At 64.0% G+C, this 111,741-nt stretch carries 115 protein-coding genes, 1 tRNA gene, 6 pseudogenes and 1 riboswitch (1 of these 123 cut by a window edge); of the genes and pseudogenes, 44 read left to right on the top strand and 78 right to left on the bottom strand.

The genetic code is table 11. From position 1 onward, the window contains the following. Positions 1–221: 221 nt before the first annotated feature. Positions 222–881 (top strand): peroxiredoxin, encoded by a 660-nt coding sequence (locus V5279_RS26710; protein WP_338689569.1) that lies wholly within the window; start codon positions 222–224, stop codon positions 879–881. Positions 882–902: 21 nt separating this feature from the next. Then, entirely contained in the window at positions 903–2,366 is a 1,464-nt protein-coding gene (locus V5279_RS26715) for a deoxyribodipyrimidine photo-lyase (protein WP_338689571.1), read from the top strand. Here the strand turns inward: V5279_RS26715 and V5279_RS26720 are convergent. From V5279_RS26720 to V5279_RS26740, 5 genes are all read right to left on the bottom strand, one after another. Beyond that, positions 2,363–3,235: a DMT family transporter gene (locus V5279_RS26720; RefSeq protein ID WP_338689573.1), complete on the bottom strand. Its 873-nt coding sequence runs from the start codon at positions 3,233–3,235 to the stop codon at positions 2,363–2,365. The two genes, V5279_RS26715 and V5279_RS26720, sit on opposite strands and share 4 nt — an antisense overlap. A gap of 717 nt (positions 3,236–3,952) precedes the next feature. Further along, positions 3,953–4,348, bottom strand: coding sequence for a helix-turn-helix transcriptional regulator (locus V5279_RS26725; RefSeq protein ID WP_338689575.1), 396 nt, complete (start codon positions 4,346–4,348; stop codon positions 3,953–3,955). Positions 4,349–4,449: 101 nt separating this feature from the next. Continuing rightward, positions 4,450–4,620 carry a hypothetical protein gene (locus V5279_RS26730; protein WP_338689577.1) on the bottom strand — a complete coding sequence of 57 codons (171 nt, stop codon included), beginning with the start codon at positions 4,618–4,620 and terminating at the stop codon, positions 4,450–4,452. Between the two features lie 150 nt (positions 4,621–4,770). Next, positions 4,771–5,556, bottom strand: coding sequence for an isochorismatase family protein (locus tag V5279_RS26735; protein WP_338689579.1), 786 nt, complete (start codon positions 5,554–5,556; stop codon positions 4,771–4,773). Positions 5,557–6,126: 570 nt separating this feature from the next. After that, complete coding sequence (locus V5279_RS26740) at positions 6,127–6,909, bottom strand: hypothetical protein (RefSeq protein ID WP_338689581.1); 783 nt, start codon at positions 6,907–6,909, stop codon at positions 6,127–6,129. Positions 6,910–7,072: 163 nt separating this feature from the next. On the opposite strand from V5279_RS26740, the gene V5279_RS26745 reads away from it, so the two are divergent. The 5 genes and pseudogenes from V5279_RS26745 (at position 7,073) to tcmP (ending at position 10,257) form a co-directional block, all read left to right on the top strand. Further along, complete coding sequence (locus tag V5279_RS26745; protein ID WP_338689583.1) at positions 7,073–7,597, top strand: hypothetical protein; 525 nt, start codon at positions 7,073–7,075, stop codon at positions 7,595–7,597. A 91-nt stretch (positions 7,598–7,688) separates the two neighbouring features. Further along, complete coding sequence (locus V5279_RS26750) at positions 7,689–8,102, top strand: hypothetical protein (RefSeq protein ID WP_338689585.1); 414 nt, start codon at positions 7,689–7,691, stop codon at positions 8,100–8,102. 23 nt (positions 8,103–8,125) lie between these two features. Next, complete coding sequence (locus V5279_RS26755) at positions 8,126–8,425, top strand: DUF1330 domain-containing protein (protein ID WP_338689587.1); 300 nt, start codon at positions 8,126–8,128, stop codon at positions 8,423–8,425. Positions 8,426–8,435: 10 nt separating this feature from the next. Further along, positions 8,436–8,710 (top strand): annotated as a pseudogene (locus V5279_RS26760) (SOS response-associated peptidase); the annotation flags it as partial. Positions 8,711–9,168: 458 nt separating this feature from the next. After that, the gene (gene tcmP / locus V5279_RS26765; RefSeq protein WP_338689589.1) at positions 9,169–10,257 is read left to right on the top strand and encodes a three-Cys-motif partner protein TcmP; all 1,089 of its coding nucleotides are present in this window, start codon (positions 9,169–9,171) and stop codon (positions 10,255–10,257) included. Here the strand turns inward: tcmP and V5279_RS26770 are convergent. From V5279_RS26770 to V5279_RS26835, 14 genes are all read right to left on the bottom strand, one after another. Further along, a complete protein-coding gene (locus V5279_RS26770) occupies positions 10,215–10,961 on the bottom strand; it encodes a DUF5131 family protein (RefSeq protein ID WP_165127792.1) in 747 nt (248 codons plus the stop codon). The two genes, tcmP and V5279_RS26770, sit on opposite strands and share 43 nt — an antisense overlap. A 984-nt stretch (positions 10,962–11,945) precedes the next feature. Next, complete coding sequence (locus V5279_RS26775; RefSeq protein ID WP_338689595.1) at positions 11,946–13,106, bottom strand: hypothetical protein; 1,161 nt, start codon at positions 13,104–13,106, stop codon at positions 11,946–11,948. 446 nt (positions 13,107–13,552) lie between these two features. After that, the gene (locus tag V5279_RS26780) at positions 13,553–13,855 is read right to left on the bottom strand and encodes a hypothetical protein (RefSeq protein WP_338689597.1); all 303 of its coding nucleotides are present in this window, start codon (positions 13,853–13,855) and stop codon (positions 13,553–13,555) included. Positions 13,856–13,888: 33 nt separating this feature from the next. Further along, on the bottom strand, positions 13,889–14,773 hold the full coding sequence (locus V5279_RS26785) for a helix-turn-helix domain-containing protein (protein WP_338689599.1): 885 nt from the start codon (positions 14,771–14,773) through the stop codon (positions 13,889–13,891). A gap of 103 nt (positions 14,774–14,876) precedes the next feature. Continuing rightward, entirely contained in the window at positions 14,877–15,065 is a 189-nt protein-coding gene (locus V5279_RS26790) for a hypothetical protein (protein WP_338689601.1), read from the bottom strand. An 81-nt stretch (positions 15,066–15,146) separates the two neighbouring features. Continuing rightward, on the bottom strand, positions 15,147–15,917 hold the full coding sequence (locus V5279_RS26795; protein WP_338689603.1) for a hypothetical protein: 771 nt from the start codon (positions 15,915–15,917) through the stop codon (positions 15,147–15,149). Between the two features lie 118 nt (positions 15,918–16,035). Continuing rightward, positions 16,036–16,341 (bottom strand): helix-turn-helix transcriptional regulator, encoded by a 306-nt coding sequence (locus tag V5279_RS26800; RefSeq protein ID WP_338689605.1) that lies wholly within the window; start codon positions 16,339–16,341, stop codon positions 16,036–16,038. A 4-nt stretch (positions 16,342–16,345) separates the two neighbouring features. Continuing rightward, entirely contained in the window at positions 16,346–16,549 is a 204-nt protein-coding gene (locus V5279_RS26805; protein ID WP_338689607.1) for a hypothetical protein, read from the bottom strand. A 92-nt stretch (positions 16,550–16,641) separates the two neighbouring features. Further along, positions 16,642–16,938 carry a hypothetical protein gene (locus tag V5279_RS26810; RefSeq protein WP_338689609.1) on the bottom strand — a complete coding sequence of 99 codons (297 nt, stop codon included), beginning with the start codon at positions 16,936–16,938 and terminating at the stop codon, positions 16,642–16,644. Next, positions 16,910–17,146 (bottom strand): hypothetical protein, encoded by a 237-nt coding sequence (locus tag V5279_RS26815; RefSeq protein WP_338689611.1) that lies wholly within the window; start codon positions 17,144–17,146, stop codon positions 16,910–16,912. The genes V5279_RS26810 and V5279_RS26815 overlap by 29 nt, the downstream gene beginning before the upstream one ends. 240 nt (positions 17,147–17,386) lie before the next feature. After that, positions 17,387–18,745 (bottom strand): tyrosine-type recombinase/integrase, encoded by a 1,359-nt coding sequence (locus V5279_RS26820; RefSeq protein ID WP_338689613.1) that lies wholly within the window; start codon positions 18,743–18,745, stop codon positions 17,387–17,389. A 945-nt stretch (positions 18,746–19,690) separates the two neighbouring features. Next, positions 19,691–20,068 (bottom strand): hypothetical protein, encoded by a 378-nt coding sequence (locus V5279_RS26825; protein ID WP_338689615.1) that lies wholly within the window; start codon positions 20,066–20,068, stop codon positions 19,691–19,693. A 541-nt stretch (positions 20,069–20,609) separates the two neighbouring features. Beyond that, on the bottom strand, positions 20,610–20,732 hold the full coding sequence (locus V5279_RS26830) for a hypothetical protein (RefSeq protein ID WP_256375172.1): 123 nt from the start codon (positions 20,730–20,732) through the stop codon (positions 20,610–20,612). Positions 20,733–20,963: 231 nt separating this feature from the next. After that, positions 20,964–21,410: a hypothetical protein gene (locus V5279_RS26835; protein WP_166205837.1), complete on the bottom strand. Its 447-nt coding sequence runs from the start codon at positions 21,408–21,410 to the stop codon at positions 20,964–20,966. Between the two features lie 212 nt (positions 21,411–21,622). Here V5279_RS26835 and V5279_RS26840 point away from each other — a divergent pair, with 212 nt between their 5' ends. The 5 genes from V5279_RS26840 to V5279_RS26860 all read left to right on the top strand — a co-directional run bounded on the left by V5279_RS26840 (position 21,623) and on the right by V5279_RS26860 (position 23,854). Next, positions 21,623–21,898 carry a hypothetical protein gene (locus V5279_RS26840; RefSeq protein ID WP_338689622.1) on the top strand — a complete coding sequence of 92 codons (276 nt, stop codon included), beginning with the start codon at positions 21,623–21,625 and terminating at the stop codon, positions 21,896–21,898. Positions 21,899–21,998: 100 nt separating this feature from the next. Continuing rightward, a tRNA-Arg gene (locus V5279_RS26845) sits at positions 21,999–22,075 on the top strand. A gap of 276 nt (positions 22,076–22,351) precedes the next feature. Then, entirely contained in the window at positions 22,352–23,035 is a 684-nt protein-coding gene (locus tag V5279_RS26850; protein ID WP_338689624.1) for a hypothetical protein, read from the top strand. Positions 23,036–23,223: 188 nt separating this feature from the next. Further along, positions 23,224–23,505: a hypothetical protein gene (locus V5279_RS26855; protein WP_338689626.1), complete on the top strand. Its 282-nt coding sequence runs from the start codon at positions 23,224–23,226 to the stop codon at positions 23,503–23,505. A 169-nt stretch (positions 23,506–23,674) separates the two neighbouring features. Beyond that, positions 23,675–23,854 (top strand): hypothetical protein, encoded by a 180-nt coding sequence (locus V5279_RS26860; RefSeq protein ID WP_166297240.1) that lies wholly within the window; start codon positions 23,675–23,677, stop codon positions 23,852–23,854. Between the two features lie 184 nt (positions 23,855–24,038). On the opposite strand, the gene V5279_RS26865 is transcribed toward V5279_RS26860, so the two are convergent. Next, a complete protein-coding gene (locus V5279_RS26865; protein ID WP_338689630.1) occupies positions 24,039–24,323 on the bottom strand; it encodes a hypothetical protein in 285 nt (94 codons plus the stop codon). A gap of 337 nt (positions 24,324–24,660) precedes the next feature. Between V5279_RS26865 and V5279_RS26870 the strand changes: the two genes are divergently transcribed. Then, the gene (locus tag V5279_RS26870) at positions 24,661–24,855 is read left to right on the top strand and encodes a hypothetical protein (protein ID WP_166297244.1); all 195 of its coding nucleotides are present in this window, start codon (positions 24,661–24,663) and stop codon (positions 24,853–24,855) included. Positions 24,856–25,757: 902 nt separating this feature from the next. On the opposite strand, the gene V5279_RS26875 is transcribed toward V5279_RS26870, so the two are convergent. The 4 genes from V5279_RS26875 to V5279_RS26890 all read right to left on the bottom strand — a co-directional run bounded on the left by V5279_RS26875 (position 25,758) and on the right by V5279_RS26890 (position 28,867). Then, positions 25,758–26,177: a CBS domain-containing protein gene (locus V5279_RS26875; protein WP_338689633.1), complete on the bottom strand. Its 420-nt coding sequence runs from the start codon at positions 26,175–26,177 to the stop codon at positions 25,758–25,760. A 123-nt stretch (positions 26,178–26,300) separates the two neighbouring features. After that, positions 26,301–26,771, bottom strand: coding sequence for a YbaK/EbsC family protein (locus V5279_RS26880; RefSeq protein ID WP_338689635.1), 471 nt, complete (start codon positions 26,769–26,771; stop codon positions 26,301–26,303). A gap of 120 nt (positions 26,772–26,891) precedes the next feature. Continuing rightward, positions 26,892–27,710, bottom strand: a complete 819-nt coding sequence (locus tag V5279_RS26885; protein ID WP_338689637.1) for a pentapeptide repeat-containing protein — start codon at positions 27,708–27,710, stop codon at positions 26,892–26,894. 299 nt (positions 27,711–28,009) lie between these two features. Further along, positions 28,010–28,867 carry a LysR family transcriptional regulator gene (locus V5279_RS26890; protein ID WP_414645838.1) on the bottom strand — a complete coding sequence of 286 codons (858 nt, stop codon included), beginning with the start codon at positions 28,865–28,867 and terminating at the stop codon, positions 28,010–28,012. Between the two features lie 126 nt (positions 28,868–28,993). Here V5279_RS26890 and V5279_RS26895 point away from each other — a divergent pair, with 126 nt between their 5' ends. Further along, positions 28,994–30,055, top strand: a complete 1,062-nt coding sequence (locus V5279_RS26895; protein ID WP_338689639.1) for an alkene reductase — start codon at positions 28,994–28,996, stop codon at positions 30,053–30,055. 29 nt (positions 30,056–30,084) lie between these two features. Further along, positions 30,085–30,672, top strand: coding sequence for an isochorismatase family protein (locus tag V5279_RS26900; protein ID WP_338701395.1), 588 nt, complete (start codon positions 30,085–30,087; stop codon positions 30,670–30,672). Between the two features lie 85 nt (positions 30,673–30,757). On the opposite strand, the gene V5279_RS26905 is transcribed toward V5279_RS26900, so the two are convergent. Further along, positions 30,758–31,768, bottom strand: a complete 1,011-nt coding sequence (locus V5279_RS26905; protein WP_338689641.1) for a helix-turn-helix domain-containing protein — start codon at positions 31,766–31,768, stop codon at positions 30,758–30,760. Between the two features lie 151 nt (positions 31,769–31,919). Here V5279_RS26905 and V5279_RS26910 point away from each other — a divergent pair, with 151 nt between their 5' ends. Further along, positions 31,920–33,065, top strand: a complete 1,146-nt coding sequence (locus tag V5279_RS26910; protein ID WP_338689643.1) for an alkane 1-monooxygenase — start codon at positions 31,920–31,922, stop codon at positions 33,063–33,065. A 63-nt stretch (positions 33,066–33,128) separates the two neighbouring features. Here the strand turns inward: V5279_RS26910 and V5279_RS26915 are convergent, their stop codons facing one another. Together V5279_RS26915 and V5279_RS47105 are read right to left on the bottom strand one after the other, a co-directional pair. Then, positions 33,129–33,554, bottom strand: a complete 426-nt coding sequence (locus V5279_RS26915; protein WP_338689645.1) for an L-dopachrome tautomerase-related protein — start codon at positions 33,552–33,554, stop codon at positions 33,129–33,131. A 184-nt stretch (positions 33,555–33,738) separates the two neighbouring features. After that, positions 33,739–34,221 (bottom strand): annotated as a pseudogene (locus V5279_RS47105) (L-dopachrome tautomerase-related protein); the annotation flags it as partial. A gap of 180 nt (positions 34,222–34,401) precedes the next feature. On the opposite strand from V5279_RS47105, the gene V5279_RS26925 reads away from it, so the two are divergent. Together V5279_RS26925 and V5279_RS26930 are read left to right on the top strand one after the other, a co-directional pair. After that, on the top strand, positions 34,402–34,794 hold the full coding sequence (locus V5279_RS26925) for a helix-turn-helix domain-containing protein (protein ID WP_338689649.1): 393 nt from the start codon (positions 34,402–34,404) through the stop codon (positions 34,792–34,794). A gap of 13 nt (positions 34,795–34,807) precedes the next feature. Beyond that, the gene (locus V5279_RS26930) at positions 34,808–35,470 is read left to right on the top strand and encodes a hypothetical protein (RefSeq protein ID WP_166297256.1); all 663 of its coding nucleotides are present in this window, start codon (positions 34,808–34,810) and stop codon (positions 35,468–35,470) included. 12 nt (positions 35,471–35,482) lie between these two features. Here the strand turns inward: V5279_RS26930 and V5279_RS26935 are convergent, their stop codons facing one another. The 9 genes from V5279_RS26935 to V5279_RS26975 form a co-directional block, all read right to left on the bottom strand. Further along, the gene (locus V5279_RS26935) at positions 35,483–36,259 is read right to left on the bottom strand and encodes a hypothetical protein (protein ID WP_166297258.1); all 777 of its coding nucleotides are present in this window, start codon (positions 36,257–36,259) and stop codon (positions 35,483–35,485) included. A gap of 196 nt (positions 36,260–36,455) precedes the next feature. Then, positions 36,456–36,827 (bottom strand): hypothetical protein, encoded by a 372-nt coding sequence (locus V5279_RS26940; RefSeq protein ID WP_166297260.1) that lies wholly within the window; start codon positions 36,825–36,827, stop codon positions 36,456–36,458. 146 nt (positions 36,828–36,973) lie between these two features. Then, positions 36,974–37,267: a hypothetical protein gene (locus V5279_RS26945; protein WP_166306974.1), complete on the bottom strand. Its 294-nt coding sequence runs from the start codon at positions 37,265–37,267 to the stop codon at positions 36,974–36,976. A gap of 229 nt (positions 37,268–37,496) precedes the next feature. Next, the gene (locus V5279_RS26950) at positions 37,497–37,919 is read right to left on the bottom strand and encodes a zinc-ribbon domain containing protein (protein WP_166297262.1); all 423 of its coding nucleotides are present in this window, start codon (positions 37,917–37,919) and stop codon (positions 37,497–37,499) included. Positions 37,920–37,959: 40 nt separating this feature from the next. Continuing rightward, on the bottom strand, positions 37,960–39,090 hold the full coding sequence (locus V5279_RS26955; protein WP_338689656.1) for a serine hydrolase: 1,131 nt from the start codon (positions 39,088–39,090) through the stop codon (positions 37,960–37,962). Between the two features lie 25 nt (positions 39,091–39,115). After that, positions 39,116–39,688 (bottom strand): DUF1700 domain-containing protein, encoded by a 573-nt coding sequence (locus V5279_RS26960; protein WP_338689658.1) that lies wholly within the window; start codon positions 39,686–39,688, stop codon positions 39,116–39,118. After that, a complete protein-coding gene (locus V5279_RS26965) occupies positions 39,685–40,014 on the bottom strand; it encodes a PadR family transcriptional regulator (protein WP_029081693.1) in 330 nt (109 codons plus the stop codon). The genes V5279_RS26960 and V5279_RS26965 overlap by 4 nt, the downstream gene beginning before the upstream one ends. A 127-nt stretch (positions 40,015–40,141) precedes the next feature. Next, positions 40,142–40,594, bottom strand: a complete 453-nt coding sequence (locus tag V5279_RS26970; protein WP_338689662.1) for a MaoC/PaaZ C-terminal domain-containing protein — start codon at positions 40,592–40,594, stop codon at positions 40,142–40,144. Between the two features lie 150 nt (positions 40,595–40,744). Then, positions 40,745–41,608, bottom strand: coding sequence for a bifunctional 5,10-methylenetetrahydrofolate dehydrogenase/5,10-methenyltetrahydrofolate cyclohydrolase (locus tag V5279_RS26975; protein ID WP_338689664.1), 864 nt, complete (start codon positions 41,606–41,608; stop codon positions 40,745–40,747). Positions 41,609–41,623: 15 nt separating this feature from the next. Further along, a riboswitch (ZMP/ZTP riboswitch) is annotated at positions 41,624–41,703 on the bottom strand. A 189-nt stretch (positions 41,704–41,892) separates the two neighbouring features. On the opposite strand from V5279_RS26975, the gene V5279_RS26980 reads away from it, so the two are divergent. Together V5279_RS26980 and V5279_RS26985 are read left to right on the top strand one after the other, a co-directional pair. Beyond that, complete coding sequence (locus V5279_RS26980) at positions 41,893–43,041, top strand: hypothetical protein (protein ID WP_338689667.1); 1,149 nt, start codon at positions 41,893–41,895, stop codon at positions 43,039–43,041. Positions 43,042–43,189: 148 nt separating this feature from the next. Continuing rightward, the gene (locus tag V5279_RS26985; protein WP_166205860.1) at positions 43,190–43,594 is read left to right on the top strand and encodes a hypothetical protein; all 405 of its coding nucleotides are present in this window, start codon (positions 43,190–43,192) and stop codon (positions 43,592–43,594) included. 117 nt (positions 43,595–43,711) lie between these two features. Here the strand turns inward: V5279_RS26985 and V5279_RS26990 are convergent, their stop codons facing one another. After that, positions 43,712–44,239 (bottom strand): hypothetical protein, encoded by a 528-nt coding sequence (locus tag V5279_RS26990; protein ID WP_029081697.1) that lies wholly within the window; start codon positions 44,237–44,239, stop codon positions 43,712–43,714. Between the two features lie 213 nt (positions 44,240–44,452). Continuing rightward, positions 44,453–45,133, bottom strand: a complete 681-nt coding sequence (locus tag V5279_RS26995) for a hypothetical protein (RefSeq protein ID WP_338689672.1) — start codon at positions 45,131–45,133, stop codon at positions 44,453–44,455. 211 nt (positions 45,134–45,344) lie between these two features. On the opposite strand from V5279_RS26995, the gene V5279_RS27000 reads away from it, so the two are divergent. Further along, a complete protein-coding gene (locus V5279_RS27000) occupies positions 45,345–45,728 on the top strand; it encodes a VOC family protein (protein ID WP_166215683.1) in 384 nt (127 codons plus the stop codon). Positions 45,729–45,744: 16 nt separating this feature from the next. On the opposite strand, the gene V5279_RS27005 is transcribed toward V5279_RS27000, so the two are convergent. Continuing rightward, a complete protein-coding gene (locus tag V5279_RS27005) occupies positions 45,745–46,176 on the bottom strand; it encodes a hypothetical protein (protein ID WP_414645839.1) in 432 nt (143 codons plus the stop codon). A gap of 235 nt (positions 46,177–46,411) precedes the next feature. Here V5279_RS27005 and V5279_RS27010 point away from each other — a divergent pair, with 235 nt between their 5' ends. Beyond that, the gene (locus V5279_RS27010) at positions 46,412–46,762 is read left to right on the top strand and encodes a GrlR family regulatory protein (RefSeq protein WP_029081700.1); all 351 of its coding nucleotides are present in this window, start codon (positions 46,412–46,414) and stop codon (positions 46,760–46,762) included. Positions 46,763–46,922: 160 nt separating this feature from the next. Here the strand turns inward: V5279_RS27010 and V5279_RS27015 are convergent, their stop codons facing one another. From V5279_RS27015 to V5279_RS27065, 10 genes and pseudogenes are all read right to left on the bottom strand, one after another. Then, a complete protein-coding gene (locus V5279_RS27015; RefSeq protein ID WP_338689675.1) occupies positions 46,923–49,610 on the bottom strand; it encodes a PAS domain S-box protein in 2,688 nt (895 codons plus the stop codon). Between the two features lie 151 nt (positions 49,611–49,761). Beyond that, positions 49,762–50,732, bottom strand: a pseudogene (locus V5279_RS27025) (Bug family tripartite tricarboxylate transporter substrate binding protein). 139 nt (positions 50,733–50,871) lie between these two features. Then, on the bottom strand, positions 50,872–51,783 hold the full coding sequence (locus tag V5279_RS27030) for a DMT family transporter (protein WP_338689681.1): 912 nt from the start codon (positions 51,781–51,783) through the stop codon (positions 50,872–50,874). Positions 51,784–52,205: 422 nt separating this feature from the next. Further along, complete coding sequence (locus V5279_RS27035; RefSeq protein WP_338689682.1) at positions 52,206–53,006, bottom strand: NUDIX hydrolase; 801 nt, start codon at positions 53,004–53,006, stop codon at positions 52,206–52,208. A 2-nt stretch (positions 53,007–53,008) separates the two neighbouring features. Further along, entirely contained in the window at positions 53,009–53,965 is a 957-nt protein-coding gene (locus V5279_RS27040; protein WP_338689684.1) for a dihydrodipicolinate synthase family protein, read from the bottom strand. 108 nt (positions 53,966–54,073) lie between these two features. Then, positions 54,074–54,952, bottom strand: coding sequence for an SDR family oxidoreductase (locus V5279_RS27045; RefSeq protein ID WP_338689686.1), 879 nt, complete (start codon positions 54,950–54,952; stop codon positions 54,074–54,076). A 142-nt stretch (positions 54,953–55,094) separates the two neighbouring features. Beyond that, entirely contained in the window at positions 55,095–55,955 is an 861-nt protein-coding gene (locus V5279_RS27050; protein WP_338689688.1) for a MaoC family dehydratase, read from the bottom strand. Between the two features lie 207 nt (positions 55,956–56,162). Beyond that, entirely contained in the window at positions 56,163–56,552 is a 390-nt protein-coding gene (locus tag V5279_RS27055; protein WP_092114941.1) for a Zn-ribbon domain-containing OB-fold protein, read from the bottom strand. Further along, the gene (locus V5279_RS27060; RefSeq protein ID WP_338689697.1) at positions 56,552–57,709 is read right to left on the bottom strand and encodes a thiolase domain-containing protein; all 1,158 of its coding nucleotides are present in this window, start codon (positions 57,707–57,709) and stop codon (positions 56,552–56,554) included. The genes V5279_RS27055 and V5279_RS27060 overlap by 1 nt, the downstream gene beginning before the upstream one ends. A 278-nt stretch (positions 57,710–57,987) precedes the next feature. Next, a complete protein-coding gene (locus tag V5279_RS27065) occupies positions 57,988–61,485 on the bottom strand; it encodes an indolepyruvate ferredoxin oxidoreductase family protein (RefSeq protein ID WP_338689700.1) in 3,498 nt (1,165 codons plus the stop codon). Between the two features lie 234 nt (positions 61,486–61,719). Here V5279_RS27065 and V5279_RS27070 point away from each other — a divergent pair, with 234 nt between their 5' ends. Continuing rightward, positions 61,720–62,943, top strand: a complete 1,224-nt coding sequence (locus tag V5279_RS27070) for a cytochrome c (protein ID WP_338689702.1) — start codon at positions 61,720–61,722, stop codon at positions 62,941–62,943. Between the two features lie 140 nt (positions 62,944–63,083). On the opposite strand, the gene V5279_RS27075 is transcribed toward V5279_RS27070, so the two are convergent. Further along, positions 63,084–63,725, bottom strand: a complete 642-nt coding sequence (locus V5279_RS27075) for a trimeric intracellular cation channel family protein (RefSeq protein WP_338689704.1) — start codon at positions 63,723–63,725, stop codon at positions 63,084–63,086. A gap of 169 nt (positions 63,726–63,894) precedes the next feature. Between V5279_RS27075 and V5279_RS27080 the strand changes: the two genes are divergently transcribed. Next, positions 63,895–64,347, top strand: coding sequence for a hypothetical protein (locus V5279_RS27080; protein ID WP_338689706.1), 453 nt, complete (start codon positions 63,895–63,897; stop codon positions 64,345–64,347). A 64-nt stretch (positions 64,348–64,411) separates the two neighbouring features. Here the strand turns inward: V5279_RS27080 and V5279_RS27085 are convergent, their stop codons facing one another. Together V5279_RS27085 and V5279_RS27090 are read right to left on the bottom strand one after the other, a co-directional pair. Continuing rightward, on the bottom strand, positions 64,412–65,230 hold the full coding sequence (locus V5279_RS27085) for an isocitrate lyase/phosphoenolpyruvate mutase family protein (RefSeq protein ID WP_338689708.1): 819 nt from the start codon (positions 65,228–65,230) through the stop codon (positions 64,412–64,414). Positions 65,231–65,312: 82 nt separating this feature from the next. Then, a complete protein-coding gene (locus tag V5279_RS27090) occupies positions 65,313–65,621 on the bottom strand; it encodes an NIPSNAP family protein (RefSeq protein WP_166297294.1) in 309 nt (102 codons plus the stop codon). 105 nt (positions 65,622–65,726) lie between these two features. Between V5279_RS27090 and V5279_RS27095 the strand changes: the two genes are divergently transcribed. Next, complete coding sequence (locus V5279_RS27095; protein ID WP_050402286.1) at positions 65,727–66,422, top strand: ArsR/SmtB family transcription factor; 696 nt, start codon at positions 65,727–65,729, stop codon at positions 66,420–66,422. Between the two features lie 276 nt (positions 66,423–66,698). After that, positions 66,699–66,965: a GCG_CRPN prefix-to-repeats domain-containing protein gene (locus V5279_RS27100; protein ID WP_166297296.1), complete on the top strand. Its 267-nt coding sequence runs from the start codon at positions 66,699–66,701 to the stop codon at positions 66,963–66,965. A gap of 66 nt (positions 66,966–67,031) precedes the next feature. Here V5279_RS27100 and V5279_RS27105 read toward each other — a convergent pair whose 3' ends face one another. Continuing rightward, entirely contained in the window at positions 67,032–67,334 is a 303-nt protein-coding gene (locus V5279_RS27105) for a twin-arginine translocation signal domain-containing protein (RefSeq protein WP_338689718.1), read from the bottom strand. A gap of 147 nt (positions 67,335–67,481) precedes the next feature. Further along, the gene (locus V5279_RS27110; RefSeq protein WP_338689720.1) at positions 67,482–67,796 is read right to left on the bottom strand and encodes a hypothetical protein; all 315 of its coding nucleotides are present in this window, start codon (positions 67,794–67,796) and stop codon (positions 67,482–67,484) included. Positions 67,797–68,020: 224 nt separating this feature from the next. On the opposite strand from V5279_RS27110, the gene V5279_RS27115 reads away from it, so the two are divergent. After that, a complete protein-coding gene (locus V5279_RS27115) occupies positions 68,021–68,371 on the top strand; it encodes a cupin domain-containing protein (RefSeq protein ID WP_166297302.1) in 351 nt (116 codons plus the stop codon). A 101-nt stretch (positions 68,372–68,472) separates the two neighbouring features. Here the strand turns inward: V5279_RS27115 and V5279_RS27120 are convergent, their stop codons facing one another. The 3 genes from V5279_RS27120 to V5279_RS27130 form a co-directional block, all read right to left on the bottom strand. Then, positions 68,473–68,916, bottom strand: coding sequence for a hypothetical protein (locus tag V5279_RS27120; protein WP_166297304.1), 444 nt, complete (start codon positions 68,914–68,916; stop codon positions 68,473–68,475). Positions 68,917–69,041: 125 nt separating this feature from the next. Further along, positions 69,042–69,389: a hypothetical protein gene (locus V5279_RS27125; RefSeq protein WP_166297306.1), complete on the bottom strand. Its 348-nt coding sequence runs from the start codon at positions 69,387–69,389 to the stop codon at positions 69,042–69,044. A 104-nt stretch (positions 69,390–69,493) separates the two neighbouring features. Next, positions 69,494–71,026 carry an acyl-CoA carboxylase subunit beta gene (locus tag V5279_RS27130; protein ID WP_338689724.1) on the bottom strand — a complete coding sequence of 511 codons (1,533 nt, stop codon included), beginning with the start codon at positions 71,024–71,026 and terminating at the stop codon, positions 69,494–69,496. A 162-nt stretch (positions 71,027–71,188) separates the two neighbouring features. On the opposite strand from V5279_RS27130, the gene V5279_RS27135 reads away from it, so the two are divergent. Together V5279_RS27135 and V5279_RS27140 are read left to right on the top strand one after the other, a co-directional pair. After that, a complete protein-coding gene (locus tag V5279_RS27135; RefSeq protein ID WP_166297310.1) occupies positions 71,189–71,590 on the top strand; it encodes a DUF4260 domain-containing protein in 402 nt (133 codons plus the stop codon). 323 nt (positions 71,591–71,913) lie between these two features. Beyond that, complete coding sequence (locus tag V5279_RS27140) at positions 71,914–72,915, top strand: dienelactone hydrolase family protein (protein ID WP_338689728.1); 1,002 nt, start codon at positions 71,914–71,916, stop codon at positions 72,913–72,915. Between the two features lie 15 nt (positions 72,916–72,930). Here the strand turns inward: V5279_RS27140 and V5279_RS27145 are convergent, their stop codons facing one another. After that, complete coding sequence (locus tag V5279_RS27145; RefSeq protein ID WP_166297314.1) at positions 72,931–73,794, bottom strand: DMT family transporter; 864 nt, start codon at positions 73,792–73,794, stop codon at positions 72,931–72,933. Positions 73,795–73,954: 160 nt separating this feature from the next. Beyond that, positions 73,955–75,145 (bottom strand): integrase core domain-containing protein, encoded by a 1,191-nt coding sequence (locus V5279_RS27150; protein ID WP_166203831.1) that lies wholly within the window; start codon positions 75,143–75,145, stop codon positions 73,955–73,957. 318 nt (positions 75,146–75,463) lie between these two features. On the opposite strand from V5279_RS27150, the gene V5279_RS27155 reads away from it, so the two are divergent. Continuing rightward, positions 75,464–76,822, top strand: coding sequence for a PLP-dependent aminotransferase family protein (locus V5279_RS27155; RefSeq protein ID WP_338701400.1), 1,359 nt, complete (start codon positions 75,464–75,466; stop codon positions 76,820–76,822). A gap of 206 nt (positions 76,823–77,028) precedes the next feature. Here the strand turns inward: V5279_RS27155 and V5279_RS27160 are convergent, their stop codons facing one another. The 5 genes from V5279_RS27160 to V5279_RS27180 all read right to left on the bottom strand — a co-directional run bounded on the left by V5279_RS27160 (position 77,029) and on the right by V5279_RS27180 (position 81,413). Continuing rightward, positions 77,029–77,685, bottom strand: a complete 657-nt coding sequence (locus V5279_RS27160) for a carboxymuconolactone decarboxylase family protein (RefSeq protein WP_166205883.1) — start codon at positions 77,683–77,685, stop codon at positions 77,029–77,031. An 85-nt stretch (positions 77,686–77,770) separates the two neighbouring features. Beyond that, positions 77,771–78,583, bottom strand: a complete 813-nt coding sequence (blaOXA, locus tag V5279_RS27165; RefSeq protein ID WP_338689745.1) for a class D beta-lactamase — start codon at positions 78,581–78,583, stop codon at positions 77,771–77,773. A 127-nt stretch (positions 78,584–78,710) separates the two neighbouring features. Beyond that, positions 78,711–78,974 (bottom strand): EscU/YscU/HrcU family type III secretion system export apparatus switch protein, encoded by a 264-nt coding sequence (locus tag V5279_RS27170; RefSeq protein ID WP_338689747.1) that lies wholly within the window; start codon positions 78,972–78,974, stop codon positions 78,711–78,713. Next, positions 78,971–80,563 carry a flagellar hook-length control protein FliK gene (locus V5279_RS27175; protein ID WP_338689749.1) on the bottom strand — a complete coding sequence of 531 codons (1,593 nt, stop codon included), beginning with the start codon at positions 80,561–80,563 and terminating at the stop codon, positions 78,971–78,973. Before V5279_RS27175 ends, V5279_RS27170 begins: the two co-directional genes overlap by 4 nt. Before the next feature lie 64 nt (positions 80,564–80,627). Next, entirely contained in the window at positions 80,628–81,413 is a 786-nt protein-coding gene (locus tag V5279_RS27180; protein ID WP_166297324.1) for an ATP12 family chaperone protein, read from the bottom strand. A 70-nt stretch (positions 81,414–81,483) separates the two neighbouring features. Between V5279_RS27180 and V5279_RS27185 the strand changes: the two genes are divergently transcribed. The 4 genes from V5279_RS27185 to V5279_RS27200 all read left to right on the top strand — a co-directional run bounded on the left by V5279_RS27185 (position 81,484) and on the right by V5279_RS27200 (position 86,900). Beyond that, positions 81,484–81,939 (top strand): hypothetical protein, encoded by a 456-nt coding sequence (locus V5279_RS27185; protein ID WP_338689755.1) that lies wholly within the window; start codon positions 81,484–81,486, stop codon positions 81,937–81,939. A gap of 463 nt (positions 81,940–82,402) precedes the next feature. Then, the gene (locus V5279_RS27190) at positions 82,403–84,142 is read left to right on the top strand and encodes a multicopper oxidase family protein (protein ID WP_338689757.1); all 1,740 of its coding nucleotides are present in this window, start codon (positions 82,403–82,405) and stop codon (positions 84,140–84,142) included. After that, positions 84,142–86,316, top strand: a complete 2,175-nt coding sequence (locus V5279_RS27195; RefSeq protein WP_338689759.1) for an alkaline phosphatase family protein — start codon at positions 84,142–84,144, stop codon at positions 86,314–86,316. The genes V5279_RS27190 and V5279_RS27195 overlap by 1 nt, the downstream gene beginning before the upstream one ends. Before the next feature lie 131 nt (positions 86,317–86,447). Beyond that, positions 86,448–86,900 (top strand): GNAT family N-acetyltransferase, encoded by a 453-nt coding sequence (locus tag V5279_RS27200; RefSeq protein ID WP_338689761.1) that lies wholly within the window; start codon positions 86,448–86,450, stop codon positions 86,898–86,900. 34 nt (positions 86,901–86,934) lie between these two features. On the opposite strand, the gene V5279_RS27205 is transcribed toward V5279_RS27200, so the two are convergent. From V5279_RS27205 to glsA, 4 genes are all read right to left on the bottom strand, one after another. Beyond that, entirely contained in the window at positions 86,935–88,296 is a 1,362-nt protein-coding gene (locus V5279_RS27205) for a metal-dependent hydrolase family protein (protein ID WP_338701402.1), read from the bottom strand. A 92-nt stretch (positions 88,297–88,388) separates the two neighbouring features. Next, the gene (locus V5279_RS27210; RefSeq protein ID WP_338689763.1) at positions 88,389–88,952 is read right to left on the bottom strand and encodes an HdeD family acid-resistance protein; all 564 of its coding nucleotides are present in this window, start codon (positions 88,950–88,952) and stop codon (positions 88,389–88,391) included. A gap of 40 nt (positions 88,953–88,992) precedes the next feature. Further along, complete coding sequence (locus V5279_RS27215; protein ID WP_338689765.1) at positions 88,993–90,645, bottom strand: MFS transporter; 1,653 nt, start codon at positions 90,643–90,645, stop codon at positions 88,993–88,995. 71 nt (positions 90,646–90,716) lie between these two features. Beyond that, positions 90,717–91,715, bottom strand: coding sequence for a glutaminase A (gene glsA, locus V5279_RS27220; RefSeq protein WP_338689768.1), 999 nt, complete (start codon positions 91,713–91,715; stop codon positions 90,717–90,719). A gap of 422 nt (positions 91,716–92,137) precedes the next feature. Between glsA and V5279_RS27225 the strand changes: the two genes are divergently transcribed. Further along, the gene (locus V5279_RS27225; RefSeq protein WP_338689770.1) at positions 92,138–92,347 is read left to right on the top strand and encodes a hypothetical protein; all 210 of its coding nucleotides are present in this window, start codon (positions 92,138–92,140) and stop codon (positions 92,345–92,347) included. Between the two features lie 334 nt (positions 92,348–92,681). Here the strand turns inward: V5279_RS27225 and V5279_RS27230 are convergent, their stop codons facing one another. Continuing rightward, entirely contained in the window at positions 92,682–93,896 is a 1,215-nt protein-coding gene (locus V5279_RS27230; protein ID WP_338689772.1) for an amidohydrolase family protein, read from the bottom strand. 116 nt (positions 93,897–94,012) lie between these two features. Then, on the bottom strand, positions 94,013–95,221 hold the full coding sequence (locus V5279_RS27235) for an RluA family pseudouridine synthase (protein WP_166297339.1): 1,209 nt from the start codon (positions 95,219–95,221) through the stop codon (positions 94,013–94,015). Between the two features lie 126 nt (positions 95,222–95,347). On the opposite strand from V5279_RS27235, the gene V5279_RS27240 reads away from it, so the two are divergent. Then, the gene (locus V5279_RS27240) at positions 95,348–96,286 is read left to right on the top strand and encodes an alpha/beta hydrolase (RefSeq protein ID WP_338689777.1); all 939 of its coding nucleotides are present in this window, start codon (positions 95,348–95,350) and stop codon (positions 96,284–96,286) included. Positions 96,287–96,290: 4 nt separating this feature from the next. Here V5279_RS27240 and V5279_RS27245 read toward each other — a convergent pair whose 3' ends face one another. Both V5279_RS27245 and V5279_RS27250 read right to left on the bottom strand, forming a co-directional pair. Next, the gene (locus tag V5279_RS27245) at positions 96,291–97,625 is read right to left on the bottom strand and encodes a replication-associated recombination protein A (RefSeq protein ID WP_338689779.1); all 1,335 of its coding nucleotides are present in this window, start codon (positions 97,623–97,625) and stop codon (positions 96,291–96,293) included. A 7-nt stretch (positions 97,626–97,632) separates the two neighbouring features. Then, the gene (locus tag V5279_RS27250) at positions 97,633–99,045 is read right to left on the bottom strand and encodes a DegQ family serine endoprotease (protein ID WP_338689781.1); all 1,413 of its coding nucleotides are present in this window, start codon (positions 99,043–99,045) and stop codon (positions 97,633–97,635) included. A 291-nt stretch (positions 99,046–99,336) separates the two neighbouring features. On the opposite strand from V5279_RS27250, the gene V5279_RS27255 reads away from it, so the two are divergent. Continuing rightward, positions 99,337–100,935, top strand: a complete 1,599-nt coding sequence (locus V5279_RS27255) for an OprO/OprP family phosphate-selective porin (protein WP_338689783.1) — start codon at positions 99,337–99,339, stop codon at positions 100,933–100,935. Between the two features lie 120 nt (positions 100,936–101,055). Here V5279_RS27255 and V5279_RS27260 read toward each other — a convergent pair whose 3' ends face one another. Further along, positions 101,056–101,436: a helix-turn-helix domain-containing protein gene (locus tag V5279_RS27260; protein ID WP_338689785.1), complete on the bottom strand. Its 381-nt coding sequence runs from the start codon at positions 101,434–101,436 to the stop codon at positions 101,056–101,058. Positions 101,437–101,554: 118 nt separating this feature from the next. On the opposite strand from V5279_RS27260, the gene V5279_RS27265 reads away from it, so the two are divergent. From V5279_RS27265 to V5279_RS27285, 5 genes and pseudogenes are all read left to right on the top strand, one after another. Then, a complete protein-coding gene (locus V5279_RS27265) occupies positions 101,555–102,568 on the top strand; it encodes a zinc-binding alcohol dehydrogenase family protein (protein WP_338689787.1) in 1,014 nt (337 codons plus the stop codon). 242 nt (positions 102,569–102,810) lie between these two features. After that, a complete protein-coding gene (locus V5279_RS27270) occupies positions 102,811–103,890 on the top strand; it encodes a phosphotransferase (protein ID WP_166297345.1) in 1,080 nt (359 codons plus the stop codon). A 21-nt stretch (positions 103,891–103,911) separates the two neighbouring features. Continuing rightward, on the top strand, positions 103,912–104,598 hold the full coding sequence (locus V5279_RS27275) for a hypothetical protein (RefSeq protein WP_338689790.1): 687 nt from the start codon (positions 103,912–103,914) through the stop codon (positions 104,596–104,598). A 171-nt stretch (positions 104,599–104,769) separates the two neighbouring features. Then, positions 104,770–106,302: an IS21 family transposase gene (istA, locus tag V5279_RS27280; RefSeq protein ID WP_422389058.1), complete on the top strand. Its 1,533-nt coding sequence runs from the start codon at positions 104,770–104,772 to the stop codon at positions 106,300–106,302. Further along, positions 106,299–106,646, top strand: a pseudogene (locus V5279_RS27285) (ATP-binding protein); the annotation flags it as partial. The gene istA and the pseudogene V5279_RS27285, both read left to right, overlap by 4 nt. A gap of 34 nt (positions 106,647–106,680) precedes the next feature. Here the strand turns inward: V5279_RS27285 and V5279_RS27290 are convergent. Then, a complete protein-coding gene (locus V5279_RS27290) occupies positions 106,681–108,750 on the bottom strand; it encodes a recombinase family protein (protein WP_173640842.1) in 2,070 nt (689 codons plus the stop codon). Continuing rightward, complete coding sequence (locus V5279_RS27295; protein WP_207835012.1) at positions 108,731–108,919, bottom strand: hypothetical protein; 189 nt, start codon at positions 108,917–108,919, stop codon at positions 108,731–108,733. The genes V5279_RS27290 and V5279_RS27295 overlap by 20 nt, the downstream gene beginning before the upstream one ends. 306 nt (positions 108,920–109,225) lie before the next feature. Between V5279_RS27295 and V5279_RS27300 the strand changes: the two are divergent. Both V5279_RS27300 and V5279_RS27305 read left to right on the top strand, forming a co-directional pair. After that, positions 109,226–109,729: pseudogene (locus V5279_RS27300) on the top strand (ATP-binding protein); the annotation flags it as partial. Between the two features lie 214 nt (positions 109,730–109,943). Beyond that, the gene (locus V5279_RS27305; protein WP_338689799.1) at positions 109,944–110,318 is read left to right on the top strand and encodes a hypothetical protein; all 375 of its coding nucleotides are present in this window, start codon (positions 109,944–109,946) and stop codon (positions 110,316–110,318) included. Here V5279_RS27305 and V5279_RS27310 read toward each other — a convergent pair. The 3 genes and pseudogenes from V5279_RS27310 to rplQ all read right to left on the bottom strand — a co-directional run. Then, positions 110,315–110,612, bottom strand: a pseudogene (locus V5279_RS27310) (DUF1330 domain-containing protein). The gene V5279_RS27305 and the pseudogene V5279_RS27310 overlap by 4 nt on opposite strands. 9 nt (positions 110,613–110,621) lie before the next feature. Beyond that, on the bottom strand, positions 110,622–111,416 hold the full coding sequence (locus tag V5279_RS27315) for an SDR family oxidoreductase (protein WP_338689802.1): 795 nt from the start codon (positions 111,414–111,416) through the stop codon (positions 110,622–110,624). A gap of 285 nt (positions 111,417–111,701) precedes the next feature. Further along, positions 111,702–111,741, bottom strand: the 3' portion of a protein-coding gene (gene rplQ / locus V5279_RS27320; protein ID WP_028335465.1) for a 50S ribosomal protein L17. It continues 377 nt past the right edge of the window; only the last 40 of its 417 coding nucleotides appear in the window; its start codon lies beyond the right edge, outside the window; it ends in the stop codon at positions 111,702–111,704.

Raw genomic sequence — 111,741 nt, forward strand, 5'->3', positions numbered from 1 at the left:
GCGATAAGCGGCTTTATCTGGGCATTTCCAAGCTCTTGTGCCGCATCTGATATTTCGCCGCAGGGATATCGATCAAAACAAGTTGCTTGGAATTCCCCCGCTATGAGAACAATCTCACCTTTTTCATGAACCGGTTCACTTAAGCCTTGTTCCGTCCTATACTGGAACAGACGACCTCAGATACGAATTATCCTGCAACATCAATGAGATGAGGTAAGATCATGACACTTCCGATTGGCGCGACCGCTCCCGACTTCGAGGCCCAGACCACCGAGGGCAAGATCAAGTTCCATGACTGGATCGGCAACAGCTGGGCCCTGCTGTTCTCCCATCCGAAGGACTTCACCCCAGTCTGCACGACCGAACTCGGCGCGCTGGCCAAGCTGAAACCGGAATTCGACAAGCGCGGCATCAAGCTGATCGGCCTCTCGGTCGATCCCGCGGATCGACACGCCAAATGGGCCGAGGACATCCTGGAGACGCAGGGCGCCGCCCCGAACTATCCGCTGATCGCCGACACCGACTTCAACGTCTCCAAGCTTTACGAGATGCTGCCGGCTTCGACGTCCGGCGATCCCCTCACCCGGACGCCGGCGGACAATCAGACGGTGCGCAACGTCTTCATCATCGGCCCCGACAAGAAGATCAAGCTGGTGCTGGTCTATCCGATGACCACAGGCCGGAACTTCCAGGAGATCCTGCGCGTCATCGACTCGCTGCAACTCACCGCCAAGCACCGGGTCGCCACGCCTGCCGACTGGAAGCAGGGCGAGGACGTGATCATCGCGGGCTCGGTGACCAACGACGAGGCCAAGACGATCTATCCGCAGGGCTGGAAGGAGCCGAAGCCCTATATCCGCATCGTGCCGCAGCCGAAGTAACGGCAGATACGCATCCTCCGGGTGGCCCGCGCACAGCCTGTTATCGTCTGGTTCCGCGACGATCTGCGGCTGTCGGATCACCCGGCCCTGCACGAAGCCGCCAGCCGCGGCGCGCCCGTGGTTGGCCTCTATGTCCGCGACGAACAAAGCCCTGCCCTGAAACCTCCAGCCGCGCGCCCCCTCGGGGGCGCGACGCGCTGGTGGTTGGCGCAATCGCTGCGCGCGCTCGGCAAGGGTCTTGAAGCGATCGGCGGAACGCTGGTGCTGTGCACCGGGCCGGCCGCGTCCGTGATCGCCACGCTGGCGCGCGACACCAATGCGTGCGCCGTGTTCTGGAACGACATCGCGCAGGCGCCGCATCAAGCTGTCGCCGCCGAGGTCGAGGCCGCGCTGGCAAGCGACGGAAGAGAGTCGCAGATTTTCCCCGGCGACCTGCTCGTTGAACCCAAGGCCATCCGCAACAAGGACAACCGGGGGCTGCGCGTATTCACGCCATTCTGGCGGCGCGTGCAGGGGCTTCGCGATCCGCCAAAGCCGTTGCCGGCGCCGAAGAAGCTCACCTCCTTCAGCGGCATCGCCAGCGAAGCCGTCGATGACTGGGGCCTCGAGCCTGTCAGGCCGGATTGGGCCGGCGGCCTGCGCGAGACGTGGACGCCGGGCGAAGCCGCGGCGCAGGCGCGGCTGAAGGCGTTCCTCGACGATCGCGTCCGCGGCTATACCGACGACCGCGACCGGCCCGACCGCGACGGCACCTCGCGCCTGTCGCCGCATCTGCGCTTCGGCGAGATCAGCCCGCGCCAGCTCTGGCACGCTGCCCGTTTCGCCGCCGCCGAGCACCCGCGCCTGGCCGGCGACATCGACAAATTCCTCAGCGAACTCGGCTGGCGCGAGTTCTGCCGCCATCTGCTGTTCGACGTCCCCGACCTGGCCGAGCGGAATCTGCAGCAACAGTTCGACGCCTTTCCGTGGAAGCGCGACGCCCACGCGCTGAAGGCCTGGCAGCTCGGCCTGACCGGCTATCCGATCGTCGATGCCGGCATGCGCGAGCTCTGGCACAGCGGCGTGATGCACAACCGGGTGCGGATGGTGGCCGCTTCCTTCCTGGTGAAGCACCTTTTGATCGACTGGCGCGCCGGCGAACAATGGTTCTGGGACACGCTGGTCGATGCCGATGCCGGCTCCAATCCGGCGAACTGGCAATGGGTCGCCGGCTCCGGCGCCGATGCCGCGCCCTATTTCCGCGTCTTCAATCCGATCCTGCAGGGCGAGAAGTTCGATCCCGACGGCGTCTATGTGCGGCGCTGGGTGCCGGAGCTTGCGCGATTGCCCAACGAGCTGATCCATCAGCCCTGGACCGCGACGCCGATCGAGCTCGCCGGCGCCGGGGTCGACCTCGGCAAGAGCTATCCGCGGCCGATCGTCGATCACAAGCAGGGCCGCGAACGTGCGCTTGCGGCCTACGCGAAGATTCGCGTGAGGGATTAAGCGCGGCGGTTGACCAGCAGCACCGCCGCGGCGCAGGCCGCCATGCCCGCGATCGATACCGGATCGAGCCGCTCGCCGAACAGCACATAGGCCATCAGCGCGGTCACTGCCGGCACCAGATAGAACAGGCTCGCGACCGAGGTCGCGGCATGGTGGCGGATCAGCCAGTACAACAGCCCGATCGAGCCGATCGACAGCGCGAACACCAGCCAGGCCAGCGCAAGCACGAACTCGCTGGTCCAGTGCACGACATTGGTCTCGAACAGCCACGCGCCGATGCCGAAGAAGATCGTCACCGCGACGTATTGCACCAGATTGCCGGCGCGCCAGTCGATCTGGTTGCAGTAGCGGCGCTGATAGAGCGTGCCGAGCGTGATCGAGATCAACGAGACGCCGGAGGCGAGCCAACCCCACCCCGCCTCGCCTGTCATCGGCCGGTTGTGCAGGATCAGCACGACGCCGGCGAGGCCGAGCACCAGCCCGCCCCATTGCAGCGGCGTGACGCGCTCGCCAAGCCAGCGGTTGGCGATGGTCGAGGTCAGGATCGGCTGCAGCCCCGGGATTAAAGCCGAGAGCCCGGCGGGAATCGAATGCGCGATCGCAATCGCGGTGCCGCCGAGATAGAAGCCGTGCACCAGAATGCCGGCCACCGCGCTGTGGAAGACGCCCGTCCGGTCCGGCCATTTCGGCCGCGCGACCGCGGCGATGACAGCCATCACCACCACAACGAACGCCATCCGGATCGCCAGATAGGTCAGCGGCTCCGCATTGTTGATGACGTATTTGGTGCCGATGAATCCCGTGCTCCACAGCACGACAAAGATCGCCGGCGCCAGGCGAGCGGCAGTTTCCTCGAAGCTCTTGTTCATTGCCGACAGTCATTGCCTGAAGATAAGGCAGCCGGCAATCGCGAATTTTTGGAGGGGGCGATGCGCCGATGCCATTGGCGTTCGCGTTTAAGCAGACGGTGTCATCACCCGCGCATGCGGGTGATCCAGTATTTCAGAGACGCCGGAGCTTGAACCGGGAGGCCGCGGCGTACTGGATCGCCCGGTCGAGCCGGGCGATGACAGTGTGGGTGGGGACACAGCTTCGCATTCTCGCGACATGAATCGTCCGAGCTTTGCTCTTTCGTTCCGCCCTCTCTCTTGCAGAGGGCGCAGGGAAAGCCGGGTGCCGATCGCACCCATGGGCCCCGAGCAAAAGGTAGAAAGCTCGGGGGTAGGACCACAGGTGTAACCGGAGCAATCCGGCTTTCCCTGCGCGATGGGTTACGGCTTACTTCGTGCTCTCCCCGGCGAGACTGGGCTTGTTTGTCACCGCCTTCGCAAAACGCTTTCGCGCTTTGCTTGGGGACACCGGCCGCTAGGGCGTCAGGACCACACGACTTGATGTCTAGTGGCTTTTTCGACCTGTTGAAAACGTCGGAAGTGCCGGAAATTAAGGGCTTTTTTCGATTTCTGCTGGACGAACGAAAGGCCCGCCCGAACCCGCCGGGCCCCGATAGGCCCTAGTTTCACACCCTGCGCGCTGGCGCGGCCTGCCCGATGTCCTGTAGCCCGGCGCGCTGGAGGGTGCTGTCCTAATTAGGACACTCGCGAAGGGAGATCAGGACGCCTCATCTGACGGGGCCACGGCCCCAGATTAATGGCCGCTTCGATGATCTCCGCATGCGCGCAGATATTTAGCTTTCTGATCAAGCGAAGGCGTTGGGTCGCAACTTGCGCTTCGGTTCCGCCGATCTGGCGAGCGATGTCAGCATCGGACCGCCCCAGAGCCATGCGCCTGAGGATTTGTTTTTCACGCTCCGTGAGCGGCACTGCCGACGTCTTCATAACGCGAACAAAGCGATCGCAGCGATGACAATCGGCCTCAACCCCAGCGCTATAATCCAAAGGAAAAGTATGCCAGTGCTCATGACGCAATCCCGCGTAGGACTTAAAATCTACATCTGGAAAATTCGGCAGTGCATCTGATGCCAAGGGCGACCGTTCTCACACCCCTTATGGAGAATGGCCCCAGCAACTTGGGGGCCTTGGTGAATGGTGACGCGGTTCTCTTGGTCGCAAGATCAACGGCGGACTTACTGTTCGTCTTTGACGATTACCGCCAAGTTCTCAAATTGGTGCGCCAGCGCGGTCCAACTGCGTGAAATGCTCAAAAGCACCGTGGATCGGCGGGCTGAAATGTGCGGCTCGCTTCCTCGAATTTTGAATTCGGCTGCGCGTGCTCTGCATTCGTCGATAGAAGTCATCGCAACACTCCCGATTGGTCCAGGAGCATACCGACTAAGTCGGGTTCCTAACATTACAAATGAGCGCCTGATACCCGCCCGCCTGTCCCGTCGCAGTGACGCGCTCGACGCTGGCGGCGAGTTCTCCAGTGACGTTCACACGGGGCGCGGCTATCGGCTCCCGGTCGTCTGTCCGGTCGTCTGTTTCGCGACTTCCTGAGCCTTTTGATAGCTCTCGATGACTGCCGCGTAGTTGGGTGCAACTAATGCGTAAAGTTTTCCAAGCTCTGCGGCTTCAGGACGGTTCCATGTGCGATGCGTTTCAGATAGCACCGCGTTTGTTGAAGTTGGGATCACCCCGGCCTGAATAAAGCGGGCGACTGTTGTTCGCGATGCCATCTCACTCGGATCACCAGAGGCATCAGTCACCGCATAGACTTTGAACCCCGCTGCCTTTGCATCCAACGCCGGGAACATCACGCAGACGCTGGTCCAGACCCCAGCCATGATCAAAGTCTTCTTACCAGTGGCACGCACAGCCTTGACGAAGTCTTCGTTGTCCCACGCATTAACTTCGCCCTTTCGCGGGACGTACACTGCGTGTGGCGCGAATTGATGGATTTCCGGCATAAGCGGACCGTTCGGTCCATTTGGCTCGGAGGCTGTGGTTATGACTGGAATTTTAAGAAGCGTAGCAAGCTTGGCGAGCATGATAGTGTTCGTCCGCAAGTCAGCGACACTAATATCCTTTACGGTCTGGAAGAGACCGGTCTGATGATCCAACAACAAGATTACAGTGTCTGATGGATCAAGGAGGGCAGCGCCGCCACCTGTCGGCAGAACGCTCGATGGTGTCGCTGGTGATGGTGTTTGCGCGAAAGCGTTTGAAAGGGGTGAAAGCACCAAAAGCGCAAGAGCAGCGAACGCGGGTAGGTAACCTTTCGGCAATATCGACATGGCCTTGGCTCCTTTGGTTCGCGCGTGACATCGCGACATAATTTGCAATTTGAGCCATCGGAACTTAAGTGGCCTTGATCTAAATCAATGGCTTGTCGTCGCCGTTGGAAACTCTTTCCATAGGGAAGACCTTCGGGCCGCTTCGAAAGCCTACGTGATCGAAGGAGCAAGCATGAAGCATATTCTTCGCCTCGTTTGTATCGCTCTGCCGCTTGTGTGCGGCGCACACATCGCGATGGCGTTTACCTTTGGGGTGCCGCCCCACTCAGGGCCCGGTAGCGTCTTTTATGGTCAGCCAGAAAAGGGCGGCGACCCCTTACCGACACAGAAATCCCAACGAAAGCACAAGCAGTCGCAACAAGCGTTGGGCTCCCGCCTGCGCCATGCACTCCCGAAACAATCGCAATAACGGCAGTGTCTCGCTCTGCCGCTCGTCCGAATTCATCACTTGGGGGCGCGATCGCGGCTGGGGTCCTCTGAGGGGCATAGGCGGATGGGAGGACCGCGCGACCGCATCTATTCAGGATAACTGGTGCGAGAAAATCCGTGGTTGCAGTTACAGCCAGTCTGTTATTTGGCGGCGGAAAAGGCGCTAACATCTTCATCTGCAATCTCCGAAGTGCCACCGGGATCGCAGCCAATAGGCTGTTTCAGGATCGGGCCGCCACAGACGCCGGGTGTGCTATGCTGGTAAAGGTAATCGACGCGGTCCTTATAAGCTTTAGCAATGCACCCAAGAGTTCCGCCGCATGACCGTCGATGCTGAAGCCACGCTGCTTGATCGACCTCCAACTGGTGGCGAGCAGGACCAGAAGTCAATCTTCGGTATCCAGAATACAAATTGGCCAATTTGGTATCCATCTCGGAGAGCTTTGGCGTTTGACAGATCGCAACCTCATCTGGGGCCTTCGCTTGCTGACAATTGAAGCTCGGGTTTCTGGTTTGCCTCATTGGCTCCGGGCCTGCCTCCGTGGTGACGGTCAGGTTCCCTTTGTAGCGATTGAACTTGAAGGCTTGAAGTTTACCTTCCGTCACCGGGCCGTCGGCTTGGCAGCGAGCGGTGACCGCAGCAATGTACGCGGTTCCAGACGGTGCAGTATCCTTTGTAAGCCGCACGTTCACCGGCTCGCAGTGCCGTCCTTCACCGTAAAAACCCCACTGTTCGATGGAGAGGATTTTGGTGCAGCGGCCATCCTCCGTCCAGCTTGGTAATGTGTACGAAGTTATTTTGTTTTCTTGCGATGAGTAACACCATTCGCCGATGAAGTTGATCGGCATAGTTTTCTCTGCGGCGCGTGCGTAGCTGCATGCGATGACACTCGCAACAGCAACGCAAGCAATCCGTAACATCATGGTTGGTTCTCCAATGGCTGGCCCGTTAAGTGCAGCTTGCCCAACCAGCTCCCATCGAGGGTCGTCGAATGTTAGCTTTGGATCGGTTGCGGCGCTAGCGCGAGCGGCAAGTCCGGGCATGGCCCGCTTTGCCACAGAAAGCGGAAGTGAGCTATCCTACGGCATGACCGAGACCGTCGCGCCCGTCGCCAAACCCGTTCCTCGACCGCCGTCCAGAAAGGCCGAGACCATCAGCGCGTCGGCACTGGCGTTGCACCTCGATTGCAGCCGGACCTACATCGGCAAGCTCGAAGCCGAAGGCGTGATCCAGCGGCAAGGTGACGGCTTCCCGCTGGACGAGAGCCGCGTTGCCTATCTGCGATACTTGCGGCGCGAGAGGCAGCAATCGCCGCGCACGCAGGCCGACGCCGACTACGTCAAGGTCAAGACCGAGATGTTGCAGACGCGGCTGATGGAGAAGCGGCGCGAACTGGTACTCCAAAGCGATGTCGACGAGCTGACCGACCAGTTGTGCGGTGTGGTGCTGACGCATTTGTCCGGCATGGCGGCGCGCTGTGCTCCGCGTGGCGATCTGGCGACCCGGCGCAATATCGAGCGCGTCGTGTTCGAGGTGCGCACCGAGATGGCCAAGGTCTGCCAGACGATGGCCGACAAGGCCGGTGAGCCGCCGATGGATGAGCAGGACTGACCGGCGCTTCGCTTCCGTTGTGCCCGGCGCGTTGTCCACCGCAAGCTGTAGCGGCTTGCCTGTCTCGCGCGGCCCGGCGCATTCTTCGCCCATGGGCACAAAGTCACGCGAAGCGATCTACGGCGCGTCGATCCGGGCTGCTGCGGAGCGGGCCGCCGAAGCCCGTAAGGACGCCGACCGGCTCGCCGTCGAGGCGTGGAACGCGCGCATGCTCGGATTTCAGGGACCGGCGCAGCCATCGCCCGCGCTCGGTGACGCGCTCAATGCCGGGTATCGCTATCTCGAAGTGAAATGCCTTGGCTGCAACACGCATCAGACCGTTGCCCTCGACATCGTGCGGCGACCGAAGACAACGCCGGTCCATGAACTTGAGCGCTACATGCGCTGCCGCCAATGCTCCGAAGTCCGCCGCTATCCGTACAAGCGCAGCCATCTGGTCGCGCTGCGGCCAACCAAGATTTCAGCCAGCGATCCGCCATCAACGTGGTGGACGGGCGAACGGTGAGTTTGAGCAAGGAGATTGAAAAAATGGCAAAGGCATACTTGGTTGTTGAACACATCATTACAAACGCCGAGAAGTTTGAGGAGTATCGAATTAAGGTTGGTCCGATGATTGCGAAGCACGGAGGCCGATACCTGACCAAGGGTGGCAGCCACAAATTTCCCGAAGGCGGTCATTGGAAGCCAGAACGTGTGGTCGTAATCGAGTTTCCGGACACGGACGCTCTCAACGCTTGGTACACCTCGCCGGAATATCTGCCGCTGATCGCTCTCCGGAAACAATGCACAAGCGACTTGGACATGTTGATTACGCTTGAAGGGACATAGGTAGAGGGCCTTGTGTAACCTCTATTCGATCACCACCAACCAAGAAGCGATCCAGCGCCTATTCCGCGTCGTCAATCGCTATGTCGGTAACCTCGCGCCGATGCCGGGCGTGTTTCCGGATTATCCGGCTCCGTTGGTCCGCAACACCGACACCGGGCGCGAGCTATCCGTGATGCGGTGGGGCATGCCGCCGCCGCCGCGTACCGGCGGGCCGCCGGTGACCAACATCCGCAACACGTCATCACCCCACTGGCGCGCGGCTGGCTCAAGCCCGAGCGCCGCTGCTCGCCAACGTCCGCTTGGAGCGCTGGGCTGCCTCGCTAATGAATGCAGTCATTTCCGCAAACCGGAGACCACGGCGATCGCAGTAATCAGAGCGGCTATCAGCATCCAATACTGAACGTGGACGCCCAAGACGCTGAATTCTTCAACAAGCGTATGCAAGGCTCTCAGACCGGACTGCCATCGTTGACCCCAAAGAAAGGTCCCAGCGGCAAGGGGACCCGGCACGGTCCTATGTGGGTTCACAAGCGGCCCATACCCATTAAATTCTGTTTTAGAGCGCCTGCCTCCAGGCGGCACGCGCCCGCCTGCATCGTCAGTCTGTTTTAGCCACGTCGACGCTTCGGTTGCTTGAAGAAGACGTGCCGCATTTGATGATTTGTGCGCGCTCTTTCGTTCACGTCGAGACCGGCCCGCGCCGTTGAACGACGACCGACCGCTCGCGGAGCGGGGAAGTGTGGATGCGCGCCCCGTGGGATGAGGCCAAGACACTGCAGCGACCGCTGCCGGACGATGCACTACGGATCGTGATGCGCGGGGCCGACAAAGAAGACAAGTCGGTTCTCGCGCAATTCGGTCATATCTGCCCTTGCTCTCGCCTTCCAGTTGCGAAACTATCTGACTGGGAAAAGCTGGTGTGGGTGGCGATGGCTCAGAGCGACCATGAATTTGGCGGCATATCTACGGACCTTAAATTGTCTCTGGTCGGTGAGTATCTTCAGCAGTTTACCAAGGCGTTGCGCCCTCAATTCTCAAACCTTTGGTATGTCGACGCCTTCGCGGGCACCGGTGAGAGAACCGTTTTTATTCCCGGTCGCGCCGCCGATATGCTGGGGCCTGAAGTCGATGCGCGAGTGGAGCGCCGAGCTGGATCCGCGAAAATTGCGATCGATGTCTCGCCAGCCTTCGACAGATTAGTATTCATGGACAAAAGGCCGAGACACGTCGCAGCGTTGAACGACTTGCGATCCGCAAACCCATCCCGAAACATCTCTGTCGTTCCGGGTGACGCCAACGCCGAAATCATGAACCTCTTGGAGGAGCAAAAAAGCTGGGCCGGGACACGAGCTGTGATGTTCCTCGATCCATACGGGATGTCGGTTGAATGGCGAACGTTGGAGGCGATCAGGAGGACGGAAGCAATCGACGTTTGGTATTTGGTTTCACTTTCTGGGCTGTTCCGTCAAGCAACGCGCGATGCTGAAGATTTGGACGCATCAAAACGCACTGCGCTTACCAGAATGATCGGCACGCCAGATTGGGAGAAGGACTGGTACGAGATGAGCCGACGTACCAATCTTTTCGGCGATACGGACGAACGCCTCGCACGCACAGCGGAGGTCGATGATATGGAAAAGTATTTCGGCGCGCGGCTGGCGGGGCTGTTTTCGTCTGTCCTGCCACCGCTGCGTCTGAATGATGACAGAGGCATTCCGCAGTTTGCGCTGTTCTTCGCTATTTCAAATCCCAGGCCCGCCGCTATCGGTCTGGCCTCGCGGATCGCGCATCACATTCTCAAGTCTGGCATCTCATCGAAGGTGCGTCCATGAAGCGAGCGACCAGTCGCTTTTTTGTTCTTTCCGCCCCACTGCTTGAAGAAAAACGCCGTCCGTGCCTTGCGGCATGCGGTCTCAATCTCCGCGACCCACTGCTCGTCCATCAACCGCGAACGCGGACCGCTCTCGCCGCCGACGATCGCCCACTGAATGCCCCGCAGATCAGCCCGAGCCACGGACCCGAGTAACGGCTCGAACGAAACAAATCTGACGGCAGCATCGACCTTGCGCAGATCATCAATGCGCCCGAGATAGTCCGCGCTCTCGACGCTGGTCCCGAGCCACACGTTCGGCAGCACCGGCAGCGATGCGGTGATCTTCGCCATCTGATCCGGTCGCTTCGTCAGAATTTGATAGGTGTGCTGCGGCGTTGCCTGCATCGCATCCCAGACGGCGGCGACGAACTTTGCTGAAACTGCTTCGTGAAACAGGTCCGACATCGAGTTCACAAAAATCCGGCGTGGCTTCTTCCAGCCTGCCGGGATGCCGAGCGCGTCGTGATCAAGCCTGACCTTGCCGGTCCAGACCGCCCGCTTGCCGCTCTTGCGGGTCAGCCCGCGATATTTCTTCATGCCCATGGCATCGAGCCGGGCCGCCATCCGCATCGCGTAGCAGTTCGTGCAGCCGGGAGATATCACGGTGCAACCTGCGACCGGGTTCCATGTCGCGTCGGTCCATTCGATCGAGGTGTCAGCCATGTGAAGTTCCCGTCAGAAAACAATCCCAAAGCATTTACCACACCGCCGCAGGTTGAGGGTTAACGCGAGGGCGGCGTTGCTCCTCGCGGGGTCGCCAGCCTATCCTCCGATCATGATCCAGCGGCGGCGTCCCTCCGGCTTCATCGAACCGTGCCTGCCGTCGAGGGTGGCCCGGCCACCGTCCGGCCCTGACTGGGTTCATGAGATCAAGCACGATGGCTACCGGCTGATGGTGCGCCGGGATGGCCTGCGCATCCGCTGTTTCACGCGCGGCGGCCATGACTGGGCCGACCGTTTCCCGGCCATCGTTGAAGCCGCCAGCAAAATCCTGGCATCGTCCGTTCCTCATCGACGGCGAGGCTGTGATTACCCGCGACGATGGCACGCCGGACTTCCATGCGCTGCGGAGCAAGCGCCGGGGCCGGTCCCGGCCTTCATGGTTCTGACAAAATGGCGAACCCGACGTAGGCAAGTAAAGCCACGCTGAGAACGATAACAACAATCGCAGCCAGTTCGATGTTGGAAAGCCGTCTTGATGCCATGCGCCATGTTTGGCGGCGGTCGCGCGGCAGCGTTGATCTGGATCATGCCGTTCCGCATGGCCGCCGCCGCAGGAACCATCGCGCAACCTGGCAGCGGGCGTTGCCCGGTCCAAACTCGCGGCGTGTGTCGCGGCGGATCAGCAGGTGCCGCCAACTCGGCTTCGGGCCGACATCGCGTTGAAGTTCGCGTAGCACCGCCAGCGCGTGCATAGCGGGCCGCGCCGGGCCGAAGATGGCATGCGCTACCATCCCCGGCCCGTGATGCGACGGGATCGACACCGGCCAACCATTGGCCCCGTTGCACCGTCCGGAGCGCCGCCGGGCAGTGGCTCCGGCAACGCAGTTCGTGTAGTGGTGGCGGCGAGGACAGCCGCGACGACATCCCCGCCGCCCGTGCAGCGCCGGGAGGAGCAGGCAGCAAGCCCCGGCTGCACGATCGGTGTCATCGCTGTCGCCCTCCAGCGAGGTCCCAAGAGAGGCCGTAGCTGGTGCCTGGTGGCTCTGCACGCGGTACGGTGCGAAGAGCCACCCCGATCGCGCACATCGGCGTCGTGTCGGCCCTGAAATCAATAATTTCGCCGCGCTCGGCAGCGTGCCAGATCAGCGCGCACTCGGCTCTCTCCGTAGCCAGACTGTCCGCGTCGATGGTCGCGAGCATTGTCTCGCGCTGCTGCTGATCGAGGGCGTTTTTGTCGTCGCCAATCTCACGGAAACCGGCGTTGATCTGCGCCAGTAGCTGATCGCGTAACACCCATGTGAGTAGACCAAGCACGTCCGGCATTTCCGCGTAGCCGATGGCACCGGGCGCATCGACGTTAACAATTTTCGTCGTCAGCCTTGTTGTCGCAAAGCTGATCGGCAAATTGTGCTCAATGGCGTTTTCGAGGTTGGGCCTGCCAGCATCTGCAAGCCGCTCGATCAACTCTCTCGCAGCGGCCTCCGCCATCGAAACCGGCCATTGTTGCGAGTTCACGCGGTGGCGCTCAGCGGCACCCTCACGCTGCCGCAGTCGATAGCGCTCCACTCCGTCGCTTAGGCTTTCGTTTTTCTTCAGCAATTCGGCAACCGGCGCATCCGCGATCACGTCGAGCGTGCAGTCGCCGGGAATTCCGCGCAAAACCCAATCGTTGACGGATTGACGCAACTGTCCGGCAGCAGTCGATCTGACCGAGCGGGTTTCCTTCAACTCGGTCACCCGCGCGAGTTCTTTTTCGGCGCGCTTTATTTGCCGCTCAACGTCTTCAACCTGCCACGGGGTTGCGGGCACCGGGCTGCCTCCCTCGCTTAAGGGTCGCTTTAGATCAGCAAGGCGATTTTTGAGGACAGTGACTTCGAGCCGCAATTCCTGCACCTGATCGTGCGTCGGCACCGCCGCGAAAAGATCGGTAAAACGCTGTCCTATCGCTATCGCTTTCGTGGCGGCTGCATCGGGCAGCAGCGCCGCCGCATCGTCCGGCGTTCGGTTGCCGTGAAAAGCGACCGGCCCAAAGTCCGCCGCTGTTGCCGGTTGAAAGCCTGTTGCTGCGGGTTCTGTGGCCTCCATTCGCGGCAGCACCTGCTCGACCACGTGTCGCCGCCAACCTTCGTCTTCGCGTCTGGCCATCGGTCTCCTCCTCCATCTTGATGATGATCGATAGGATCGCACCGGCAGTTGGCAACGAATAGCGGGTTACCCGTCAGGCGCGCGCCCCAGCACCGCTCTGATCGAACGCACAGCCGGTATCGCGTCGCGCGATTTCAACAAGGACCAGAGCAGCGTTTCGATCTTCTCTGGCGGATGCGGTGATCGGAGGTCCAGGCATGAGCGCCGCCAGCGCGCGGAGCGATAGACGAGAAGTCGGGACCGCAGCCGGTGTGCGGCCTCCAGATGAGATAGGCCGGGATAGAACCGGTGCGCGATTTCGATTAGCAGCTTGTCGCGTTCATCAAGCCGCAGCAAAGTTTCATTGGAACGCCTGCCGCGACCATCGAGCGGCGTTGCGGCAGCAATTATCGATGGACGATGCCGCCTCATCGGCGCGACGCTGGTGCCGGTTGCTCATGGGGATGTCAGAACGGAATATCTTCAAGTCCCGCAGGAAACGCTAACCGCCGCTTATGCCGTTGCCGCAGCGCGTCTCGGGTTGCGTCGGGGAGGTCACCGAACTCGACCCATATGTCACTCCCAGGAGAACGGGCAAAATATTCCCGCCCAAATTGCTGGAATTCCTCCGGGAGGTCGTAAATCCCGTAAGGATCGAAGGTTTGCGCATAAGTCCACATGACCTCAGCGGTCTCCGGATCGATCTTTAGCCCGGCCTCCTTTCGGATCGCGAGAAACTCTTCAATTGTCGTCCTGATGTTGTTCGTCATGGTGTCCTCACTTCGGTTGGTGGTGGTACCCTTTCACGATATGCGCTCGATGGTTTTCATAAGATCGACGAGGAACGGAACGTCGTCGCCGTAGTCCTGCATCAAGCTGGCGATGTCTTCGAGAACCACGCTCAGACTGCCCCGCGCAGCCAGCGCGCGGTCGAAGGCGAAGTACGCCTTCGCTTCATCTCCGACGCGATCTGCCGGATAGACGCTCAAGACCTGCGCGAACGGGCTGGGTGCAGCGCGCCCGTTCGCGGCAGTACCCATTTCTGTCTCGTTGCGTTCAGGTGGTTTTTGCTTTTGCGCTGCGAAAGTCTCGATCAGCGCGCCTCCAGGCGCGCGCTGGATCGATGTCTCGTCATCGGCAGTGTTTGCGCTGTTAGAGGCAGCACTCTCTCTATCAACACGGGAGGTCCGCGCGCCGTAGGCGCGCCCCTCAGGTTCTTCAGGTTCTTCAGGTTCATTAGTGGTGACAGCGTGTGTCACCCGTTCCGTCTCGCCTTTGTCACCCGTCCCGCTGTTTTTTGTCACCCGTCCCGCCGCCTGGACGGGTGACATATCCTTGTCACCCGTAGGGGTGACATCTGGTGTCACCCGTACGCTCGGCATGAGCAGGATGAATTCCGTTTTGTGATCGTGGTGCCCGTCGCTTCGATCGACCGCGATCCAGCCACCGGCTTCGAGCGCAACAATGGCCCGGATCACGGAGCGCCGCGAAACCGCGACCTCTCTTGCGAGCCTCGCATAGCCCGGATTGCATTGGCCGGTGGTGCAATTGAAAAATATCCCAAGCTTGACGGCGAGCCTGACGGCAATTGGTGAGAGGCCGGAGGCGGCGATCACCGCGCCAAGCCATCGGTCGCGGCCCTTGTGCCCGGAAACTGGCTGCGCCTTGTTGATGCTGGTGATCGGCATTGATGCGGCGTTCGGTTTGCGCTACATCGTCGCTGCCCGCTTAGAGGCAGTTTCGATGCAGCTATGAATGAAGCGCCGCCCCACCGGGGCGGCGTTTTTGCTATCAGGTGGTGACCTCCACGACACTGGCGGCACGCTTGGCGCGGGCGGCTTTCCGCCGTCGCAGTTCGCCTTCGATGGGCGCGAGCAGGCGCGCATCGACGATGTCCGCAGTATGCAGGGCCTCCGCTTCAGCCCTGAGTTGGCCCGTCGATAGCTTGGTGAGGTCTCGCGGCTTCGTATTGCTCGTCATGGCACATTCTCCTGTGTCGCCCGGCGCGGGATTGCACCGGGTGGTTTTCCTGTTCGTCGTCATGCTCGTGCGCGTCACGGCTTAGCCTGCTGGTCTTCGCTGCTGCTTCTTCTGTTCCTTGAACCATGCCAAAATGCCCTGCGCGATCTGCTTCGCCTTGTGCTCGCTGACGGCGTTCACGATCCCTGTCGCGATGTCGTCAGCGCGGTCGAGGCGCAGATCGAACAGTGAGCCGCCCTTCGCCGCTCGTTCGAGTTGCCCGATCTTGCGGTCCTTCTCGGCGATTTCAGTTTTCAGCTTCTCCATCGGCGTGAGGCGTTCGGCCTCCTCCTCCGTGGGCTTGCTCTGCTGTGTCTTGGCGTTCAGGATTTGCTCGATGCGGCAGCGTGCACTGTGCGGCGAGTTGAGCCGCGATCGCTGGCCCGGTGTCATGGCGTTGCGGATTTTCTGCAGCCATTGCAGTCGCGCCGGTTCTTCGCCCAGCCAGAGCACCGCTGTGACGGCGCGCTTGTCCATGGTGTGAAGGCCATCGGCACGCATCAACGCGGCGAATTCGTCGGCATAGAGTTTCCCGATTGGCGTGTTGGTGTGGGCATGCCGCATCGCCAGAGAACGCCTGATCTGGAGACCGGGAATGTAGGCCAGCCAGTCGTCTAGATGGCTACCGTTCGACATGCGTCGCCATCGTTCGGCGTCCTGCCGCAGGACCTCACGTTGCTCTGCGTTCAGGTCGTCTGTGACTTCCGGCCCGGAGGTCACCCCGTTGTCGGGTGGCCGGTCTTCGTGGCTCGGGGCCTGCGCCATGCCACGGTCTACTATTTTGCTAATGGTTCCAGAATACTCACCGATCATGTTGACCTCCCTTGGTTTGGAAGGCCGGGGCTTGCGGGCGTTTGCGCGTCGGTTCATATGGAGGGTGTTCGATGCCCCACATATTTGGCCGGTGCGCTGCTCGCAGCGCCCGGCCTTTCTATTTGACCTCAGCGAGATGATTTGCGCGGCCACGGCTTCGGCCATTGATTTCGGCCTGCCACGCGGAAATCTCGTCTGCGAACCAGACCCGCCGGTTCGGGGAGATGTAGGTCGATTTCGGAAACCGGCCTGCCTTCTCCATCCGCCAGAGCGTTACCGGACTGACCGGCACGATCCGCAGAACTTGCTCTTGATTGAGCATGCGCCGGGGCCCGGACGTGTCCGCTGCGGCCTCTTGCGCTGCGGCTTGCTCTTTGATCGCCGTGTCCACCTTCACATTGTGCGGCGTCGCAATTCGGTTCATGGCGTCACCCTACGGCAGCGGTCGCAGCTTCGCGTTCGGCGCGCCAGCGCGCAGCGGCTTCGCGCGAGACAAGTACCCTGCTGCCCACGTTGAAGGTGGCTGGCATGTCATCTCGGAATTTGTAGAAGAGCTGCACGGAGATGCGGTGCCGCTTGCAGAATTCGTCAATGCTGTACGCGTCGGCGTCGCCGGCTTCGGGGCAGGCCATTGCGTGTCCTCCGAGTGCATTTGGATGCACAGAGGATCACCGAAATTTGCGCGGATGTATTTCCAAGTTAATCGCAGTTAACTTGGAAGCGCCTATTCCGAAGCAGGTTCGGTTGGCACGACTTCGAATATCCTTCGCCACGGATTGCCGTTGTAGTAGACGCTGCGCGCCGTTCCCATCGAGATTTTGAATTGTTTGCCGATGCGCTCGAACAGCGCCTCGTCAATGGGAAGGTTCTCCTGCCTGTGCAATCGGATCACTTCCCAAGCCACGCGCGGCTGCAGCGATAGATGCAACTTGCGAGTGGAAATTCGCTCGCGTTTCCGCTCAACACCGAACGCTTGATCGAGCGTCTTTACCTCATAGCGGAACCTGGTCGAAGCGGGCACAAACGGCTTCGCCGAGCCACAAGGGCATCGCGCTGCCGGACCTCGCACAGAAGTCGATGGCTTCAATCAATGCCTTTGCGCTACCCGCTTCAAAGCGCCGGCGGCAATCCTCAATCGCAAGGTCCGTGAGCTTCGGCTGATCGGGAGCCTCCATCTTCTGGGTGGCGGCGCGCGGTTCGGGTGTATGATCGCTCTTAGCCTTACCCATGTGTTCATCCCACTGGGTTGGTCAGTCCGGGCCGGGGCGTTGATCGCGCCTTCCGGCCCGGTCGCACTGTATCACTGCCAGCGCGGCCCGCCTGTGCGTTATTCCGGAGGAGCCGTCACAGGAACCTTGGCCGCCCCTAACGCGCACCAACGGCCAAATGGCGGGTTTCACCGGATTTCAAAAAAAGCCCGGCCAGTTTTCGCTGACCGGGCTGCTCACTGCCGCAGATCGCGGTGTGCATCAGGCAGCGAGCCGCAGTCCGGTTTCTGCGGACTTGCGGATGATCCGCCGCAGTTCGATGGCCCACGCATCAAGCACCTTGCGCTTCTTTTCCACCCTGACGCGCGTAGCAAGGTTATAGACCCGGTTCGTGATCGCAGGCAGTGGCTTGCCGTTCTCGTCCTGGTTCGCCTGATGATCGAGGCAAAGCGCGATGCCGCTTTCCGGCAGGCCGAGTTCGCCACACATCGTCGCCGCCGTGCGCCTCAAATCGTGCGGCGTGAACGGCGCAAGACCGAGCAATTCGCAAATGCCTTTGGTCTTCTTGTTGCCGCGCAGCGCATTATGCATCGCGCTGCGGCTCAGCGGCGCATCGCCGTACCGGCCCGTGAAGGCAAACTCGTAGTTCCCCATCGCTTCGTTGATAATCTCCACTGCCAGATCGCTGAGCGGCTGGGCGATGGTGCGCCGACGCTTGACCCGCCGCGCCGGAATATCGACGGTGCCGTTCCCGGCGTTGAGTTCGTCGCGGCGGATCGGCAGCATCTCGCCCGATCGCAACATCGTGACAAGCGCGAACTTGAGCGCCAACCTTGTCTTGCGATCCCATCGCAGCTCGTCGCGGTCGAGACCGTGCCACAGCGTCCTGATTTCGTGCTCGCTGAGAACCCGTGTGCGCGGGTGCTCTTCGTCCAGCGGCGGTAGGTTCACGCACGGACTGGCGCTCACATAGTCGCGGCCCGCTTCGGCGGCCCAGTTGAACAGGCCCGACGCCGCACGCCGCATGTGGCGGGCGTTGCTCACCGATGCCTTTCCGCCGAACCTGCCTGCGACAATGTCGTTCGACAGCGTCGCAATGTCGTGCTTGGTGACCTCGCTGGCGATCTTCTTGCCGAGCGATGGGCTGAGGAAGCGCCATAGGTGGCTGGCGACGTTCTCCCAGCTTTCGATCCGGGGTCGCATTTCGCCGTCCGGCTTCTTGACCGGCGTCTTCATCCACTCGATCCGCTCCTCGATGATTGCATCGACGGTCTTGCCCCGCTTCGCCTGCTGCACTTTGCGGTCGCGGAAGGTTTCGGCGAGCGCCACAGCGCCTGTGCCCCGTAGGGCGTAGACCTTGCTGCGGGCATCCTCGACCGCGAAGGTCTCGGGGTTGTAGACGCCAAGCCAGCCGGTGCGCTGCTTGCCGGTCTTCGGATCGGTGAACTTGACGGAGAAGGTTGCCACGCCAGCCGTGGTGATGCTGACGTGTAGGCCGGGGCATTTGCGGTCGTAGATTTTGACCCGCTTGGTGACGCGCTTCTCGCACATGCGGTCGGTGAGGATGACGCTGCTGTTGCGCGCGCGCTTGGCGGGTTCGGTGGTCGTGGTAGTATCCATGGTGGTTTCAGGCTCCTGAAGGGTTTGGGACCATGGTCGCGGCCCTTGGGCCTCTCAGTCCTTGGAGGGTCGAGAGAGGCTTAGGGCCGGGACCTAGATTTGGCGAAATGCGCTGAAAGCCCTCGAATGAGGGTAGAAGAAAAACCCTTTAAATAAAGGGTTTTGTTGCTTTCAGCGCCTTTCACCGACCTTCAAAATATAGCCCACACGACTTCACCGTCCGCGTCACACGCGTTCGTCGCTTGCATGATCAGCGTCCACCGCATCTCACCACAACACCCGTGACGATGCGCAGCGCCCCTCGATCGGGTGAGACGGGCAAACCATACACTGAGTTGCATTTCTGATAAAGCGAAATATTTTCGCGCGCGAGGCTTGACAGGTTTTGCTGAGTTGCCCGTCGGTCGCCTTGTCGCGCCGAACAACAGTTCGCCACCGGCCTGCATGAGCGCAACATCGGGTTCGGCAACCTGCATCCTTGATCTCACTCGCTCTCGCCGACCTTGCCTGCAGAACATGTTCAGAAACCCAGACGACATCCGCATCGCGCGCCGCAACTTTAACGCGCGCGGGTGATCAAAATTCGAGTTGTCACCTTTCCCGTTTTCTGTGTGAACTGCTTCACCTGCGTTCGCAGGCAGGCATTCCAAGATGCGGGCTCGACGCGAACAGAGGAGTCGCTGACATGAGCGACAAGCCATCAACCGGAATGCCCGACTGGCTCACGACGGACATGCTGGTGATCGCGATCTCCATCGCGATCATCGCGCTTGGCATTTGGATCGCTCCCTAAAGCGCGATGAGATTGGGTCGAATCGTCATCGCGCTATAGTTCTTTGTCTAAGCATGATCTCCGCGCAAACGCTCCGCGTTTGTCGCGAGGGAAAGCCGCTTCGCACTTTTCCGGATCATGCTCTAGCCTCGCGCAGCCTCAAAACGCCGTCATCACTCGAGGCGATATTTTCTTCCATTCTTATTCGGGTCGGTATTGTCGCTTGTCGAGAACACCAGGACCGGGCCGAACCAATTTGTTGTGTCCCGGTGCAGTTCGAACCGGCCGGCGCCTTTGGACTCGATTTCCCGTTGGTCGCTATTGGCCGGGCCGAGAGGTCGATCGTCTTCATACAGTCGCGCAGCGTTGAGCTCGCCGCTGAAATACTTGACGGGGATCAGGTAGGCGTGTCCCTGCAAAAAACGGAAGGTGCCGCGGAGCGTTCGATCGACCGGGCTCGGAGGCAACAGATAAAGCAATGCGCTCGACGCCAGGGCAAAAAGCGCCGATCCGATCACGATGCGGGTGGTGGCAGATATCCTGAACGACACGTTCTCTCGGGCTCTCGCTTGCCGGGCCCCTCCTCTAGCGCGCGCCTTGATCGCGGACAATGGTTGGGCCTCGACCGAGGCCGCAAAGGCCGCGCAGCCGAAGGGCGGCACCGGCGTCAGGCCGAAGGACTCGGCCGGCGAGACGTTCCCTGCCCCCGGGTACCGTCTCGAGACGGCCCAAATTCCCTGGAGATACGGCCAGGAACAGGCATCCCAGCTGCCCGGCCGGGCCGGCGGGCCTCGCAAATGCGTGATCCTGCGTGACCGTTCCCTGCCTTCATTTGGGCATCGATCGGGAACAGGCTATTCTGCGGAGATGCCAGGATGGCATGCCAAGGCGGCCACCGCAGGGGGTGCCTGCAATTGAGCGACCGATCCCGCGATTCAATGCAAGATGTCGACTTGCGGAATTTTGTGCGGGTCATCTCGGCCTGCACACTGGGGCTTTGGGCGTTTGCGGCCGGTCTGCTGATCGGGGTGTTTTGGCTCTCGTAATTCATCGTCACACGAGACCATGCGGCGCCAGCTGAGGCGCGTGCGCCTACCCGCCGCTGAGATGATGGGCGGCCACGAACAACACAAGCCCGCTCAGCACCAGCGCCGACGCGGCGCCGGCAACGCTGCGCGCGAGTTCAGCCTTCGAAAGATTGGATCTGGTTGCCATCACAACCTCCTGTGCGTGCGAGCCGAGGCCCAGCCGCTCCGGCGGTCGGGCTCGCGGGTGGAGCACAATCGCATCACGCGGATGAACGTATCATGAGCGAACGGCAGCATCGCTGCGGCCGTGCCCGGCAAGTCGAAGGCGTCAGTTTTGACGGGTGTCGGACGGCGACGTCAGGCCGAAGACCTCAAGCGCAAACCCGAAGAGGATGGTTCGGAGCCTGCGCGCCCGCGCCTACCACTCTTCGGGACAGGGATCGACGATGTTCCAGAGATCGACCCCGTTCTTGATCTTCTTCATCTCGGTGGTGAGCCCGCCATTGCGGCGGATCCAGTTCTTCACCGTGTCGGGGTAGTAGGACATCAGGTCGGAGGTGCCCTCGAGGCTGGTGACCTTGATGCCAAAGGTGAAGGCCTTGTCGTAATAGGCCTGGTGGAAGCCGATGCTGGCCTTCGGCGTGACGCAGATCTTGTTCAGCGGCACGATGCCGAACACCAGCGTGCAGGCCGAGTTGCAGATGCCGTCGATGACGACGCGCTCGCGGCGGTCGCGGATCTGCTTGTACTTGGCCTTGTACTCCTCGACATAGCCGCCATGGTCGCGCGTGATGTGCAGCACGGCCCGCGCTGGCGTCGCAGCCAGAACCGGGAGCAGCAAGGCGGCAAGGAGCGTGATGCGCATGGAACGTTCGAGACCGAGGGAATGCCAGATCCGGGCGGACCTGACCGCAAGACTCTGGCCGGACTGTGTTGGCAATCCGTTAAGCATCCGCAAAAAGGCAAAATTTGGCGCGCTGTGACTGATTTCCCGCAGCTTTTCGCCTGATTCCGGGTTAAATGGGCTTCGGATCGGCCCGAAATGCCGATTCCAGCGTGAATGCCCGGAGGCAGCCCATGACCAAGACCAAGCTTTTCGCCGCCCTCACCGTGACTGTTTCCCTGGCCGTCCTGGCCCTCACCCCGGCGGCCTCGGCCCACCCGCGCCACCACCGGCATCACCACCACCACGCCCATTGGGGGCTGCCCTACCACATCAGCTATCTGCACAATTACGGCCCGGGCCCGGCCGCCGGCACTTTCGCCTATTACGACGGCCCCTCGCGCAACAAGTGCTACCAGAGCTCGGCCGCCTATATCGGCCAGGATCGCCGCCGCCATCCCTGCTTCTGAGGGCTTCGCGGGACACGGCCGGCCGGACGCGCGGACACCGCCTGGCGGCCGCGCGGGGCTGCTGGCCCTCACCGCTCAAGTCTGATAATCGACCCGCAACGCGCTCGTAGCTCAGCTGGATAGAGCATCGGATTTCGATTCCGAGGGTCGGGAGTTCGAATCTCTCCGAGCGCGCCAATAAAGTCCATCAATTGGCTTGAGACAGAACCGGAACGGTATTTCCGGTTTGCAGACCGGTTTGCAATTTACGTTCCGCTAACCTGCTGCTCAAGCTCCACCATGGCCTGCTCTGCCAACTCGAATTTGCCGCCGAGATCGTGCGCCTGCAAGATGCGCTCGACGTCCTCTGGGCTGTGCCCGGTGAGCGCGGCAACAACGCCCAGGACGACGCTCCTACCCGCTTCGAGGCTATCCGGCGGCGGGTCGAGATCGGGCTAACGGCGAGGAGATAAAATGGATGGCCTAAGTCGCGGTCGCACATTAGCGATCTTCTTTGCACTGGTTATTGTGCTGCCTTCCGCTGCGCAGACGCGGCCGACGGCGCATTCACGGGACGAGTGGCGTGTGATCGACAAGGAATGTCGCGATGTCTTGCCTCCTCAGGCAAAGATACGCGCATGCCTCAGCTTGCTCGGGGATCGACGACTCCCGGCCGCCTATGTCGCTCCGATCAACGGCGAAATATCGAGCGCGTTCCAAAGCCTGCGGGACTACAGCAACGCCATCAAATACAAGAAGATTGAAATTGAACGCGCGCTTGCCCCGGTGAAGCAACTCCCTTCGTCGGACGAAGCACTCCCAGCGACCTTTGGCGCGATGTCTCTACGTTACACGGAGCTCGGGACACTCCAGGCGCTCAATCGCCTGACCAACTTCAACAGTCAGTCTGATGAAGCGCGCCGAGGTGCCGCCGAGGAGCAAAATAACTACAACCTGGCGCTTCAATACAACCCGATGAACTACAGGACATATCGATACCGGGCTGAGATTCGCAGCCTGTTCTGTGATAGCGCGTCTGCGGCTCAAGACCTGGAGGCCGCGGTCAGGTTTGCCGAGACAGCTGGAGATCAGAATGCAGCTCGAGACTACAAGCGCGCCACGCTAGGCGCTTGCATTCCAACATGGCGCCGAGAATAGATCTGCCGGGGCAGTGTTCTCCACCGTAAAAATCCGGAGCGAGCTCGCCGCCGGCGCCGAGCCCGCGTGCGACCGCTCCGACCGTGCTTTTACGGGCCCGACACTGGCAAGCAACTTGCGACGCATGCGTGAATAGTTCGGCGCCAACCATTCTCGGTGTGCCGAACTCAAACATTCGGAGCACCAAGATGAACATGCATCCTCGTTTTGAGACAGCCCGCGAAAGCACTCCACGAGAGTTGACGATCAGCAAAATACTGGCCGATCTGATCCTCGCCTGTCAGACGATCCAGGACGACATCACGGCCGAGGAAGTGCGCGCGGGGATTTCCGACCGATCGGACAGAAGGTATCCGATTTTGGCGAGGTCGCTGAACGAGCGGTACGATAATCTCAAGGGAACCATTGCCACCCTTGAAAGGCGTCTCTCAGAAAGAGAACTCGGCGCAGGCATGAAACCATTTCCATGAGCCGCCCCCCTGTGCCCCCTTTCGTCAGCGGTGCCCGGAAGAGCGACAGCGACTATGACCGAAATGGCGGCGCGGCAAGAATTTTAGTTCTACCCGATAATAATGCTTAATCAGACGCAATCAGAGGAGTAGCGTCGCACTCCCTCAGTATCAGTCAGGGACGCGCCCCATGTCTGCTCTCCATGCAAAGCTGGAACGATTTGAGGTTCTTGCGGCCGAATGCGAGATGATCGCTAGCCGTGTGCAGGATGGGAGCAGTCGCGAACTATATCTGCGCTTGGGTGCGCGCTATCGCGACCTGGCGACCGATATGCGGACCGTGATCGCGAGCGTCAACGAAGCTGCGTAGCCGCAGCAAAGAGCTCATTTCCGGCCTCCGGTGGACGCCAGCATATTCAAGTCCCACCCGGCGGTTGTGAACGGTTCAAGTCACGGCAACGATGCTCGTCACGAGCCTGCTCCCGCGCGCCGAACGCGAACGTGAGACGTCGTGAATGCCGTCATGTTGAAACGGCGCCAGGTCGGGATTTACATCAGGTTCGCACACCACCACGCTTGGGAGATTTAGCGTGTTCCGAGCAGCAATCTTCGTCGCCACCTGTCTCGCTGTAATGTCGCCATCGCGAGCTCAGCAGGTGCGGGTCATCACGGGAGATATCGAGCATATCTACGGGCCTGGCGGTGAGGTCCTCGACGACGCCGATCTGCGCGCACGAAATGAGCGCGCCTTTAAAAGAATGCAGCTTGATAAACAGCGCGCGATCGAGATGCGGCAAATCGAGGCAGAGAAAGAGCGACTGAGGTTCGAGCGCGACCAAGCCGCGCTCGCCTATGCAACCGGTCCGACACTGGACTCGACATACGGCAGCGGGTTTTTCACTTATCGCCATCGGGGCCACGGGAGGATAGGCGTCGCGCCCAGAATGGGCGGTTCGCGACGATGACAATATAAATACTCATCTTATCAAGATCTTGCCGGCTCTCCGAGCGCGCCGGTGAACCACGGGCGCGAGTGCCTTGGGCCCCCTTGCCCACCCGCCTAATAACCTCCGCGTGAACGAAACATCATTTCCTGCCCCTCGAAGCGAGCCCGAAACAAACGGCGCTCAGCATCCCCGGTGTTTTTCATCACCTGAACATTTCCGGGGTAAAGCCATGCAGCAAGACAACGGCATCAAATTCCAGGATCTCGACCAGGTTTTGCGTACCGCACAGATCAGGCGTTCGGCCGACCTCGGTCTCTGGATACGGCAGTACATCCAGAATCTCCGTCTCGCTCGCCAACAGAGAGCGACCGACAGAAAGCACGCGATTGCAACGCAGTCCGACACAAAGCTTCTGGCCCACTGACCCAAGGGAGCGACGACGATGTGGACCCACAAAGTACGCATGCTGGTGGTCGTAAGTCTGCTGGCCGGTGCGGCTGTCATCTTGATGGCGATGGCCGCTCCTCACCCGGTATCGAGCGCTGCGCTCGGCAGTGAGTGGCAATGCAGCAAGGCAGGGTTCATCCTCACGACCTGCCGTCAGGTCCCGCCAGTCTGAACCGCTCTGGCATGGGCGCTGCAATGGAGACCATGCTGGGGATTTCAGTGTCCCAGTTCAGGAAGGAAACGCCGCCGGGCGTGTATTTTTGAAACCGGCGGCGTCTTTTCTTGAAACACCCTGCCTCGACGGGTCAGGCCCCAGACAGGAAGCCGGTCACAAGCTGCTCGGCCAACCGCAGCACCGCCCAGCGCGTCCTCTCTATACTCGGGCATCATTAGACGCCGCGCCGTCAGGACGTCCCGGTTTGTGCAAAGGTTTTGAACGGCAAATAGCCGTCCATGCGATGGCCGCGTGCGGCAAGGTCGGCTGGGTTGATACCCGTTTGGCATGGGGCGAAGTGGTTGATTTCGCCAAAGGCGTCACTGGTTGATAGTCCGCTTAACTCACGCAGACTGCTGCCTGATGTCACGATCTGAACGCATCGATCGCGTGAGCGAGGAGGATGCCAACACTCACAATGAAAAGTATGGAAATCGCTGCGTCAAACATAATGGGCATAGCAAAACGGGCCGTCGGCGATCAGTCAAAAGAAATTCCATCGGCATGAATGTATCGCTCGACAGTTGATGCGTCGGTGCAACAGGGATCGGCTTCTCCCGCAGCAACCGGAAGTATTGAGCACGCTCTAGATTCATCGTGACGTTCTGTCGTGCGACCACGGTGCCGGCCGATCTGCCGGTCGTTTCCGGCAGACCGGCCTCGCCTCAATGATGAGCCGACACGCCCTTCATGCATTGGGACACGAGATCGGCACCGGCGAAGTGGCCGACATCGCCCAGGCTGATCATGCCGACCATCCGTTTGCTCTTGTTGATGACGGGCAGCCGGCGGACCTTCAGGGTCTCCATGTGATGCACCGCCTTTGCCAGATCGTCGTCTTCCCGGCAGCAGTGGATGCCTTCGGTCATCACATCCCGCGCGGTGGCGCGCGCCGGGTTGAAGTCCTTGCTCGTAACACCTTTGCAGACGATATCGCGATCCGTCACCATCCCGATCAGGCGATCGTCTCGTCCAATCGGAATACAGCCGACGTCGTGCCCTTGCATCAATTTTGCGATTTCGGCGATCGGGGTATCGGGGCTCACCCAATCGACGCCCTTGTGCATCACGTCCTTGACCTTCATGGAGGACCTCCCTTGCAAGGCAGCAGCCCCCTCGCCTGCAACTATACAGCAGATCGGGCGTGACCGCATGTGGGCCGCGCCTTGATCAGGGCGCACCGACAGTTGGTCCCGCCATCTAGCGCGTCAGTCGTGCGCGCTGATGCGGCCGCGCAGTGCGTTAGCGGTCAGGCGTGCGAATTGCGCACGACCGAGATGCAGCAGCGTCTCATGATCGCCGGCTTCAATGTAGACGTCGGGCTGCATCTCGATGCTGTCATCGACGATCACGTCAAGCCCGTAACAGATGCCGGCGGCTGGAACCGCCCCGTGCGCGCAGTCGGCGAACAGACGATCGATCTCGCTTTCAGCGGCCATGGCGATATCGTCGCCGAATCTCGCCCTCAGATCCTCAAGCCTGAGGTGATGTGAGGCCGGCAGCACGGCGAGCATGTAGCCGCCGTCGCGACGCAACACGATCGCCTTGGCCAGGCGATCGCCTGAGACGTGACATGCCTGGGCGCTATGGGTGGACGACATCGTGAGCACGTGCGGGATTTCGTCGTACGCGATGGTTTCGGCAGCAAGATATTTGTGCAGTGTGGGAGAAATGGTCATGACGTCACCTCCGGTGCGACATGCAACCCTCCACCGTGGTCCTGCCCGCCGCACGATGAGCGGTAGCGTGGTTCTCAACGCAGAGCATAAGTCGAGTTGCTGGGCACTGCAATTCGCCTGCTAATTTGGGCGCCGCGCCAGGTTCAAGTTCCGGGCCTTGTCCAGATTCCGGCTATCGGCCAGCGCCGCCGCGCCCGGCAGAAGGGCCGACGCAAGGTCGGTCTCGGTGAAATCGGCGCCGGCGAGATTGGCGTCGGACAAGTCGGCTCCCACGAGGTTAGCGCGGCTGAGGTTGCAATTTGCCAGATTGGCGTTCTGCAGCTTCGCGAATTCGAGATCGGCGCGAGAGAGATTGGCGCCCCTCAGATCCGCATCCCGCAGATCGGCGGAATTGAGCACACCGCGCATCAGGCCCATCGATTGGTTGCGCATATCAGCGCTCAAATCGGCGCCCGCAAGTTTGGCCCCGATCAGGCTGGCGCCGGAAAGATCGGCGGTGATGCGAGCGCCGCTCAAATCGGCGCCGCCAAGCCTGGCGCGTTGCATCTGGGTGCCGAGCAGCGATGCCCTGACGAGGGACGCCCCGGTCAAATCTGCGTCGATCAGCCAGGCCTGGTTCAGGATGGCCCCGTCGAAGCGCGCGCCTTTCAGGCTGGCGCGGTTGAGTTTGACGAGGCGAAGATTGCCGCCGGAGAAGTCGAGCCCCGAGAGATCGAGGCGCGACAGCCGCTTTCCCTCCAAATCTGCCGTGCGTCGGTCCGCCGGCTGTCGACGTGCCGCCTCGAGAAGCGTGTCGACCTCGGCGCGCGTCATCTCCGACGTCGTCATGTCGGGACTGTTGAGGTCGACATCGCGCAGCATGTCCTGCGCGACGGCGTCAATCGGATCAACCAGCAGCGCCGCCATCGCTACAAAAGCAAATGCGAGACGAAACAGCATCGCTGTCTCCGCTTTCCGGCCTTCAGAGTATGAAACCGGATCATGATCCTGGCAATGCTCGTGACCGCGACCGCCGCGTCATTGTGCCACGGCTGAAGCAATACTGCCCATCTTCATCGGCCGAGGCGCGCCACTTCCGAATCTGCGATTTCATGCGGGGCGCTCCGCTCGGTTTCTACGGCGGAGTTTCATAATCATAAGAGCGGTGGGGTTCGGCGACCCGCGGCGTTCGCATCGGCACATTGCTCTTCGGCGACGAAGCCCGCGATGGCAAGCAAGCGCCGCCTCACGTCGATGGATCAAGTCCGGTTCAGGCACTCGCTCAAGAACTCGATAAAGCGCTGGGTTTTCGCTGGCAGCAAACGCGTCTCGGTGACGGCGTGCACGGAGATTGGCGCAGCCTGCCATTGCGGCAGCACCCGGCGCAGCCGTCCATCCTTCAAATCCTCGGCGACGATGGCTTCCGCCAGCATGGCAATGCCCAAATCCAGGCCCGCCATGCGCCGCATCATGCCGATGCTGTTGAGCCGGAATCGGCCGCCGGCGGCGACTTCCACCGTTTGCGCTCCGCGGTGCAGGGTCCAGGCGTCGCCTCTCGGGAAGCAGAGGCACTGATGCTCTTCCAAGTCGGCGGGTCCGCTCGGTTCTCCAGAGCGTTCGAGATAGCGCGGCGAGGCGTATAGATAGCGCGGAAGCTCGGCGAGCTTGCGCGCGATCAGGGTCGAATCCGGCAACTCGCCCATGCGGATCGCCACATCAAACGGCTCGGCCACCAGATCGACTCGCCGCGGCGTAAGGTCGAATTCGAAGCTGATCCCGGGATAGCGGTGGGAGAACTCCGCCAACTCGGGCGCAAGAAAGGTCGTGGCGAAATCCACGGGCAGAGAAACGCGCAAGACTCCGTTCGGCTGGGCAAGCATCTCGCCGAGTTGCTCGTGTGCGAGTCGCGCCTCATCGACGATGCGCCTGCAACGCTCGAAATAGATCTGGCCTGCTTCGGTCAGTTCAATCTTGCGTGTCGTGCGGTGCAGAAGCCGCAACCCGATCGCCTTCTCGAGGCTGCTGATCCGCCGTGACAAAGTGGAGTTGGGCACGTCGACCGTTTGGGCCGCCCGGCGGTAGCTCCGGGCTTTCACAACCTCAACAAACAGCGCCATGTCATTTAGTAGTTCCAAGTTGATCATTGCTCCATAAATGGATCAATTATTTCAGCTTTATCATATTTATCCCGAAAATGAATAGCCCATCTTCCCTCTCATCAACTCTTGAGAGGGAATTCACCCATGAATCAACTGTTCTCATCCGTTCGCGTTGGCCGCTACATGCTGCCCAATCGGCTAGCGATGGCGCCAATGACCCGATCCCGAGCGGATGCGGCGGGCGTGCCGGGCGATCTGGCCGCCCGATACTACGCCCAGCGCGCCGGCGTCGGCCTGATCGTCACCGAAGGCACCCAGCCTTCGGACGATGGACAGGGCTATCTCACCACGCCGGGCATCTATAGCGACGCGCGTACTGACGGCTGGAAGAAGGTCACCTCGGCCGTGCACGACGCGGGCGGCCACATCTTCATCCAGCTCATGCACGCCGGGCGCATGTCGCATCCCGACAACACGCCGCATCATCGTCAGGGCGTAGCACCGTCAGCGATAGCGCCGGGGGCGCCGATGTTCACCGCGAAGGGCATGCAGGACATCCCCGCGCCGCGCGCCCTGACCACCGTGGAAGTGCGCCAGACCGTTCAGGATTTCCGCACCTCGGCGGGTCGCGCCATCGAGGCCGGCGCCGACGGTGTCGAGATCCACGGCGCGAACGCCTATCTGCTCCATCAGTTCTTGGCGCCGAGCGCCAACACGCGCACCGATCAATATGGTGGGTTGGTCGAAAACCGCGCACGCTTCGCCATCGAGGTTGCCACCGCGATTACTGAAGAGATCGGCGCGGACCGGACGGCGATCCGCCTGTCTCCCGGGACGACGATGTGGGGCATCGACGAAGGCGCTGAGGGGCCGGATCTCTACCGCTATCTGGTCGCTGAACTCGACAAGCTCGGCCTCGCCTATCTGCACATCATGCACCAGGGCAACGACCCGCTTCTGAGCGACATCCGTAAGCTCTGGAAGCAGCCGCTGGTCCTGAACCGGCCGGGTCGCCCGCGCGACCGGATCGGCTCCGACGTGGCTTCGGGGCTGGCCGATCTGGAAGCCTACGGTCAGATGGTCTTGGCCAATCCGGATTTTGTTGCGCGGCTGAAGGCCAATGCGCCGATGAACGATGCCGACCGCAACACCTTCTTTGGCGGCGCCGCGCAGGGCTACGTCGATTACCCCGCCTTGAGCGCCTGAGGTTCGCGATCGTCAAAAGGAGAAGCATGATGGATTACGAACGATTCAATGCCGCCAATGCCGCGATGCTGCTGATCGACCATCAGGTCGGCACCATGAGCTGGGTGCACTCCATCCCGTTCGAGGAGATGAAACGCAATGCGCTGATGTTGGCCGACACCGCCCGCATCCTGAAGCTGCCGGTCGTGTTGACCTCGAGCATGGAGGAATATGCGCAGGGGCCGTTGCTGAGCGAGTTGCAATCCATCCTGTCGGCCGCGTTCACTGCTCGCATCAAGCGCGTCGGCATCGTCAACGCCATGGACGACGAGAACTTCGCTGCGGCCGTCAGGGCTACCGGGCGCAACAAACTCATCATCGCAGGTGTCACCAACGATGTGTGCACGGTCTTCCCGGCGCTGAGTCTCGTCCGTGATGGTTACGAGGTCCAGGTCGTGGCCGACGCCGGCGGCTCGCCAAGCAAAATGGCCGACGATATCGCGCTGCGGCGAATGGAAAAGGGCGGCGCCACGCTGACCAGCACCAACCAAGTGATCGCCGAGCTTGCAGGAAACTGGACCACGCCGGAAGGCAGCCAGATTGTGCAGGAGGTCGTGATGAAAGCCCTGCAGTCGTGAAAACGCCGAACGCCTCCGGCGCAGTCGGAGGCGTTCCCATACCCGGCGACGAAAACGACGCGATCTGCGCGCACGCGCCGATCCGCTAGCCCCGCACGCCTCTCGCCGCAAACCAGCGCCGGCACGCCCGGCTAAAGCTCGTCGCATCGGTGTAGCCGAGCGCGGCGGCCATCTCGTCGCGGGATTGGGTGCCTGCCGCGAGCATCACCCTCGCGCGCTCGCGCAGCACGGCGTCGAGCAGCGGGCGGAAGGCGCCGCCACCTTCCGCCAGTCGCCGCACCAGCGTCCGCCGCGAGGTGCCGACCAGACGCGCGGCCTCCTCCTCGCCGAGCCGCTGCGGCAGGCGCGACGCAATCAGGTTCTCCACGATCCGTGTCAGCGCCTCACTGTCGGAGCGCGGCTTCTCGATCGCCTCCAAGGCTTCGATCGCCTTGGCGTGCAATTCCGGATCGGCAAACGGCGACGGTCGCGCGCATAACTCTTTCGGCACATCGAACAGGAAGGCGGCCGCGTTGAACTTCACCGCGCAGGAATAATGCGGCACGAGCCGCTCGGCGTCCGCAGGCGGGGCCCAGGGAAATTGCAGCGTCGCCTGCCCGATCGCATCCTCGAGCAGCTGCGTGTACACCGCGTGCACGTTGAGGCTGACCGCCAGCGCCACGGCGTGCCACAGCGCGTCATCCATCGCCACCGCGGGAGAAATTTCGATCTGGATCGCGCGCGCGGTGCGGCGCAGCCGGTTGCGGATGAAGGGCGCGCGGGTCGATCCGAAGCGGGCGCCGGTGATCAAGGCATCCTCGATGGTCGGTGCCGTCCGGGTCGCGACGTCGAGCGCGCCCTGCAGCGATGTCGACCAGACCGAAGCAGCCGACAACGGCCACAGCTCGCCATGCCGGCGGGTGATGTTGGCGGCCAGCACCACCAGCGCGGACACCGGCATGTGCGCGCCCGGCTGGTCGAGCGCCTCAAGCTGGATCCCCGTGCCCTTCAGCAGTTCGTCGCGCTCGCCGCGCGTCTTGCCAAAGGCGCGGACCAGCGCCCGCGCATAGCTCACGGTGACCGGCGCGCGGAGGGCATCCGAATCCGATCGCTGCATGGTGTCGGCGGCCTCCCCCGGCTGTCTGACGTTTGGCGCAAAATGCCACAAATTTGGCCTGTTGTGAACTGGCGGCGCAGGCCCGCCTCGCGGCATGCTCAGGCTAACAACGGCGAATGCCGACGCGACGAGAGATGCTGGAGGGAATGCGATGATCTTCGAAGGCAAGAATGATGCTGGCGACCCGATCTTTTATCGGGACGGCAAACGCTATCTGTGGATGCTGTCGTTCATCCCGCCGCTGATCCCGCTATTGTCCTACTGGCTGTTCCTGCGGACGCACAATCCGCTGGTGACGCTGATCCCCTTCGTCTTCATCTTCATCCTGATCCCGCTGCTCGATGTCCTGTTCGGCGAAGACAGCCACAATCCGCCGGCGGAAGTGGTCACCGCGATGGAGGCCGATCCGTATTATCTGCGGCTCGCGCGCTTCACCGTGGTATTTCCCTGGGTCAACTACGTCGCCCTGATCGCCTTCTTCGGCACCCAAGAGCTGCCATGGTGGTCCTACGTCGCGCTGCTGCTCGGCGTCGGCACCATCAATGGCGGTGCACTGCTGATCGGGCATGAGCTCGGCCACAAGCCGGACAGGCTCAACATCCTGTTCGGCACGCTCGCCAACTGTGCGGTGGGATACGCCCACTTCCGCGTCGAGCACAATCGCGGCCACCACACCTGGGTTGCGACCCCCGAAGACCCCGCCAGCGCGCGGTTCGGTGAATCGATCTATGCGTTCGCGCTGCGCGAATTGCCCGGCGCCTTCAAGCGCGGCTGGCGCAATGAAGCCGAGCGGCTGACTAGGCGCGGCGAGCCGGTCTGGTCGGTCAACAATGAGATCCTGCAGGGCTTTGCGCTGACATTCGTGGTCGCGGCTATTCTGATTGCGCTGTTCGGCTGGAAGGTGGCGCCGTTCATCGTCGCGCATCATTTCCTCGGCTGGTATGCGCTGACCCAGGCCAACTATGTCGAACACTACGGGCTGTTGCGCGAAAAACTGCCGAACGGCCGCTACCAGGCGGTCGAGCCGCGCCACTCCTGGAACACCAACCACATCGTCTCGAACCTGATGACGTTCCATCTGCAACGTCATTCCGACCATCACGCCAACCCGATGCGGCCCTACCAGTCGCTGCGCGATTTCGACGACATCCCGCGGCTGCCGAACGGCTACACCGGTATGTTCGGGCTCGCTGCGATCCCGCCGCTCTGGTTCCGCGTGATGGACCCGAAGACGCTGGCCTGGGCCGGCGGCGACAGGAGCAAGCTCAATCTGCGCGACCGGCCGGCGAGTTCGTGATTGCAATTGTCGCCCGGCCTGCAAAACAGGCCGGGCGTCGTCGTCAACACGCTGCGCCAGCACTCATCGCGAGACGTAGCCGGCCGCGAGCGGCTTGAAGCGATAAATCAGATACGGAGCCTTGTTCTCGCCCTTGCCGCCGTGAAACATCGCGGCCGCGGAGATCTGCGACGCCGATACGTACATGTAGCCGTCCGCGGACGCCGTGATTCCGTCGGGCCAGACCATCTCGGCGTCGCTCAGATAGGTGCGATATTTGCGATCGGCCCCGATGACGCCGACCGACTTGCTCTCGACTGCGGTGAGATAGAGATTGCCGGCATAGTCGATCGAGAGCCCGCCATTGTTCGGCTTGTCTGAATAGCGCTCGACCCTGGCGCTGAGCTCGGATGGCGTCAGCTTCTCGTCGTTGAGATCGGCGACCCGTACGCGGTAGATCGAGCGCCCGCTGAGCGGCGCGAAGTAGACCCATTCCGACCTGACATCCATGGTGATGCCGTCGCAGCCGACCTTGATTGATGGATGGCTTGCCGTCCTTGCCCGACACCGTGAGATCCTTGCCGTCCACCGTGATCGGCAGGTCTTCGGGGATCGTGGAACGGTCTCCGTCAAGCACGCGCCTGGCGCGCCCGGTGTCCATGTCGATGATGATGATCGCGGCATGCGATCCATCGCCGCCCGGGCCGATATTCTCGTCGGCGATGTAGAATTTGCGATGCTTCTGGTCGATCACGATGTCCTGCGGCTGCGACCCCGTCCGCGTCACGGGATCCGGCATGTAATAGATGCGCTCGAGCCGGTCGCTGCGCGTATTCCATCCGACCAGTTTTGGCGTGATGTTGGTGCGGAATCCCATGTCGATGATCCAGACCACGCCATTCTCGTCCGAGCGGAGCCCGAGCACGTTGTCGAGATACTGGTCGGTGCCCTTCCGCGGCGTATTCCACTCCGCGCTTGGAAACGGCTGGAATGTCGTCGGCGCCGTCAGCTTCGCGACCCTGATCTCCGGACTGAAGAACGGGTGATGGCTGAAGATCAGCTGGTTGTCCGGCGTGATGGCGATGTTGCCGACCGACTCGGGCAACCGCGCCACGATCTCGGCACGGACCGCCGGCTCGTCCGCACGCGCAGCCGATAGCAATACGTTCGCCGTCATCGCGGCGATCAACAAAATCCCTCGCTTCACGCGGGTCCCCTCCCTGTTGCCGTTGATGTGTCGTTGCGCGCCGGGCCGGCCTTGATCGGCAAGGTTCGGCTTTGCGGGACCAACGTTGCGCGCTAAGTTGGGCGCTGACAATTACGCACAGGAATGTCCGGTAGTATCAGGGAGTGAACCATGAAGGGGCGCGATGCGAAGAGCTATGATTGTGCGGCCGGCTGCCCCGTCGAGGCGACGCTCGATCTGATCGACGGCAAGTGGAAGGCCGTGATCCTCTATCACCTGCTCGGCGATACCATCCGCTTCAGCGAACTCGGGCGGCGGCTGTCGCGGATTTCACAGCGCATGCTGACGCGGCAGCTTCGCGAGCTGGAGACCGCTGACCTGATTCACCGCGAGATCTATCCGGAGGTGCCGCCGCGCGTCGAGTATTCGCTGACGGCGCGCGGGCGTTCGCTCGAACCCGTGATCCGCTCGCTGTGGAGCTGGGGCAACGCCTATCTCGAGGAGCGACGCGCTGCGCCGCGCGCGCTCAACGGGGCGTCAGCCTCGGCACAACGCGCCGGGTAGAGCGGAGCAGCGCATGCCGCGGACGAACCTGCTCAACTGGGCGGTCCGGCGCCTGGTGATCTGGCTGCTCGTGCTCGGCGGCGGCTATCTCTTGGTGTTCGGCGGATCGTCGACGTCAAAACCGATCCGCAAGAAGATTTCGATCGAGGTGGCGACACCATCCGGCACGGCACGCGGCGCCTCCGTGATCGAGATGGTCCACTCGCATGCACCATGGTGGTACCCGGCCGCGGTGAAGGGCGCGGCCTCCGAGCGGGGCGAAGCGCCCTACGCCGATCTTGGCGGCAGGCGCTATGTGTTCGTCACCATCAACAACCAGCTCGACGAAAGGCCGATCTCGGGAAGCCTGCTGCCGGAATCGATACAGGCCGATGGCAGCTTTCAACCGAACAGGACGCCGATGATCGTGACCTTTGGCGATATCGAGGATCCGAACACGATCCGGAAGCTCGAGCCCGGCGCATTCGAGCGGGCGTTCGGATCGGGCTATCGTCTGGTGAGCCTGACCGCGACCGATACGCAGGATCCGCCCACCAACGGAACACTGGCGCAGAACTTTCCGGTGTTACATCGACAGCTATCGATGCCGGCCCGGCAGCGCGTCCCGCAGCCCTATCAGCGCGGCGACCTCCGAGCGATCAACTGGCGCGCCTTCGAGACGCCGCCAACACCGTGAGTCCTGTGCAGTCTACGCTGACCGCCGCTTCATCGCGCCGATGCCGAGGAATGAACCGCCGACGGACGGATATTGGCTGGTGAATTCGAACGTATCGAAGATCGGCGCCTCGAACTCCTTGAGCGCCGTCCAGAGCAGCGTCGTATCCGGACAGGCCTGGGAGTGGACGTCGTGATGCACGATGATCCTGGCATGGGCGCGGACCAGCAGATGGTCCAGCATCGCGCCGCGCAGGCTGTGATCGCCGTCGATAAAGACGAAGTCCGGCTTCACCCGATCGACATAGGCGCTGACGACCGGCGCGGTGGAGAAGGCCTGAAGATAGACCGGCTCGATCTCCGCGCGCTCGCGCAGCAGCTCGAAATAGGTCGTGATGAACGGCGTCGGATCGATCGGATCGAGCGCGATCACGGTCTTGAGGTCGGCACCGCTGTTCCGGAGCCACTCCGCAACCAGGATGAACATGCCGCCCCATCGGCAGCCGATCTCCATATACGATGAGACGCCGGACGCATTGCGTGCGAGCCAGGCCAGATACGGCGCGAGCTGGCTCGGATACTGCCAGAGGTGCAGGCCCTTGCCGAAGCTCGCCGACAATTCCGGCGGCTGTTCGCGCAGCAGCTCGTCGTTGAGGCCGAGCGCGGGGATGAACTCCCGCTCGAGGAATGCCACGTCGGTACGCTCTGCTGCGCTCAGTCCGGCGATCGCATCGACTGCCTCACCGACGGAATCGGAGAGATCGGCAAAACGCCGATATCGGTCGGCTTGAGCCTGCGGGACGTTGAGCATCGGCACCATCAACTCGGACGGAAGGGCAAGAGGAGACCGCAGCTGATGCGCCCCCGATGGTTGAACGGCGAGCGCGTCCGTCTCGGGCGCAAAATCTTGTGCTCGGCGCAAATATTCCGCCTGGCGTCCCGTGCATCTACGGGAAACCCGCCAACCCACATTCGGGTCGCGCCGGGCGCGCAGCCACGCAGCGCCTTCAACTGCTCGGGATCTTGCGCCGCACCGCCTCCACGCCGGCGTCGGTGACGCGATATCTCCGCCCCACCTCCGGGATAATCCAGCCCTTGTCGATCATTCCGGCTAGCGTGCTCGGGCCGACGCCCGCGGGAAACGGCCGGCGATGTTTGATCGCGTCGATCGCGACCCGCTCGAGATGGGTGGCGACATGAGACGGGCGGGCGCGAAACGCCTTGGCGATGATGAGAACCGACAGGACCTCGGCGCGCCGGCGCACCGCCGACGCGCTGCGGGTTAGTTCGTTGCTGATCTCGAGAGCATTCTTGCCGGCCCCGGCGAGCTCACGGAGCTTCTCGTCCTCGTCCGAGCTCCAGCGCCGCACGATCCCCATCTGCCCCTCACCGCCTGGATACCCACCTCACGCAGATGCATACGCAGGCGGCGCTGATTTGCCATGTGACTTTCGGCACCTCTTGCAGTGATGTTGGTGACTGTCACCATCAAGAGGCCCGATCGCCGTGCCGCGCGCTGCGGCGCTCAATGCTTGCTGGGTTCGAGCGTGATGAGCACGCCGGTCGGCTCGGGCTCGTGAGGCCGAAGCGACGTCAGCTCCGGATCGCTCCACTCGGCGAGACTCACGACCTCGCCCGTCTGCCCCGGCATGTCCGAGGTCTGCGCCGGCTCGAGCACCTTGAGTCCGCTGGTATCGACGAAGAATGTGTGCTCGCCGAAAACGCTGTTCAGTTGCGCCACCGCCGGATGATCATCCGGCAGCACCTGGGCATTCAGTTGCGTCATGGTCTGCTTGACTTGCGTGGCATTAAGCTTCATCCGCTGCTCCTTCTTGTTGGTTCCGGCCTTGACCGGCTTCCCTGGCTGGCTTCCTTGGTAGTTTCCTTGGCTGGCTTCCTCCCCGCTCACGCCCCTCGTTCGGGGGCTTCGAAGTCTCGAACCGATCAGGCAACGAAACGTTCCGCGCGCGCGACGCATTGACCGCGGGCGTGCTGGTTCCATGTCCATCGATGCGAGAGTTGCAACTTGTCCGCGCGCAGCGTGCCCCTTACGAGGCGGGAGACTTCTTCCTCGCGAGCCCTTCGAGATGCACGCGGCGCGCGGCGGTCTTGCGTGCGCGCTCCCTGGTGCGGCAGGCCCGGCAGCGCACGGCCGTGGTGAACACGTCGCCCTTGGCGGTCTCGTACCACCATTTCTGCTGCAACGGAGTCCACACCTCGGCAACGCCGCAGTCCTTGCAGACGAACGGCTCCGGTCGATAGGTACCGCGCTCGACGAAATCTGGGATCGAATAGCTGTTCGACGGCGCCAGCTCGCTCGTCACCACCGGAACTTCGCCGCGCGCCAGCGCAATCTTGTATTCGCGGAGACGGCGCTGCTCGGCGGCGCGTTGCGCCTGCAAGCGGCGCCATTCCTCTGCCTTGCGCTGCTTGGCGTCGATCTCCCCGCGCTTCTGCTTGCTGCTCTTCACGGCCACCGTCCAAGCCAATGCCTTGCGGCGCAGTGCCGGCCTAAATGCCGGGCAGCACCACCTCATCGATGATGGCATCATTGATGCGCCGCTGTTCGGCCGCCGGCTTGTCATAATTGCCGCAGTATTGCGCGACGACAAGGTCGAGTGCGGGGAATACATAGAGGCGCTGACCGCCCCAGCCGATGCCGGCGGCCCAGCGTTCGGGATGCGGCAATACTGCAGCGAAGGACGCGCCGAGATACCATTGGTAGCCGTAGCGGCCGCCATTCTCCATCACGACCGCCGGCGCCAGCACGCGCGTCAGCCAGTCGCGCGGCACGATCTGCCGGCCGCCCCACGCGCCGCCTGCGCGCACGAGTTCGCCGATCTTCAGGAGGTCGCGCGGCAACAGGCGCAGGCCCGAGGCCGCGCGATACTGGCCGTCGCCCACTCCCTTCGCCCAGTCCACAGGGCCAAATCCCAACGGATCGAACAGGACGCGGCGGCAATAGGCGAGCAAGTCCTCGCCAGTGCCGTTCGAGATCAGGCGCCCCAGGATCGCGGTCGCGCCGCCGCAATAGGTCCATTTGGTGCCGGGCTCGGCAACAATCGGCCGCTCCAGGATGAAGCGGAAGCGATCGGGCGCCGCCTCCATCGCGATCTCCGAGTTGCGCAGGTCGTCGCCATAGGGAACGGTGAGCTCGTCCCATTCGAGCCCGAGCGTCATCGACAGCACGTGATGGATGGCGATGCGGTCGCGGCCCGCCTCGCGCGCGAGATCGGCATATTGCGGAAACTGGTCGTACAGCTTCGCCTCCGGCGGCGGCACCTTGCCGGCGGCAAGCGCAATGCCATAGGCAAGACCGATCACGCTCTTCGAGACCGAACGCAGGTCGTGTGGCACGTCAGGGCCGAACACGACGTTGGCGAGCGGCCCGCGGCCTTCGGCCTCATCGTCACCCCTGCCGTAGTGCTCGAACACCAGCCTGCCGCCCCGGCTTACCAGCAGCGCATGCAGGCCGCTGATCCTGCCGGCGCTCTCGGCCTGCGTCAGGCGACGGGCGATCTCCTCGGCCGTCGGTTGCGCTGACGCGACCCGCGGCGCGATCAGGCTCGCGCCAAGCCCGGCCAGGACGCTGCGGCGATCGAGCTTTATCGTTGGATTGAGATTCTGCGGCATGTGCATCATCGCCATCCTCCTGATGCCGGCATCGTCAGCCGGCGTGCTGTTCGGGTTTGAGCAATTGGTAATGCAGGCGCGCATAGCTGCCGAGCTTGCCGACTGCCGCGTTGACGGCGAACAGCAGCAGCATCGCAATTCCGGCGCTGGCGGAGATCAGGCCGATGCCCGCCACCGCGCGCATCACCAGCTTGGCGATCGACGCGACGGCGGCGAGCTTGAAGACGCTGACCAAGAGCCCGATCCCTACGATACCAAGCACGAACATCACAAGGCCGAGGACCAGCACGGTGAGCAGCGCCGCGAACAGCAGCGGCAGCAGGAAGAAAATGTCGACCGCGGCAAGCCCGCCGAGCGCCAGCAGCGCTGAAGCCGAATTGCGCAGGCTGTGGTCATCCTCCCAGCGCCGCAGGCCGGTCTCGGCGCGCAGCTCACGCGCCAGCCGCGAGGGATCGCCGAGCGCGGCCGCGACGTCTTCTTCGCTGCGTCCCGCCGCAAGGCCCTCGTCGAAATAGGCGCTGTAATCGTCGAGGATGTCCTCGGCCTCGCGCTCCGGAAGGCCGGCCAATCCGTCGGAGAGACGTCGCAGGAAGGCCGCCCGGTTCATTTGCGCTCTCCGAGCAGCTGATCGACCGCGTCCGTGAACGCCTGCCATTCGCGCTTCTGGGCGGTGAGTGCCGCGCGTCCCGCCGGCGTCAGCCGGTAATATTTCCGCGGCGGACCGCTGCTCGACTCGACGAGGCGCGTATCGACCAGCCCGTCATCCTGCATGCGGCGCATCAGGGGGTAGATCGTGCCCTCACCCATGCCGATGCGTGAAGCGAGCGTGCTCGCGATCTCATAGGCATAGCTTTCGCCACGGGCCAGCAGCGCCAGCACGCACATCTCGAGCGCTCCCTTCTTGAGCTGAACCTGGATCGTCGATTCCGCCATCGAACTCCTGCGGGTGTTGGGAGCTATATATAACAAGATACCATGTAATGCAAGGTACCTGTCCGAGCAACATGCTTCAGGCCCGATGATCACGGCTACGGCCCCCGATCAGCGATCAATTCGGACGCTACGCCCGCTCCTTCGCGGCCGGCCGCATGTGAATCAGCGCATCGAGCACGACGACGAGGACGGGACGCTGCTCGTCGTTGACCAGCTCCGTCCTGAAGATCACGACGGCGTCGCGCCGCTCCGGCCTGATGGTGATTCTCTGGATCTGCGACTGGCCGGTCAGCGTGGCTCCCGGGCGGACCGGACTGGGCAATCGAATCTCCAGGCTCCGCCCGACTATGCCCGCCACCTTGCCCCAGATCGCCTCGACGACGAGGCGCTGATAGATCGCAATGGTGTTGAAGCCGCTTGCGATCAAGCCGCCGAACGGACCCGCCGCAGCCGCAGTGGGATCGGTGTGGATCGGCACGAGGTCATACTTGCCGGCGAACGCCAGGATCTCGGCCTCGCCGATCGTGTAGCTGCCGAGCTCAAACGTCTGGCCTTCGGTGAGATCTTCCGCATACAGCATCGCGCACCTCCGCTTTCCGGCACGACGATAGACGATCGCTGCGGGCATTCCATGACCTCTGACGTCATGAACTTCGCGCACGCGACGCCGGATGCGAAGACGTGACGCGAGCGGTATCGGCCGCTCGCGCAACGCGGCGCATATGCCGCGCTATTGCAGCCGTGCCGCCCTCGCCTTGGCGGCCTTCAGGGTGTTCTCCATCAGGCAGGCGATCGTCATCGGGCCGACGCCGCGCGGCACCGGCGTGATCGCACCGGCGATTTGCACCGCCTCGTCGAAGGAGACATCGCCGCACACCGTGTAGCCGCCGTCCGGCTTCTCGACGCGCGTGGTGCCGACGTCGATGACGATGGCCTGCGGCTTGATCCAGTCGCCGCGCACGAGGCCAGCCTTCCCCACCGCACTGACCAGGATATCGGCCTGTCGGCAGATCTGGCTGATGCCGCGGGTGTGGATGTGGGTCTGCGTCACGGTCGCCTGCTCCTGCAGCAGCAGCGCGGCCATCGGCTTGCCGACGATGTTGGAGCTGCCGATCACCACGGCATGCGCACCGGTGAGATCAGGCCGGATCGATTTGATCAGGCGGAGACAGCCGAGCGGCGTGCATGGCACCAGCGCATCGTCGCCGTGAAACAGCCGGCCTGCGTTCAGGGCATGCAGGCCGTCGACATCCTTGGCGGGATCGACCGCCGCCATCACGCGCAAGGCGTCGACATGGGCCGGCAGCGGCAGCTGGACGAGGATGCCGTCGATATCGTCACGCGCGTTGAGCGCCTCGATCCTGGCCAGCAGATCGGCCTCGCTGGCGTCATCAGGCAGGCGTTCGACCTCGCCGCGCAGGCCGAGCCGTTCGGCCATCCTGACCTTGCTCTGCACGTAGACCTGGCTCGCCGGGTCACAGCCAACCAGCACGACCGCCAGCCCCGGTGCGCGAGGCAGCCGGTCCAGTTCGCTTGCAACCTGATCGATGACAATTTGGGCATGTGCATGCCCATCGAGAATATTCGCCGTCATGGGACCTCCGTTTCGAAGCGGTGCCCAGGCGCGCGGCGTTCAGTCTCTGCGCTCCCCGATGGTGGTCCATCCAAGCGCCAGTCGCGCAGATGGCGTGGTCATAGCCGCCCGGCCTGCCAAAGGCAATGGCAGACCGCGCAAGCGCAGCGTGCGCGACAACTTGCGGTCTTCTGCAAGGTGTGGAACTTATCGAGCATGGCGGACTGCACGCCTAGATTGAGGGCACAATGACGGTTTTCAGGCATCGCTTTTGGTTGACGGCGCTTGCGTCACTGGCGTGTGCAATGAGCGGCGCGTTGCCGGTCCATGCGGACTGGGCGACGTGCCGGAGCAAGCCGACGCGCGCCTGCGTTCTCGAAGAGGCGTTCAGCAGCAACGGCAGGCCGCTCGCCGGCAAGGAGCGGCTGGACGTGTTGATCCAGGCCAGCGTGCTGCTTCATATCGAGTACGCCACCGCCGCCGACATCGCCGAGGCACAACAGCTGTCGCAATCCGCGCAAAACGCCAACGTGACGAGCTACGTCCTGATTGCCATCAAGGGACTGGTTGCCGCCAACCAGAAACAGCAGGCGCTTGATCTGGTCGGCTCCTTCGGCGGGTCGACGCAGCTCATCGGAATCGCCGAGCTCGCGCGCAGCCTCGTCAAGGCCGACGATCTCGATACGGCGCTGGCGTTGGCCGATCGGCTGCAACCGCCGCCCGACCCAAAAAACATCTACGGCACGCGCAGCGTCATCGCGATCGAGGCGGTGAAGGAGCTGGCAGACGTCGGCAAGATCGAGAAAGCCCGTGCACTGATGATGGAGCAGCGCTTCATCACGGAATCGCAACTGGCCGACATGCAGGTCGCCCTGGGGCGTGCCTACGCCAAGCGCGGCGATACGAAATCCGCGAAGGAGTTCTATGACCAGGCCGAGAAGAATCTACGCACCGCCCTGGACAAATTGAGGGTACGCGGCGGAGAAATCCCGCTTCGCTTCTCCATCATCAAAGTGATGGCGCTGCGCGGCGACGGCGAGCCGGTCAAGCAGGCGCTGCAACAGATGCAGGCGGAGACTGCCGACGCGCAATTCGAGCTCCAGCGCCTCGTCGGCTATACGCAGGTTATCGTTCCACTGCTGGAGACCAAGCAATTTCTGCTTGCCCTCGACATCGCCAAATCGCTGACGCCGGTGACCGACAAGGACATGATGCTCGCCAGCATCGCCAGTTGGCAGGCCACGAACGGCTGGCCCGATGATGCCCGCACGACGCTGTCGCTGCTGACGGATCCGGCCGAAACGCCGCCTCAGCAGACCGCGCTGCGTAGCCTTGCCGCAGCGACCGCGAGGGCCGGCGACGTGGCTGGAGCGCTGCAGATTGTCGGCCAGATCCACGCCCCGAAAATACGTGCCGCCGCGCTGTTCCTGGTCGCGCAGGCCATGCCGAAATAGGCACCGCCTGAGCCGGTGGATTGATACCCCCAAAGGCCAAGTCCGGGATAGGATTTAGCCAAAATTTGCGTTAGTCACGGTTCCACGCCGCGGCCTTTCCGACCCTGGCGCCCTCCTTCGGTCATCACGCCATTTCGGACATTTCGACATGAGACAGATCATTCTCGCGCTGGCGCTCCTGTATCCGGCTGCCGCGCTTGCCCAAGGCACCACCCCACCTGCCGCGGCCGACAAGCCGGCGGCGGCCGCCCAGCCCATGATCGGCGACAAGCCGCTGGTCCAGGTCGGCAAGAAGCCGGCGGCCAAGAAGGGCGAGAAGCCGCCCGCGCCGGGCAAGCCGCAATCGGTCGCGCAGAAGCTCCAGGCCTGCGGCGACATCGACGACGCCACCAAGGAGCGGCTGCTCTGCTACGACGAGATCTTCAAGCCGCAGCCCAAGCCGAAGGCGGCGCCTGCCAAGGGCGTCAATGAATGCCGCTTCGTCAAGGAAGAGGACGAACGGCTGACCTGCTACAACGGTTTTGCCGACAAGATTCCGCGCCTGCCGCGGTAACCGCGTAGCGCGGCACCTGCGCAATCGGCGACCGGCGACCGGCCTGTTATCGCGGACATGAAAACGCCGCCGCGAGCATTCGCGGCGGCGTATCGATGTGGGCTACGGAGATCCCGCTTACCAGGTCCCGAAGCCGCCAAAGAAGCCCATGCGCGGCTGCTGCTGCGCGATACGGTAGGGCTGGTACATCCCGGGCTGCGCCAGCCGCATCGGCTGCTGGGGATGGGGGTGGTACCGCGCGACCTTGCGCTTTTTCGGTGCCTGCGGCTGGGCCTGCGCCGGCTGCTCGGCCGGCTTGGCTTCGGCCACGACCGGCCCCTTGCCCGCGTCAGCCTTCTCCGGCGGAATGAACTGGGCGAACGTATTGCGGACGCGGGACTGCGCCGACGCATCGCGGTCAGCCGGCGGGGCTGCAGCGGCCACCACATTCACCTGCGACGGAGCGATGGCCGGCACACTGGTGTCGTACACCACCCGCTCCGGCAATTTCTGGGTCGACTTGATGCGCACCATGGTCTTGTCGACGCCGGGCGACGACAGGCCCTGGCTGGTGACGACGGCCTCTTGCGGCACCACGAGGTTGACGACGAAGAGCAGCGCAAGCAGCACACCACCCATGTACAGGAAATAACGCGCCACAGGCATTTGGAAGCTCCCCCCGCGCCTCGGGCGCGGTTCATCTCGACGCGACGACATCAGTCATCGCGCAACGAACTCATCGTCTGCGCATGATCACCCGGACAGACGCCGTCGCGCTCCCGGGTCGTTCTCTAACGGTCGGCTTATTAGTTAGTTCCTGCCTGGCCGTTACGGTTCACCCGGCAAGTCAATTCCCGGTCACTTTTTCGGGAATGGGGATTAAACACGGCTGGCGGTCACGACAGAGCATTTCGCCTTGCTTGCGTTAACGTTGACGAACCCGATCAGCATCCGCGAGTAGGTCTTGCGGCTTTTCATGGCAATGGTGTCTGATATCAGCCGCTTGCGCTCGGTCAGGGGGCTGCCGTCGCGGCGGATGAAGGCGCAGGCGATCTCGATGTCCTTGACCGCGAAATCATTGGCGTTGCGCAGCGTCAGGGTCACCAGCGCCTTCGAGCCCAGCCCGCCGCGCCGCCATGATTGCGAGGCGATCCGCAGCTTCTCCAGCGGTGACCGTTCGGCGCCGGACTCGGACGGCTTCGCCGCCTCCATCGCCTGCGGGGCGGTCGCCATGCCGACTGTGGCCGGCTCATCTGCCGGCGCGGTTGGGGCGGCCTTTGCGGGCTGAGCGGGCTCGGCCTCGGTCGATGTGTACTGCGCAGTGCGGATGACGGCGGGCGAGATCGGCCACAGCTCCTGGTCCCCGGCATCGCTCGGCTCAGGGAGCATGAACCACGCGGCGATCCCGGCAATGGCGATGACCGACAGCAGCAGGCTGGCATAGAAGCCGCCCTGACCGAGACGTCCGGCGGCAGTCCTTTGAAACGACAAGCCGATCTGCATCGTGGTGCCCTCACCCCCTGGACGCCCGATCGAGCCGCCGCACACCGAGGAAGCCACGCAGGCATCGCGCCAAGCGGCTTCCGGACGGCCGCAGGTCGAGCGGCCACGCGAGAAACAATCGCTGACGGGCGGAATGGTTTCATTCCGGGACGACAATCTTGCGACTGTGGTGACGGAGGGATGGCGTCACGGCGGGCCGCTCGCTACGTTCGCGCGCGAGAGCGCGTGCCGTGCCCTCCAGCGGCGCAAGAACAACAAGGAGATCGCAATGCCTGTCGTCACCTGGGACCACGTCCATCTGCGCAGCCCCGATCCCGAGGCCACCGCAACCTGGCTGCGCGACATTCTCGGCGGCGAGATCATCCGCGGCCCCGGCCGGATCGACGTCCAGCTCGGCGGCGCCAAGGTGTTCATCGCCGAGGTGACGCAAGGCGACGGCGTCAACGCCGCGCCGGTGACGCCCTATCAGGGGCTCGATCATTTCGGACTGACCGTGAAGGACATCGACGCGGTCGCGGCAGAGATCAAGGCCAAGGGTGTCGAGTTCACCAAGGAGCCGACCACGATCCGCCCCGGCGTGCGGATCTGCTTCATCCGCGGCCCGCAGGGCATCTCGATCGAACTGCTCGAGCGCGACAAGAAATACGTGTGAGCGACGAACCGCTTCGCTACGTCATGCTGCCCGGCATGAAACAGCGGATCGTCACGCCCATGTAGCTCTTGATCGGCCAGACCATGGCGCGGCCGACCCGGTTGGGCTCGGTGACCACAGCCTCGTCGGGGACGTCGATCCAGGCACCATCGAGCCGCACGCGATAGTGCCCGTCCTTGGACTCCCAATCGACATCGCTGACCGCGCTGCCGTCGGCATCCGAGCAGCACGGCCCCTTGCCGCTGCGCAGACGGTCGAACCATTCCTTGAGCGGCGAATTGGCGTAGCGGCCATCGGGATCGCGCGCCTGCGCGATTTGCACGGCGGCCACCAACACCGACATCGTCAACCCGAGGACCACCATCATGAGGCCCGCACGACGGGCCGAAGTTCCATTGGCACTGCGAGGGCGCGCCAAACGGCCGCCCGACTCAATCCAGTCTGTCATGTGTTCGCTCCAGCACTCACCGGCCAGTGCAACCAGAGCTATGCATTTCGCGGGCCACTTTGATTCGCGCGCACGGTCCGCTGTCATCGCGCCGTCACACTGCCTGGCAGGAACCGAGGGTTACCCGAACGGGGGAGACCCGGGAATCAACCTGCCGCATTGCACGAGGTTGCTCGCTTTGGCATAAAAAACCAACTGGCTTGCCGTGGGCGCGGCGGCCAGCAAACGGGACGTCATGAAGAACGGGCTCTATTCAATTCACGTCACCCTGCTGGACGGTCGCGTCGGCAAGGGCAGCGGCGTCATTCTCTTCCGCGACGGCCAGATTCTGGGCGGCGACGCCTACCTATATTACACCGGCAGCTACACGGTGAAAGGTGACGCCTTCAAGGGCGAGGTCCTTGTGCAACGCCACACCACGCCGCGCGACACCGACAACCCGCTGTTCGGCGGGCCCGCCCCGGTCGGCATCGGCGTCTCCGGCACCTTCACCGACACCCGCGGCACAATGAGCGGCACCGCGCTGGTCGGCAAGGCCAGCCTGATCTTCAGCGCCACGCTGCACAAGCTCGCGGATATCAACTAGCTCGCTGGAAGATCCCGTCATCCTGAGGAGCGCGCTCTTGCGCGCGTCTCGAAGGATCGACGGCCACCGGCCGGACCGTGCATCCTTCGAGGCTCGCTCCGCTCGCACCTCAGGATGACGGAGCAAAAGCGAATGACGTTCCGGCCACCGCGAGTCCCACCTACTCCGCGGCCTGCTCCAGCGGCGCGACGCGCGGCAGGATCATCTGGATGCGGGTGCCGTTGCCCGGCGCGGAGTCGAGCGAGAGCCGTCCGCCGAGCCGCGTGGTGACGATGCTGTAGACGATGTGGAGGCCGAGGCCGGTGCCGCCCTGGTCGCGCCGCGTCGTGAAGAACGGATCGAAGGCGCGGCGGCGGACATCGAGGCTCATGCCGCAGCCATTGTCGGCGAAGATCACCTCGACATTGTCGCCGCCGGACGCATGCACCTGGATCTCGACCTCGCCGGCCTTGCCGTCCGGGAACGCATGCGCGACCGCGTTGAGGAACAGGTTGGTCAGCACCTGGCCGTACGGCCCCGGATAGGAATTCATGATCAGGTTCGGCTCGCAATCGACGTTGAGCGTCAGATTTTGCTTGCGCAGGCCGGGCCGCAGACTCATCACCACCTGCTCGGTGAGGTCGCCGAGATCGAAGGTGCGCTGGTCCGAATAGTTGCGGTCGGCGGCGACCTGCTTGAACGACTGGATCAGCTCCGCGGCGCGATTGAGGTTGGCGACGAGCTGCGAGGACGCGTCGCGCGCCGTGTTGAGGAAATCGTTGAGGCTGGAGCGGCGCAAATCGCCGCGCTCGACCTGGGTCGCGAAGATCGCGGTCTTGCGCTCCAGCGCGGAGGCCACCGTCAGGCTGATGCCGACGGGATTGTTGACCTCGTGGGCGACGCCGGCCACCAGGCGGCCGAGCGCGGCGAGCTTCTCGGCCTCGATCAGCGAATTCTGGGTCTCGCGCAGATTGCGCAGCGCGGCCTCGGCGGAGTCCTTTGCCTTGCGCATCTCCTGCTCGGAGCGCTTGCGATCGCCGATGTCGAGCGCGACAGTGACGATGTTCTCGATGTCACCCTGCGAGTCCAGGATCGGCAGCTTGTTGACCAGCCATTGCCGCATGTTGCCGGCCGAGTCCTTGTACTCCTCTTCATAGAAGCCGAGCTCGCGCCGCACCGACAGCACGCGCTTGTCGTTCTCGTCGGTCTTGGCCGCGCCGTAGCGCGACATCAGCTCGGCGGTGGTCTGGCCGAGCGCGTCCTGCGGGTCGATGCCGAAGATTCCCGCCATGTAGCGGTTCATCATCACATAGCGCAGCTCGCTGTTCTTGACGTTGATGACGGCGGGCACCGTGTCGATGACCATCTGCAGCATGCGACGGCCTTCGGCGATGGCGTCTTCGGCGCGCTTCTGGTCGGTGATGTCCCGCACCGTGCCCTCGTAGCGGACCACCTCGCCCTCGTCGTTGCGTACGACGGTCGCGGAATCCGACAGCCACAATATGGTGCCGTCGCGCGCGCGCACCTGATATTCGTAGTCGCGCACCGTGCCGTCGCGCTGCATCAGCTTCTGGTACTGCTCCCGCGCCGCCGGATCGACATAGACGGTGGTTGCGATGTCGTCGATGCCGTTGATCAGGTCCTGCGGCGTGGCATAGCCCATCATGCGTGCCAGCGCCGGATTGGCGTTGAGCAGCGTGCCGCCCGGCGTCGTGACGTAGATGCCCTCGACCGACGCCTCGAACAGCTTGTGGTAGCTCTCCTCGGCAAGCCGCTGCTCGGCGAGCGCGCGCAGCGCCGCCTCACGGGCGCTGTCGGCGTCGACCAGGGTCTGGCGGAACACTTCGGCGGCGCGCGCGATGTCGCCGATCTCATTGTCGAGATCGGCGCCGGGAATGAACGCGCTTTTCTCGCCGCCCGCGACCTTGCGGATCGATCCGGCGATCCTGGCGAGCGGGCGGACGGTGCGGCGAACCACCAGCACCGAGGCGAACAGGCCGATCAGCACGCCCGCCGTGCCGAGCACGATGCTCTGCCATTTCGCTTCCGCCAGCGTCCGCGCAAAATCGCGCGCCAGCACATAGCCGCGACGGCTGGAGAGTTCGCGCAACAGCTCGGTCACCTTCTGAATCAGCCGGCCTTCGGCGCCGAGCACCTCTCGGTCGATGTCGGCGATCTGGCCCTCGCGGACCGAGACCGCGATGATCGCCTCGGCATAATTGTCGACGGCGCGGCGCAAGGCGGGGTCGGTGACGGTCATCGCCCGCATGCTTTGCGCGGCCTGCTCCGCGGCGGACGTGTTGTGCGCCAGGAGCGCGGTGGCAATCCGGCTCTGGTCCTGTGACAGCGCGTTGGCCAGCGCCGCATCGCCGCTCGAGTCGACCGCCTTGTCGAAGGCGTCGCGCAGCGCCGGCAGCCCGGCGACGATCTCGGCGCGGCGGCTGAGCAGCGCCGAGATACGCTCGATCCCGCCGCGATAGGTCGCCAGCCGCTGGGTGACGCCGTCGATCATATCCTGCTGCTCGGGCGCCAGCTCGATCCGGGTCTTTTTCAGGATTTCGCTCAGCGACTGGGCCGCCTGCGCGACCTGGGCCGACTGCGACTGGCTGCCGGGCTCGGTGACGAAGTCCCGCGCCGCCAGCCGCAGCTCGTTGGTGCGGCGGTCGATGTCCTCGGCGATGTCGCCGACGCTTTGCAGCCGCTGCAGCTCGGCGAAGGTCGTATCGATGTGGCGGATCGCGATGACGCTGGCCGTGGATGTGATGATGATCACAGCCAGCACCAGCAGGAAGCTGCCGAATGTGAGCTGGCCAATTGAGAGGGAGAACGCACGCGGCGCTTGCGAATTCGGCGGCAATTCAGCGGTCATGTCATCAAGGCCGGGGTCCAATACGCCCAATATACGGGAAAACACGGGCTTTGGGTAAACATGCTAGGCGGCTGAGCCGGCCGGCGGTGTGATCTGTGTCACCCCGATGATAGCAGCCGGTGGCTGATTCCGGCACAGGGCGACGTCGGGCCTAGTCGGGCGGGATGCCGGCTTCCTTGACCACCCTGGCCCAGAGGGCGACATCCGCCTTGATGATGTCGGCGAAGCGCCCAAGCGGCGCACTCCTGGCGTCGCAGCCGGCGACATCGAGCTTCTGCCGCACCGCGGCGGAGGCCAGCGCCGTTTCCAGCGCCGCGCTGATGCGTTCGACCACCGGCCGCGGCGTCGCTGACGGCACCACGAAGCCGAACCACGGCGTCACCTGTGCCTCGGCATAGCCCTGCTCGGCCAAGGTCGGCACATCGGGAAATATTTCGAGCGGCCGTCGCTGATCGCGCCGATGATCCGGATGCTGCCGGACTGCACCTGGGCCAGCGCCTGGTTGGCCGACAGGAAGCTCGAGGTGATCAGGCCGCTTGCGATGTCGGGCACCATCTTCGGATAGCCGCGATAGCCGATCGGCGTGACGTCGATCCCGGCAAGCCGCTTGAACAGCTCGAAGCCGAGATGGCCGGTCGAGCCCTTGCCGGGATGGCTGTAGTTCACCGTGCCCGGCTTGGCCTTGGCAAGCGCGACGTAGTCGGCGACGGTTTTCACCGGCAGCGAGGCCGGCACGATGAAGAAGTTCGGCGCGAGGCAGATCTGGCCGACCGGCGCGAAGTCTTTCACCGGGTCCCAGCGCAGCTGCGTGCTGAGCGCCGGGCTTGCGGTGAAGAAGGTCGTCACCAACAGCCACGTATAGCCGTCGGGCGCGGCGCGCGCGACCTCCTCGGCCGCGATCGAGCCGTTGGCGCCGGATTTGGCCTCGACGACGATCGTGCCCTTCCACTGCTCCTGCATGTCCTGCGCGACGATGCGCGCGAACACGTCGGCGACGCTGCCCGGTGCATAGGGAAGCACGATGCGGATCGGCCGGCTCGGAAAATCCTGTGCACGCACCGCGCCCGCCATCGCCAGCAACACCGCGCACGCACCGGCAATGAGGCTGATCCGCCGCAGCATCGTCCCGTTTCCGCAACCTTGATCTTCGTTTCGGGCAGGATGCAGGGATTGGCCGGCGGCAGCAAGGCGCCGGTTTCGGCTGGCGAAACTTCAGGCCGTGGCGATCCTTCGCGCCGGAATCGTCATCGCGGCGATGACCTCAGGCCGTTGCGATCCTTCGCACCGGAATCGTCATCGCGGCGACGCCGATCACGACGCAGGCGAGCCCGATCCACGCCGTCGGGCTCAGCCGTTCGCCTAGAAAAACGACACTGAGCGCAACGCCGATCGGCACCCGCAAATAGGCCTGCGCCGTGGTGCCGACCGAGCCGAGGGTCTGGATCAGGCGAAAGTAAATCACGAAGGCGATCGCGGTCGAGAACACCGCAAGCGCCAGCAGAGCGAGCAGCGAGCTCGTCGACGGCGACAGCGTCCACGGCTGTTCGACGGCGAGGCTGAGCGGCGTGAGGATCGCGGCGCCCGCGATCAGCGAGCCCGCCGCCGGCGCCATCGGGTCGAGCCCCTTGAAACCGCGGCTGAAGATCGCAGCGCAGGCGTAGCAGATGGTGGCGGCGACGATCGCGACCTCGGCCACGATCCCCGCGCCGAGATCGCGGAATGCATCGACGCCGACGATCAGGCAGATGCCGGCCATGCCGGCGATCACCCCGAACAGTTTGCGCGGGCTCGCCGCCTCATGGCGGGTGATAGCGGCGGTGAACAGGAAGGTAAAGATCGGCGAGGCCGAGTTGAGGATGGTGGCGAGCCCGGCATCGACGTAGCGCTCGCCCCAGGCGATCAGCGTCCATGGGATCACGCTGTTCAGGCAGGCCTGGAAGATGAAGCGGCGCCAGGTCGCGCCATCCGTCGGCATCGTCACGCCGCGCATCTGCATGATGACGAGCAGCAGCAGCCCCGCGATCGCGGTGCGCGCCGCGATCAGCGTGATCGGCGGGATGGTCGCAACGCCGAGCTTGATGAAGGTGTAGGAGCCGCCCCACAGGGTGGCGAGCGCGAGCAGCAGGGCCAGTTCGGAGGCCATGCCGGGTTGTCGCGATGTGGTGGCGGTCATGTTGCAGATTCCGTCTCGATGTTGAGACGGAGCCTACGTCGGCGGGAAGCAATGATGCTTCGCTACAGGCCGAAGTGTGGAAAAAAGCGACTCTCTTTCCCATCGTCGTCCCGGCGAAAGCCGGGACCCATAACCACAGGGCTTCGTTGTTGGAAAAAGGTGAGGCCCCAGCGTCGCGCAACAATGAACATCGGCGGCTATGGGTCCCGGCTCCCGTGCGCAATTGCGCACTAGGCCGGGACGACATCGAATGTGTTGCGCCGCTCCTTCGTTACAGATCGAAGTGTGAAGATGCCGAACCGTCATCCTGAGGTGCGAGCGGAGCGAGCCTCGAAGGATGCGCGGCCCGGCTGGTGGCCGTCGATCCTTCGAGGCGCCCAACGGGGCGCACCTCAGGATGACGGGTCTGTGCGAGGACGGGACTACCCCAGCGCCCCGACCTCGAACACCTCGCCGTCGTAGCCCGCTTCCTTGGGGATGCGGAGCTGGCGGCCGGTGGCGGTCTTGGTCATCACGGGCATCACCGCGACGATCGGCTTGCCCTTGCTGTCGGCGAGCGCGGCGCCGACATTCGGCTGCTTGCCGAGCTTGATCAAATTGCGCGTGGTCGGGAACGGCAGCTTGAAGCGGCCGGTCTCGCCGCCCTCCAGCGCCTCGCGCGACGATACCCAGATCGAGTCGGTGGATTCCTTACCGTCATGGGCGCCGAGCTGCTCCGGCGGTGCGGCGGCGAGGAAGAACCAGGTATCGAACCGCTTCGGCATGCCCTCCGGCGTGATCCAGTGCGCGTAAGGCACGAGCGCGTCGAGCGCCAACACCATGCCGTTGTCGGTCAGCACCTTGTGGAAGGTGATCTTGCCTTCGTTCAGGGCCGCGCGATGCGCGGTCGCGATCTCGCTCGCGCGCCTGGCATCGACCAGATCCTTCGAGCCCTGCGGCCGCGCCAGCAGGATGCCGCTTTCCTCAAAAGTCTCGCGGATCCCCGCGATGCGGAAGCCGAGCGCGTCGGCGTCGAGCCCTTCCCCGCCCGAATAGAGCGCCGGATCGGCCGCGATCTCCTTGTCGTTCTTGTCGACGCTGCCGCCCGGAAACACCAGCGCGCCCGAGTTGAACTCGATCTGGTGATGGCGGACCATCATGAAGATTTCAATTTCGCGCGCTGACGTGCCGTCACGCAGCAACAGCACGGTCGAGGCAAGGCGCGGAGCAACGATCTCGGTCATGATTAGCCTGCTGCACTGGATTGCGGTTGCAGATTGGCGCGGCGATCGACCCGCGCCACGCGGGAGAGCAGATAGTCGACTTCCGCCCTCGCCTGCGGCGTGATCACCGCCCCCGGCTTGCGCTGGGCGCTGGACGAGATGATGCCGCGCTTCTGCAGCACGTATTTGCGCACCGTCAGCCCGACGCCGGGCTGCTGCTCGTAGCGGATCAGCGGCAGATGCGCGTCGAACAGGTCGTGCGCGGCATCGCGTTTGCCGGCCTTCGACAGGTTGACGACGTCGATCAGCAACTCCGGGAAAGCATAGCCGGTCATCGCACCGTCGGCGCCGCGCTCCATCTCGAAATCGAGGAACAGGCCGCCATTGCCCACCAAAATGGACAGCGGCCGCAGCGAACCGTCCTTCTGGAAGTTGCGCAGCGTCGAGATCTTCTCCAGGCCCGGCCAGTCCTCGTGCTTGAGCATCACGCAGGACGGCGAATCCATCACGATCTTGCGGACCACCGCGGGCGTGAACACGACGGTCAGCGTCAGCGGATAATCCTGCAGCACCCAGGGAATATCGTCGCCGATCGCCTCCTGGGCCTGCTTGAAGTAACCGATGATCTGGTCGTCGGTGCGCAGATGCGGCGGCGGCGCGATCATCACGCCGGCGGCGCCCGCATCCATCGACTTCTTCGCCAGCGAGCGCATCGTGGCAAAGCCCGGCGCCGAGACGCCGACGATCACCTGAAGCTTCCTGGCGCGCTTGACGAAGCGCAGCGCAACCTGCTCGGCCTCGGCGGCATCGAGCTTCGGTGCCTCGCCCAAAATGCCCAGCACCGTGACGCCGTCGCAGCCGACCTCGGTGTAGAAATCGGTCAGCCGGTCGATCGATGCCTCGTCGATGCGGCCGTCGTCGTGGAACGGGGTCGGCGCGATGGCAAAGGTTCCTGCGGCCTGGGCGGTGAGTCTTGTCATTATCTGCCTCTATCCTCTTTCGTCATTCCGGGGCGCCCGTGAGGGCGGACCCGGAATCTCGAGATTCCGGGTCTGGTCCTTCGGACCATCCCGGAATGACGTTTTAGCCTAAAACCGCCGCGCGCCCATCCTGATCTGCTCCTCGGAGAAGAAGATCTCCTTGGCGTGGGTGGCGATATCCTCGGCCTTCCAGCCGGTAAACGGCGGCTTCCAGCCCTCCATTTCCATCATCCGCATCTCGCGGACGCCGCGCGGGCCGGAGACGCCGAGAACCTTGCCGGTGTGGTCGCCCGACAAGTCGCTGACCATGTACAGCACGGCCGGCGCGATGCCATCAGGCCCGAGCGCCGCGCCCGGGTTCTCCTTGTAGCGGGGCAGGTCTGCGGTCATTCGGGTCAGCGCGCCCGGCGCCAGCGTCCAGATCCGGATGTTGTACTTGCGGCCCTCGATCGCCAGCACGTTGGAGAGGCCCCAGATGCCGCCCTTGGCCGCGCCGTAATTGGTCTGGCCGAAATTGCCGATCAGGCCCGAGGTCGACGACGTGTTGACGATGACGCCGCCGCCATTGTCGCGCATCCATTTGAACACCGGCTGGGTGCAGCAGAAGGTGCCCTTCAGATGCACCTTCATCACCCTGTCCCAGTTGGCTTCCTTGGCCTTGTGGAAGGTCTCGTCGAGCAGGATGCCGGCGTTGTTGACCAGGATGTCGGCGCGGCCGAAATGCTTGATGGCGTCGTCGAACACCGACTGGCCGCCGGCCAAGGTCGAGATGTCGGCGCCATTGGCAACCGCGCGGCCGCCCTCGGCCTTGATCGCGTCGACCACCTTGTCGGCCATCGACTTGTCGGAGCCCGAGCCGTCGCGCGGACCGCCGAGATCGTTGACGACGACCGCCGCGCCCTCGCGCGCGAACAGCTTTGCGTAGGCCTCCCCCAGTCCGCCGCCGGCGCCCGTGATCAGCGCCACCTTGCCGTCGAGCAATCCCATGGTTGTTTCTCCGTTGTTATCGTGTCCCGGACGCGATGCAGCGTGAAACGCTGCTTCGCAGAGCCGGGACCCACACCCGGCGACTGGGCCCCGGCTCTGCATCGCACCGCTTGCGCGCTGCGCTGCGTCCGGGGCACGAGAGCTACGCCAGCACCGTCTTGCCGCTCTTGATCACGGTGACGCCGCGCGATTTCACCTTGGCTTCGAACGATACGACGTTGCCGTCCTTCCACAGCTCCATGGTCACGGTCTCGCCGGGAAACACCGGCGAGGAAAACCGCGCCACGTGCTGCTTGAAGGCGGATGGATCGTAGTCGGCATAGGTCTGCAGCACGCCGCGGCAGGTGATGCCGTAGGTGCACATGCCGTGCAGGATCGGCCGCGGGAAGCCGGCCTTCCTAGCGAACTCCGGGTCGGAGTGCAGCGGGTTGCGGTCGCCGCAGAGCCGGTAGACCAGCGCCTGGTCGGGCCGCGTAGTGATGTCGACGACCTTGTCCGGCGCGCGCTCCGGCACTTTGTGCGGTTCGGGCTGGCCGTCCGACGGGCCGCCGAAGCCGCCATCGCCGCGGGCGAAGCGCGAGGCGACCAGCGTTGCGAGCTTCTCGCCCTTCTCGTCCTTCAGCACGGTCTGGTGGCGGATCACCGCGCCCTTGTCCTTGCCCTTGTCGAACACGTCGAGCACGGTCGAGTCGGCGGTGATGTGGGCCGCGGTCGCGAACGGCTTGTGGAAGGTGATGTCGCGCTCGCCGTCAACCACCATCACGCGGTTGAGGTTCATCTCGCCGGGACCGGCGCCCCAGGCCGCGACCGAGGCAAACGTCGGCACCACCTTGAGCGGACGCGGCGTCAGCACGCCCTCATTGACGAAGGCGAGCTCCTTCTCGTCCATCGGATCGGCGCCGAGCCCGATGCCATAGGCGTACAGCATCACCTCGCGGTCGCCGTAGCTGTATTTCTGGCCGAGATTTTTCAGGGCCATCAGCTGTTCGTACACGATCGGCATTGTTGTTTTCTCCCCGAACTTCTTCTCTCGACGGTGCCCGTTGAAGTGCCCTCTCCCCTTGTGGGAGAGGGCTACACCGGCATCAAACGCAAACTCATTTGGGAGAGGGGTTGTCTCCTCACACTCATCTCTCTCGTGGAAAGAACCCCTCTTCCGGCAGCCTTCGGCTGCCACCTTCCCCCGCAAGGGGGGAAGGTACTTTTGAGGCTAGGCCGGCGTGAAGAACGGCAGCGGGGCGCCGTCGGTCGGCTTCCACACCACCTTCACCTTCTGGCCGATCTTCACCTTCTCCAGATCGCAATCGACGATGTTGGTCTGCAGCGACGGGCCTTCCTTCAGCGTCACATAGGCGATCGCATACGGACCGGTCGGCGACTTCCGCATCAGGCTGTAGGTGTAGACCGTGGCCTCGCCGCTTGATTCCTCCCACACCGTCTTGTCGGAGAAGCAGAACGGGCAGATCGCGCGCGGGAAGTAATGCGCTTCGCCGCAGGTGGTGCAGCGCTTGATCATGAACTTGCCCGCCTTCGCCGCTTCCCAGAACGGCGCGGTCTCCGGGTTGGTCACGGGGGCATTGTACTTCTTCGCTTCAGACATCACGCACGCTCCAGAATGCAGGTTGAGGCGGCGTGGCGAACGCCGAGCAGACCGCCGGTGCCGTGGGCGATCGCGAGGTCGCAGTTCTTCACCTGCACCTTCGGATGCGCCTCGCCGCGCAACTGGCGCACAGCCTCGAGGATTTTCGTCATGCCGCCACGATTGACGGGATGGTTGCTGCACAGCCCGCCGCCGTCGGTGTTGAACGGCAACTTGCCGACGCCCGAGATCAGATTGCCGTCGGCGACGAACTTGCCGCCCTCGCCCTTCTTGCAGAAGCCGAGATCCTCGAGCTGCATCAGCACAGTGATGGTGAAGCTGTCATAGATCGAGGCGTATTTGATGTCATCAGGCGTCACGCGCGCTTCCTCGAAGGCGCGCGGGCCGGACCACACGCCGGCGGAATACGTCAGGTCGAGATCCTTGCCGCCGCGCGGGCCCTTCGCCGCCTCGCCATGACCGATCAGGCGCACCAGCGGCTTCTTCAGGCTCTTCGCAATCTCGGGCGTGGTGACGATCATCGCGCCGCCGCCGTCGGTGACGACGCAGCAATCCATCCGGTGCAGCGGATCGGAGATCATCGGCGAGTTCAGCACGTCCTCGACGGTGACGACCTCCTTCAGCATCGCATGCGGATTGTATTGCGCGTGATGCGAGGCCGCGACCTTGATCCAGGCGAGCTGCTCGGAGGTGGTGCCGTAGTCGTGCATATGGCGCATGGCACACATGCCATAGGCATTGTGCGTGGTAGCCCCGTAGGCGGATTCGAAATCGGCCTCGGCACCGGAGGCGCGCGGCGGCATCGGGCCGGTGCGCGGCTTGCCTGCCAGCGTGACCAGCGCGACCGAGCATTTGCCCGCAGCGATCGCCTCGGCGGCGTGGCCGAGATGGATCAGATAGGAACAGCCGCCGGTCTCGGTGGAGTCGATGTGACGCAGCTTCCTGGTGTTGAGGCCGAGATAATCGACCATCGGCCACAGCCCGCCCGGCGCGTCGCCGGCGCAGAAATAGCCGTCGATGTCGTCCTTGGTGAGCCCGGCATCCTCGATCGCGCCCTTGGCGACCTCGGCGTGAAGCTGTGCTGTTGATTTATCGGGTGCATGCCGGGTGGGATGTTCGTAGATCCCGGCAATGTAGGCCTTGCCCTTGATGGTCAAATCGCTCTCCGCTGGCGTTTCCTGGCTCCAGCGTTTTTCTGAACCGCCGTAGCAGCCTTGGCAAGCGCAGAAATATTCCGTCAGGTGAGACTGTCGGCGTCTGCACCGTGCGGCCGACACAACAGGTGTCGTCCCGGCGAAAGCCGGGACCCATAACCACAGGGCTCCGTTGCGAGATGAAGCTGTGGCCCCAGCATCGCGCAACAATGAACTGCGGTGGTTATGGGTCCCGGGTCGCGCTCCGCTTGCCCGGGACGACATCCGTTATGTGGCTACGCCTACTCCGCCGCCATCTGCCGCGGCGCGGGCGGCGGGTTGGCGAGGTCGGCGGCGAGTTGCGCGTAGCGAACCTTCGCCTCGTTGATCGCCTTGTCCTTCACCGGGCCGTAGCCGCGGATGCGCTCGGGCAGCGACAGCAATTCGACCGCGATGTCGTGATTGAGCGGCGACAGCAGACCCAGCACCGTCGCGACATCCTTCTCGTAGCCCGCGATCAGATCGCGCTCGAGCTTGCGGTCGGCGTTGTAGCCGAAGATGTCGAGCGGCGTGCCGCGCAGGAAGCGGAACCGCGCCATCACCCTGAAGGCCGACATCATCCACGAACCGAAGGCGCGCTTCTTCGGACGGCCCTGCGCATCCAGCCCGCCTCCGAGGATCGGCGGCGCGAGATTGAAGTTGAACTTGAACTCGCCCTCGAACTGGTCGCGCAGCTGCTTCTCGAAGCGGCCATCGGTGAACAGCCGCGCAACCTCGTACTCGTCCTTGTAGGCGAGCAGCTTTGCGTAATTGATCGCAACCGCGCGCGGCAGCGCCTCGCCATAGCCGCCCTTGGTGGCGACGTCGCGCACCTGGTCGACCAGCTTGCGATAGCGCTTTGCCAAGCGCGCGTTCTGGTAATTGGTCAGGAGCGCCATGCGATGGGTGATGATCTCGTCGAGCGACATCGCATCCAGCGTCTTCGGCGGCACGACCTCGTCGTCGGCCTTCATCATCGCGGCGAGCCGCGCCGGATCGGCCGCGGCCAGGCGGCCGAGCTGGAACGCCTGCGTGTTCATCTTGATCGAGACGCCGTTAACCTCGATCGCCTGCTGGATCGCTTCCGCCGACAGCGGCAGCAATCCGCGCTGATAGGCAAAACCCATCATCATGATGTTGGTGGCGATGCTGTCGCCGAGCAGCGCCTCGGCCGGCTTGGTGAAGTCGAAGAAGGCGGAGTCCTTGCGCAGCTCGGTCTCCAGCACACTGTTGACCTTGCGGCTCTGGAAGTTGAAGTCACGGTTGAGGATGAAATCCGCGGTCGGGATCACGTGGCTGTTGATGATGCCGACGGTGCGGCTGGCATCGCACAGCGTGATGGTGTCCTTCGAGGCCGCCACGACCTCGTCGGCGGCGAGCACCAGATCGGCCGTGCCGGTCACGATGCGCGAACAAGTCACGTCGGCGGTGTGCTCGGAGAGCCGGACGTGGCTCAGCACCGCGCCGCCCTTCTGCGCGAGGCCGGACATGTCGAGGATCATCGAGGCCTTGCCCTCGATATGAGCGGCCATGCCGAGCAGCGCGCCGATGGTCAGCACGCCGGTGCCGCCGACGCCGCCGACCGCGATGTTGTAGGGCCGGTCGAGCGCAGGCTTCGATGCCGGCTCCGGCAGATCGCCGATCGCACCGAGATCGAGATCCGGCGGCGCGCGCCGCCTGAGCTTGCCGCCGTCGACCGTGACGAAGGACGGGCAGAATCCCTTCACGCAGGAATAGTCCTTGTTGCAGGTCGACTGGTTGATGGTGCGCTTGCGCCCGAGCTCGGTCTCCAGCGGTTCGACCGAAATGCAGTTCGACTGCACCGAGCAGTCGCCACAGCCTTCGCAGACCGCCGGATTGATCAGCACGCGGCGCTGCGGATCCTCCATCAGGCCGCGCTTGCGGCGGCGGCGCTTTTCGGCGGCGCAGGTCTGCACGAACACGATCGCCGAGGTGCCCTTGGTGTCGCGGCACATCTTCTGGACGTTTTCGAGCTCGTCGCGATGGAACAGCTTGACGCCCGGCGCGATCGTGTCGGCCGGATAGGCGTCAGGCGTTTCCGAAACCAGATAGATCTCGCGGATGCCTTCGGCGTGGAGCTGGAAGGTGATCTTTTGCGGCGAGAGATCGCCGTCATGGTGCTGGCCGCCGGTCATCGCGACCGCGTCGTTGTAGAGGATCTTGTAGGTGATGTTGGCCTTGGAGGCGATCGCCTGGCGGATCGCGAGGATGCCGGAGTGGAAATAGGTGCCGTCGCCGAGATTGGCGAAGATGTGGTTCTCGTTGGTGAACGGCGCGATGCCGACCCACGGCACGCCCTCGCCGCCCATATGGGTAAAGGTCTCGGTGGAGCGGTTCATCCACAGCGCCATGAAGTGGCAGCCGATGCCGGCCAGTGCGCGGCTGCCTTCCGGCACCTTGGTCGAGGTGTTGTGCGGGCAGCCCGAGCAGAAATACGGCGTGCGGGTGACCGGTGCGGTCGCCTGCATCTGCGTCGACTGGCGGCCGTTGAACCAGTCCGCCTTGGCGCGCAGCATCTCGGCGATCTCAGGATTGAGATTGAGTCGAAGCAGCCGTTCGGTGAGCGAGCTTGCAAGCGAGGCCACGCTGAGCTCGGCGGCGAAGGTCAGGAAGCGCTTGTCGTGATCGTCCATCTTGCCGACGATGCGCGGGCGCACGTCGTCGCGCCAGTTGAACAGCTCCTGCTTGACCTGGTTCTCGACGATCTCGCGGCGCTCCTCGACGATGAAGATCTCCTCGAGCCCGACCGCGAAGTTGCGCACGCCTTCCGGCTCCAAGGGCCAGGGCATGCCGATCTTGTAGAGGCGAAGGCCGATCTTGGTGGCGATCTCAGGCGTGATGCCGAGTTCGCGCAGCGCCTGGCGGATGTCCTCATAGCTCTTGCCCGAGGCCATGATGCCGTAGCGCGCGTTCGGCGAATCCATGGTGATGCGGTTGACCTTGTTGGCGCGGGCATAAGCGATCGCGGCAAAGCCCTTGTAGTCCTGCAGCCTGCGGTCCTGCTCGAAACGGTCGTCGGGCCAGCGGATGTTGAGGCCGCCGGGCGGCAGCTCGAAATCGGGGGGAATGATGAACGGCGTCATCTCGTCGGTCAGGTCGATCTCGGCGGTGGTCTCGACCGTCTCGGTGATCACCTTCATGCCGACCCAGCAGCCCGAGTAGCGCGACATCGCGATACCCAGGAGGCCCATCTCGATCATTTCATGGATGCTGGAGGGATAGAGGTAGGGCATCAGCGCGGAGATGAAAGCGTGGTCGGACTGATGCGGGACGGTGGAGGATTTTGCGCCGTGGTCGTCGCCGGCAAGACAAAGCACGCCGCCATGCTTGGCGGAGCCGGCCGCATTGCCGTGGCGGAAGACGTCGCCGCAGCGGTCGACGCCGGGGCCCTTGCCGTACCAGATGCCGACCGCGCCATCATATTTGGCGCCGGGCGACAGGGCGAGCTGCTGCGAACCCCAGATCGCGGTGGCCGCGAGATCCTCGTTCACGCCGGGCTGGAATTTGATGTTGTACTGCTCGAGATGCTTGCGGGCGGCGAACAGCTGCTGGTCGTAACCGCCGAGGGGGGAACCGCGATAGCCGGATATGAAGCCCGCCGTGTTGAGGCCTGCGGCGCGGTCGCGTCTGATCTGCGCCATGGGCAGGCGGACCAGCGCCTGGATGCCGGTCATGAAGACGTGGCCGGTGCCCTGGGTGTATTTCTGGTCGAGGCTGATAGGCCCTTGGTTGATTCCCATTTAGCCCTCTTTGCGCTGGTCGCGACGACTGCATTTTAGTTAGTCATCCGAACTTGTTAGAACCAGTCTATGTCGGATTTTCTCGCCTGCGCAGCACAATTCTGGGCGACCAAGCCGGTCGCCCAAAAATCGCAACTTAGTGCCGGGAATATCGGAGCGCCGTTTCGGTTTCTGTCGCAGGACAGGCCCGTGGCGAAATGGCGTAACGCGTCTTGTGGACCGGAAGATGATTGGATGCGGCGACGACATCGAGCGACGGGTGCGATTCTGGCCGTTGTGCTGTTGTGCGGTGCGTTCGCGGCCCGCGAATGCGCCGCTCAAGCCACCGACGACATCATCGCCCGCGGCAAGGCGCTCGCGATATCAGGCGACTGCGCGAGCTGCCACACCGCCGACCCGGCAAAGCCCTTTGCCGGCGGCAAGCGGATCGACACGCCATTCGGCGCGGTGTTCTCGCCGAACCTGACCCCCGACCGCGATACCGGCATTGGCGGCTGGAGCGACGACGATTTCCTCCGCGCGCTGCGCAGCGGCGTCTCGCCTGACGGGACGCATTATTATCCCGCCTTCCCCTACCCCTCTTTCACCAAACTGATCCGCAACGACATCCTGGCGATCCGCGCCTATCTCGCGACGCTCACGTCGGTCAGCAACAAGGCGCCTCCGCCAGATCTGCGCTGGCCGCTGAACTATCGCGGGCTGATGCGGGCGTGGAATGCCCTGTTCTTCACGTCCGGCATCATCCAGCCGGACCAGAGCAAGGGCACGGAATGGAATCGCGGCCGCTATCTTGTCGAAGCCCTCGCGCATTGCGGCGCCTGCCATACGCCGAAGAATGCGTTCGGCGCCGACCGACGCGACCAGGCGTTCGGCGGCAGCATGGTGCAGGGCATGTTCGCGCCGAGGCTGGATGGCGCTGAACGCAGCGGGCTGAAATCCTGGAGTGCCGGTGACATCGCAGAATATCTGCAGAGCGGCCGCAACGGACACAGCCACGCCGGCCCCCTGATGTCCGAGGTGGTGGTCAATTCGACCTCGAAGATGAGTGACGCCGATGTGCGCGCGATCGCTGTCTATCTGAAGAGCCTGCCGGCCGGCGCACCGGAGCCTGCGGTCACCCCGCCCTCGCCTGCGCAGATGAGCAATGGCGAGCGGATCTATCGCGGCGCCTGCATCGCCTGCCATGAGCTTGACGGCTCGGGCGCGCCGCGGATCTATCCGCCGCTGCCCGGCAACGCCAATCTGCAATCGGCCAATCCGGCGAGCACACTACGCATCATCCTCGACGGCGCCCAGACCGTGACCACGCCGCGCGCGCCGAACGCAGGCTCGATGCCGGCCTATCCGAAGCTCACCGACCAGGAGGTCGCAGACGTCGCGACCTACATCCGCAATGCCTGGGGCAATGCGGCACCGGCCGTCAGCGCGGACGAGGTCGCCAAAGCGCGGTGGAAATAGGGTATCGTGTCCCGGGCGCGGTGCGGCGCGAAGCGCTGCTCCGCAGAACCGGGACCCACCTGGCTCCGCGGCTGACATGGGCCCCGGCTCAGCAGCGCACCGCGAGCGCGCTGCGCTGCATCCGGGGCGCGAGAATCCCCTCACCGCTCCTCGCCGCGAAACACGAATTTCGGCATCTCCCATTTGTAGCGGATCGCCAGCATCCGGAAGGTCAGGCCGAGGGCGAAGGTCAGCACGGTCCAGATCTGGTCGTTGAGATGCAGGCCGAAGGCCGTCGCATAGAACAGCCCCGTCACCACGGATACGCTGGCGTAGAGCTCGCTGCGGAACAGCAGCGGCACCTCGTTGCAGAGGATGTCGCGCAGCACGCCGCCGGCGCAGCCGGTGATCATGCCGGAGACGATCACGATCGGCAGCGAAGCCTCGACCTGCCAGGCGATGTCGCAGCCGGCCATGGTGAACACCACGAGCCCGATCGCATCGAGCACGAGGAAGGCGAGATTGAGCCTATGCACCAGCCGCGCCAGCAGGATGGTGGCGAAAGCGCCCGCCGCCGCGATCGCGAGGTAGATCGGATGCGCGACCCAGAGCAGCGGATAATGCCCGAGCAGCACGTCGCGGATGGTGCCGCCGCCGAGTGCGGTGATCGCGCCGAGCATGCAGACGCCGGCCCAATCCATGCTGCGTCTGCCGGCCGCTAGCGCCGCCGTCATCGACTGCGCCGCTACCGCAATGAACGAGAGGATGTGCAGCACCGAATCGGTGGGCGGCATGGTCCACATTGAAAAGGCCTCATGGAACAGGTTCGGAACCTGGAATCGGCGGTTCCATCATGAACGGGTTGCAACATTGGCGCGGAACATCCTCACGCGCCAGCGATTGTCCCGTGCGTTTAGTCTTAGCGTCCAGCCTTTGCGTTTAGCCTTGGGGGGCAAACGGAGGAACCTTGAAATGGCTTACCAACCTGACGATCCGTATCGCGCCAACCTGACCGATGACGAAATCCGCCGTCAGGCGCGCCTCAACAGCCTGGACAACGAGCTGCAGCCGGATCCGGAACTCCAGGACGGACCGGCCAGCAGCACCAAGGTCGCGATGTTCGCAGTTGCGGTGGCCGTGGTGCTCGGCGCGCTGTTCTACGGGTTGAACAACACGTCGGTGCACGAGGCCGGCACGACGCCGTCGACGCAGACCGCGCAGACCCAGTCGGTCAATCCGGCCGCGCCGCCTCCGGGTATGCGCGACGTGACGCCGAAGTCGAACAGCCAGCCCGGCATGACCACGGGCGCGGCGCCGGCCAGCCCTGCGGCACCAGCCAACCCGCCATCTGACATGAACAAGTCTGACATGAACAAGTCTGACATGAACAAGCCGGCCGCCCCGCCGGCCGAGAATGCGAAGTAACGAGTGACGACACTGACCAGGCGCGAGCAGCGGGCCGAAACGGCCCGCTGCTTTTTTGTGACGGCTACTTGAACATCTTGTTGAGCTCGCCGCCGGGATAGCCGTTGGCGAATTCGGTGAAGGTGCCCTTCTCGGCCATTTCCTTCGCCGCCTTCATGACGCCGGTCCAGGCCATCCGCGCCAGCGCGCCGCCGACGCTGATCCGGCGCACGCCGAGGTCGGCGACCGCTTGCAGCGTCAGCTCGGATGGGCCGCCGATCAGGAGATTGACCGGCTTCGGCGCTACGGCCTTCACGACCGCGGAGATCTCCTCTCTGGTCTTGATGCCCGGCGCATAGAGCACGTCGGCGCCGGCATCGGAATAGGCCTGCAGCCGCTCGATCACCAGATTGAGGTCCTGCTTGCCCCACAGGAACGCCTCGCAGCGGCCGGTGAGCAGCACGCCACTGTTGTCGGCATCGATGGCCTTGCGCGCCGCCCTGATGCGCTCGACCGCGAGCTTGTGCGCGAACAGCGGGTTGGCGGCGTCTCCCGTGGAATCCTCGATCGACAGCCCGGCGACGCCGGTCTTGACGCCGCGCGCGACGTTGACGGCGACCTTGTCGGGCTCGACCGCAAAGCCGCCCTCGAAATCCGCGTTGACCGGAATATCGACCGCCGCGCACACCGCGGTCAGATGATCGCAGACGTCGTCGACGGTGACGCGGTTGTCGGCCTTGGCGATGGTCCAGGCAAAACCCGCGCTGGTCGACGCCAGCGCCTTGAAGCCGAGATGTTGCAATGCGCGGGCGCTGCCGACATCGAACGGGTTCGGGATGATGAAGCATCCGCTCTCGTGCAGCTTCCTGAAGGCGGCGCGTTTGTCAGCAGTTGGCAGTGGCATGGGTCGCTCCCTGATATCGTTGGCCGCGCAGAGATAGGCACGCGCATGGCAACACGCCAGTGTGCTCGGTGAAGCGCAATGGCTAAGCCTCGACCTTGCGCAGAAATGTCCGCTCCTCCGCGAGGATGAAGCGATTTTCCTCCGCGAAGCGGAAGTTCGCCATGCCCTCGCTGTCCTGGCGCAGCCGCGCGCGATAGGCCTCGTAGGCGGCGAGACTTTCGAACGAGATCAGCGCGAAGCCGATGTTGTTGGTGCCCTCCTGCGGCATCCAATAGCCGAGCAGGTCGCCGCCGCAGCGCGGAATGATCGAGAGCCAGTTCTTCGAATATTCCTCGAACATCGCGCGCTTGAACGGATCGAGCTGGTAGCGGATGAAGACGGTGATGGTCATTGGCGGCCTCCTGATTTGTCCGTCATTGCGAGCGCAAGACGAGCCTGCTTCCGACGCCGACACTACCCGCTTGCCCGACACTAATGCTTCGGCTATCATCGAACTATGAAAGCAGGACCCGACATCTCCCGGATCGCCGCTTTGGTCGGCGATCCCGCACGCTGCAACATGCTGACCGCGCTGATGACCGGCCGCGCGCTGACCGCGAGCGAGCTCGCGCAGGAAGCCGGCATCACGCCGCAGACCGCGAGCTCGCATCTCGCCAAGCTCGAGGCTGGCGGGCTGATCGAGCCGGAGAAGCAAGGGCGCCACCGCTACTATCGGCTCTCTGATCCCGACGTCGCCGACGTGCTCGAAGGCCTACAGGGCATCGCCGCCCGCGCCGGCCATATGCGGGTGCGCACCGGGCCGAAGGATCCGGCGCTGCGCCGCGCCCGCATCTGCTACGACCATCTCGCCGGCGATCTCGGCGTGCAGATGCTCGACAGCATGAGACGGCAGAAGCTGGTGCGCCAGAGCAAGCAGGCAATCGAGCTCACCGGCGAAGGCAAGCGCTTCATGGCGGAGGAGCTACAGATCGACGCCGATGCGCTGACGCATCCGCGCCGTCCGGTGTGCAAGGCCTGCCTCGACTGGAGCGAGCGGCGGCACCACCTCGCCGGTACGCTGGGCGCCGCGATGATGGACCGCTTCACGGAGCTGAAATGGGCCGCGCGGGATGCCGCGCCGGGCAGCCGCGTGGTCAATTTTTCGCGAAACGGCGAGAAGCGGTTCGCCGCGCTGTTCGGCGCGGGCGAGTAGCATCGCGCATTCAAGCGGCATGCGCGCCCCGCGGCAATCTCGCGCCCTCGCCGCTTACGCGCATCGCCTTCGCGCCTGCGAAATATTTCAAATTGATGCTGAACGTGCTTGCGGCGCGCTGACGCAGCCGTGAGCTGCAACATTCATGTCGCATTCAGTCCGCAACATTAAGGTCGGCGACATCGGGCACGGCTTCTGCAATGATCCGGCCGGGCGAATCGGTAAGTAAAAGTTTGTTGCGGTGCCGCAGCGCGGCCCAATTAAAAAGGAGAAGACATGAAGTATCTTTTTGCAGCAGCAGTTTTGGTGACGACCGCATTCGCCGGCATCAGCGCCGCTGATGCTGCCGGTGGTTGCGGCCCGGGCTGGCACCGCGGCCCCTATGGCGGCTGCGTCAGAAATCGTGGCGTTGTCGTCGTTCCGGGCGCGGTCGTGGTTGAGCGCCCCGTCGTCGTCGCGCCTGGCCCGGTCGTGGTCGCGCCGCGCGTCCGCGCCTGCCCCTACGGCTTTGCCTGGCGCTACGGCCGCTGCCGCCCGATCTGATCGCGGCACACCTGCGCAAACAAAACCCCGCCTCGCGCGGGGTTTTTCTTTGACATCAAGTCAATGTCACCAGCGGCGCCAGTGATGATGACGCCAGTGATGCCTGCGCCAATGGCGGCGGCGCCAGCCCCAATGCCTGTGGTGCCAGTGCCGGTGACGCCAACCCCAGTGGCGGTGATGCCAGCGCACGTGCTCGGGCTTCATGCGGCTGACCTCGTCGCCCGTGGTGACGGCCGGATGCGCATCACCAGCGGCCGGCGCGCGTGCGTCGTGATTGAGCGGAAGCGGCGCGGCCTGCGCGGTCGCTGCGAACGTCACCGCACCGGCGGCGACACCGAAGGCCATCTTCAGAAAATCCCGGCGTTCCATGAGAGTTTCCCTTTGTTGCTGCGTTGGACCAACTGCGTCAGCCAGTTTTTTCGCCGCGGCCTGAACGCTCGCTGAACCGCGCGTTCAGCTTTCACGGAACCCGATGCATCGCAGCTGTGTTCGCGACGTTGTGACGTCACACAATCATCACGCCGTCGTCTCCTCCGCGAGCACGAGGAGATCGCGCGTGCGCGTCACCTCCGGCCAGTCGCGGTTGAAGTCGGCGACCAGCCGCTTCATGTCATCGCTGTTGATCGCGCGCTCCAGCGCCGCCTGGTCGGCGAACTGATAGGTCGCCTGATGCAGCGATGGATCGCTGAAACTCCAGCATCGCCACGCCCGCTCTGCGCCGAACGATTTCATCGCATCGGGCAGATGCTCGCGCGAATACCAGGCGTCGAAGGCCGGACGCCTGGCCGCATCGGTGACGGTGGCGCGAACGACGAAATAGGCTGCGGGCATTGGTTCCTCCAGATTTTTGTAGTGCGGGTTAGGCGAAGCCGTAACCCGCCACTGCTCGCGCGGAATGAAGACGGCGGGTTACGCTTGCGCTAACCAGCCCTACGCATCCCTGCTGCGCATCGACGCACGCTATCGCGTCCTGCCCGTCATGCCCATTCCGCCGGTTTCGCGCTCCGCCGAACGGGACTAGCATCGCGGCACAAGACCATCTCCGGGAGGCCGCCATGAAGTCAGGACAACCGATCACGGATGCCAGCCACCTCTACGAAGTCGAGCGCCGCGCCCAGCACGCCGCCCGCCCCGGCTTCCGCATCACCGAGCTGCAGCTCTCGCCGACCCAGAAGGTGCCGTGGCACACCCACAGCAACATCTCCGACACGTTCTACGTGCTGGCGGGAAAGATGCGGCTGTTCCTGCAGGAGCCGAAGGAGGAGGTGAACCTGAAGGTAGGCGAGGTCTACGCCGTGAAGCCGACCCGCCCTCACCTCGTCACCAACGGCGGCACGACGTCGCTGACGTTCTTGATCCTGCAAGGCGTCGGCGAGTACGACTACGTGCCGCTGACGTCGCATTAGGAAGAGGCGCGCGCGACGGACACCCCGGCTTATCCGAGTAGCCCGCATGAGTCATCGGGCGCGCATTCGTGCGACCCGCTGGCTCATCCCTGCTACGCCTGCTATTTCCGCTTCTGCTGCTGGATGAAATCCTGGCCCTGCTTGATCAGCTTCTGCATCCTCTCATCGGCCTTGGCGTCATCATCGTCGTCATCGTCCTTTTCCTTGCTCTCGGCCTTGCTGCCGGCAGGCGGCGCCGAAGGATCCGGACAATTCGCCTCGGTCTCCTTCACCCGCGTGTAGACCCGGTCGCCTTTGGCGACCTCGCTGCACATCACGAAATCCTTCGCACCCACCGGCACCGGCTTGACGCAGACCACGGTGGCGATGCCGCCGGGGATTGCCATATCGCAATTCACCTCACAGGCCATCACCTTCGAATAGGGATTGCTGGCGGTCACCGTGACCGTCCTCTTGTCGGCACCGAGCGTGCATGTCGCAACGTCAGCCGCGCACGCCGGCCCGGCGATGAGCAACATCGCCGCCGCACCAAACCATCTTGTCATGAAAATCCCTCGCCACGCCATCGATCCCCTTTGTCGCGGCGAGAGGAGAAATGGTTCGACCCCGCTGACATTCAGCTTTGGCGAGAGCAGAACAGAAACAACCAGCAATATGCGGGCTCGATGAATCACATCAGCTTCAGCGGCGCGTCGTGAACCAGGCGCAGGTCGATCCCGCCGATCAGACGCGCGCGGCGCGCCTCGGCGGTACTGATCGCGGCCTCGGTCTGCCGCAACGTGCTGACATTCGATCCAAGCGACACGATGCCGCCGAGCACCAGCGCAATCGATCCGAGCGCTGCGGTCTGTCCGGCTCCGAACAGGCCAAGCAGCGCGATGAGCAGCAACGCAAACCCGCCTGATATCGCAATCTTCGAGCCAAGAATGATCCGCCGCGATCGTTCGGCGCTCTCGGCAAGCTCCTCGATCCGCGCCTCGATCTCTGAAATCTCGTCGGTCGGATCGTCTTCGGTCATCAGACTGAAACCTGTAGGGCGGGTTAGGCGAAGCCGTAACCCGCCGCGGATCGTGCGGAGCGAAGATGGTGGGTTACGCTTCGCTAACCCACCCTACGCTCTTGTCACAACGGCAGATTGTCGTGCTTCTTCGCGGGGATCTCGACCTTCTTATCCCTGAGCATCGCCAGTGCGCGGGCGATCCGGCGGCGGGTCGAATGCGGCATGATGACGTCGTCGATGTAGCCGCGCTCGGCGGCGATGAAGGGCGACAGGAAACGGTCTTCGTATTCCTTCGTTCGGGCTGCGATCTTGTCGGGGTCGCCGATGTCACTGCGGAAGATGATCTCCACCGCGCCCTTGGCGCCCATCACCGCGATCTGCGCGGTCGGCCACGCGTAGTTCATGTCGGCGCCGATCTCCTTCGAGGCCATGACGTCGAAGGCGCCGCCATAGGCCTTGCGGGTGATGATGGTGACGAGCGGCACCGTGCACTGCGAATAGGCGAACAGCAGCTTGGCGCCGTGCTTGATCAGGCCGCCATATTCCTGCGCGGTTCCGGGCAGGAAGCCCGGCACGTCGACGAAGGTGACGATCGGGATGTTGAAGGCATCGCAGAACCGCACGAAGCGCGCGGCCTTGCGTGAGGCATCGCTGTCGAGCACACCCGCCAGCACCATCGGCTGGTTGGCGACGAAGCCCACGGTGCGGCCGGCGATGCGGCCGAAGCCGGTGACGATGTTCCGGGCGAAGGTCTCCGAGATCTCGAAGAAATCCCCCTCATCGACGACCTTGAGGATCAATTCCTTCATGTCGTAGGGCTTGTTCGGATTGTCGGGAATCAGCGTGTCCAGGGACATGTCGACCCGGCCGATATCGTCAAAACTCGGCCATTCCGGCACGCCGTCACTGTTGTTCGACGGCAGGAAGTCGATCAGCCGGCGCATCTGCAAGAGCGCATCGACGTCGTTCTCGAACGCGCCGTCGGCGATCGAGGAGCGCGTGGCGTGCACCGAGGCGCCGCCGAGCTCCTCGGCCGTGACCACCTCGTTGGTGACGGTCTTCACCACGTCGGGGCCGGTGACGAACATGTAGCTGGTGTTCTTCACCATGAAGATGAAGTCGGTCATCGCTGGCGAATAGACGTCGCCGCCGGCGCAGGGCCCCATGATGACGGAGATCTGCGGGATCACGCCCGAGGCGATGACGTTGCGGCGGAACACATACGAATAGCCCGCCAGGGCAGCGACGCCCTCCTGGATGCGGGCGCCGCCGGCGTCATAGAGGCCGATGATCGGCGCCCTCGCCTTCATCGCCATGTCCTGGAGCTTGGTGATCTTCAGCGCATGGGTTTCCGACAGCGAGCCGCCGAACACCGTAAAATCCTTGGCGAACACAAAAGTCTTGCGGCCGTTGACCGTGCCCCAGCCGGTGACGACGCCGTCGCCGGGAACCTTGGTCTTCTCCATGCCGAACTCGGTCGAGCGGTGCTCGACGAACATGTCAAATTCCTCGAACGAGCCCTTGTCGAGCAGAAGCTCGATCCGCTCGCGGGCGGTCAGCTTGCCGCGGGCGTGCTGCGCCTCGATGCGCTTTTCGCCGCCGCCCAATTTGGCGCCGGCGCGCCGCTCTTCGAGGGTGTCGAGGATGTCTTTCATTTGTTTCCGCCCGTGTTAGCTACAGTCCGCGTCCCGGCGCCAGCCGGGGTCCCGCTTCGTTCGGAAATGGCTTTAGCACGGCAATTTCGGAACCGGAAAGCCGCTTGTGGGCGGTATCGGGCGCAAAAACGGTAGGATTTTCCGATGTCTGGGGAGATGGCGATGACTGATACGACCGCGGCCGAGACCGGTGCGGCAACCGGCGGGGTGCGCACCCTGCTCCGGCTGGAGGGCCTGGTGCTGTTCGTCGGGATGACCGTGCTCTATTACAAATGGGAAGGGTCCTGGCTGGTCTATGTCCTGCTGTTCCTGGTGCCGGACTTGAGCTTCGCCGCCTATCTCGCCGGCCCTCGCGTCGGCGCCATCGTCTACAACGCCGCCCACACCTATCTGGCGCCGGTTGCGCTGATGACACTGGGCTTTGCCGGCGAAGGGCCGCTGGTGCTGTCGATCGCCATGATCTGGCTCGCCCATATCGGGATCGACCGCGCGCTCGGCTACGGGCTGAAATATTCTGTCGGGTTTGGCACCACCCACCTCGGACGGATCGGCAAAGCGCAATAGGGCGGTATATCCGGGGGGAGCTGAAGCGATGACGTCCCCGGCAAGCGATTTTGCCTGAACCTTTGCCGGGGCAGGCAGACCTATAACTGCCAGGGATTTTGCACCTCCCTTCCTGGGGCTAGGACCAACGCCGCCCGCGGATATTTCAAGCGGACGGCGTTGTGTTGTGAGGCCTCCGGGCCGGATGCTTGCGCCTGCGTCGTCATCGCCGGGCCTGGGCGAGCGGAAGCCACGCCGTCCGTCAGGCGCCATCCCGTGTCATTTGACAGCCTGCCTCCCGATCGGTCTATTTGCCGTCATCCACGACCAGATCGGGTGATCAGATGCTGACAGACTGGCGCTTGGCCGCGACCGCGATCCTGTTTTGCTGCGCCGTGCTGTTCACCTGCATCGAGACCAGCGCCCAGCAAATCTCGAAGGAGATCGCGGCGCGCACCGAGATCTACAGCATCCCCTCGCTGACCATCTCCGACCAGCAATTCCTGACCGGCGACAGCAACGGCAAGCCGGTTACCGTCGGCGGCGAATTCCGGATCGCGCAGGGAAGTGGCCGGCTGCCGGTCGTGGTGCTGATGCATGGTTCGAGCGGCGTCGGCGCCGGGATGGACGCCTGGGTGCGCCACTTCAACGCCATGGGCATCTCGACCTTCGTGATCGACGGCTTCTCCGGCCGCGGCCTCACCGCCACCGGGCCGAACCAGGCCCTGCTCGGCCGGCTCAATCTGATCGTCGACATCTATCATTCGCTGGATATCCTCGCCAGGCATCCGCGGGTCGATCCCGAGCGCATCGTGCTGATGGGATTTTCGCGCGGCGGCCAGGCCACGCTCTACGCAAGCCTCGATCGCTTCAACAAGCTCTGGAACAAGTCCGGCGTGCAGTTCGCGGCCTATATTCCGTTCTATCCGGATTGCTCGACGAGCTTTCTGACCGACACCGCGGTCGCCGCGCGGCCGATCCGGATTTTTCACGGCACGCCCGACGACTATAACCCGGTTGCGAGCTGCAAGGCCTACGTCGCGCGGCTCAAGGAGGCCGAGCACGATGTGGTGCTGACCGAATATCCTGACTCCGCGCATGGCTTCGACGCCGGCCTGATCGGCAGCAACACGGTGGTGGAGTCGACGGGTTCGCAGACCGTGCGCCACTGCACCATCAAGGAAGGCGAAGGCGGCGTGCTGATCAACGCGGCGACAGCGGCGCCGTTCAGCTACGAGGATTCCTGCGTCGAGCTAGGTCCGCATGTCGGCGGCAACCCAACCACCGCGCTTCAAGCGCGCAAGGCGGTCAGCGATTTCCTGCAGGCGCTGTTCAAGCTGAGCTAGCGTGTCTGGCCGCACTCACGCGAACCGGCGCGCGAACACCACGCAGACCACGACGAGCATGGTTGCTGTTATCATCGACCAGGCGACCGGCTCGTGCAGCAACAGCCCGGCCAGCGCGAGGCCGAAGAACGGCTGCAGCAATTGCAACTGGCCGACGCTGGCGATGCCACCGATCGCGAGCCCGCGATACCAGAATACGAAGCCGACCAGCATGCTGAAGATCGAGACATAGGCGAGCCCGAGCCAGGCCGCCGCGCCGATGCCGTCCCAATTCGGCGGCAGCGTCATGATCGTCATCAGCAGCACCACCGGCGCGGATAGCACCAGCGCCCAGGAGATCACCTGCCAGCCGCCGAGCCGGCGCGACAGCGCCGCGCCTTCGGCATAGCCGAGGCCGCAGACGACGATCGCCGCGACCATCAGGAGATCGCCGGTCAGTGACGCCGCTCCGTCGCCCGACAAGGCGAAGGCTGCGACCGTCGCGCTGCCGATGCAGGAGAACAGCCAGAACAGCGGCTTCGGCCGCTCGCCGCCGCGCAGCACAGCGAATACGGCGGTCGACAGCGGCAACAGTCCGATGAACACGATCGAATGCGCCGAGGTGATGTGCTGGAGCGCCAGCGCGGTCAGCAGCGGAAAGCCGATCACGACGCCGAGCGCGACGATCACGAGCGACACCAGGTCCTTGCGTTGCGGCCAGGGCTGCCGCAGCACCGCGAGCAGCGCGGCGCCGAGCAGCGCCGCAATCGCCGCCCGCGCCGAAGTCAGGAACAGCGGCGAGAACCCGGCCACGGCGACGCGGGTGGCCGGCAGCGAGCCGCTGAAGATAATCACGCCGAGCAAGCCGCTGCCCCAGCCATCGATCGAAGCCTTGTCCATCGCACCTTGCTTTCGCGCATTGCGAGATAGGGTCGAACCGCGAGCATCAGTGCGCCCCCTCTCCCGCTTGCGGGGGAGGGTTGGGGTGGGGGTATCTCCACGGTGTTCAACCGGCATGATTCCCGACATTTTGGACCGGCATGATCCCCGACAGTTTGGGTTAAGCGGTCTGTTCGCCCGGTTCGCGCAGCCCCTCACGAGGCGGAGCGAACCGGGTGAACAGGCCGCGGCGGTCGATGAGACCGACGTCGAGGTCGCAGAAGCGGACGACGTGGTCACCGGTATCGAGTTCGGCGATGCCGACAAGTTCGTTCACCAGCGCCTGACCGATAAAGACGAACTTGCCTTTCCATTTAATCTCCCCATTGCCGCGAACACGGCGGGCCTGGTGATCGGCGTCATACCAGGGGTCTTGCTCGCGATCCGGCATGGTGCGTTGAGATGCTCGATAGGCGTCCTCCGGCGGCCGTTGGCCCAGCGCTTCGTGAGGACGTTCCTTATTGTAATGCTCTCGGAAGGCGTCAAAGCGGGCCTGTTGCTCGGACGCATTATCTGCCGGTGGGCTCGATGTTTGCGCCTTCAAGGTGCGATGCATGCGCTCATGGCGACCGTTCTCCTGCGGCGAGGCCGGACGGATGAAGTGCGGCGTAATGCCGAGCTTCAGCCACCAGACCGACAATGTGGTGAGACCGCCGGCGCCGCGCGAGCCGAACGGCGAACCATTGTCGCAGCGGATTGCCCGCGGCAGGCCATGCTCGCGGAAAGCCCTCTCGAAGCGGGGGCGGACGCCCTCGGTCGTCGGTGCGACGATCTGCAGTTCGATCAGGAAGCGACTGTGGCTGTCAGCCACCGTCAACGGATCAATCCGGCACTGGTCGCGGGTGCGGAACCAACCCTTGAAGTCCACGCTCCACTCGTCGTTCGGCTCCTGCACCGGCGTGCAGGGACGCCGCTGGTCGAGCGGACGGCGGCGGCGCTTCACCGGCGAGATCAGCCCCGCGCGCTTGAGAATGCTCCCAATCGTCGACGCCGCCGGCCAATCGATCTCCGGCGCCTGGCGGTCAAGCAGGGCGAGCAGCTTGCGCGGTCCCAGATAGGGAAAGCGCTGCCGAGCCGCGATCACCTTCTCTGCAATCGCCGCATCGGTCGTTTGTCGGCATTGCTGCGGCGCGTGCGAACGGTCCCTGAACCACTCCGGATCGCCGCTCTGCTTCCGCTGGCGCCATGCGTAAAACGTGTCGCGGCAGATACCGTGACGGCGGCACAACTCCGACACGCTCCAGTTCCCGCTCTCGTACTCCATAAGCATCCGGATACGCTCTTCCATCCGACTGGTCTCTCTGAACGGCATCGTCGGGCCCTCCCGCCGATGCTTCTAGAAACCTGTCGGCAATCATGCCGGTCTAAACTGTCGGGTATCTATCCGGTCTGTACCATGCGATGCGACCTCCCCCGCAAGCGGGAGAGGTGCAGCGAGGCTGGTGCTGCATCGATCCAACCGACTCTCATTTGTACTTCACCCCGACCATAGCGGTCGGGGGCTCGCCAAGGCAGCTACAGATCAGTACAATATCGCAAAACTGTATGGATGAAGGTAGGCATACACTTGCAACAGCCATCCGATGCGCCGCAATCCGATCCGCCGAAGGCGACGCGGACCACCGAGGTGATGAACGCGATCCGCGCCAGGGTGGCGAGCCGGGCGCTGGTGGCAGACGACCGCCTGCCCTCGATCCGCGGCCTTGCCGCCACCATGGGCGTCTCGCCCTCCACCGTCGTCGAGGCCTATGACCGGCTGGTGGCCGAGGGCCTGATCCGCCCACGGCCCGGCTCCGGCTTCTATGTCTCCTCAACCGCACTGCCCCCGCTCGCTCTCGCAAAAGACCAGCCGCAGCGCGACCGCGCCGTCGATCCGTTCTGGGTGTCGCGGCAATCGCTCGATGCCGAAGACGGCGCGCTGAAGCCGGGCTGCGGCTGGCTGCCAGCCGAGTGGATGCCGACCGAAGCGCTGCGACGCGCGCTGCGCGGCCTGGCACGCGCCGACGACGCCGTGCTTGCCGATTATGGCGCGACCCGCGGCTCACTCGCGCTGCGCCGTCTCCTGATGGCACGGTTCGCCGATGAGGGCCTCGAGGTGCCGCCCGAGCAGCTCCTGCTCACCGCGTCCGGCACCCAGGCAATCGATTTGGTGTGCCGCTTCCTGCTCCGGCCCGGCGACACCGTGCTGGTCGACGATCCCTGCTACTTCAATTTCCGCGCGCTGCTGCGCGCGCATCAGGTGAAAATCGTCAGCGTGCCCTACACCGCGTCAGGGCCCGACGTCGCAAGCTTCGAGGCGGTGCTGGCCGCCGAGCGGCCGCGGCTCTATGTCACCAACTCGGCGCTGCACAATCCGACCGGCGCGACGCCGTCGCCGCAAACCGCGCATCGCGTGCTGAACGCCGCGGCGGCCCATGATCTCACGATCGTCGAGGACGATATCTTCGCCGATTTCGAGCCGGAGCCGTCGGCGCGGCTCGCTGCACTCGACGGGCTCAACCGCGTGATCCGGATCGGCAGCTTCTCCAAGACGCTGTCGGCCTCGGTGCGCTGCGGCTTCATCGCCGCTCGGCCGGACTGGATCGAGGATCTCGTCGACCTCCAGGTCGCGACCGGTTTTGGCGGCCCGAGCGCGGTCGCAACCGAAATCATCGCGAGCGTGCTGTCGAGCGGCTTCTACCGCAAGCATGTCGAGGAGCTGCGAAGGCGCCTCGCCCGCACCCGCCGCGACATCGGCGACAAGCTGCAGCGCATCGGCATCGAGCCCTGGCTGATGCCGCGCGGCGGCTTCTATCTGTGGTGCGAGTTGCCCGACGGCCGCGACTCCGCCGACGTGGCGCGCGCAGCGCTCGCCGACGACAATGTCGTGCTGGCGCCCGGCAACGTGTTCAGCGCCTCGCAGACAGCTGCCGCCTTCATGCGTTTCAACGTCGCGCAATGCCGCGACCCGAAGCTGATGCCGGCGCTGCAGCGGGCGATCGGGCGCTAAAGTATAATGAGATTGCACTGAACTGGAGCGACGGTGGCTCTTCACCTCTCCCTTGGGAGAGGTCGGCGCGCAGCGCCGGGTGAGGGATGACGGTCCCTCGTTAGCGCCGCGGCCCCTCACCCGATTTGCTGCGCAAATCGACCTCTCCCCATTGGGGAGAGGTGGACCAAACCCGTAGCCGAGCCGCTTCGATCCGAGTGACTCGGCTACTTCTCGCCGACCTTGAACGGCTCCTCCTTGCCCGGCGGCACGGTCTCCTCGGCCATCGCCAGGATCATCGCGACCATCACGTAATTGCCGGCGAGCGCGGTGAGATCGACGATCTGCTGATCGTTGAAGATCTTCTTTGCCCGCGCATAGGTCTCGTCGGAGACCTTCTTGGTCGTGGTCAGCTCGGTGACGAAATCGTACACGACGGCCTCGTCCTCGGCCATTTTCGACGGCCGGTTGCCGGCCTTCAGCTCTGCGATCACGTCCGCCGACAGCCCGGCCTTAGCCGCGAGCGGCGCATGCGCGAACCATTCGACCTGCGAGCGCCACTGGCGGCCGATGATCAGGATCGCGAACTCGTTCAGCCTGGTCGGCACCGAAGTCTGCCAGCGCAGATAATAGAACAGATCGTAGAGCCGCTGGCCGAGCACCGGGCTCCTGATGATCGGATTGTAGGGACCGCCGATGCCGACGCTCGACACCTTCATGATCTGCTCGCCGAGCGGCTTTTGCAGATCGTTGAGCTGCTCCATGGTGAGCTGCGGGAAGCGCGGCTCCTTGCTGGTGGCGGGTGCCGAGAACATCGTGGCCGCGAGCCAGCCGCCGGCCGCGGCCAGCGTGAGCGACGACAGCCAGACGGTTGCTGATTGCATGATTTCCTCCGGTTCTTGCTTTTGACGGAGGCATGCTAGTCGAGCAGTGATGCGCCTGCAGCCGCGACGCACGCAGATCAGCCCGTCACAACGCGACGATATCGGTGAGGCATTGCTGCGTGACGCTCATCCGCGCGTCGATCTGCGCCTGGGTCTTGCAGTCCATGTTCATCGCGAACACCGTGACGTCACTGCCCTTCTCCGCCCAGCCGACCAGCCAGCCCAGCGAGCCGTGCTCCTTGTCGGTCAATCCGGTCTTAGCGCGAATGACGGCGTCACCGACTTTCGTCACCGGAAGGATGTCGCACACCAGTTGCTGGCTGCGCTTGCCGACCGGCAGCACGCCGCGGCGCAGCCGGTCGAGGAAATCGATCTGCTGCACCGGATCGATCCGCAAATTACCCGACACCCAGAACTGATCGATGCCGCCGCCGATGTCGCGGTTGCCGTAGTCGATGATGTCGAGATATTTCTTCATCCGCTCCTCGCCGATCCGGCGGGCGATCTCCTGAAACACCGGGAAGGCCGACACCGCGAGCGCCGAGCGCAGCGTGTGGTCCCTGTTCCAGGCCTCGATGCTGCGCGTTGTGCCGTCCCACTTGAAGACGTCATTGTCGGGGTCCTGCACCACGCCGGTCTCGAGCGCGATCAGCGCGTTCGGGATCTTGAAGGTCGAGGCCGGTAACTTGCCCTCGCCCGAGCGAACCTTGTCGCTCGCGATGATCAGATAGTCGTCGATCTTGTAGCCGACGAAGGTGCCTTCGGTGCCGAGATCAAAGAAGCGCTTTGCCAGATCCTCGCGAAACTCGCTGCGCTGGTAGGAGACGTTGGCGAGACTGCGCGACGGCAGGATGCTAGCGGCAGCAAGCAGACCGAGCGCATGGCGGCGATGGATCACGAGGGGACCTGGACCGGTTCGGGTTGACGACGATGCTGATGCCATCGTGGTGAAACGATGGCAATAAGGCTTGCTTGTTTGACGCGTTTTCTTCACGCGGGCCGGGGCCCACTTCGCTCGAAAGCAGCTAGCGCACCCGGCCCGACAGCCGCAGCACGAACACCAGCACTTCGGCGACGGCCTTGTAGAGCTCGGCCGGAATCTCGTCGCCGAGCTCGACATTGGAAAGCGCGCCGGCCAGGACCTCGTTCTCCTCGATCGGGATATCGTTGGCTTTGGCGACCTCGATGATCTTGGCGCCGATCGCGCCCTTGCCTTTTGCCACCACGCGCGGTGCGCCGGCGTGGTCGTAATGCAGGGCGACCGCGAGCTGGTTGTTGGCGTCGCTCATGATGCGCGGTCCAGGAAATGGCCGGCGCGCGCGGGCGCGGGTTGCGGCGGGCTGCCGTCGCGGATCTCGATATCGCCGGGTGTCAGCTCGGCCCTGGTCAGCGCCTGGCTTAGCTCGGAGGCGCCGGAGCGCAGCTGCGCGGCGGTCGAGGGACGCTCGGCCCACATCCGCACCGAGGTGCGCTCGCCGTTCAACGAGACCAGCGCGTGCACCGGCCCGGCCGGCTCGACGTCGAGCGTGAAGCGCGCCCGCCATACCCGCTTGGCGGCCTCGACCTCGTTGCCGCCGCCATCGCGGGAAATCTCGAACTGCGCCATCGCCGTGCCCTGCTGGGTCAGGAACGGGATCTCGAAATTCCAGCGCGGCACCATCGCGTCGAGCTGCGGACGCTGACCATCGCCGCGATCCGGCAGCGAGGCGACCTGGAGCAGCGTCTGCCGCGCCAGTGCCGCGTCGGTGTTTTCCAGCAGGCGATGCGCGGCGGCAGCAATCGGCGTGCCCGGCGCAATCGACGGCTCGGCAACGGCCTGCGCCGCGGGCAGCGCGCCGTGAAACGGCGGCGGCGGCGTGTCGCTGCGTGCGGGCACCTCGCCGGGCAGCGTCTCCCGCGGCACAGCGCCCTGCCGTGCCGGATTGCCGAGCTCGTGCAGCGCTTCCTGAATGAGATTGAGCGCGCCGCCCGACGACGGGCCGGCATCGAGCGCATCCGCGAGTGCGCCGGCGAGCCCGGTGGCGCCGCGGCCGAGATCGTCGGCGACCGGCACGCGGGCCTGCGGCAGCAGTATCTCCTGAACGTCGAGGTCGGGCGTTGCCGGCGGCACGAGGCTCGGCGCCGTGCCGGCATTGGCAAGCGTCGGCCGCTCGAGCGGCGTGGATGCAGGCTTGGCGGTGTCGCCGGCACCAGCCGACGTCAGCGCCTGGCGCAGCACGATCAGCGCGGCCTTCAGATCGGGCGCGCTGCCGCTCGTGGGCACAACGCCCGAAGCAAGCGTCGCCTCCAGCAGCAGGCCGGATTTCTGGAAGCCGGTCTTCACGGCATCGCCGCTCAGATTCTCGTCGAGGCCGGTCTGCTGCGCCAGCACCTGTGCGATCGCGGCCTGAAGCTTTGGCGGCAGATTGGCGGAGGCGACCGCCGCGAGATTGGCAAATAGTGGCGCCTGGCTGCCCTGCACCGCCGCCGCGTTCTGGGCCGTTGCGGTGATGGTGACGCGCTCGAGTGGCGTCAGCACCGCCTTCGGCGCCGTGGCGACGGGCTGGGACGCGGCGCTGAGATCGGCCGCCCCCTGGGCGCGCGGCGACATCTGCACCGTATCGCCGGCGTCGGCGCCCGGCCCGACCAGTTGCAGGCGAACGCTGCCGTCACTGGTCTGCGAGACCGCAAGCTGCAGGTTCTGGCCCTGCTGCAGCGGCACCTCGGTCTGGACGTCGATCGACAGGCTCGCAATCGCGATCCGCACCAGATCGGCCGACAGCACCTTCAAGACCTGCGCATTGACGACGCTGCCCGCCTCGAGCGTGAGGTCTGGCGCAACACTGCCCGCCTCGTTCGAGGCAAGCACCGGCAGCACGGGATTGATGGCAAGTGCCATGTCGGAGGTCTCGGTCAGGCGGCAGGCTCAGGCCGCAGGCTAGCCCGGCGCCGTAAACCCCTCGTTAACCGGCAGCCGGCATGAGCTCCCTCAGGACGCTGGCGGCGGCCTTGAAATCGACCTGCCGGGCCGCGCGGCGGGCAGCGACCTCCTCGTCGACGCCCCATTTCTCGATGTTCCAGTCCTCGTCGACATGGGCGGCGGCCCAGACCTGGTCCTCGTCGCGAGCACCATGCGCCAAGGCCAGAGCCAGCAGCGCTGAGCCGGTCAGCGTCGTCACCACATGGAGCGCCGCGACCGACCATGGATCGGCCGGGAACGCCGCGCGCGCCGCCTTGATCGCGGGCTCGGGCTGGCCGACATGCATGACCCCCTCGGCCATCACGAAATGGGCGCCGAGCGTGTCAGCGGCCCAGAACAGGATCGGGTCCCAATGCCGGGCCTCGCGCGCCACCAGGGAATCGGGATAGCCGGCGCGATAGAACAGCAGGTCGCTGCCGAGGAATTTTGCGGCGTCATCGGCGACCTCGTCGACACGATCGATCACCCCCTCGATCACGCTGTTGGCAAGCCGCGTCAGCGGCATGGTCATGGGATCGATGGTCTCGCCCTGCGCATTCCATTCTGCCGCGACCGCGTCCGCCATGGCGCGCGTCGGCACCACGATCGGCTTGCCGGACGGCGAGCGGATCTGCTTGCCGTCGAGCGTGATCGCAAATCCGCCACTGGCGTCAGTGACGTCGGCGCCGATGTAGAACCGCTTGCGCTGGGGCTTGCGGATGTGGCGCCGCACCGCCTCCTGCGGATCGAGCGGGGATTGTTCGGGTCCATTGTCGAAGAGTTCGCGCATCAGGCCGGCAGGCTTTCGTTCGGGAGGATTTCCCTGCAAGATATGTCAGGGTCACCGGCAAATAAAGCTGATGGGACGGGTCAATATCCTGGCGGGTTTTTCGCTCGTTGCGGTGGCCTTCGGAGCCGCCGGCGCCGAGGCCGGGTTCCGCACACCGGAATCGCTGATCCGCAACGTCTACGCCCATTATGGACGGGGCAGCGCCGCGTTTTCCAATGGCCTGCCGCGCGACGAGGAAACCGCCCGGCAATTCTTCGATTCCCCCCTGCGCGCCGCCTGGACCGCCCTGCACGACGCACCCTACGATTTCCTGGTGCAGAGTCCGACCTGGCGGATCGGCCCGATCTCGATCGCAATCCTGCGCAGGCAGTTCGACCGGACCGATGTGACCGTGACGTTCGACAATGAGGGCCGCGCGGTCACGCTCAACTTCATCGTCGTCAACGGTCCCGACGGCTGGGTGATCTCTGATGTCGAGAGCCCGCATGATTCGCTGCGACTGTTTCTGACGCAGTTCAGGCGCTGATCTCGATCACTGCACTCGCTCGGAACCACGAGGCCGTTTGCTGGAACCAAACCGCCGTCGGCACGACGGCACGTGACAGGATCGGCGCCGCCGAAAAAATATCTGACGATCGCCGGCGCGTCGCGCGTTCTCCGCAATTGCGTCGGCGAATGCTGCATCCGATTGATCGCTCAGCAAGTTTGAACATCCTGCTCGCGTTCTGCGTCGAAGTGCCGCAAGAAGCTGTCATCTGCGTGTTAAAAACCTGCCAGATTTCGGCAACAACGCGCGGCTAGCCTTCCGACACCAAACAAGAAGCATTTGTCGACCATTGCGGTCGCAAGACGTGGACTGACGTCACGCATGGCGTCGGTTGCGCGTTTGCGCGCCTATGTCGACGTATTGGCAGGGCGGCGTGGCACGACGACTTTCGACAGCTTGTTGTGTCATCGCCGCGGCTTGCCTCGGGCTTGCGGCGAGCGGCATGACGGCCTGGCTCGGCGCAACGGGCTTGCAGGACGTGCCGCGAGCGCAACACGATGTTTGTGCGCGGCCGGAGCCCGGCAGCGCGCTCGAGGAACCCGCCGAATTGCGCAGCCGCGACGGCGTGCTCGAAACCGACCTCAGCATCCACGATCAGAAGCTGCCGGATGGAACGAGCCGCTACTGCTACCTGACACCGGACGGCAAGCCATCGCCGACGCTGCGCGTGAGGCCGGGCGATCAGCTGGTCATCCATTTCAAGAACGACCTTGTCGACCTCGACACGGCGACGCCTGCGATCGACCGCCCACTCGCCGGCGCACCGATCTGCACGACGAGACCGAAAGCCGACGTTTGCGCGAGCGGCGCGATGACGCCGATCTCGACCAATCTGCACTTCCACGGACTGACCGTGCCGCCGGTCTGCCACCAGGATGATGTGCTGAAGACCTCGATCCAGCCCGACGATGCGCCGTTCGAGTATCGCCTGCGCATCCCGGACGACGCGCCGCCCGGCCTCTATTGGTATCACCCGCATCTGCACGGCTTCAGCAAGACCCAGGTGCTCGGCGGCGCCTCCGGCGCGCTGATCATCGAAGGCATCGAGCGCGCCGATCCGTCGCTCGCCGGCCTCCCCGAGCGCGTGCTCGTGATCCGCGACCAGGATCTGGTCAATCCCGATGCGCCGCCGTCGAAATTCGAGCCGGTCATGACCAAGAGCCAGCTCGACAATGATGGCGACGTCGCCAATTCCGGTACCGGTTTCGGCAAGCCGTCGAAGGATCTCTCTGTCAACTTCGTGCCGGTGCCCTATCCGAACTATCCGCCGGCTCAGCTCACGATGAAGCCGGGCGAGCGGCAGCTCTGGCGCGTACTGAACGCGTCCGCGATCACCTATCTCAACCTCGCTCTGCTGGTCGGCCGTGCGCCGCAGCAGATCGGCATCGTCGGGCTCGATGGGGTGCCGTTGCAGTTCCAGGGCAGCCCGTCGCCCTCGGTGCAATGGGTCAACCATATCGGCCTGCCGCCGGGCGCGCGCGCCGAGTTCATCGTCGAAGGACCGCCGGCCGGCGCGCAGGCCTTGCTGGTGACGCGCGCGGTCGACACCGGGCCCGCCGGCGAGAACGACCCCAACCGCGCGCTGGTGGCGATCGCCGCCTCAGCCAATGCGAGCGAGCCGCAGGCCACACTGCCCGCGCACGCCGGGCCGCTGCCGAAACCGGATCGGCCGTGGGTCGGCGACGTCGCACCGATACGCGTCAGAAAACTGTTCTTTTCCGAGCAGCCGGAGAACCCGAACGACCCGAACAGCCCGACCAAGTTCTTCATGACCCTCGACGGAGAGACGCCGAAGCCGTTCGATCCGCAATCGGACGTACCCGACATCACCGTGCGGCAGGGCGACGTCGAGGACTGGATCATCGAGAACCGCTCGATGGAGCTGCATGATTTCCACATCCACCAGCTTCACTTCCAGCTGCTCGACTGGTCCGGCGTCGCAGTCAACGAGCCGTTCCTGCGCGATACCGTCAATGTGCCCTACTACAACGGCCGGATGCTGAAGTATCCGAGCGTGCGCCTGCGCATGGATTTTCGCGATCCCGGCATCGTCGGCACCTTTGTCTACCACTGTCACGTCCTCGAACACGAGGACGGCGGCATGATGGGACGGATCAAGGTCGTGCCGCGAGACACTGCAAGTTCCACCAAACCGCCTAATCTGCAAAAAGGAGAGCTTTAATGCGCGACAAGCACAGGTCACGCTGGCTGCAGGGATGCCGCCTTACCCTCAGCGCGCTTGCGCTAGGTCAGTTCACCGCCGGCCCGGTGCTGGCGGAGGACTGGAACCATCACGGTGGACACGAGACCCGGTCGCCGATCAAGCACGTGATCGTCATCATCGGCGAGAACCGCAGCTTCGACCACGTGTTCGCGACCTATGTGCCTGAGCGGCACGACCAGAGCGTGTTCAACCTGCTCTCGCAGGGCATCGTCAAGCTCGATCACAACAAGAACGCGATCCCCGGGCCCAACTTCGAAAAGGCGCATCAGCAAGCCGCGACCGATACCGGCCTGAACGATGCGTTCCTGCTGAGCCCGCCGAAGCAGAACTTCCCCAGGGATCAATTGCCGGCTCCGCTGGTCGGCGGCCCCAAGGTCTCCTACATCCCCAACAAATGCGGCAGCTCGCCGATCACCAGCTGCGAAGCGTCGCTTGCGCTGGCGCAGCAATCAGAATCCGGCCTGCCGTCCGAATATTACCAGTACCTGTTGACCGGCGGCACTGGTCAGACGTCGGCGACCCCCGACGCACGCATCACCAATGTCAGCGCGCTGCCGGCCGGTCCGTTCCAGCTTACCAACAGCGACGCGATGCCCTACGACACCTATTCGGCAAGCCCGGTGCATCGCTTCTACCAGATGTGGCAGCAGCTGAACTGCAACCACTCGGCGGCCAGCCGCGACAATCCGTCGGGCTGCGGCGGCAATCTGTTCGCCTGGGTCGAAGTGACCGTCGGCGCCGGCGCCAATGGCGCGGCGCAGCCCTCCAACTTCTCGACGGACTATTCGCCGACGGCGACGACCACCGGCGAAGGTTCGACGGCGCTCGGCTTCTACAACGTGCAGAAGGGCGACGTGCCGTACTTCACGTCTCTCGCGCAGAAATACGCGATGAGCGACAACTTCCACCAGTCCGTCAACGGCGGCACCGGTGCCAACCACATCATGTTCGGTCATGCCGACATGCTTTACTTCAGCGACACCTATGGCAACGCCGCCGTGCCGCCGAACGGCACGCAGGTGTTCGGCGGCACGCCTGACGCCGGCATCGTGCATCAGATCGAGAACCCGAATCCGGCCTCGGGCACCAACAATTGGTACACCGAAGACGGCTACGGCGCCGGCGGCAATGGCGGCTTCCCGGCGCCCTACCAGACCAGCCCGGTGTCCGGCGGCGGCTCCTACAGCGACTGCTCGGATCCGAGCCAGCCCGGCGTCAAGCCGATCCTGGATTATCTGAAGGGGCTCCGGATCAACGCGAATTGCGAACCGGGTCACTACTATCTCTTGAACAACTACAATCCGGGTTATTTCGGTAACGGCAAGAACGCCTACACCGACACCAATCCATCCAACACGCCGTTCACGATCCCGCCGTCGACCCGCAAGAGCATCGGCGACAGCCTGAACGAGCGCAACATCTCCTGGAAGTATTACGGCGACCAGTGGAACAACTACGTCAACGATCCCTACCAGCTCAACTGGGGCGTGGCCGGGCCGAACGCCGACGAGTACTGCAACATCTGCAATCCGTTCCAGTACGACACCTCGATCATGTCGCACCCGGACCAGGTCGCAGCCCATATCAAGGACTCGTCTGATCTGTACTCCGACCTCTCCAAGCATTCGCTGCCGGCGGTCTCGATCGTCAAGCCGAGCGGCTTCATCGACGGTCACCCGTCGTCGTCCAAGCTCAACCTGTTCGAAGGCTTCACGAAGAAGATCGTCGATCAGGTCCAGGCCTCGGACTACGCGAAGGACACCGCGATCTTCATCACTTTCGACGAAGGTGGCGGCTACTTCGACTCAGGCTATGTGCAGCCGCTCGATTACTTCGGCGACGGCACGCGGATTCCGCTGATCGTGGTGTCGCCATTCGCGCGGCAGGGCCACATCTCGCATGAATATGCCGATCACGTCTCGATCATCAAATTCATCGAGCGAAACTGGGACCTGCAGCCGATCACCCATCGCAGCCGCGACAACTTCCCGAACCCGGTAGCGGCGCCCAATAATCCCTATGTTCCGGTCAACAGCCCGGCGCTCAGCGATCTCTTTGACTTCTTCGACTTCGACGGCGGCGGCCATCATCATGGCGGCGGCTGGGATCACGGCGGCGGCTGGGACCACTGACGACCGCACCTCGCGAGACAACAATCCGCCGGCCCGACAGGCCGGCGGATTTCATTTTCACCCAGCTGGATGTCCATAGCCAGCGCGAGCCTGTAAGGTGTCTGGCTTCGTCTCTGTGGAAATCCTGCTCAATGACATCAATCGCTTTCCGCCAGGCCCAGCCGGCCGACCTTCCGGCGATCATTGCCCTCCTCGCCAACGATGTCCTGGGGCAGCAGCGGGAAGATCCGAGTTCACCACCGAAATATGTCGACGCATTCGAAGCCATTCTCGCCGATCCCAACCAGCTGCTGGTCGTGGCGACCGCGGATGACGAGGTGATCGGCACGCTGCAACTCACCTTCATCCCCGGATTGGCGCGGCTGGGCGCCTGGCGCGGGCAGATCGAAGCGGTCCGGATTGCGGAGACGCACCGGAGTTCAGGCGACGGGCAGCAGATGTTCGAATGGGCGATCGCGCAATGCCGGGCGAGAGGCTGCAACCTCGTCCAGCTCACGACCGACAAGGCGCGGCCCGATGCGCACCGCTTCTATGAACGGCTGGGATTCACCGGCAGCCACATCGGCTACAAGCTGATGCTTTGACGCACAGCCGGGCCTGCTCTGTCATCACGTGCGTCTATTTGTTCCGGTCACCACCAAGAAGATTCTTGTAGACCTTCCCATCCTTCATGATGACCAGGAAGTTCTTTGCCGGGTCTTCTATCAGCTTGATGTTGTCGATCGGGTCGCCATCGACCAACAGAAGGTCGGCCAGCGCGCCTTCCTCCACCACGCCTAGCCTGCCTGGATACGGATTTCGAAGCCCGGACAGACCGAGCAATTCGGCATTCGTCGACGTCGCCATCGTGAGCGCCTCGGCGGGCGTATACCATCGCGTGAGCGTCGTCAGCATGGCGCCTTGCCGGTCAGCAAGCACCTTCGAGAACAAGACGTCGGTGCCGAATGCCGTCTTCAACTTGTACTTCTTCGCAAAGCTGTAGACCCTGTCGGTGCCGGCAACGACCTGTCGCATCTTGTCCTGCTCCGCAGGCCCAAGGGCGCTGGCGCCCGACAGGTCGACGAAGGGCTGGGTGCTCAGCCAAATTCCCTTCTCGGCCATCAGGCGGGCCGTCGCGTCGTCCATCAGGTGACCGTGCTCGACACATTTGGCTCCCGCTGCGATCGATCGCTGGATCGCGACCGGCGTATAGGCGTGTACGGCGACATAGGTCCCCCAGTTCTCGGCAGCTTCGACCGCGGCGCGCAACTCCGGTTCAGTGAAGGTGGACACATCGAGCGGACTGAACGGTGACGCGACCCCGCCGCCCGCGGTGAGCTTGACCTGCGTAGCCCCCTGCATGAGCTGCTCGCGCGCGCGCACACGGACCTCATCGGGGCTGTCCGCGACCATGGCGCCGCCTATCCTCTCCATGCGGCTGAGCATGCCGCCGATCGTTCTGGGCAGCTCGGACAGCTGCCGGAAGTCGCCATGGCCGCTGGTGATGGTGATCATGGCACCGGACGGGTAGATGCGCGGACCGGCGACGAGCCCCTCGTCGATCGCCCGCTTGAGGGAAAAGGCCGGCCCGCCCATGTCGCGAACGGTGGTAAAGCCGCGCATCAGCGTGGCCGTTGCTTCCGCGGCCGCAAGGAGATTGGTGTAGCCGACATCACCGGCTATCGCAGCCGCCGGCGTCGGGCGTACCAGCATCGCATGCCAATGCGCGTCGATCAGCCCGGGCATCAGCACCCGTCCGTCGCCGGCGATCACCTGCGCGTCGGCCGTGATCGCCGCAGTCGAAATCTTCTCGATCTTGTTGTTCCGGATCAGCACATTGGACGGCCCGGAGAGCGCGCCATTCTTGCCATCAAAGACGCGGACATTCTGGAACAGCACGCCAGTATTCTGCTGAGCTTGCGCAGGCAGTGAGCCAAGGAGGCTCAAGCCAATCGAGGCGATCAGTGCAGCCACCCCGAAGCTTTTGCTCAAATCTGACATGTCACTCTCCGCCCATGGCACATCGCTCGAGATTATCATTGATCTCGCTGTGTACGAGGGGCCGACTTGATTGCGGCTGATTAGTGAGCGGCCTACTGAGCCGCTCTGGCGGCAGGCTGCAAAGCGTAGGTCAGCCATCCGACGCCATGAGACAGCAGATCGATCCCCAGCAACAGCCCGAGCACCCACAGGCCGGTTGCCGGAAACCCGGTCAGAATGACGAGGCCTGCCAGGACGCCAAACAGCCCGGAGGCCAGCATGATCCAGCCAGCCTGCCGCCAATGGCCGATGCCAACCAGCATGCGCACAATCCCGGAGACCAACAGCAGGAGACCGAGCGCATAGGTCAGGATCAGCGCACTCGTCACCGGCTGGCTCAGCAGAACCATTCCGCATGCAAGGTAGAGGACCCCGAGCAGAAGCTGCCACACGAATCCGCCCCAGCCCTTGGTCCAGAACGCGTGCAGGATTTCGAACGCGCCAGCGACGATGGCCGTCCAGCCGATGAAGATGGCGCTGATCACGGTGAAGAGCACGACATCGCCCAGGACCAGAAGGCCCGCGGCGATCATGACGAGCCCAAGCAGGACGCACACCCACAAAGGCGGGCCAGGCAGGCCGCGGAGCATTGTGGAACTGTTCTCATAGGTGGCCATGTCATCCTCCTCGATCCCAGGCAGCTGCGGCGCATCCCAACTAGGCCGATCGCTCGCCCTCGCCTGTCGCTCCGTCGTCCGGTATTTCTCCCGGCCGGTAATTCGGCAGCCGGCCTGCGGGAATGACTGCGAGCAAGGCGAGGCCGGCCATGATCAACAATCCGATCTTCAACGCCCGCAGGCGCGCCTCGGTGTTGACCCGCACCGCTTCCTCGACCTGCTGCGGCGTACCGCTGGTGCCTTCGAGCACACTGCGCAGCCGGTCATTGCTGACGAAGGTGATGTTGCCGAGATCGACCTGGCTCTGAAGCTCCTTGGTCAGCACCGGACTGGCCGCGATCCTGCCGAGCGCGATCGTACTCAACAGACCGACGAGAAGAGCTCCGGCAACCGCGGTGCCGACTGCCGCCGCCAGATTCTGTGAGGTTCCGCGCAGAGACCCGACGTCCCCGGCCAATTCCTTGGGCGAAGCCGTGACCAGAACGTTGAACAGCAGCGTCACCAGGGAGCCCTGGCCAATGCCGAACAGCACGAGTCCAAAGAGAACGGGAAACTCGCTCCAGTCGTTGCGTACGACGAACGCGAGCCATAGCAACGCGACAGTGCAGAGGCCAAAGCCGAAGCGTCCGATCTGGCGCGGCGTCAGTCTGTCGTAGAGATTGACAATCAGCATCGCCGACAGAAAAACGGTCAGATTGAAGGGCATCATCGCGATCGCAGTCGCAATTGGCGAACGTCCCTGAACGATCTGGATGTAGAGCGGCACCGTGAAGTTCAGGGCCGCCTCGAGCGCCACGACTGCGAACAGCGCGTAGACGGCGCACCTCTCCTCTGGCGAGTCGATCACCTGCAACGCCAGCAGGGGCGTCTTCCCTGCGGCCTGCTGCCGATGCGTCCACATCAGGAATGCCTGCCCGAGTACAATGCCAAGCACGATCAGGACCGGTGCCGGCGAGACGCCCAGCACGTCGAACGGCGCGTTAGGCGTCGCCAGGATCACTCCCCAACCGTTCAGATTATTGAACCCGAAACTGATGAAGATGATTGCGCTCGCGGCAAGGGCGACGCCGATCAGATCGATCCGAACATCCGGGCGACCGCGGTCGGGCCGCAGGCGGAAACTCAGAGCGAAAGCGATCGCCGAAGCAGCAATGAGAATTCCGAACGCGGGGCGCCAGCCGATATAGGTGCCGAGCAACCCACCGACGACAAATGCCAGCACGCCGGCGGCAGCCCGCGCCGAGCCAAGCGCACCAAGGGCCGTCGCTTGCTGGCGTCCGGCATAATTCTCGGCAATCAGCGCGACGAGCGAAGGCACGATCACCGCGCCCGCAGCGCCGCAAAGCGCCTGAGCGGAGATCATCACCGAGGCCGTGGGGCTGAACGTCATCGCGATCTGCGATATCAGGAAGAGCACGACGGCAACGCGAAAGACCTGCACCGCCCCGAACCTTTGGGCGAGTTTCGCGCCGAGCATCACGAACCCGGCCACCAGCATCGAGTACGCCACGATTCCGGTCGCGACCGTGGTCGGCGGCACGCCGAAGCTGGCGACCATTCCTCCCATGGCAACCGGCAACGACGCGACATTGAACGACATGATCATCTGACCGAACGCAATCGCGATCATGGGCATCCATGATGCGCGCTCTTCCTGATGAACGTCGCCGATCGAGATAGCTTGCGTTGCCATCGCGTCCTCCAACCTGCCTGGCGTTGCGACCGATCGAGCCACGGCTCTACCGATCCTCAGAGCATATTGTTTCACTCGTCCGGTTGGGACACGAACAGATCCATGCCCAGTCTTTGCGACAGGAACTTCGCGGCGAGCTGCCCTCGCACGCTGTTGCCGGCCGCATCCAGTGGCGGGGCGAAGGTGCCGAAACCACCTTTTCCCGGAGATACCGCGACGATGCCACCACCGATGCCGCTCTTGCCGGGCAGACCGATGTCGTACAGCCAGTCGCCTGACGTCTCATACAATCCGGCAGTGACCATGACGGCCAACGCATAGTGGCACACGGCCGCATCGACGACCCGCTGCCTGGTGACTGGATTGACCCCGCCGTCAGCCAGCGTCGCGCCCATCACGGCGAGATCCCTGGCGCTCACATTGAGGGAGCACTGCCGGGTGTAGAGATCGGTCGCCTGTCTGGCGTCGCAGTAAATCCGGTCATAGCTCTCCAGCAGCCGCGCGATACTTCGATTGCGAAAATTCGTCTTCGAGGCCGATGCGTAGACTTCCTCGTTGAGCGGGAGCTTGCGACCGGCAAAGCGTGAAAGGCCGTCATGGATCAACCGCCATCGTTCTTCCGCGCTCGCACCCGGAACGAGGCTGGTGGTCGCGATCGCACCTGCGTTCACCATCGGGTTGGTGCGCCCCGCCCCGTGCTCGATTGCCGCCAACGAATTGAACGGCAGCCCGGTCGCATTCGCGCCCAGTCTTGCGCGCGCCTCTTCAGGGCCCATGGCCTCGCACACCAGCGCGAACACGAATGGCTTCGACACACTCATAATCGAGAATTCGTATTCGATATCGCCGGCGCCGTAGATGCGTCCGCTGGCACCGGCCACGCATATGCCGAACAGTTCACTCGGCACCCTGGCCAGGGCCGGATAAACCTGCGAATTGGTCCCTTCGCTGTTCGACTTGAAGCGCAGATGAGCTTGGGACACCAGCTCCTGCACCATCTCGGGATCGGGCAAGTGCCCCGTCGAGATGTAAGGCCGGTCCGCTTGTTCAGCGATCGAAGGTGGCCACATTGGCTTTCCTTCCCGATTTCGACCTTGGTGTTTCAGGTCTTCCAGTCGGCAACCGGAAGTAGGCACCCAAAAAAACACGGAGTCAACGATCCGCGTACAGCGCCTGCAATGCTTGTGTTGGTCCAGAAGACTTTACGACAAATGTGCTAGACGCATCGTTCCCGGAATTGCAGCGCCGTTGCGAGATACGCCACTCGACTTATTCGTGCGATGTTCCGGCGCGGCTAGGTAAGCAGGATTGTCCAATCGCGAGACGCTCAATTGAATAAAAAGGGAAATCATCATGCCCACCAACGAGAGATTTCCATCGTTGGCGCTCAAGAGTACGATCCTCGTATGCGGATGTGAGCCACGCTTGTCCAGGCAACACCGGCCCGCGGCGATGGCGGCATGAACGCATCACTCAACGAGTGAGGTTGATCATGGTGGCGCGCGCAAGCGACGGACAGCTTCTGCTAGTAAAGAAGCTGGGTGGACTTATTGCTATCGTTCTTGGCTGCCTGCTGACAGCAGTCGGCGTGACATTCGAATCCACCAGCACAATTGTCGTCGGTCTGCTGTTTCTTGTGCTCGGAGCGGTCCTGCTCACGCTCAAGATCATGAGACGAAATCAAGCTGGTCCGTTTGGATAGCCTTCCGGCCAAATAGACCGACGCAGCCGGGGCAATTTCAATTGTGGGGACTCGGCCGCAATCGCAACTGGCGAGCCCGCCATTGCGGTCGAGGAACGCTTGCTCAATTTCGGTATATTGGAAATATATCCCTGATTTGCCCGACGTGTCAAGTTGCCTTGTCGAACGCCGGCAGCCGCCAGCTATTTTGCATGGGGTTGTTTTCGATATTTTGGCAGCGCGCACCTGCGGCGGGGAGTTCCTCCACCGTCACCCGTTATGCCGGCAAGGCACGATGCGATACGCATCGTAGCAGGTGCTCGCGTTGCACGGCAGTGCGTTCTGCGGCCTGCCATCACGGCTTCTGATAGATCACGCGACCTGCACGGATGGTGGTGCTCACCTTCGCGAGGTTGCCGACGTCGCTGAGCGGATCGCCGCCGAGCACCACCAGATCGGCGTCAAAACCCTGCTCCACCCGACCCTTCTTCGCGGCCTTGAAGAACGTCGCCGGATTGGTCGTGAGCGAGGCCAGCACCCGACGCTCCGACAGCGCGCGATGCATCAGCTCGACTTCCTGCGTGGTGTCGTATTGCGTGGTGAAGCCGACATCGGTGCCGAACAGCACCGTGCCGCCATTCTCCGAGAACTGCTTGAGCTGGTTGACGGTCGCGGCCACCATACGGTTGGTGACGTTGGGATCGAGCACGACGGTGGTGAACAGCGCCAGCGTCGGGATCAGCGCAGTCCCCTGCGCCTTGAACCGCGCCAGCTGGTCCTCGCTATAGGCACGCTCGCCCGGCGTGGTGTGCGCGAGCACATCGACGTCAGCTACGATCACCGTCTCGACGCCGATCTTGTTCTGCGGGTGGGCGAACACCCGCCTGCCTTGCGCGTGCGCCACATCGACGGCCGCCTTGGCGATCGCCGGATCCATGTTCACGACCGGCTTGTCGCCCATGAACGCGCCGGTGAACAGCTTGATGCCGTCCTCGCCCATCGCGAGCCAGTCGCGCGCCCACTTTGTCGACTCCTCCGACGTCGCGGCTTCCGGAAGCTGTATTTCGGGCGGCAGATACACGGGATGGCCGCCTTTGGGAAAGATGTTGCCGGCCAGCAGGATGTTGGGACCGGCGACCTCGCCCGCCGCAATGCGCCGGCGCAGCGGCAGCGTATTTCTTGGATCGGAGCCGAGATCCCAGACCGTGGTGAAGCCCCAACGCGTCAGCATCTCCTGCATGTGCTGCGTCAGCGCCTCGGCCGGTGCTGCGCCGGCGTTGCGCCAGGAACTCTGCGTGAAATGCACATGGCTGTTCCAGAACCCGGCAACGATGGTCTTGCCGGTGCAATCGATCACGCGCGCATCCGAGGGCAGCGTGACATCGCCTGATTTGCCGACCGCGCTGATGACTCCGTCGGTCATCACGACCACCGCATCCGGCAGCGCAGCCGCATCGGGCGATGCGTAAACGCTGCCACCGCGCAGCACGACGGTCTCGGCATGCACCGCCACTGAGGCGAGAGCCGAGCCAACAACAACAAGCGCGACGCGTAGCCAGGTCCCGATCATGGACAGCCCTTTCAAGATTCACGCCGGCAACGGCCGGCGCGCGGCAACATAGAGGCTGCGCGCGGCGCGGTTTGATCGTTCTTGCTGTCTGAAACGGATTTGCGGGCGCGCGCCCGTCACTCCTCGGGCGCGTTCTCGATCGGGTCGAAGCGGTCGGCCTCGAGCCCGAGCAAATTCCAGGATTGCAGCATGTGCGGCGGCAGCGGCGCGGTGGCATCGATCACGCCACCGCGCGGGTGCGGAATCACGATGCGGCGGGCCAGAAGATGCAGCCGGTTCTGCAGGCCGCCGGGCAGCTGCCAGTTCTCCTTGTTGAAGTATTTCGGGTCACCCACGATCGCGTGATCGATATGCGCCATGTGGGCGCGCAATTGATGGGTGCGGCCGGTCACCGGCTTGAGCGACACCCAGGCAAGCTTCGTCGCCGAGGTCTCGACCACGGCGTAATAGGTCACCGCGTGGCTGGCGCCCTCGTCGCCATGCGCCGCGATCCGCATGATGCTGTCCTCCTCGCTCTCCTCCTTGGCGAGGTAGGTCGAGATGCGGCCCTGCTTTGGCTTCGGCACGCCGGCGACCAGCGCCCAGTAGATCTTTCGCGCCGAGCGATGGCGGAACGAGCCGGTCAGGGCGGTCGCGGCAAAACGCGTCTTGGCGATCAGCAGACAGCCCGAGGTCTCCCGGTCGAGCCGATGCACCAGCCGCGGCTTCTGCCCCTTGGCGTCGCGCATCACCTCCAGCATGTCGTCGACATTGCGCGTGATGCCGGAGCCGCCCTGAACCGCCAGACCTGCGGGCTTGTTCAGCACCATCACGTCGGCGTCCTCGAACAGGATCATGTCCTTGAGGTCCTGCAGGGTCTTCTTCGCCGCTTCGGAGAGGCTGGCGGCGGCCTTCGGCGTATCGAGCTTGAGCGGCGGAATGCGGACGCTCTGGCCTTCTTCCAGCCGGTCCTTGCTGTCCGCACGCTTGCCGTTGACGCGCAACTCGCCCTTACGAACGATGCGCTGGATGTGGGAAAACGACAGGCCAGGGAAACGCGCCTCGAGAAAGCGGTCGACGCGCATGTTGTTCTCGTCCGCCGTCACGACCACCGTCTGCACCTTGGTCGGTAGCGGCGGTGGCTCGGCGACATGCTTCTCGGGCTCAGGCACGAACGGCTTGGGCGCACGCTGCTTGTCGCCAAGCCGCACCGCTGGCTTGCCGCCCGGACGATGCGCCGGCCCCCGCTCGGCCGCCGAGCCGCGATGGGGACGCGCACCCTTGGGACGCGCGCCTTTGGCGCGGTCGGCGGCTGGGCGGAGGGGTCTCTTGACGCGTCGGCTCATGGGGTTGCAACTCCGAAGTTAAGCCGTTGGGTAGCGCAAATGCCGCGAATCGTCACGGCGAAATCGGTATAAATCCTGCCACATCGGCCACGTCCGGCCGCACACGGCAAGCGACAGAGCCAAGGAATGAGACTGGCGGTATCGGCTTTGGCGGCGGCCCTGATGCTCGCGGGCCCGGCGCTGGCCCAGGAGAGCCCGATGCCGGAAGATCTGGCCTGGAAGCTCCTGGAACTCGGCCGCGTCGTCGAGATGCCCAAGACAGCCGCGCTCTACGCACCGCTGCAACAGAGGGAGCCCTATCAGGGCGTCAGGGTCGAGCGCGACGTCAAGTATGGCCTCGCCGACCGCCATCTGCTCGACGTCTTCACGCCGGACACAGCGTCGCCGCCACGGCCGGTGCTGATCTACATCCATGGCGGCGGCCTTATTGCCGGCGACAAGCGCGCACCCGGCAGTCCGTTCTACGACAACGTCATGCTGTGGGCCGCCAAGAGCGGCTTTGTCGGCGTCAACGCCACCTATCGCCTGGCGCCGGCGTTTCCGTGGCCGGCGGGCGCCGAAGACATGGGCGCGATCGTGCAATGGGTCGCGGAGAACATCGCGCTCCGCGGCGGCGATCCCAAACACATCTTCCTGATGGGCCAGTCGGCCGGTGCGCTCCATGTCGCAAGCTATGTCGCGCACGGCGAATTCCACAAAGTGAAGGGCGGCGGCCTTGCCGGCGCGATCATGGTGTCCGGCATCTACGATCTAACGGCCTCGCCGGCCGGCGACGCCGAGCTCGCTTATTACGGCTCCGACCCCTCGCGCTACGCCGAACGCTCCTCGCTGCAGGGCCTCGTTGCGAGCCCGATCCCGTTCCTGATCACCGCGGCCGAGCTCGATCCGCCGCGCTTCGTCGAACAGTTCGAGCTCATGAAGCAGGCCAGCTGCAAGCGGCCAAGCGGCTGCGCCCGCAGCTTCATGCTGCCGCAGCACAGCCACATGTCGGAGGTCTATGCGATCAACACCCCGGACACGCGGCTGACGGACGAGATTTTGGAGTTCGTGAAGAGCGTGAAGTGAGGGGCTATTTGCCGCCCCGCTCCTTGCGCAGCCTGTCCCAGTAATCCAGCCGCTTGCGGATCTCGCGCTCAAAGCCGCGGTCGGGCGGATCGTAAAAAGTCTGGCGGCCCAGCGCTTCCGGGAAATAGTCCTGGCCGGAGAACGCGTCGGGCATGTCGTGATCATATTGATAGCCGGAGCCGTAGCCCTCCGACTTCATCAGCTTGGTCGGCGAATTCAGGATGTGCTTTGGCGGCAGCAGCGAGCCGCCCTGCTTTGCGGTCTGCATCGCCGCGCCGAACGCAGTGTAGACCGCGTTGGATTTCGGCGCGGTGGCGAGATAGACCACGGCCTGCGCGATCGCGAGCTCGCCCTCGGGCGAGCCCAGGAAATCATAGGCATCCTTGGCGGCGTTGCAGACCGCCAGCGCCTGCGGATCGGCAAGCCCGATGTCCTCGACCGCCATGCGCACCACGCGCCGCGCCAGGAACAGCGGATCCTCACCGGCATCGAGCATGCGCGCGAGATAATACAGCGCCGCATCCGGATCGGAGCCGCGCACCGACTTGTGCAGCGCCGAGATCAGATTGTAGTGACCGTCGGCCGATTTGTCGTAGATCGGCGCGCGGCGTTGCAGGATGTCCTGCAGCTGCTCGGCGTTGAACACCTCGCCCTTGCGCGCGGCGCGCCAGACCTCCTCGGCGAGCGTCAGCGAGGCGCGACCGTCGCCGTCGGCCATCCGCACCAGCACGGCGCGGGCTTCCGCATCGAGCGGCAGGCTCTTGCCCTCGACCTTCTCGGCATTGGCGAACAGGCGTTCGATCGCGGCGGTATCGAGCGAGTGAAACACCAGCACGCGGGCGCGCGACAAGAGCGCCGCGTTGAGCTCGAACGACGGATTTTCGGTGGTGGCGCCGACCAGCACCACGGTGCCGTCCTCCATCACCGGCAGGAAGGAATCCTGCTGCGCGCGGTTGAATCTGTGCACCTCGTCGACGAACAGCAGCGTGCCCTCGCCGGTCTCGCGGCGGGCGCGCGCGGCATCGAACGCCTTCTTCAGATCGGCGACACCGGAGAACACCGCGGAGATCTGCTCGAAATGCAGCTCGGTGGCGTCGGCCAGAAGCCGCGCCACCGTGGTCTTGCCGGTGCCGGGCGGTCCCCAGAACAGCAGCGAGCCCAGCGTGCGCGTCTCCAGCATGCGGGTCAGCGCACCGTCGGGCCCGAGGATGTGATCCTGGCCGACGACGTCGGCCAGCGTACGCGGGCGCAGCCGGTCCGGCAGCGGGTGCGGCGCGTCCTGCTCCATCCCCGCCGCAGCGAACAGGTTGCTGGCTTCCCGCGGTTGCTTTGGGCTCACTTGGGGCTCATCCGCCGAGCGTCACGTTGATCTGCTGGCCGCCGCGCACCAGCGTGATGCGCCAGACCCGCGTCCCCGTCTTCGATGCCTTCTCGAGGTCGCTGGTCCGCGCGATCTTCTCGTTGTTGACGGCGAGGATGATGTCGCCCTTCTGGAAACCGACATTGGCGGCGGTGCCGTCATCGGCAAGCTCGGTCACCACGACGCCCTCGGCGCCGGCGTCGAGATGCAGCTCGTCGGCCAGCGCCGGCGAGATGTTGGCGACCCTTGCGCCCTGGAACGGTGAGCGCGCAGTCAGCACGATCTCGTCGCGGTTGGTATCGGGCGCGGTCTCCAGCGGCACGGTGAGCTTTACCGGCTTGCCGGCGCGCTGCACCTCGATCTCCGCGCTGCCGCCGAGCGGGCGGGTCGCGAAGCGGTAGTCGAACGCGTTGGGATCGTCGATCGCCTGGCCGTCGATCCCGACGATCAGGTCGGAGAGCTTCAGCCCGGCCTTCGCCGCCGGGCTGTTCGGCGCGACATTGGCGACCAGCGCGCCGGTCGGCAGTTTCAGCCCGAGCGTCTCGGCGATCTCCGGTGTGACCGCCTGCAGCCGCGCGCCGAGCCATGGCCGCTTCACCGCCTTGCCACCGCCCTTCGCGGAGGCCACCACCACGCGCACCATGTTGGCGGGGATCGCAAAGCCGATGCCCTGCGAGCCGCCGGAGCGCGAGAAGATCGCGGTGTTGATGCCGGCGAGCCGGCCGGTCATGTCGACCAGCGCGCCGCCGGAATTGCCGGGATTGATCGCGGCATCGGTCTGAATGAAGAATTGATAATCCGTGATCCCGACTTGAGTGCGCGCCAGGGCCGAGATGATGCCGTGCGTCACGGTCTGGCCGACGCCGAACGGATTGCCGATCGCCAGCACGACGTCGCCGACCTGCAGCTGGTCGGAGTTCGCGAAATCCAGCGTCGCGAATTTCTCCTTGTTGGTCCCCTTCAGCCGCAGCACCGCAAGGTCGGTGCGGCTGTCCTTCAGCACGATCTCGGCCTCATATTCGCGCTTGTCCGCAAGCGAGACCTTTACCTGGTCGGCGCCCTCGATCACGTGATTGTTTGTGACCACGAGGCCCGAGCCATCGACCATCACGCCGGAGCCAAGCGAACGCTGCATCTGCTCGGGCTGCTGCCCGGGCACGCCGAAAAATCGACGAAAAATAGGATCGTCCAGGAATGGATTGCGGTTCTGCACGGTCTTGGCGGCATAGACATTGACCACCGCCGGCTGCACCCGCTGCACGATCGGCGCATAGGACAGCTGCAGCTCGGCCTGCGAGGACGGCACGCGGCGGTCCTGGGCCGCGGCCGGGCCGAGATTCCCGATGAAAGCCAACGTGCACAGAGCGGATAGGGCAGCAAAGCGGGCGGGTCGGAGCATTCTCACCTCTCGTGGAAAACGCCGGAATATAGGCGTGTTCGCCGGGCAATTGAAGGGCGCCGGGCCCGATAACTGCCCCCCGCCGCCGCGGTGCAAAACCCGTGGCAGCCGCGTTGAAGCGCGCCCCCAAACTTCTATGATGACTGTCATCTCACTGCGCCGCTCCGCTTGTTGCCCGCGGACAACAAGCGGAACTGCGATGCTAGGCAGCGCTGTCGTGCGTCAGTCACGATCAACTCCTAGGACGTTTCAGTGAGTGAGTGGGGACTTCAAACACAACAGGGGTGCACAATGAGTGCGACAAAAGTTGGTGCAATCGCCATAGGGCTGGCCGGGGTGCTCGCCGCCTCACCGGCCTACTCGCAATCGGCCGGAGGCGGCAGCGATGCGGAGATCGCGCTGCTGAAGCAGCAGCTGAAGATGCTCGAGCAGAAGCTCGACAAACTGCAGAAGCAGACCAATGCCAACACCGCGACCGCAGCCAGCGCAAACGCCAACGCGAAGGCCGCGGACGCCAAGGCCGCGCGGGTCGCAACCGCCAATGCCGCCATCCCGGTCAAGGGTCCAGTCGCGCCTTCGGGCGTCGTGGTGACATTGCCGAACAACCGGCCGACGATCTGCACCGCGGACGAACAGAACTGCATCGCGATCACGAGCCGCATCCACTGGGATGTCGGCGGTTACGACTATCGTCCGAACACCGCGGGCACGTCGCCGCAGAAGCTCGACAGCGGCGAGAATCTGCGCCGCGCCCGCATCGGCGTGATCGGCAAATTCTTCGGCGACTGGAATTACGCGCTGATCTACGACTTCGGCGGCTCGTCGGACGGCTTCGGTGGCACGGCGGCGGGATCGCTGCCCGGCGGCGGCACCTCCGGCGTCGAGAATGCCTATCTCAGCTATACCGGCTTCAAGCCGTTCGGCGGCAAGATGGCGATCGAAGGCGGCATCATGGATCTGCCCTGGACGCTCGACGAGTCCACCAGCTCCAACGACATCCTGTTCATGGAGCGCGCCTCGGCCGGCATCATCGCGCAGAACGTCGCGGCAGGCGACTTCCGTTCGGCCGCTGGCAGCCGCTGGTGGAATGACCAGCTCTGGCTCGGCGGCTATGTCACCGGACCGACCACCGGCCAGATTCACTCGGCGTCCAGCGTCACCCCGCCCGGATCATCGGAGCAGTATGGCGCGGTCGTCCGCGTCGCCGGCAATCCGATCAGCGGCAACAACTATTCGGTCCATATCGGCGCCGACGCGGAATGGCTGATCCAGCCGCCGCGCAATCTGGTGACGCAGGCGCAGACCCTGACGCTCAGCGACCGGCCCGAGCTGCGCATCGATCCGACGACGCTGATTTCGACCGGTGCGATCGCCAACGTCTCCGGGGCGCAGGTCTACGGCGTCGAAGCGGCTGCGACCTATGGTCCGTTCATTGCACAAGGCGAGTACTACTGGTTCAATATCGACCGCACTGCGAATACCGGGCTGCCGCCGTTCGGTGCGTCGAGCCTGAAATTCGACGGCGGTTACGCGCAGGTCGGCTATGTGCTGACCGGCGAGAATCACGCCTACAACCCGGCAACGGCCTCCTATGGCGGTATCAAGCCGCATGATCCGTTCTCGCTCGCCAGCGGCGGCTGGGGCGCCTGGGAAATCGCCGGCCGCGTCAGCCAGATGAACCTCAACGATCAGATCGGCCAGGCGGTCGGCATCGCCGGTGGACGGCAGACCGTCTACACCGCGGCGCTGAACTGGTACGTCAACAACAACGTCCGCTTCATGCTGAACTACCTGCACGGCGACGTCGCCAAGCAGGCGTCGGCGACTTCGACTGCGGATGTCGGCTCGAAGTTTGATGCGGTCGCGCTGCGCACGCAGGTTGCGTTCTGAGACGATCCGATTTGTCGTCAACAAACAGACGGCCGGGGCATCGCTCCGGCCGTTTTCATTTGAGCGTTCGTTTGACGCGTTTTCTTGACACGAACCGGTCCCCGCTTCGCTCGAAAGCGCTCAAGCCGCGCGCTTCGGCTTCTTCACAATGACCTCGGGCGCCGGCGCGCAGGACAGCCGCTCCTGATGGCTCTCGCCCCACGCTTTCAGAATATCGATCACCGGACGCAAGCTCTCGCCGAGTTCGGAGAGCGTGTATTCGACCCGCGGCGGCACTTCGGCATAGACCTTGCGGATCACGAGACCATCGTCCTCGAGCGCACGCAGCTGCTTGGTCAGCATGCGCTGGGTGATGCCGGGCATCCGCCGCCGCAACTCGCCGAAGCGCTGGGTGCCGGCCTGCAGATGATACAGGATCACGCCCTTCCATTTGCCGTCGATCAGGTCGAGCGCCGCCTCTACGGCGCAGCCCGGCCGGCGCGCAAAATTCTTCCGTTTCATCGGTATTTTCCCAATAGTATACAAACAGGGACTAGTTCCCTGAATTTACAGTACTTGCCAAATGGACGCCAGCGCGACAGTTATCACGGCAGGCAATCGCCCATTACGGAGACCAGGCATGAAGGCCGTCGGATACCAAAAATCGCTGCCGATCGAGGCGGCGGACTCGCTCGTCGATTTCGAGATCGCCAAGCCCGAGCCGAAGGGGCGCGACATCAGGGTTGCGGTGAGGGCCATCTCGGCCAACCCGGTCGACTACAAGGTGCGCAAGCGCGCGGCGCCGACCGACGGCGGCTACAAGATCCTCGGCTTTGACGCAGCCGGCGTGGTCGATGCCGTCGGGCCCGACGTCTCGCTCTTCAAGCCCGGCGACGAGGTGTTTTACGCGGGCTCGATCCTGCGCCAGGGCACCAATTCGGAATTTCATCTGGTCGACGAACGCATCGTCGGCAACAAGCCGGCATCGCTGTCCTTCGCGCAAGCGGCTGCCCTGCCCCTGACCTCGATCACCGCATGGGAGCTGTTGTTCGACCGGCTCGGCGCCGTGCCGGGCAAGAGTCTCGACCCGCGTACGCTGCTGATCACCGGCGGCGCCGGCGGCGTCGGCTCGATCCTGATCCAGCTTGCCCGCCGCCTTACCGGCCTCACCGTGGTTGCCACCGCGACGCGGCCGGAATCGCAAAAATGGTGCCTCGATCTCGGTGCGCACGCGGTGATCGATCACTCGCAGCCGATGAAGGAGCAGATCGAGAAGCTGAAGCTGCCGCCGGTCGGGCTCGTCGCCAGCCTCACCTTCACTGACCAGCACTACAAGTCGATCGCCGACTTCATCGCACCGCAGGGCAAGTTCGGCCTGATCGACGATCCCTCGGAGTTCAACGTCGCCGCGTTCAAGGGCAAGGCGGTCTCGGTGCACTGGGAATCGATGTTCACGCGCTCGTCGTTCCAGACGCCTGATATGATCGCGCAGCATCATCTTCTCAACGATGTCGCCGACCTCATCGACAAGGGCGTGCTGCGCACCACGCTCGATCAAACCTTCGGCACCATCAACGCCGCCAACCTCAAGCGCGCCCATGCGCTGCTGGAAAGCGGCAAGTCGCGCGGCAAGATCGTGCTGGAAGGCTGGTAGTACGATCGGGACGAATGCGGAGGGTGGGTTAGGCGAAGCCGTAACCCACCGCCTCGCCAAGGACGGCGGGTTACGCTGACGCTAACCCGCCCTGCCCGACTTCCCCACAGGCCGCCGCGTCGCTTTTGCCAAAGCCGCGACATCGCCTGTATAGTTTGCGCAACGATCACCCCGTCCTCAATCCGGCCGACGCGAGAAGCGGCTGGAGCGGTGGTGACGCCCACGGGGATGGGAGGAAACCGATGAATTTGCTCACGGCCGATCCTTCGCGGATCGATCCGGAGTGGATGACGCGGGCGCTGCGCGAAGCCGGTGTGATCGACCAGGTCAGGGTCATCGATCTCGCCTGCAAGCCCGTTGGCAATGGCCTCGTCGGCGACTCCTATCGATTTCGTCTGACCTATGACGGCGACGCGCCGGACGCACCCTTGAGCGTCATCGGCAAATTCCCTGCCGCAGATCCCGACAGCCGCCGCTCCGGTTCCGCGCACATGCTTTATGTTCGCGAGGTCGCGTTCTATCGCGAGCTGGCGGCGACCGTCGCCATTCACACCCCGCGGCCGATCCTCGCCGAAATCGATCCGGCGACCGATGACTTCACGCTGATTCTCGAAGATCTGGCGCCCGCACGCCAGGGCGACCAGCTCGCCGGATGCTCGATCGCGGACTGCCGGACAGCGATGGCCGAGGCCGCTGCGCTGCACGCGCCGCGATGGAGCGATCCGACGCTGGACGCGGTGCACTGCTTCGTGGTGGCCGCAAGCCGACGCAAGGATTTCCGTGCGACGCTGCCCGCCATCATCGGTCACTACAAGGAGCGATATCGTGGCGTGATCGAGCCGGAATTCCTTGATCTGATCGACCGGCTTCCGGACGCGGTCCCGCGCTACCAGTCGGAGCAATCGACGCCGCGAACCCTGCAGCATGCGGACTTCAGGCTGGATAACATCCTGTTTGACGTCCGCGGCAATACCCGACCGATGGCGACGCTGGATTGGCAGACGCTGACGGTTGGCCCTGGAATCGTCGACGTCGCCTATTTCCTGTCGGCCGGCATCGAACCGTCAGAACGGCGGCTTCACGAAACCGATCTGGTGCGATCATATCATTCGGAACTGATCCGGCGCGGCGTGCGGGACTATGGCTGGGACCAGTGCTGGCGGGATTACCGGCGCTACACCCTGCATGGCATCATGATGGGCGTCGTCTCTGCGCTCAGCGTGCAGCGCTCCGAACGCGGCGACGCACTGTTCCTGAAGATGACCCGCGGCGCCTGCGCGCAAGCGCTGGATCACGACAGTTTTGCATACTGGCAGGACTAAGGGGTACCGAAAGGGATTTGCGTGCTCAACAAACTCGACGACTTCCCGATCCACCAGACGCCGGAACCGATCGCGGTCCCCATCACCAGCGACCGCAATGTCTATGACCGCACCTGGTTCAATGGCTACACCACCGACGGCGCGTATTATTTCGGCATCGGCATCGCGATCTATCCGCACCGCAAGATCCTCGATTGCGCGTTCAGCGTCGTCGAGCGCGGCGGACGGCAGCACTGCTTCTACGGTTCGCGGCGCGCGCCGATCGAGCGCACCGAGATGCTGGTCGGTCCTTTCAGACTCGAGGTGCTCGAACCGATGCTGCGCACCCGGGTCGTGCTCGAAGACAATGCGACGGGGCTGGCCTGCGACCTGACCTTTTCCGCGCGCACCACTGCGATCCAGGAAGCGCGCCAGACGCTTTGGTCGGGCGACCGCCGCGCGATGGACTCGACCCGGTTCGACCAGTTCGGCCGCTGGCACGGCGTCATCAGTCACCCCGATGGCGAGATCAAGGTCGACGATCGCTCATGCTACGGCACCAAGGATCGCTCCTGGGGCGTTCGCAATGTCGGCGAACGCGATGTCGGAGGCGCGCCGATGCCACCGCCGAGCGTGTTCTTCCTCTGGGCGCCGCTGGTCTGGGACGACCACATCTCGCACGCCATCTTCTTCGATGGGACGCGCGGTGCGCGGCGGCGATCAGGGTGAGACTCCAGCGACAATCAAGGTGAGACTGCGCCGATGGGGACGGACCGAAGGGAGGGCGCAGCCCGACCGGAGGACCGTCCCCATCGGCGTCGCGCGTTTTTGGACCCGTCTGGCGGCCGGGTGCGGCTGGTGCAAGCTGTTGGTTCGTCTCGACAAGAGGGAATCGATGCCTTGCCTGGCCTCCACATCACCGACCACCAGATGAGGCTGTACATGACGTACCGACTGACACTGTCCCCCGAGGCCGCCGCGGCCAAGGCGGGGTTCTCGAAGGCAAGCGCGTATCGAATCGAGGGCGATTGTCGCCCGCCATCGCAGAAGAAGACGCCGAGGGGCCGGCGCCGGTCCGATCCGCTCGGGCAGTATTGGGACGCCGAGATCGTTCCGATCCTGAAGGCTGCGCCCGGCATCCGCGTGATCGGCGTGCTGGACGAGCTGCGCCGACGGCATCATGACTTGAACCCGAACATCCGCCGCACGCTGGAGCGGCGCATCAACGCCTGGCGGGCGCTCAACGGCCCCGAACAGGACGTGATCTTCCGCCAGCAGCACGAGCCCGGCCGCCTGGGTCTGTCCGACTTCACCGACGTGAGCGCGCTCGGTATTACCATCGCGGGTGAGCCGCTCGATCACCGGCTCTATCACTTCCGGTTGGCGTTCTCCGGCTTCGAGCATGTCCATGTCGTGCTCGGCGGCGAAAGCTTCGTCGCCCTGGCGGAGGGCTTGCAGAACGCGCTGTGGGCGCTTGGCGGCGTGCCGCGGGAGCATCGCAGCGACAGCCTGTCGGCAGCATTCCGCAATCTGGCCGCCGACGCACGGGGGGATCTGACGCAGCGCTACGCCGGGCTGATGGGCCACTATGGCATGGCGCCAACGCGCAACAATGCGGGCATCGCACATGAGAACGGCTCGATCGAGAGCGCGCACGGCCATCTCAAGCGGGCACTGGAAGATGCGCTGTTGCTGCGGGGGACGCGCGAGTTCGCCAGTCTCGATGCGTACCGGGCTTTTGTCGACGAGATTGTCGGCCGGCGCAACGCCAACCTCGCCAAGCCGATCGCGCTCGAGAAGGAGGCCTTGGCGCCGCTGCCAAAAGGCCGCACGACCGACTTCGAGGAGAAAGTGATCCCGGTGACGTCGTCAGGCGGCTTCATCCTGCGGCGCGTATTCTACACCGTGCCTTCAAGATTGATCGGCCATCGCCTGCGTGTGCGCATCTTCGACGACCGGCTCGAATGCTTCCTTGGCGTCACGCCGGTCGTGACGCTGCGGCGCGGTCGGCCTGTGTCCGAGAGCCAGGGCGGTCATGTTGTGGATTACCGGCACGTCATCCATGCCCTGCGGCGCAAGCCGATGGCGCTCCTCAATCTCGTTTATCGCGACCAACTCTTCCCGCGTGCAGCTTACAAACGTCTGTTCGAGACCTTGCGGGAGCATGGTGATGACCGGCGCGCCTGCAAGGTGACGGTCGAGCTTCTGGCGCTGGCTCACGAGCGCGCCTGCGAAGCAGAACTCGCCGAGGTGATCGCGATGGATCTGGACGCCGGACAGTTACCCGATCTTGCCGCGCTGCGCGACCGCTTCCGACCCGAGGCGGCCTCGATCCCGCGTGTCGCCGTCAAGCTGGCGCCGCTCGACGTCTACGATGAACTCGCCTCCGTCAGCGTCATGTCGGGCCGCTCGAACCTGGGAGAGGCAGCATGACCGGTATCGCTACCTCCGTCGATGCTGCCCGTGTCGAGCTGCTTCTCAATGAGCTCCGCCTGCCGGGCGTCAAGGCGATCTGGCCGAAGCTCGCCGCACAGTCGGACAAGGAAGGGTGGCCTGCCGCCCGCTTCCTCGCCGCCCTTGCCGAGCACGAGGCGGCCGATCGCACCCGCCGTCGGATCGAGCGACACATGGTGGAAGCGCGTTTGCCCGCCGGCAAGACGCTCGCCACCTTCGACTTCGAAAGCGTGCCGATGCTATCAAAGGCACAGGCGATGGCGCTCGCCGCTGGCGACGCCTGGTTGAAGGCCGGCGCCAATTTGCTCTTGTTCGGTCCACCCGAGTCCGATTCATACTGCTCACCTCGCTATGCCGTTATAGTTCAAGCTCTCTTTGGCGCAGATCGTCGGACGGCGGCCGCCGGAAGCGTCGCGCCTGCGCGGCCTTCTTGACCTCGGGTTGCTCCAGATCAAGCGCTTTGATCACCCAAGGTGCGCCTTTGCACAGCTGGTGCGCAGGTAAGCTCTGCTCCGCGATCAGACGGTGAACCGTCGATGGGCTGACCTGCAAGGCTGCGGCGGCTTCATCCAGAGTGATTTCTCCTCTCTCCTTGCGTTCGCCCTCTCGGTAGGGCGCGATAGCCTGCTGGTTGCGCAAGTGGCAAACGCGGGCGCGGGTCCAATTGTTACCCCGCCCCGTCGACTTGCCGGCCCGGTTGAGGACTGCCGCGATCGTGTTGTCGGGCATCTGCCGTGCCAGAACACGCACGAGATCGATGGCATCCGCGGACGTCCTCCAGCGGTGTTGACCCGTACGGTTCTTCCTGGTCTTCAGTGCTGTATGATCGCCGCCCTGCCAGTGGATGACAAGCTCGATCGCCTCATCGTGGACGCGCACAACGATCTCGCGGATCACAGTTCGGATGATCCGCTTGCGCGTCGCAGGCGTCGCCCCAGGGCTGTTCCAGGCTCGCTCCAAATCGGAGCCAAGCGCGAGTAACCGCTCGCGATCCGCCTCGCTCAGAGTCGTCTCCGGCTTGGCTAAAAACGCCCCGCGCTCATCCTCGAGCGCGCGGACAGCCAGCAGGCGTTCATTCCAACGCCGCTCCAACTCGCCAGCTACCAAGCGATGGTCGGGATCGACGGCCTCATAGTGCCGACGAGCACGAGTGGCCTCATAGCGCGCTTGCTCCAGAGCCAGTTCAAGTTGGCGCAGCTTCTCGGCGTGCTCACGGCCGCGAGCCTCCATGGCAGCCAGCGCAGCCTTGACACCGAGCGGCTGCAAACGTGCGATGACTTCCGCGCTGATTGCGCGATCCACGCGCAGGCCGCCGAATGAGATGCACGGATCTCCGCCATGGTTGATCTGGCTACCGCGGCAATGATAACGCCCAACAGTGCCGTGCGTGCCACTGTAGGCAACGTGAAGTTTGCGACCGCAGTGACCGCAACGAAGGAGCCCTGCAAGAAGGGCCTCGCCGCAGCGGACCGAGCCACGACTCATGAAGCTCTTCCCATTGGCGTTATCGGTGATCAAGCGCTGATTCCTCTCGAACTCCGCCCACGTAATGTAGCCCTCATGGTGATCCTTGATCAAAACTTCCCAGTCGCTGCGCTCCCGCCGGAAGCCCCGCACGATCCTCTTGCGGCCGGCCTCGATCGTCACCCGACTGCCCGAGCGCCCGAAGGCGTAGGCGCCAGCATAGATGGGATTGGTAAGGATGTGATAGATCGTATTGTAGACTGGTAACTTCCACTCGACGTGGCGACCCTCGGGGCCATGGCTGACCGCGGGCAAAGTGATTCGTTCTTGCCGTAACCACAGGTGGACCTGGCGAAGTGTCTGCATCTCAGCAAACCTGGTGAACACGAGTGCGAGCGCCTCCTGAATGCGCCGATCAGGGTCCTTCTCGATCCGATCGTGGGAGACTTTGAGATAACCGATTGCAACGTTGAGGAAGAGCTCCCCCCTGCGGGCCTTCTGCTTCAAGGCTTCAAGCGAGCGCTGCCGAAAGATAGACAGCTCCATCTCGCTCATTGTGCCCTTCATGCCGAGCAGAAGGCGATCATTGGGGTGGCGCGGATCATAGACGCCGTCCTCATCGGCGATCAGTGTTCCGACGAGCCCGCAGAACTCCAGGAGCGTATGCCAATCCCTGCCGTTGCGGGCCAGCCGAGAGGCCTCAATCGAGACCACAGCGCCAACTCGCCCTTCGCAAATGGCGGCAAGCAGCTTCTCGAACCCGGGACGCGTGGTGCCGCCACCAGAGCGACCGAGATCATCGTCGATCACGACCACCTCGCTCCAGCCCAGCTGCCGCGCACGGTCGGCCAAGCCGTACTGGCGGCGCTGGCTCTCTCGGTTGTTGATAACCTGGTCGGCCGTCGACTGACGAACGTACACGACGGCCTGGCGAGCAAGGTGCTCAGGCGTGATCTTGCTCACCGCTGTCCTCCCGGTTCACGTCGTTTGCGTCGACCGCGCTGTCGGTGAGTGCTTCGGTCAGAAGCTCCTTCAACAGCTCCAACATTTGCTGGTGGGCTTCGATTGGAATGCTGCTGTATTTTGGAGGGCTCCCGAAAAGATCCCCCTGACGACGTGATGCGTCCGCCATGACCGCCTCCTCGCGATTGGGACGATTCCCTGGGAGAGGAGGCTAAGACCGCGTCGGCAAGAACGCGCGCCTCCAGCAGACGATCCACCGGAAGCCGCGGATCAGCCGTCAGTCGGAAGGAAGCGGCGGCGGGGGCCGTCATCCATGCCGGCAGAAGCGTTAACGTCGCATCAGGTTGTCTGATAACAAAATGCGTCTCACTCCCGAGCCGCTTGCGGGCGACAACGACGACTAACGCTCCACATCGCGGATGAAATGGGTAGAGGATCTCAACCTCAGATCCCAGACACCCGGCATTATGACGCTGGCCCGCCGGGCGGCGGCAAGACCCATCTCGGCACGGCGATCGGCCTGGCTCTCGTCGAGAACGGTTGGCGCGTTCTCTTCGCGCGCACCACTGATCTGGTGCAACGGCTGCAGGTCGCGCGGCGCGAGCTGGCGCTGGAGTCCGCGATCGCCAAACTCGATCGCTATGACCTCCTGATCCTCGACGACATCACATATGTGAGCAAGGATCAGGCGGAAACCAGTGTGCTGTTCGAGTTGATCGCCGCCCGCTACGAACGACGCTCGCTGCTGATCACGGCCAATCAGCCATTTGGCGAATGGGGGCGTATCTTCCCGGACCAGGCAATGACGTTGGCTGCCATCGATCGTTTGGTCCACCACGCCACGATCCTCGAGATGAACGTCGAAAGTTACCGTCGAAAAGTTGCCCTCGATCGCAAGCGCGGTCCAGGCCGGCCACCTGTTCACACGACCCCCAACGAACTCGACAAGACTGTGATTGACGCTGGCAGCGCCGCTTGATTGTCGCGCAGCGTCAATCAACGCTTGCCAAGTAGGCGGCCAGCGTCAATTATCTCCTGACTCGGCCGCCTCGTCTCATCTTGATTGACGCGCCGCTCTCATCCTGATTGTCGCGCTATAGCGCGGCGAGGCGCTGGTCCGCGAGGGCATCATCGCCCCGCTCTACCAGAGCGAGGCCGAGGTCCCCGGCGTCGTCGACGGGCTCGACCGCCGCATGGCGACCGCGCGGCACCGCGTGACCTACGTGCCGAACACACGGTTGGCGAAGTCGGCTGAAATCGACCTGGTCGACATCGACGGCCACACCAGCACGATCGCGCTCGATCCGATCCTCAAATTCCAGATGAAGGGCCTCGGCTACGGTCATCCGCAATGGGGCCAGGGCATGTGGAAGGGTGAGCTCGAGATCGGCGGCGAATCGTTCGATCCTTCGACGCTCGACCCGCTGGCGCGCGAGAACGTGCACGTGCAACAGGTGGTGCGCGCCCGCCAGGGCGACCGGACCGGAATCGGCGTTCTCGAGCAATTGTGCTTCGGCCCCTACCGTCCCTCAGGCTTCAGCGAATTCCTCGACGGAGCCAAAGGTTAGCTCGGCGGCACGCCCTCGACGAATATCAGCCGGCGGTCGAGCGCAGTGCGCCGATGCTTCAGCGCCTCGGCATATCCCGCCGACGCGTACCACTCGCGCAGACGCGCCATCGACGGGAATTCGGCGACGATGATGTTGTTTGGCGGCGGTCCGCCCTCAACCACTTCAGCAGCACCGCCGCGCACCAGATAACGCCCGCCATATTGCGCGATCGCCCTGGCGGCGATCGAAACGATAGGCCTCGAAGCCCGCGGCCTCCTTCACGTCGACTTCGGAAATCACATAGGCTGACATGGCCGCACCTCATGCGATGGTGTTGACGATGCCGCCCTCGGCGCGCAGCGCGGCGCCATTGGTGGCGGAGGCCTGCTTGGAGCAGACATAGACCACGAGGTTGGCGATCTCCTCGGTGCTGGCAAAGCGCTGCAGCAGCGAGGTCGGCCGGTGCTGCTTGACGAAGTTGGAGGCCGCCTCCTCGACCGACTGGCCGTTCTGCTTCGCCAGATCCTTGACGAAGGTCTCGACGCCCTCGGACATGGTCGGCCCGGGCAGCACCGAGTTGACGGTGACCGCGGTGCCGCGGGTCAGCTGTGCGAGCCCGCGCGCGATCGCAAGCTGCGCGGTCTTGGTCGTGCCGTAATGGATCATCTCGGTCGGGATGTTGAGGCCGGATTCCGAGGAGATGAAGACGATGCGGCCCCAGTTGCGCTTCAGCATGCCCTGCATGTAGCCGCGCGACAGCCGCACCCCCGACATCACGTTGACTTCGAAGAAGCGGCTCCAGTCCTCGTCGGGAATGTCGAAGAACGGCTTCGGCTCGAAGATGCCGGCATTGTTGACGAGGATGTCGACCTCGGGCAGCGCCGCCAGCAGCGCCTTGCAGCCGGCTGATGTCGAGACGTCGGCGGCAATGCCGCGGATCTTGGCGCCCGGCACCGCCTTTGCGATCGCGGCGACTGCCGCATCGACCTTGGCCTGACCGCGGCCGTTGATGACGACCTCGGCGCCGGTCCCGGCCAGTCCTTTTGCAATGGCGTTGCCGATGCCCGCGGTCGAGCCGGTCACCAGCGCAGTCTTTCCGGAAAGGTCGATTTTCATCTGTCATCTCCTTTGATGTTGAAGGAGATATCGGGCGCGGCATGATGCACCGCAATTGCATCTCACCGACGCGTGAGGAAGTAGAAGACATCTCGTCGTCCTGGCGAAAGCCAGGACCCACTGCCACCGGTGGATGAAACCGGCGTTGGCCATTGTGCCCGCTTGATAAATCCCGCGGTAGGGGTCCTGGCATTCGCCAGGACGACGACGGGGATAGAGCGACGCCACCAACAACGAAAAACGGCGCCCGGAGGCGCCGCTTTAAAACCTTGGCTCGAGACCGGCTTACGCCGCCTCGGCTTCCTTGTCCTGGGTCGGACCGGAG

Source organism: Bradyrhizobium sp. 26S5, from assembly GCF_036923295.1.
Lineage (GTDB): Bacteria > Pseudomonadota > Alphaproteobacteria > Rhizobiales > Xanthobacteraceae > Bradyrhizobium > Bradyrhizobium septentrionale.

Coding starts and splice junctions, on each gene's coding strand:
- V5279_RS27210 (WP_338689763.1), bottom strand. CDS start 88,952: ATGGCCACCTATGAGAACAGTTCCACAATGCTCCGCGGCCTGCCTGGC.
- V5279_RS27260 (WP_338689785.1), bottom strand. CDS start 101,436: ATGAAACGGAAGAATTTTGCGCGCCGGCCGGGCTGCGCCGTAGAGGCG.
- V5279_RS26840 (WP_338689622.1), top strand. CDS start 21,623: ATGACCAAGACCAAGCTTTTCGCCGCCCTCACCGTGACTGTTTCCCTG.
- tcmP (WP_338689589.1), top strand. CDS start 9,169: ATGCGCGCCCCGTGGGATGAGGCCAAGACACTGCAGCGACCGCTGCCG.
- V5279_RS26850 (WP_338689624.1), top strand. CDS start 22,352: ATGGATGGCCTAAGTCGCGGTCGCACATTAGCGATCTTCTTTGCACTG.
- V5279_RS27215 (WP_338689765.1), bottom strand. CDS start 90,645: ATGGCAACGCAAGCTATCTCGATCGGCGACGTTCATCAGGAAGAGCGC.
- V5279_RS26870 (WP_166297244.1), top strand. CDS start 24,661: ATGCAGCAAGACAACGGCATCAAATTCCAGGATCTCGACCAGGTTTTG.
- V5279_RS27120 (WP_166297304.1), bottom strand. CDS start 68,916: ATGACAAGATGGTTTGGTGCGGCGGCGATGTTGCTCATCGCCGGGCCG.
- V5279_RS27105 (WP_338689718.1), bottom strand. CDS start 67,334: ATGGAACGCCGGGATTTTCTGAAGATGGCCTTCGGTGTCGCCGCCGGT.
- V5279_RS26890 (WP_414645838.1), bottom strand. CDS start 28,867: ATGGCGCTGTTTGTTGAGGTTGTGAAAGCCCGGAGCTACCGCCGGGCG.
- V5279_RS26805 (WP_338689607.1), bottom strand. CDS start 16,549: ATGGCCTGCCCCGAAGCCGGCGACGCCGACGCGTACAGCATTGACGAA.
- V5279_RS26935 (WP_166297258.1), bottom strand. CDS start 36,259: ATGCTCAACGTCCCGCAGGCTCAAGCCGACCGATATCGGCGTTTTGCC.
- V5279_RS27085 (WP_338689708.1), bottom strand. CDS start 65,230: ATGCCACTGCCAACTGCTGACAAACGCGCCGCCTTCAGGAAGCTGCAC.
- V5279_RS27295 (WP_207835012.1), bottom strand. CDS start 108,919: ATGGCGGACGCATCACGTCGTCAGGGGGATCTTTTCGGGAGCCCTCCA.
- V5279_RS27195 (WP_338689759.1), top strand. CDS start 84,142: ATGCGCGACAAGCACAGGTCACGCTGGCTGCAGGGATGCCGCCTTACC.
- V5279_RS26990 (WP_029081697.1), bottom strand. CDS start 44,239: ATGCCTGTGGCGCGTTATTTCCTGTACATGGGTGGTGTGCTGCTTGCG.
- V5279_RS27190 (WP_338689757.1), top strand. CDS start 82,403: ATGACGGCCTGGCTCGGCGCAACGGGCTTGCAGGACGTGCCGCGAGCG.
- V5279_RS26940 (WP_166297260.1), bottom strand. CDS start 36,827: ATGGGGATCGTGCGGCGCTGGAGCTCGGACGAGGACGAGAAGCTCCGT.
- V5279_RS27040 (WP_338689684.1), bottom strand. CDS start 53,965: ATGACAAGACTCACCGCCCAGGCCGCAGGAACCTTTGCCATCGCGCCG.
- V5279_RS27065 (WP_338689700.1), bottom strand. CDS start 61,485: ATGGGAATCAACCAAGGGCCTATCAGCCTCGACCAGAAATACACCCAG.
- V5279_RS26975 (WP_338689664.1), bottom strand. CDS start 41,608: ATGACGGCGAATATTCTCGATGGGCATGCACATGCCCAAATTGTCATC.
- V5279_RS26955 (WP_338689656.1), bottom strand. CDS start 39,090: ATGATGCACATGCCGCAGAATCTCAATCCAACGATAAAGCTCGATCGC.
- V5279_RS26860 (WP_166297240.1), top strand. CDS start 23,675: ATGTCTGCTCTCCATGCAAAGCTGGAACGATTTGAGGTTCTTGCGGCC.
- V5279_RS26915 (WP_338689645.1), bottom strand. CDS start 33,554: ATGGATGTCAGGTCGGAATGGGTCTACTTCGCGCCGCTCAGCGGGCGC.
- V5279_RS26985 (WP_166205860.1), top strand. CDS start 43,190: ATGAGACAGATCATTCTCGCGCTGGCGCTCCTGTATCCGGCTGCCGCG.
- V5279_RS26735 (WP_338689579.1), bottom strand. CDS start 5,556: ATGTCGATATTGCCGAAAGGTTACCTACCCGCGTTCGCTGCTCTTGCG.
- V5279_RS26875 (WP_338689633.1), bottom strand. CDS start 26,177: ATGAAGGTCAAGGACGTGATGCACAAGGGCGTCGATTGGGTGAGCCCC.
- V5279_RS26880 (WP_338689635.1), bottom strand. CDS start 26,771: ATGACCATTTCTCCCACACTGCACAAATATCTTGCTGCCGAAACCATC.
- V5279_RS27070 (WP_338689702.1), top strand. CDS start 61,720: ATGCGGCGACGACATCGAGCGACGGGTGCGATTCTGGCCGTTGTGCTG.
- V5279_RS26795 (WP_338689603.1), bottom strand. CDS start 15,917: ATGATCGGTGAGTATTCTGGAACCATTAGCAAAATAGTAGACCGTGGC.
- V5279_RS26855 (WP_338689626.1), top strand. CDS start 23,224: ATGAACATGCATCCTCGTTTTGAGACAGCCCGCGAAAGCACTCCACGA.
- V5279_RS27095 (WP_050402286.1), top strand. CDS start 65,727: ATGAAAGCAGGACCCGACATCTCCCGGATCGCCGCTTTGGTCGGCGAT.
- V5279_RS27030 (WP_338689681.1), bottom strand. CDS start 51,783: ATGACCGCCACCACATCGCGACAACCCGGCATGGCCTCCGAACTGGCC.
- V5279_RS27185 (WP_338689755.1), top strand. CDS start 81,484: ATGGGACGGGTCAATATCCTGGCGGGTTTTTCGCTCGTTGCGGTGGCC.
- V5279_RS27175 (WP_338689749.1), bottom strand. CDS start 80,563: ATGGCACTTGCCATCAATCCCGTGCTGCCGGTGCTTGCCTCGAACGAG.
- V5279_RS26930 (WP_166297256.1), top strand. CDS start 34,808: ATGCCGCGGACGAACCTGCTCAACTGGGCGGTCCGGCGCCTGGTGATC.
- V5279_RS27140 (WP_338689728.1), top strand. CDS start 71,914: ATGCTGACAGACTGGCGCTTGGCCGCGACCGCGATCCTGTTTTGCTGC.
- V5279_RS27170 (WP_338689747.1), bottom strand. CDS start 78,974: ATGAGCGACGCCAACAACCAGCTCGCGGTCGCCCTGCATTACGACCAC.
- V5279_RS26910 (WP_338689643.1), top strand. CDS start 31,920: ATGATCTTCGAAGGCAAGAATGATGCTGGCGACCCGATCTTTTATCGG.
- V5279_RS26720 (WP_338689573.1), bottom strand. CDS start 3,235: ATGAACAAGAGCTTCGAGGAAACTGCCGCTCGCCTGGCGCCGGCGATC.
- V5279_RS26755 (WP_338689587.1), top strand. CDS start 8,126: ATGGCAAAGGCATACTTGGTTGTTGAACACATCATTACAAACGCCGAG.
- V5279_RS27200 (WP_338689761.1), top strand. CDS start 86,448: ATGACATCAATCGCTTTCCGCCAGGCCCAGCCGGCCGACCTTCCGGCG.
- V5279_RS26925 (WP_338689649.1), top strand. CDS start 34,402: ATGAAGGGGCGCGATGCGAAGAGCTATGATTGTGCGGCCGGCTGCCCC.
- V5279_RS26970 (WP_338689662.1), bottom strand. CDS start 40,594: ATGCTGTATGCGGAAGATCTCACCGAAGGCCAGACGTTTGAGCTCGGC.
- V5279_RS27305 (WP_338689799.1), top strand. CDS start 109,944: ATGGCGACCGCGCGGCACCGCGTGACCTACGTGCCGAACACACGGTTG.
- V5279_RS27180 (WP_166297324.1), bottom strand. CDS start 81,413: ATGCGCGAACTCTTCGACAATGGACCCGAACAATCCCCGCTCGATCCG.
- V5279_RS27130 (WP_338689724.1), bottom strand. CDS start 71,026: ATGAAAGACATCCTCGACACCCTCGAAGAGCGGCGCGCCGGCGCCAAA.
- V5279_RS27205 (WP_338701402.1), bottom strand. CDS start 88,296: ATGTCAGATTTGAGCAAAAGCTTCGGGGTGGCTGCACTGATCGCCTCG.
- V5279_RS26785 (WP_338689599.1), bottom strand. CDS start 14,773: ATGCCGATCACCAGCATCAACAAGGCGCAGCCAGTTTCCGGGCACAAG.
- V5279_RS27035 (WP_338689682.1), bottom strand. CDS start 53,006: ATGACCGAGATCGTTGCTCCGCGCCTTGCCTCGACCGTGCTGTTGCTG.
- V5279_RS27230 (WP_338689772.1), bottom strand. CDS start 93,896: ATGATCGGGACCTGGCTACGCGTCGCGCTTGTTGTTGTTGGCTCGGCT.
- V5279_RS26770 (WP_165127792.1), bottom strand. CDS start 10,961: ATGGCTGACACCTCGATCGAATGGACCGACGCGACATGGAACCCGGTC.
- V5279_RS27050 (WP_338689688.1), bottom strand. CDS start 55,955: ATGCCGATCGTGTACGAACAGCTGATGGCCCTGAAAAATCTCGGCCAG.
- V5279_RS27145 (WP_166297314.1), bottom strand. CDS start 73,794: ATGGACAAGGCTTCGATCGATGGCTGGGGCAGCGGCTTGCTCGGCGTG.
- V5279_RS27015 (WP_338689675.1), bottom strand. CDS start 49,610: ATGACCGCTGAATTGCCGCCGAATTCGCAAGCGCCGCGTGCGTTCTCC.
- V5279_RS27135 (WP_166297310.1), top strand. CDS start 71,189: ATGACTGATACGACCGCGGCCGAGACCGGTGCGGCAACCGGCGGGGTG.
- V5279_RS27270 (WP_166297345.1), top strand. CDS start 102,811: ATGAATTTGCTCACGGCCGATCCTTCGCGGATCGATCCGGAGTGGATG.
- V5279_RS27080 (WP_338689706.1), top strand. CDS start 63,895: ATGGCTTACCAACCTGACGATCCGTATCGCGCCAACCTGACCGATGAC.
- V5279_RS27000 (WP_166215683.1), top strand. CDS start 45,345: ATGCCTGTCGTCACCTGGGACCACGTCCATCTGCGCAGCCCCGATCCC.
- V5279_RS26740 (WP_338689581.1), bottom strand. CDS start 6,909: ATGATGTTACGGATTGCTTGCGTTGCTGTTGCGAGTGTCATCGCATGC.
- V5279_RS27150 (WP_166203831.1), bottom strand. CDS start 75,145: ATGCCGTTCAGAGAGACCAGTCGGATGGAAGAGCGTATCCGGATGCTT.
- V5279_RS27110 (WP_338689720.1), bottom strand. CDS start 67,796: ATGCCCGCAGCCTATTTCGTCGTTCGCGCCACCGTCACCGATGCGGCC.
- V5279_RS27045 (WP_338689686.1), bottom strand. CDS start 54,952: ATGGGATTGCTCGACGGCAAGGTGGCGCTGATCACGGGCGCCGGCGGC.
- V5279_RS27005 (WP_414645839.1), bottom strand. CDS start 46,176: ATGACAGACTGGATTGAGTCGGGCGGCCGTTTGGCGCGCCCTCGCAGT.
- V5279_RS26800 (WP_338689605.1), bottom strand. CDS start 16,341: ATGAACCGAATTGCGACGCCGCACAATGTGAAGGTGGACACGGCGATC.
- V5279_RS27235 (WP_166297339.1), bottom strand. CDS start 95,221: ATGAGCCGACGCGTCAAGAGACCCCTCCGCCCAGCCGCCGACCGCGCC.
- V5279_RS27010 (WP_029081700.1), top strand. CDS start 46,412: ATGAAGAACGGGCTCTATTCAATTCACGTCACCCTGCTGGACGGTCGC.
- V5279_RS27225 (WP_338689770.1), top strand. CDS start 92,138: ATGGTGGCGCGCGCAAGCGACGGACAGCTTCTGCTAGTAAAGAAGCTG.
- glsA (WP_338689768.1), bottom strand. CDS start 91,715: ATGTGGCCACCTTCGATCGCTGAACAAGCGGACCGGCCTTACATCTCG.
- V5279_RS26830 (WP_256375172.1), bottom strand. CDS start 20,732: ATGGCAACCAGATCCAATCTTTCGAAGGCTGAACTCGCGCGCAGCGTT.
- V5279_RS26820 (WP_338689613.1), bottom strand. CDS start 18,745: ATGGATACTACCACGACCACCGAACCCGCCAAGCGCGCGCGCAACAGC.
- V5279_RS27125 (WP_166297306.1), bottom strand. CDS start 69,389: ATGACCGAAGACGATCCGACCGACGAGATTTCAGAGATCGAGGCGCGG.
- V5279_RS27055 (WP_092114941.1), bottom strand. CDS start 56,552: ATGTCTGAAGCGAAGAAGTACAATGCCCCCGTGACCAACCCGGAGACC.
- V5279_RS26965 (WP_029081693.1), bottom strand. CDS start 40,014: ATGGCGGAATCGACGATCCAGGTTCAGCTCAAGAAGGGAGCGCTCGAG.
- V5279_RS26710 (WP_338689569.1), top strand. CDS start 222: ATGACACTTCCGATTGGCGCGACCGCTCCCGACTTCGAGGCCCAGACC.
- V5279_RS27240 (WP_338689777.1), top strand. CDS start 95,348: ATGAGACTGGCGGTATCGGCTTTGGCGGCGGCCCTGATGCTCGCGGGC.
- V5279_RS27075 (WP_338689704.1), bottom strand. CDS start 63,725: ATGTGGACCATGCCGCCCACCGATTCGGTGCTGCACATCCTCTCGTTC.
- V5279_RS26745 (WP_338689583.1), top strand. CDS start 7,073: ATGACCGAGACCGTCGCGCCCGTCGCCAAACCCGTTCCTCGACCGCCG.
- V5279_RS26815 (WP_338689611.1), bottom strand. CDS start 17,146: ATGGGTAAGGCTAAGAGCGATCATACACCCGAACCGCGCGCCGCCACC.
- V5279_RS26835 (WP_166205837.1), bottom strand. CDS start 21,410: ATGCGCATCACGCTCCTTGCCGCCTTGCTGCTCCCGGTTCTGGCTGCG.
- V5279_RS26980 (WP_338689667.1), top strand. CDS start 41,893: ATGAGCGGCGCGTTGCCGGTCCATGCGGACTGGGCGACGTGCCGGAGC.
- V5279_RS27315 (WP_338689802.1), bottom strand. CDS start 111,416: ATGAAAATCGACCTTTCCGGAAAGACTGCGCTGGTGACCGGCTCGACC.
- V5279_RS26895 (WP_338689639.1), top strand. CDS start 28,994: ATGAATCAACTGTTCTCATCCGTTCGCGTTGGCCGCTACATGCTGCCC.
- V5279_RS26730 (WP_338689577.1), bottom strand. CDS start 4,620: ATGACTTCTATCGACGAATGCAGAGCACGCGCAGCCGAATTCAAAATT.
- V5279_RS26750 (WP_338689585.1), top strand. CDS start 7,689: ATGGGCACAAAGTCACGCGAAGCGATCTACGGCGCGTCGATCCGGGCT.
- V5279_RS27155 (WP_338701400.1), top strand. CDS start 75,464: ATGAACGCGATCCGCGCCAGGGTGGCGAGCCGGGCGCTGGTGGCAGAC.
- V5279_RS26885 (WP_338689637.1), bottom strand. CDS start 27,710: ATGCTGTTTCGTCTCGCATTTGCTTTTGTAGCGATGGCGGCGCTGCTG.
- V5279_RS26900 (WP_338701395.1), top strand. CDS start 30,085: ATGGATTACGAACGATTCAATGCCGCCAATGCCGCGATGCTGCTGATC.
- V5279_RS26945 (WP_166306974.1), bottom strand. CDS start 37,267: ATGAAGCTTAATGCCACGCAAGTCAAGCAGACCATGACGCAACTGAAT.
- V5279_RS27090 (WP_166297294.1), bottom strand. CDS start 65,621: ATGACCATCACCGTCTTCATCCGCTACCAGCTCGATCCGTTCAAGCGC.
- V5279_RS27100 (WP_166297296.1), top strand. CDS start 66,699: ATGAAGTATCTTTTTGCAGCAGCAGTTTTGGTGACGACCGCATTCGCC.
- V5279_RS26790 (WP_338689601.1), bottom strand. CDS start 15,065: ATGACGAGCAATACGAAGCCGCGAGACCTCACCAAGCTATCGACGGGC.
- V5279_RS26775 (WP_338689595.1), bottom strand. CDS start 13,106: ATGGCCAGACGCGAAGACGAAGGTTGGCGGCGACACGTGGTCGAGCAG.
- V5279_RS27115 (WP_166297302.1), top strand. CDS start 68,021: ATGAAGTCAGGACAACCGATCACGGATGCCAGCCACCTCTACGAAGTC.
- V5279_RS27160 (WP_166205883.1), bottom strand. CDS start 77,685: ATGCAATCAGCAACCGTCTGGCTGTCGTCGCTCACGCTGGCCGCGGCC.
- V5279_RS27255 (WP_338689783.1), top strand. CDS start 99,337: ATGAGTGCGACAAAAGTTGGTGCAATCGCCATAGGGCTGGCCGGGGTG.
- V5279_RS26905 (WP_338689641.1), bottom strand. CDS start 31,768: ATGCAGCGATCGGATTCGGATGCCCTCCGCGCGCCGGTCACCGTGAGC.
- V5279_RS26780 (WP_338689597.1), bottom strand. CDS start 13,855: ATGACGAACAACATCAGGACGACAATTGAAGAGTTTCTCGCGATCCGA.
- V5279_RS27250 (WP_338689781.1), bottom strand. CDS start 99,045: ATGCTCCGACCCGCCCGCTTTGCTGCCCTATCCGCTCTGTGCACGTTG.
- V5279_RS26960 (WP_338689658.1), bottom strand. CDS start 39,688: ATGAACCGGGCGGCCTTCCTGCGACGTCTCTCCGACGGATTGGCCGGC.
- V5279_RS27265 (WP_338689787.1), top strand. CDS start 101,555: ATGAAGGCCGTCGGATACCAAAAATCGCTGCCGATCGAGGCGGCGGAC.